The sequence below is a fragment of the Micromonospora sp. CPCC 205561 genome, from assembly GCF_036906775.1.
Lineage (GTDB): Bacteria > Actinomycetota > Actinomycetes > Mycobacteriales > Micromonosporaceae > Micromonospora.
In genome coordinates this window covers 1-85315 of sequence record NZ_JBAKHV010000025.1, presented here as the reverse complement: position 1 = coordinate 85315, position 85315 = coordinate 1, and the positions used below count along the sequence as shown (strand labels likewise).

Sequence of the window (85315 nt, the reverse complement as noted above, 5' to 3'; positions counted from 1 at the left end):
TGGCCTCCGACTTCGCCGGCGGCGGCGGTGGCGGTGGCGGCGGTGGCGGCGCGGGGGCCGGCGGGGGCGGCGCCGGCCGCTTCGGCGCCACGCCCGGCCGGGGGGCGTCGTCGGCGCCGCGGTTGAGGGAGAACGACCAGCCCTCGAAGCTGCCGCCCGGCGGCCTGCGGTTGAGTACGCCCTTGTCGCTGTACGTCCAGCTGCCCCCGTTCGAGGCGTACCAGTACGACCAGTAGGCGCTGACGGGCGGCGTGTCGACGCACTTCTCCGCCGTGGTGGCGGGCCTGCCCTCGATCCGGCAGACGAAGCCCTCGCCCCAGCGCAGGGTGCCGGTGACCTGGAAGCCGGCGTCCTTGAGCGCCGCCAGGCCGGTGGCCTGGTCGCCCGGGGCGCAGCGCACCACCGTCCCGCCGCCGAGCTCGTTGAAGTCGACCACCACCGTGACGCCCGAGGCGTCCGGGCAGTAGCCGGCCGATCCGGCGGCGGCCACCGCGGGGCGGGGCGGGGCCACGGTGCCGGCGACGGCGAGGACGACGACCAGTGCGGCCCGGGCGGCCCGGGCGGTCACGCCTTCCGCCGGCGGGCCAGCACCAGCAGGGTCACCCCCGCACCGACCAGCAGGAGCGCGACCAGCAGGTAGGTGGTGATCGCGGCGCCGGTGGTCGGCAGCCCGCCGGACCCCGGGGCGTCCGGCGTCGCGCCCGGGCCGCCGGGCGACGCCGGCGCGGTGGTGGGGGAGGGGGTCGGCGGCTCGTCGCTGCCGGTGGCGCTCGGCGCCGGGCTGACCGTGCCGGTCGGCGTCGGTGCCCCGGTCGGCCCGGTGGACGGGGAGCCGGTGGGCGACGCGGAGCCGGTCGGCGTCGGCTCCGGGGAGGCGGGCGGCGGGTCGAGGCCGATCCGGCCGAACGGCACCTGGGCCAGCCCGAGCAGCGCCTGGGCCGTCGCCCGGCGCCACTGGTCCCGGTCGGTGTCGGTGATCCCGGTCGAGACGGCGGCCGCGAACCCCTCGGCGTTGTACGCCAGGGCGCCCGCCTCCGCGGCGGCCGCGCCGCCGCCGGCCGTGGTCAGCTGCAACGCGCTGAGTGCGCCCGCGGCCCGGGCGGCCTCGGTGTCGCGTCCCGCCGCGGCGAGGGCCTGCCCGGCCAGCCCGGTGCTGTTGGAGTTCGTGCCGGTCGTCGGCCCCGAGCCCCCGAACGAGCCGTCGGCGTGCTGCCGGGCCGCCAGCCAGTCGGCGCCCCGGCCGGCCGCTGCCGCGGCTCCGGTCGCGCCCTCGGCGGCGGCGGCGAGCAGCGCCTGCACGGCCATCGCGGTCGAGTCGACGTCCAGGGTGGCGCCGGACTGCTCGTCGCAGGACGGCGACGGCCCGCCCTCGGCGTCCGGGTAGAGCCGGAAGCCGCCCGCCGCGCACTGCTGCCGCAGCAGGAAGTCCACCGCGTCCTGCGGGACGTCGCCGCTGCGGGCCAGGCCCAGCACGGCGAACGACTGGTCGAAGGTGTTGCTGGCGTCCGGGCCGCTCGCCGCGGTGGTGCGGCTGGTGATCCGCCCCCGCTGGTGGCCGGCGTCCGCCCCGGCGATCAGCGACAGGGTCTCCGCCCGCAGGTCGAACCCGCCGAAGCTGGTGGGATCCGCCCCGGCGGCGGAGGCGGTGTAGAGCAGCTTCGCGGTCGCCCCGCCGTCGGTGAAGCCCTCGATGCCCCACTCGTCGTAGCTGTTGTAGGACCGCACGTGCGCCGCGACCTGCGCCGTCGCGGCCTGCCGGACCGGGGCGGCGACGCCGGTCGCCGAGAGCGCGAGGATCCCGTCGACGGTCAGGCCCCAGTCCTCGCCGGCGAAGGGGCCGGGCAGCGCCCCGTCGGCGAACTCGCCGGCCAGCCAGGAGGCCGCGTCCCGCGCGGCGGCGGTGTGGGCCGGGGCGGGCGCGGCCGCCACGGTCAGGGGTACGGCGACGATGGCGGCGAGCGCCGCCGCGCCGGCGGCGAGACCGGTGCCGAGACGCCGGGGTCGGGACATGGGCATGGGGGTGCCTTTCGCAGAGCGGTCGGTCGAAGCTCCGGAAAGCACCCGAGGAGCGCACACCCCCGCCCGCGTGACACGCGGTGAGCGGGGGTGGGACGGACCTCGGCGGCCCGGACTTCACCCTGTAGACCTCGACAGTGGAAGCCGCTCGTCCCGGGCGGGGCATTCCGGCTCGCGAGAGGGACCTCGCTCACGGCTGCGGGTCAGCGCCGGCTTCTACCGGCTTCCCCCCACACGGGACGTATGCAGTTGTGTGCCCGGCGTGCGCCGGTGCCGACACCGTACCGCCCGCGCGTCACGCGACGCCACTGCGGTGGTCGGCACCCGGCGCACGCCGGGGCGACGGTCAGGGCGCGGCGATGCTCGGCGGGGCGCCCGCGCCGAAGGACCAGCCCTCGACGCTGCCCGGGGCGGGGTTGTAGCCGCCCGCGCCGGACGTGCTGTAGGACCAGGCGCCGCCGCTCGGCGCGTGCCAGTAGGACCAGTACGCGGTGGCCGACGGGGTGTTGACGCACGGCTCGGTGGCGGCGGTGGGCTTGCCGTTGATCCGGCAGACGAACGCCAGCCCGAAGCGGGCGGTGCCGGTCACGGTGAAGCCGGCGCCCTGGAGGGCGGCCAGCCCGGTGGCCGGGTCGCCCGGGGCGCAGCCGACCTGGACACCGCCGCCGAGGGCGGCGAAGTCGACCACGACGGTGACGCCCGAGGTGCCGGTGCAGGCGGCGGCCTGCGCGGCGGGCGGGGCGGGCTCGACGGCGGTCAGCGCGACCGCGGCGACGGCGACGGCCAGCAGGCCGGCGATCCTGGTGCGCAGGGTGGGGCGGGGACGGGACACGGGTTCTCCTGATCTCGGTCGGGACATGGTCGGGTGGGTCACGGGCAGGGCGGCAGCGGGGCGCCGGGAGCGGCCCCGGCAGAGGTGAGTCGGGCGTACCCGGTGCCGGTCAGGCCGAGGACGGCCTGGGCGGTGGCCCGGGTGGCGGTGCCGGGATCGAAGGCGCCGCCGTCGAAGTCGACCGCGCCCCGGTCGGCCGGCGCGCCGGCGCAGCCGACCTGGAGTCCGGCCAGGAAGGACCGGGCCCGCCCCCAGGCCAGCAGCCGGCCGCCGTCGCGCAGCGCCTGCGCGGCCAGCCCGGTGCTGTTGGCGTTCGGGGTGCCCGCCGGGTCGGCGAAGCCGCCGTCGGCACGCTGCACGGAGAGCAGCCAGTGCAGCCCGGCGGCGGCGTCGGCCGAGCGCCCGGCGACCCGCAGCGCCTGCACCGCGAGCGCGGTGGCGTCCACGTCGGACGCGCAGACCGGCTGCGCGGGCAGCACCGGGTAGCCGCCGTCGGCGCACCGGGTGCCCGCCAGCCAGTCGGCCGCCGCCGGGGGCACCCCCTGGGCGGTGCGCTCCAGGGCGAGGATCGCGAAGGACTGGCTGAAGGCGTTGCTGTAGTCCCCGTACGCCGAGCGGTCGGAGAAGCGGCCGCCGGGCGACTGGAGGGAGCGCAGGCGGGCGACCAGGTCCACGCCGCCGACGTCGCCCGGGTCGCCGCCACGCACGTGAACGGCGAGGGCGAGCTTGGCGGTGGCACCCGCGTACGCCTCGGTGGCGCCGTCGCCGACGTAGCCGTCGCGGACGTCGGGCCGGGTGACCCAGGCGAGGGCCCGCGCGCCGGCGGTGTCGGCGACCCCGGCGGCGGCGAAGGCGAACACCGCGTCGAGGGTGAGCCCCTGGTCGGGGTAGGCCACGCCGTCGAAGACCACCTCGAGGCGTTCCCCGTCGACGAGCTGCCGGGCCAGCCAGCCGGCGGCGGCGTCGGCGCGGTCCACCCCGGCGTGTCGGGGCGCGGCGGTCGCGGGTGTGGCGAGGGCGAGTGCGGTGAGCACACCGCAGAGCAGGGTGAGCAGGCGGTGCCGGCTCAGGCGGACGACCATCGGACGCGCCTTTCCGGCCCGGTGGTCGTCAGATCCCCGTCGACCGCGACACGGGTGCGGTCGACCGGGACTCCGACCCGTGGGCCACGACGGGTGAGGAGCGGGATCGCGCGTGCGACGGGTATTCGGGCTCACCGTCGGGGTGCCTGCACCTCGACGGCCTACCGTTGCGGGCCAGCGCCGGACTTCGACCGGACTTCCCCCGCCACGCACACGCGTATGGACTTGTCGCGACAGTTTCGTCCGGCGCGACGGCCGGTGTCAATCCGGCCGCTGTGGACGGTGGGTAATCCAGACCGGTTACAGGATGCGTTCAGTGATCGATTGCTACCGTTCTCCCGCCGACGCCTGAAGGGGGAGATCGGTGATGACCCTTCCGTCGGCACCAGCCCCCGGCCCTCGGCCGGGACGCCACCCCGGCCCGGCGCTCCCGGCCACCGCCCTGCTGCTGCTCCCGGTGCTGGTGGCCGCCGCCGCGGTCGCCGTGCACCGGGCGACCGGCCGGTTCTGGGGCGACCTCGCGGCCTACCGGGCGGGCGCGCTGGCCGCCGCCGGCGGCGACGGGCAGCTCTACGACGTCGCCCACCGGGGCGCGGACGGCATCGCGCTGGGCTTCACGTACCCGCCCTTCGCCGCGCTGCTGCTGCAACCGCTGGCGTACGTCGACGCCGCCGTCGGCATCGGGCTCTGGACGCTGGCCTCGGTCGTCGCGTTGTCGGCGGTGGTGCGCGTGGCGCTGCGCGCCGCCGACGCGGGCCCGCCCGTACGCCCCGGCCCGGTGCTGGCGGGCACCGTCGCGGCGCTGCCGATGTTCCCGGTGGCCGGTCACCTCCAGGTCGGCCAGGTGGGCCTGTTCCTGATGCTCATCGTGCTGCTGGACCTCACCTCCGGCCCCGCGAACCGCTGGCGGGGCCTGGGCGTCGGCATCGCCGCCGGGATCAAGCTCACCCCGCTGATCTTCGTGGCGTACCTGCTCTGCACCGGCCGGTGGCGCGCGGCGGGGATGGCCCTGGCCGGGTTCGCCGCCACCGTCGGGCTCGGGTTCGCCTGGCGGCCGAGCGACTCGGCGCGGTTCTGGGGCGGCGGCCTGCTCGACACCGCGCGGGTCACCGGCGATCCCCGCACCGTCCTGAACCAGTCGCTGCACGGCGCGCTGGCGCGCCTCGGCGACGTCGCCGACGCGCGTGCCGTCTGGCTGCCGGTGGCCGCGCTGGCGGCGGTGGCCGGGATCGTCGTCGCGGCCCGCTGCGCCCGCGCCGGCGACGAGCTGCGCGGGGTGCTCGCCTGCGCCACGACGGGCGTGCTCGTCTCGCCGGTCTCCTGGCACCACCACTGGGTCTGGTGCGTACCGGCGCTGGTGCTGCTGGCGGCGCGGGCCCGGCGCCGCGCCGACCGGGCCGCCGCGCTGGCCGGCGCGCTGCTCTGGACGCTCTGCGTGGCCAGCGTCGCCTGGACCCTCGTCGGCCTGCGCGGCGAGGACCTGCACTTCCGGGGCTGGGAGCTGCTGCACAGCAACACGTACGTGCTGGCCGGCGTCGTGGCGCTGGGCGTGCTGGCCCGGCGTCCCGGCGGGCCCCGGGCGGGCGCCGACCCGACCGGGCCGGCGTCCGCCGCGCCCCGGCACGACCAACCGCAGGAGAGGGACGGTGAGAGCGTGACCCGCGCCGACGTCATCGAGGACCGGATCCGGTGAGGATCTCCGTGGTCGTCCCCAACTTCAACAAGGAGCGGACGCTGCACGAGTGCCTGTCGGCGGTGTACGCCCAGAGCCCGCCGCCGGCCGAGGTGATCGTCGTCGACGACGCGAGCACGGACCGGTCCCGGCTGATCGCGGCCGGGTTCCCCTGCGCGGTGGTGGCGTTCCCGGTCAACCGGGGCGTCTCGGCGGCCCGCAACGCCGGCGCCGCCCGCGCCACCGGCGACGTGTTGTTCTTCGTCGACTCCGACATCGCGCTGGCGCCCGGCGCGCTGGCCGCCGCGGTACGCACCCTCGAGGCGCACCCCGACTGCGGCGTGGTGCAGGGCATCTACGACCTGCGCCCGCTGCACGACGACGGGCCGGTCGAGGCGTACAAGACGCTGTTCGAGCACTTCTGGCGGCGCCGGGCCACCGGGGTGACGGCGAGCACCATGTTCGCGCTGACCGCCGTGCCCAGGGCCGTCTTCGAGCTGGTCGGCGGCTTCGACGAGCGGCTGCGCGACGCCGAGGACGTGGAGTTCGGCACCCGCCTGCCGAGCCGCTACGAGATCCGGGTCAGCGACGAGATCGTCGGCCGCCACGACGACGTGGACCGGCTGTGGCCGTACCTGTCGGAGCTGTTCCGCCGCGCGGTGACGTACGCCGACGCCGTGGTCGTGGCGCGCTGGGAGCGGCCGGTGGCCGGCGCGGACGACGCGGGCCGGACGCCGCACCGGGTCGACCTCGCCTCGGTGGTGGGCATGGCGGCCAGCGGGCTGGCCGTCGGCACCGTGTCGCTGGCCCTGGTGTCGCCCCGGCTGGCGCTGCTGGCGCTGGGCCCGCTCGCCGCCTTCGTCGTGGCCGACCGGGAGCTGCTGGCGTTCGCCCTGCGCCACCGCGGCCCGTGGTTCCTGCTCTACGCCGCGGGGCTGCGGTGGCTGACGCACCTGACGGAGTTCGTCGGCATGGGGCTGGGGGTGTGCGGCGCGCTGCTGCGGCGGGTCCGCGCCGGCCGCGCCCGCCCGGTGACCCCGGTGTCGCAGCGGTGAGGGCCCGCTGGTGGCGGCTGGCCAACCACGTTTTCACCGCGGCCTTCGTGGTGGCCCTGACCGTCGGTCTGGTGCTGTTCGTGCGCGCCCAGGACTGGACGCCCGTGGCGACGCTGGCGGCCCGCCTCGACCCCGTCCGGGTGACCGCCGCGCTGACCGCCGCCCTGCTGATCAACTCGGCCGGGCTGCTGCTCGGGCTGGCCTCGTGGCGGGCGCTCTTCGTCGACCTCGGGGCGGCGGTCGACCGGTGGACGGCGTACCGGCTCTTCTTCGTCGGGTTCCTGGCCAAGTTCGTCCCGGGCCGCTTCGTCGCCCTGCCGGTGCTGCTGCGGATGGGCAAGGAGATCGAGGTGGGTCCGGTCCGGCTGGCCGGGGTGTTCCTGCTCAGCTGGGCGGTGGTCGCGATGACCGGGACGACGGTCGCGCTCGCGGCCGGGCCGGCGCTGCTGTCGGGGGCCGCCGGGTGGCTGCTGCTCGCCACGGTCCCCCTCGTCGTGCTCTTCGTCCGTCCGGACCTGCTCAACCGTGGGCTCGGCGCGTCGGCCCGGCTGCTGCGGCGACCGCCCCCGCAGGTCGTCGCGTCCCCGGCCGGCCTCCGCCGGGCCATCACCGCGCAGTCGCTGTCCTGGCTCGTCTCCGGGCACCACCTGTGGCTGCTCGCGGTGGCGGCCGGCGCGCCGCCCCTGCGGTCGTACGTGATCTGCGTCGCCGGCTTCGCGGCGGCCACCGTCGCCGGCCTGGTGGTGATGGTCGCCCCGGACGGCCTGGGCGTACGTGAGGCGGTGCTCATGGTCGGGCTGGCCACCGTGCTGCCGGTGACCGTGGCGACGCCGGTGGTGCTGGTCAGCCGGCTGGTCTGCGCGCTGAGCGAGGTGGCGGTCGGCGGCGGCGGGCTGCTGCTGGCCCAGTACATGCACCGGCGCCGTGCCGGCCCCGTCGAGCGGGCGGCGCCGGTCGGCTGACCCGGCCCGTCACCTGAGTCTGAGTCTGAGTCGGAGAGAGAGTCGGTGACACCATGTCGATCGCGCCACTGCGGACGATGGCACGGCTGGTCGGAGTCCCGGTCCGGGCGCTGGTGCGCCGCAGCACGAGGCTCAACGCGGCGCTCTGGGACACCCAGTACGCGCTGGGCTTCTGGGGCTACCTCGACGGCGCGGGCGACGGGGCCATGCCGCTGTCGCTGATCGAGACGTGGGCGCCGCGCCCGACGATCCTCGACCTGGGCTGCGGCACCAGCGCGAACCTTCCCCTGACCCGGGGCCGGTACCGGCACTACCACGGCGTGGACATCAGCCGCCGGGCGATCGAGGTGGCCCGGTCGCTCGACCGGCCGGACGCGTCGTACGAGGTGGCCGACATCCGGGCCTACCGGAGCATGGAGCGGTACGACGCCGTCCTGCTGCGCGAGGTCATCTACTACCTCTCGGTTGCGGAGGCCGAGCACCTGCTGCGCCGGCTGCCGGACATGCTCACCGCGCGGGGTCGGATCCTGGTGCAGATCTACGACGTCGACCGGTCCCAGCAGTTCGTCGAGGTGATCCGCGGCTGCGGGCTGGACGTCGCGACGCGGCTGCCGACGGACCGCGCCGACGGCGCGACCGGCGCCTTCTTCGTCCTGACCCCCGTCGCCCCGCCGCGCTGAACCCCGTCGGCGCCCCGGCCGCCGCCCGGGCGGGGGAGGGGCCCGTCGAGCGTCCCGCGCGCCCCGGGCGCCGCCCCGCGTTCAGACGGAGACCCGGCGCTCCCACCACGGCCACACCGTCACCGGTTCGCTGCGCAGCAGCCGGCGGTGCAGGTCCTGGAGCCGGTGCCCGGGTTCCACCCCGAGCCGGTCGGAGAGGGTGCTGCGGGCGTCCTGGAAGGCGGTGAGCGCCTCCGCCCGCCGGGAACTCTGCCCGAGCGCGACGAGCAGCAGCTCCCAGAGCCGCTCCCGCATCGGGTGCTCGGCCAGCATCCAGCGCAGCTCGGCGACCACGTTCTCGACGTCGCCGAGCAGGAGCCGTACCCCGGTCGCCTCCTCCAGGACGTCCTGGCGCAGCTCGGTCAGCCGGATGCGTTCGGCCTCGGCGAGCGGGCCGGTCGCCTCGTGCAGGGCCCGGCCGGTCCAGTGGGCCAGGCCCCGCTGGAAGAGGTAGAGCGATTGGGACAGGTCGGCCTGCGTCCGGGCGGCGCGGGCCGCCCGGACGTCCTGTTCGAAGCGGATGATGTCCACGGCGCCCGACGGGATGTCGAGGGTGTAGCCGGGCCGGGTGGACCGGAGCACCCGGGCCAGGGCCGGCCGCCGGCCGGGCGGCTCCAGGACCCGGCGCAGCCGGCCGATGTAGGTGTGCACCATGTTCTCCACCGAGTCGGGCCGGCGGCCGGCCCAGATCGCGTCGACGATCTGCGCGACGGACATCACCATGCCGCTGCGCAGCGCCAGCACCGCCAGGACCTCCCGTTGCCGTGGCGTGCCCAGGTACAGGTGCGTGTCCCCGCGCTGGGCCCGGATCGGCCCCAGGAGCAGTATGGACAGTTCATCGTGCGACATCAGGTGTCTCCCCCACCAGAGGAGCCGGGTGCCAGGACCCGGCTCGGCACATGTCGACGGCGCTGTCCGGGCACCGGACACCCACGGCGTCGGGGCGGGTCCGGGACGGCAGGCGAGTCGACGGTTCGACGCGCGTTCGGCGGCTCCCCGCAGCGGGAGGGCCCTCGGGGCATCCGCGCCACCTACCGGTCGTCCGGGACGGTGACGAAGCGCAGCCCGCGATGGGTCAGCCTCGGCAGGACCTCGGCCAGGGCCGCGACGGTCTGCGACCGGTCGCCGCCGCCGTCGTGACAGAGCATGATCTGTCCGGGCCGGGTGCGCGACAGCGTCCGGGCGATCCGGGCGACGCCGGGGCTGCGCCAGTCGCTGGGGTTGACCGTCCAGTCGACCGGGACGAGGCCGAGCTCGGCGGTGGTCCGCAGCACCCCGGGCGACCAGTTGCCGCCGGGGGCGCGGAACAGCCGCGGCGTGTGCCCGGTCGCGTCCTCGATCTCGCGCTGGGTCCGGTCGATCTCGGCTGAGATCTCGTGCCGGGCGAGCGCGGCGAACGGCTGCGGGTGCGTCATGGAGTGGTTGCCGATCAGGTGACCGGCGGCCAGCACCTCCCGGGCCAGCTCCGGGTGTTCCCGCACCCGGTCGCCGACGAGGAAGAACGTGGCCCGCACGCCGTGCCGGTCCAGCAGGTCGAGCACCGGCGGGGTCCACCGCGGGTGCGGACCGTCGTCGATGGTGAGCGCCACGTCGTCGCCCGGCACGCCGAAGGTCGGCCGGCGGGGACCGCCGAGCGAGGGACGGCGGCGCAGGAGCTGCCGGCCGCGGTAGGCGAAGAGCAGGTAGTGCAGGGCGTGCGCGCAGAGCTGCGAGCCCAGCCGGGCGGCCGGTTTCCGGGCGCCGCTCATCGGGGCGTTTTCGCGGTGGTCGCCCGGGTCGGCCCGAAGTCGCGGTCGGCGAGGTGGCGCAGCCCGCCCACCACGGCGCCCGTGACGACGGCCAGTTGGACCAGCAGGTGCACGGCGAAGAAGAAGGCCGCGTACGCGGGCCCGCGCCGGCGTAGGACGAACCGCAGCAGTCCGGGCTCGGCCACCACGAACAGGGCGAGCAGGAGCAGCGACGCGGCCGGCCAGCCGCCGGCGAGCGGGGCCAGCGGCAGGGTCGCCGGCACCGACGTCGCGGCGACCAGGGCCACGGGGCTGTTGGCGCGGATGCCCGCCGGTCCGCGTTCGGCCAGGGCCACCGGGATCAGCAGCTGCGAGCGGTGGAACTGCTTGCGCAGCAGCGCCCCGAGCCGGCTGTCGTCGTCGTGCCGGCAGACGACGGTGTCGGTGAGGACGATGCCGTACCGGTCGCCCATCCGGTCGCCGAGTTCGACGTCCTCCGAGGCGCGCAGGTTCTCGTCGAACAGCCCGACCGAGGTGAAGACCTCGCGGCGGATGAGGCAGACCGCGAAGAGGGTGGTGCGCACCCGCCCGACGTTGCGCAGCCGCCAGTAGTGCCCGTGCAGCAGCCGGTACGCCTCGACCGGCCCGTCGTCGATCAGGGGTTCGAGCGCGTAGATGCCGTGTACGCAGGCGACGTCCGGCTCGTCGCGCAGGATCGCGAGGGCGTTCTCCAGCGCGTCCGGTTCCGGGGCGCAGTCGGAGTCGAGGAAGAAGAGCAGCTCGCCGGTGCTGGCCCGGATGCCGCGGTTGCGGGCTGCCGCCGGACCGGCGTTGCGGTCGGTGACCAGCAGCCGGCATCCGAAGCGCCGGGCGATCGCCCCGGTGTCGTCGGTGCTCGCGTCGTCGACGACGATGACCTCGGTCACCGGCTGTCGCTGTCGGCGGACCGCCTCCAGACACGCGCCCAGGGTCTTCGCGCTGTTGTGGGCGGGGATGATGACCGACACCGTCGGCGGCATGATCAGCACCTCACCGGTACGTAGGGCAATACGTATGCGAATTGACAGGTGGAAATTCCGTTGTGCCGCGACCAAGTTATCTACCGGTCACCCCTTCCCGCAAGGGTTGCCTTGCGTAGTCAAGGTTCCATCCAGCACCGGTCCAGGAAAGATTTCGGGCCGATAGATACCGTCTCGGCATGCCCAATCTGGTCAGCGTCGAGGAATGCGAGCGGTTCACCGTTCGCGAGGTGCACGACCTCTATCGGCGGTACGTGAACGCAAGCCAGGTCAATCTGATGACCTCGTTCGGCTTCGGCCGGGAATTGGTCGAGCACGCCGAGGGGGCCTACCTGACATTACGGGACGGCCGGCGGGTCCTCGACCTGACCGGCGGCGTGGGGGTGCTCAACCACGGCCACAATCATCCACGCATCGTGGCGGCCCGGCAACGGTTCGCGGAGCGCCGGCGGATGGAGGTGCACAAAACGTACTTCTCGCCCTACCTTGCCGCGCTCGGCCACAACCTGGCGCAGCTGCTCCCCGGCGACCTCTCGATGTCGTTCCTGCCGAACTCCGGTGCGGAGGCGGTCGAGGGTGCGGTGAAGCTCGCCTTCAAATACCACGGCGGCCGGCGGGGAACCATCCTTCGCGCGGACTGCGGTTTCCACGGAAAGTTGCTCGGTTCCGGCGGACTGACCGGGCAGCCCCACTTCGACTTTCCGACAATTCCGGGAATCGTCCCATTCGCTTACGACGATCTGGATTCCGTCCGGTCGGCCATCGACCGACACCCGGACGACGTCTATGCGCTGATCGTCGAACCGTTCAGCGCCTCCACCATTCAGTGGTGCGACGAAGGATTCCTTCGCGGCGTGCGCGAACTGTGCGACCGGCACGACATCGTGCTGATCTTCGACGAGATCTACACCGGCTGGGGCAAGACGGGCAGCCTCTTCTACTTCATGCGCTACCCCGGCCTGGTGCCGGACGTGCTGACCACGAGCAAATCGTTCGGCGGCGGCAAGTCGTCCATTTCGGCCTTCGTCGCCCGGGAGCCGGTGTTCCGCAGGGCGTACGACAATCTGACCGACGCGCTGCTGCAGAGCACCAGCACGACCTACTACGGCATGGGGGAGGAGTGCGTCACCGCCATCGAGGCGATCAACGTGGCGGTGGAGGACGACTACCCGGCGCGGGCCCGCGAGCTGGAACGCGTGCTGGAACCGGCCCTGACCCGGCTGGGCAAGGAGTACCCGGACGCGGTCGGTCGGGTGGCGGGCGCCGGGGCGCTCTGGGGAGTCCAGATCGACGGCGGGCCCAAGCTGCTCGACCTGGTCTCCCGGCTCGCCCCGGGCGGCGTGGCCCGGGACCCCAGGTTCAAGGCGAAGCTGGTGACCTGCGCCGTCGTCAACGCGCTATACCGGGACCACGACATCTTCACCTACTACACGCTCAACGGCCTGAACCCGCTGGTCATCGGCCCGTCGCTGGTCACCGACCCGGCCGACGCGCAGCGCGCCGTCGACGCCCTCGGCGAGGTGCTGGCCCAGGGATTGAACCGGCTGGTCACCCGGTTCGTCGCGCAGAAGGTGGGATCGCTGTGGTGATCGCGATCACCGGCGCGGCGGGCATGCTCGGCTCCCGGCTGGTCGACCGCCTCGGCGCCGACGGCCACCACGTACGCGGCGTCGACCTGCGGCCGGAGAACGGGGTCACCCACGTCGGGGACGTCCGCGACGCCCGACTGCTGGACCGCGCCTTCGCCGACGCCACCGTCGTCATCCACTGCGCTGCGGCGCTGCCCAGCTACCCGGCCGACCAGATCCGCCCCGTCACCGTCGAGGGCACCCGCGCCGTGTTCGCCGCCGCGGAGCGGGCCGCGGTGGCCCGGGTCGTGCACGTCTCGTCGACCGCCGTCTACGGGCTGCCGACGCGGGTGCCCACCCCGGAGGAGCACCCGCACGCGCCGGTGGACACCTACAGCGCGGCCAAGGCGGCGGCCGAGGAGATCGCCGTCCGGCACCGCGCCGGCGGCCTGCCGGTGGCGGTGCTGCGACCCAAGACCTTCCTCGGCCCCGGCCGGATGGGACTCTTCTCGATGCTCTTCGAGTGGGCCGAGGAGGGCCGCAACTTCCCGGTCCTCGGCCGCGGCGACGTGCGGATCCAGATGTTCGCCGTCGACGACCTCGTCGACGCGGTGGTGACCGTCCTGCACGCCCCCGACGAGGTCGCCAACGACACGTACAACCTGGCCGCCGAGCGCTTCGGCACCCTCCGGGAGGACTTCCAGGCGGTCCTGGACGCCGCCGGCCACGGCCGGCGGGTGGTCTCGCTGCCGGCCCGGCCGGCTCTCGCCGCGCTCAGCCTGCTGGAGCGCAGCCGGCTCTCGCCGGTCTACGGGCGGCTGCTGCACAAGCTGATGGCCGACTCGTACGTCAGCATCGACAAGGCCCGGCAGCGGCTGGGCTTCCAGCCGAAGCTGTCCAACCAGGACGCCATCCTGCGCACCTTCGAGTGGTGGCGGACCGAGCGGCACCGCGAGCGCCCGGCGCGGGACGGGCGGACCAGCCGCGATCCCTGGCGGCAGGGCGCCCTCGCCGCCGCGAAGATCTTCTTCTGACAGGGGCCCTGATGACCGCCGTCGAAAGCGTGGTGGAGCCGGTCGCCCCGGTCGCCACCGGACCCGTCGCGCGCGTGCCCACGCTGCTGCGACACCTCGTGGCGCTGGCCCGGCCGGGCCACGCCGTCAAGAACCTGCTCGCCGTCCCGCTGGCCCTGACCGACACGCCGGTCTGGACGGCGACCGCGCTGTGGCGGTGCGTCTGGGCGGTGGCCGCGTTCACGCTCGCCTCGTCGGTGATCTACGTCGTCAACGACATCGCCGACCACCGCCTGGACCGGGCACACCCCACCAAGCGGCGTCGGCCGATCGCCGCCGGCCACGTCCCGGTGCCGGTGGCCGGGGCGTACGCGGTCGTCCTCGCCGTGCTGCTGGCCACGCTGACCGCCAACGGGCCGGCGATGACGTGGTGGCCGCTGGTCGCGTACCTCGCGCTGAGCACCGCGTACAGCAGGTGGCTCAAGCACGTGCCGCTGCTGGACGTCTGCGTGGTCTCGGCCGGCTTCGTGCTGCGCGTCATGCAGGGTTACGCCGCGACCGACGCGACCGCCTCCAGCCTCCTGCTCACCGCGGTGTTCAGCGGCTGCCTGGTGCTCGTCCTCGGCAAGCGCCGGCACGAGCTGGCCGCCCTCGGCACGCCGCACCGGCCCGCGCTGGTCGGCTACAACCTGCTGCTCGCCGACCACCTGCTCGGGCTCACCGCCTCCCTGGCCGGCACCACCTTCCTGCTCTACCTGCACGTCGACGCGCCGATCGACGCCTACCCGCCCGTCGCGCTGGCGATCGTCGTACCGCTGGGGCTGCTCGCCGCGTTCCGCTACCTGCAGGCGGTGCTCGTGCTGCGCACCGGCGGGGACCCGATCCGGATGCTGCTGCGCGACCGGATGATCGTCGGTTGCGCCGTACTCGCCGGCGCCACGCTGGCCCTGGCACAGATCACCGCCCGCTATCCCCACCTGCTGACCTGGACGGACAGATGAGCCATCCCCTGGTGTCGGTCATCGTGCCGAACTACAACTACGCCCGCGCGCTGCATCTCTGCCTCGACTCCCTGCGGGCACAGACGTACCCGCATCTGGAGATCATCGTGGTCGACGACTGCAGCACCGACGACTCGGTCGCGGTCGCCGAGGCCCACGGCGCGCGGGTCGTGCGTACGCCACGCAACGGCGGGCCGGCCGCGGCCCGCAACCTCGGCGCGGCGACCGCGGCGGGCGAGATCCTGTTCTTCATCGACTCCGACGTGGCGGCCAAGCCCGACGCGGTGGCCAACGCGGTCGAGCTGCTGGCCGCCGACCCGACGATCGGCGCGGTCTGCGGCAACTACGACCCGGTGCCGCTGATCCGCGACAGCCTGCTGGAGGAGTACCGCTGCCTCCAGCAGTCCTACTGGCTCATCGCCGACGAGGGACCGATCATGACGCTCTACACCGCGCTGCTGGCCGTGCCGGCGCGGGTGTTCGCCGAGATCGGGCCGTTCAACCCCCGGCTGCGGGAGACCGAGAACGCCGACTACGGGATGCGGCTCGCGCAGCGCTACCAGATCCTGCTCTCCCCGCGGGTGCGCGGCGTGCACGACCACGACCACGAGCTGGGGGTGCTGGTGCGCAAGGTGTTCACCCGCACGGCGCTGCACATCCCGATGTACGCCCGCAAGCCGGAGTTTCCCGGCGGGCTGAGCAGCGGCCCTCGGGCCTGGGTCAGCATCGCCGCCCCGCTGGCCCTGCTCACCGCCGCCCTGCCCCTGCTGCTCGGCCCGGCCTACCTGCTGGTGCCGCTGGCCGCGTTCGTCGCCTTCCTCGCCGGGGACCTGCCGATGCACCGGTTCGTACGGGTCGAACGCGGGCCGCTCTTTCTGGTCTACTTCGTCGCGATGCACTTCTTCCTGAACCTGGTCATCGCCGTCGCCGCGGCCTGCGGCGTGGTCGCCTGGCTGGCCTCGGGCCGGTTCCGGCGGCTCTACGACCGACCGGAGGTCGCCACCCGATGAACGAACTCCCGCTCGTCTCGGTGATCGTGCCGAACTACAACTACGCCGAGTCGCTGGACCTGTGCCTGCGCTCCATCCTCGACCAGAGCTACCCGAACATCGAGCTGCTGATGGTCGACGACTGCAGCACGGACCAGTCCGTCGCGGTGGCCAGCGCCCTCGGCGTCCCCGTGGTCAGCACCGGGGTCAACGGCGGTTGCGGCACCGCCCGCAACGTCGGCGCCGCGGCGACCGTCGGCGACCTGATCTGCTACGTCGACTCCGACCTGGCGCTGGCGCCCGACGCGGTGGCCACCGCGGTCCAGCTGCTCGTCGAGGACCCTGCCGTCGGGGCGGTCTGCGGCATCCAGGACGCCGAGCCGTTGCTCCACGACACCGTGGTCTCCCGGTACCGCGGCCTGCAGTACCACTACTGGTCGATCAGCTCCGAAGGCGACGTGTCGTTCCTCTTCCCGGCCATGTGCGTCATCCGGCGGGCCGTCTACGACGAGGTGGGGCCGTTCAACCCGGCGCTGCGGCAGACCGAGGAGGTCGACTACGGCTACCGGCTGACCCGCCGGCACCGGATGCTGCTCACCTCCGAGGTACGCGGGCGGCACGACCACGACCACGAGCTCTCCGGGCTGCTGCGCAAGCTGTTCCACCGGGGACGGCTGCGCATCCCGCTCTACGCCCGCGCCCGCCGCTTCGGCAAGGGCTTCGAGACCGCCTCGCGCGCCTGGGGCAGCCTCGCCGCGTTCGCCGCCCTGCCGGCGCTGGCCGTACCGCTGCTGCTGGGGCCGTGGGGGGCGGTGGTGCCCGCCGCGCTGCTCGCCGCCTCCCTGGCCTGCGACGCCGGGATGTACGGTTTCGTGCTGCGCCGGCGCGGCCTGCCGTCCCTGCTCGGCTTCGCCGGGCTGCACTTCCTGGTCAACGTGACGATCACCGCCGGGGTGGCGACCGGCGCGGCGCAGTGGCTGCTGTCGCGCACGTTCCGGCAGCTCTACGACGCCTCGTTCCCGGTCGAGGGCACCCCACGGTGGGAATCGGCGTGACGACGGCCGCGCCGGTGACCGCCGCCGGCACCGAGGCGACGCCACCCGCCACCGTGCGGCCGCGGCGCTGGCCGGCGGCGGTCCTGGTCGTCGCCGGCGCGCTCTGGCTCGCGTTCACCGTCGCGCACCTGGCGCTCAGCGGACGCTGGTGGCTCTGGCTCGCGGTGGACGCCGTGCCTCCGCTCTCCTTCCTCCTGGCGCCCCTGGCACTTGGGGCCGGCGCGGCGGCGGTCCGGCGGCGGCGGCGCACGGTGGCGCTGCTCGCCGTCGCCGCGCTGCTGCTCGGCGCGGGACAGAGCGGCGTCAACGTCCGCCGGTGGCAGGGCGGGGACGGCCCGGCCCCGCCCGACGCCCTGCGCGTGTTCGTCTGGAACACCGGCTACTGGGACGAGGGGGGCGAGACCGAGGCGCTGTACCGCTCGCTGCGCGAGGCGGACGCCGACGTCTACCTGTTGCAGGAGTACTGGTACGAGAAGAGCGCCGGACCGACGCCGGCCACGCTCGCCCGGCTGCGCGCCGAGTTCCCCGGCTTCCAGGTCGTGGTCGCCGGCGAGCTGGTCACCGTCTCCCGCCTGCCGGTGCTGCGGCAGGTGCCGCTGGAGCCGGCCGGCCTGCCGCCGGCGGTGGCGGGGGCCGGCGACCAGTGGCGCTACAAGACCCTCCGCACCGACCTGGACCTCGGCGGCGGCCGCGTGCTGTCCGCGTACAACCTGCATCTGCCCGTGCAGCTCTCGCCCGAGCACGGCCCGTTCGACGGCGACTTCTACCGGGTGCTGCGCGAGCAGCACGCCCAACGGGAACCGCAGTGGCGGGCGCTGGCCCGCGACGTGGGGTCCAACCCCCATCCGGTGCTGCTCGCCGGGGACCTGAACACCAGCCCGGCGATGGGTGACCTGCGCAAGCTGCCCGAGGGCCTGCGCGACGCCGGTCACGCCATGCCGTCGCTCTACCCGGCGAGCTGGGCGGAGTCCGCCGGCTGGCCGCGGTGGTGGCGGCTCGACTGGGCGCTCGCCTCGCCGGCGGTGCGGGTGCACTCCTACCGCTTCGGCGACGCGGGCGGCGTCTCCGACCACCGTCCGCAGGAGCTGCTGGTGTCGCTGGGTGACGGCTGACGCGTCGGCCGTGCCGGCCCGCGCGTGAGCACCCGCGGGCCGGGATCGGCGCCGCGTCGCTCAGCCGCTCGCGGCCGGTGGGCCGGGCGGGGCCAGGGTGTCGAGAGGGCGCCGTGGCGCCGGCCGGCCACCGCCGCCGTGCCACCCCGGCAGCGACGCGGGGGCGACGACCGGGGGGCCGGCCGCCGGAACCGTCCCGGGCCGGGACGGCGCCACGTCGATGCCGAGGTGTGGTGTCATGCCCGTGACGCCCAGGATGTAGAGCACGAACGGCGAGACCGCGCTCACGCGGAGTCGACCGCCCGACGAAATGACCAGCTCCTGCGCCCGCAGCAGCGCGCTGATCCCGTGCGCCCCGAAGTGCGTCACCGTCGACAGGTCGAGCGCGACGTTCGGCGCCGGGGGGTCGGAGAGGAACTCCACCAGCTCCACCAGCAGGTGCGCGTTGCTCATGTCGATCTCGCCGCTGACGGTGATCACCTTTGTGGTTCCGTCGCCGCTCAGCGACATCGACATGATGGGCTCGCGGAGTTCGACTTGGCGCCGCGTGGGGGAGCAGGCCCGCCTGGCCGCTTGGAACGGGAACGCATTTCGGGACATGACGCCTCCGCCAGGGACCGGGGACGACCCGCCGACCGCACCGGAGTGCGGCAGCGGCCTGGAGGGCGCTCTTCTTGACCCGGCCGTCCTCCTACCCACTGCGGCGGCCCGTACACCTGCCCGTCCTCGCGGGAGTCGCCGCGTCCCGACGGGCCCGGATGGCATGGTCCGACGGGGCGGGGGTAGGTGGGTACGCACCCATACGAGGCGAGGTGGAGCATGGCGGGATCGTGGCTGCTGGGTCCGGAGACCGGCACGCCGGGGGAGCGTCCGACGGCGGTGCTCGTGGCGGTGCGCGGGGAGGACGGCGCGGCCGACGGCGGACCGGGCTCGGAGACCTCCCTGACGGAGCTGCGCCGGCTCGCCGACACCGACGGCCTGACCGTCGCCGACGCCGTCGTGCAGAACCGTCCCCGTCCCGATCCGGCGACCTACGTCGGCTCCGGCAAGGTCGACGAGCTTGCCGCGCTCGCCGAGCGGTCGCACGCGGACCTGGTGATCGCCGACGGCGAGCTGACCCCCGGCCAGGTGCGCAACCTGGAGCAGCGGGTCGGGGTGCGCGTCGTCGACCGCACCGCGCTGATCCTGGACATCTTCGCCGAGCACGCCCGCACCAGCGAGGGCCGGGTGCAGGTGGAGCTGGCGCAGATCGCCTACCAGCTGCCCCGGCTGCGCGGCGACGGCCGGTCGATGTCGCGGGTGGGCGGCGGCCGGACGGCCGGCGGCGCGGGCATGGGGGTACGCGGTCCCGGTGAGATGCGGCTGGAGACCCAGCGGCGCACGCTGCGGCAGCGGGCCACCCGGCTGCGCCGCAACGCCTCCGAGCTGGCCCGGCGCCGGGAGCGCACCCGCGCCCGGCGGTCGCGCAACCAGGTGCCTTCGGCCTCGATCACGGGCTACACCAACGCCGGGAAGTCCGCGCTGCTCAACCGGCTCACCGGCGCGGACGCGCAGGTCCGGGACGTGCTGTTCGCCACCCTCGACCCCACGGTGCGCCGGATCAGCACCGGCGAGCTGACCTACACGCTCACCGACACGGTCGGCTTCGTCCGGCACCTGCCGCACCAGCTGGTCGACGCGTTCCGCTCGACGCTGGAGGAGGTCAGCCGCAGCGACCTCGCGCTGCACGTGGTCGACGCCTCCGCCCCGGACGCCCTGAACCAGATCACGACGGTGCACGGCGTGCTGCACGAGATCGGTGCCGGCGACGTCCCCGAACTGCTCGTCCTCAACAAGATCGACGTGGCGCCAGCGGAGTGGGTGGACGCGCTCTGCCGGGCCCATCCCGGGGCCGTGCCGGTCTCCGCGCGCACCGGTGCGGGCGTCGACGACCTCCGCGTCGAACTCGCCCGACGGCTGCGGCACCGCTGACCAGCGTCGTCCGGTTTCGGCCCGACCCCTCGGGGGACATCAGGCGTACGTCTTCATGGAGGTAACGATGGTCAACAGGTCCCGCTCCGCCGGTACGACCGCGGGCAAACACCCGGTCCGCACGGCGGCCCAGGTGGTCGGCGCGGTCTTCGTGCTGGTCGGTGTGCTCGGGTTCATCCCCGGCATCACCAGCGACTACGACACGATGCAGTTCGCCGGGCACGAGTCCGAGGCGAAGCTCCTCGGGCTGTTCCAGGTGTCGATCCTGCACAACCTGGTCCACCTCGCGTTCGGCGTCGCCGGTCTCGCGTTGGCCCGTACGATCTCCGGCGCGCGGGCGTACCTGATCGGTGGTGGCGCCGTCTACCTGGTGCTCTGGCTCTACGGCCTGGTCGTCGACCACGAGAGCGCGGCCAACTTCGTCCCGCTCAACAACGCCGACAACTGGCTGCACCTGGGGCTCGGCGTCGGCATGATCGCCCTCGGGCTCGCGCTGACCCGGCGCCCGGCCGACCGTCGCTGACCGAGAGACGACGCGGGGGACCGGCGGCGTCGCCACGCCCGCCGGTCCCCCCGACCCTGACCCCGACCCGCCGGCGTCGACCGGCCGACAAGGACGTACTTCCCCATGACGCAGCCGAGTGTGAATCCCGTCGACGCGTTCGCCGAACTGGGCCGGATCAGGCTGGACGAGACGAGCCTCGACGAGATGCTGGACCGGATCATGGATCTGGCCGTCCGGAGCATCCCGGGAACCAGTCGGGTCTCGGTCACCATGCTGCGGGGGCAGGCCGGCCGGGCCCTGGCGTTCACCGACGAGGTCGCCCGTCAGCTCGACGAGTGGCAGTACGACCGCGGCTACGGCCCCTGCCTGGACGCCTCAACCAGCGGTTCCCCCATCTCAGTGCCGGACATGGCAGACGAGGAGCGGTGGCCGGACTGGGCGGCGCAGGCGAAGGGCGCCGGGGTCGGCAGCTCGCTCTCCATCGGGCTGCCGATCCAGGCGGCGGTCGTGGGGGCGCTCAACGTCTACAGCGACGCGGCGCACGCCTTCGACCGGGACGCCGTCACCGCCGCCGAGGGGTTCGCCGCGTACGCCGCGGTGGCGCTGGCCAACGCCCACCTGTACGAGAGCGCCGCCACCCTCTCCGAGCAGATGCAGACGGCGCTGCGCAGCCGGGCCGTCATCGAACAGGCGAAGGGCATCATCATGGCCGACCGGCGCTGTCCGCCGGACGAGGCCTTCGCGCTGCTGTCGAAGCTCTCCCAGGAGACCAACCGCAAGGTCCGCGACGTCGCCCAGGCGCTGGTGGCGAACGCCGTCGGCAGCGCCGCGCGCTGACCCGTGCCGCCGCGGCCGTCCGGAGGCGGTGTGGACGCCGCCACCACCGCGCCGCCCGCCGTTTTGGGGCCGAGGGCCGGGGGAAGTGACGTGCGGTGACCGCCGCCGCCACGCGGGGAACCGCGCCGATCATGCCGCCCGCCGCACCGCCCGCCAGCCCGCCCACGCCGCGCGAGCACGGCGATGGGCGGACCCTCGCCGGCTACCTGCTGATGCCACGCCCGAAGGACCTCGTCAAGGCGCTGATCCTGCCGGTGACGTTCGTGCTGGGCGTGCTCGCCGCGGGCGGCGTCGGGACCGCCCAACTGGTCCGGGCGCTGGTGGTGCTGGCGGCGCTGGAGCTGCTCATCTATCCGGCCCGCTACCAGTGGAACGACGTGCGCGGTTTCGTCGCGGATCAGCACCACCCGGCGAAGCGGAGCCGGGGCAGGCTGCCGGGGCCGCTGGAGCGGGGGCGGGCGCACGTCGGGGCCAGCTGCGCCGTCGCCGTGCTGAGGCTGCTGGCCACGGCCGCGCTGGTGCTGCTCCTGCCCGGCCTCCAGCTCGGCGGACCGCTGCTCGCGCTGGCCCTCGGCGTCTTCGGGGTGGCCGTCGCCTACGAGGCGATCCGCTCCGCCGCCACCGGACGCGCCACCCGGGTTCCGCCGCCGGTGCGCCCGATGCTGGTGCTGCTCTGGGTCGTCGTCGGCGCCGGCTACGTCGTGCGGGGCGTGACCGGTCTCGCCCTCGCCACCGACCTGGGCCGGCCGCCGCTGCTGGCCGTCGCGGCGGTGGTGACGCTGTGGGCGTTCGGGGTGGCCTTCGTGACCAGCCGCTGGGCGCTGGAGGCGCTGGACTTCGCCCGCGCCGAGCAGGGCCGCCTCGAGTGGACCGCCCGGGTCGAGCAGGCCCGGGAACACCTGCTGGCGCTGGCCCGCTGGCTGCCCGCCCGGGTGCCCGCCGATGACCTGCCGGCGGACGCGGACGGTGACGTCTCCGACTGGGCGGCGCTGCGCCGCCGTACCCCCGTGTCGGCGCCGTGGAACGTCGCCGCGATCGTCGCCGGCGCCGCCGCGGCGGTGACCGGCCGGCTGCTCGCGGGCGCCGCGACCGCCGGCGAGCTGGTGGTCCCCGGGGCCGTCGGCGGCCTGGCGGCCCTGGCGGTGGTCCTCGTGCCGCGTGGGCGCACGGTGACCGTGCTGGCAGGGGGCGCGTCGCTCGCCGGGGCCCTGCTGCTCCAGGAGGCCCCACGGCCGGCGCTGGCGGTGCTGCCCTGGCTCGCCGTGCTCCGCGCGCACGTGCACTTCAGCGCCCAGCGACCCAGCAGCGTCGGCCGGCTCGCCGACCGGGTCGGCACGGTGCTGCGCGCGCTGGCCGTGCCGGTGGCCCGGGCGGTGGTCGGCCGGACGACCTGGGAGGGCCTGCGGGACGAACCGGCCCGGCCCGCTCGGTGAACCTGCCGTCCGGCCCGCCGCCGGTCACCTCGCCCGTCCCACCGATCACCGGGAGCAGATGTGGACCTTGACGAGTTGCTGGCCGTGGCCCGGCTCGCCGCGGACGCCGGCGCCGAGGCCGCCATGCGCTGGCGGCGGCGGGCCGAGGAGCTGACGATCGAGGAGAAGGCCGGCCCGGACGACCTGGTCAGTCAGGCCGACCGGGAGGCCGAGCGGGTGATCCGGGCGGTCCTCGCGGCGCACCGCCCGCACGACGGCGTGCTCGGCGAGGAGGACGGCGACGCGGCGGGGCGCAGCGGCATCCGCTGGGTCGTCGATCCGATCGACGGCACCACCAACTACCTCTACGGCCGGCCGGACTGGGCCGTCAGCGTCGCCGCCGCCCGCGTCGACGGCGACGAACTGCTCGCCGGGGTGGTGGCCGAGCCGATGCTGGGCCGCGTCACCGCGGCCCGACTCGGCGGGGGCACCTGGTCGGGCGGCGTCCGGCTGCCCCGGCTCCGGGCCACAGATCTGTCCCGGACGTTGATCGAGCTGAACCTGGGCCGAGGCGCCCAGAAGTCGCGTGCCGGCCGGATGGTCGACGCGCTGGTGCCCCGCGTGCGCGACGTGCGCCGGGGTGGCAGCGCCGCCAGCGCACTGGCCCAGCTCGCCGACCGCCGGGTCGACGCGGTGTGGGTGCCGGGGCTGAGTCCCTGGGACTGCGCGGCGGGGGTGCTGCTGGTGCGCGAGGCCGGCGGGCAGGTCGGCGACCTGGCCGGCCCGTCACCGGGGACGTGGCCGGCCAGCGGCGACGTGCTGGCCGCGCCCGAGGGGCTCTGGGAGACGCTGCGGAACCTGCTCTTCGACGCGTACGCCGACGTGGCCTGACCCCGCCCGCAGGTGGCCGGCCCGCCGCCGCGCGACGGCCCGCCCGGAGGCCGGGCCGGTCAGGGGGCGCCGACCGCCGGCAGCAGCAGGTCGGCGAGTTCGCGCCACGAGGCGACCACGGCGAAGACCCCCGCCCGGCGCAGCGCCTCGACCCGGTCGGCGCGCTCGGCCTCGGGTACGAACATCACGTTGCCCACGGTGGGGAATCCGGCGGCCACGGCGGAGCTCGCCCCGGGCACCGAGTCCTCCACGGCGAGCCCCTCCGTGCCGGCGCAGCCCAGCGTGCGGCCGGCGTGCAGGTAGATCGCCGGGTCGGGCTTGCTGGTCGGTACGGGCAGCGAGTCCTCGGCGCTGTAGCGCAGCTCCGCCGGGATCAGCCCGGCGAGGCCCGTGGCCACGAAGCAGGCCTCCAGCCTGCTCTGCGCGCTGCTGCTCACCGCGGCCAGGGTCAGGTGCGGGGCGAGCTTCTCCAGCAGGTCGCGCACCTGCGGGTCCGGTCGCAGCACGTCGCCCAGGTGGGCGCTCACGCGGGTCCTCTCCTCGGCCACCCAGTGCTCCAGCGCGGCGGCGGTGAGCACCGGGCGGCCGTCGAGCACCGGTCCGCGGGCGACGACGGCCTCGGGGCGTCCGGCGGCCACCGCCTCGTCCACGGGTACGCCCGCGGCGACGCAGAGGTCCACCGCCGTGGTGCGGAAGTTCTTGCCGGTGGTGCCGAGGCGCAACTGCTCGGCGGTCAGGGTGCCGGGCACCCCGTGCTCGCGGAGCAGCGCGTTCGTCACCTCGACCGAGGCGACGAAGGCCGGCTCCTCGGAGGGGAAGAGGTTGCCGTCGGCGTCGCAGAGCAGCACCCGCAGCGCGGACAGGTCGACATCCGAGAACTGGATCAACGGTGGGCTCCTCGGGGCGAAGCGGCCGGCGGCGCCGGACGTGGGGTGGTCATGCCGCGGCCAGCAGGCCGGTGGCCAGGTATTCGCAGATGGTGGCGGCCGGACCGTACGACTCCAGGTCCCGCAGCGCCGCGTCCAGGGCCGTCACGAACTCCGGGTCGTCGCCGAGTTCGCCGAAAATGGAGCGCTCGCTGAGCAGCGGGCGCGGGTCGGCGTGGGCGGCCAGCGGCTGGAGCTCGTCGCGGCGGGCGTCGCGGACCTCCAGCGGGTCGCCGTTGAGGTCGTAGCCGCGCAGATAACAGAACCAGCCGGCGACGGCCAGAGTGAGCAGCGCGGTCGGTCGCCCCTCGCGGCGGGCCGCGACCAGGGAGGGGATCAGGTAGGCGGGCATCTTCGTCGAGCCCCGCCCGCAGAGCCGGGAGAGCTGGTCGCTGATCCGGGGGTTGGCGAAGCGGTTCAGCAGGGTCCGCTGGTAGTCCTCCACGTCGACGCCGGGCACCGCGGGCAGCTGACGGGCGATCTCCTCGCGCATGAGCACGGTCAGGTAGTCGGCGAAGACCGGGTTGTCCATCACGTCGCTGGTGGTGCGGTATCCCCCGGAGAGGCTGCCGAGGTAACCCAGGGCGCTGTGCGCGGCGTTGAGCAGCCGGGTCTTCATCAGCTTGTACGGGGCGACGTCCTCGACGAACTGCACACCGACCCGTTCCAGCGGCGGCCGGCCGTTGCAGAACCGGTCCTCCACCACCCACTGGGTGAACGGCTCGGTCACCACCGGCCAGTTGTCCCGCAGCCCGTACCGGTCGATCAGCAGCTGCCGGAACCGCTCGTCGGTCTCCGGGGTGATCCGGTCCACCATGCTGGCCGGGAAGGTGGCGTTCGCCTCGATCCAGTCGGCGAGGGCGGCGTCGCGCAGCCGCGCGTACCCGAGCACCGACGCGCGGGTCGCGTCGCCGTTCTCCGGCACGTTGTCGCAGGAGAGCACGGTGAAGGCGGGCAGTCCGGCGCGCCGCCGCCGGCGCAGCGCCTCCACCAGGTAGCCGAAGGCCCCGGTGGGGGAGGTCGGGTCGGCCAGGTCCGCCCGCACGACCGGGTCGTCGGCCTGGAAGGTGCCGTCGTCGTCGACCGGGTACCCCCCGCCGGTGATGGTGAGGGTGACCACGCGGGTCCGCGGGTCGGCCAGGCGGTCGAGCACCGCCCGCGGGTCGTCCGGCGCGTAGCGGCAGTCGAGCAGGGAACCCACGACCCGCGCCCTGTCGCCACCGCGGTCGCGCTCGACCACCGTGTAGAGGCAGCCCTGGGGTACGAGGGCGTCGCGCATCTTCGGCGAGTGCAGGCTGACGCCGGTCTCGCCCCAGCCCGTCTCGCCGAGGCGGGCCAGCTCGTCGAGGTAGACCGCCTGGTGGGCGCGGTGGAACCCGCCGACGCCGAGGTGTACGACGGCGGGCGTGAGGGCGGAGCGGTCGTACGTCGGGACGTCGACGCGGTCGGTGAACAGCGCCACCGTCTGGTCGGTGAGGGGCCGGACGTACCGGTCGGCGGGCAGCTCGGGGACAGGACGGTGCGACGGCTGTGCTGAGGTCACGGCGAGGCCTTTCGGCTCCGCACGCCGGGCGACCGGCTGCGTTGCGGTGCAGCGGGGCGTCGACCGTACGTGCGTGAGCGGCGGTTGCGGCTTTCGGGGTGTGGTGCGGGGCCGCTTTCTTGACCCTCGACCGTGTGGGCCGACTTGCTACCCGCCGCGACGGGCCGGAAACATGATCGCGGTCACTGTCGTCCGCTTCACGCCCGCCGCCGCTCAGCCGGCGGTGGTCTGGGTGGCGAGGTGCGTCAGCACGGCCCGGACGTCGCCGTCGGTGCCGGCCATGATCCGCCGCTGGCGGGTCGCCCCGGTGCCCTCCCGGCGCACCCGGTCGAGCTGGCGCAGCACCAGGTCGAGGTCGCCGTGGCGGGTCAGCGCGGGGGCGACGGTGGCGAGGAGGTCGTCGACCAGGTCCCAGGCCGGCCGGGCGCCGCCCGCGTGCAGGTCGATGAGGTTGCCGTCGACGCCGTCGTGCGCGGCCCGCCAGTGCGCGGCGGCGACCAGGCAGTCCCGGATCGTCGGCGCCGGGACCCCGGCGCCGACGCGGTCGACCATGGTCGCGACCAGCGCCCGGACCAGCCCGGCGACCAGCACGGTGTCGTCGACGGTCGGGCAGACGTCGCCGACGCGGATCTCCACCGTCGGGTACGCCGCCGACGGGCGGGCGTACCAGTAGACCATCGCCGCGTCGAGCATGATCCCGGCGGCGATCAGCTCGCCCACGGTGGCGTCGTAGTCGGCGATCGACGCGAAGTGCGGGGTCGGCCCGATGCTCGGCCAGCGCTCCAGCTGCATCGACCGCCAGCTGGCGTGCCCGGTGTCGCGGCCGTCGTGCAGGGGGGAGTTGGCGGTGAGCGCCTGCACCACCGGCAACCAGGGGCGCAGGTGGTTGCAGACCTGGACGGCCAACTCCCGGTCGGGGACCCCCACGTGGACGTGGCAGCCGCAGACCGCCGGGTCGTGCGCCACCGGCCCGAACCGCCGCGACATGGCGTGGTAGCGCTGCTCGTCCGGCACCGTACGGTGCGCCTCGCACACCGGCGTGGCCCCCACCGCGACGAGCCGCGCGCCGGCCGCCTCGGCCGCCCCGGCGGCGGCGGCGCGCAGCGCGACCAGGTGCTCGCGCAGCTGCGCCAGGTCGGTGCAGACGGGGGTGACCATCTCCACCATGCTGTGCCGGAACTCCTGCCGGCTCTGCTCACGCGCGTCGCCGGAGAGGGCGCCGAGCACCCGGTCGGCGACGGGCATGCTCTCCCCGGTCGTCGGGTCCAGGAGCAGGAACTCCTCCTCCACGCCGAGGGTGAGGGTGGTGGGCAGGGGCACCACGGTGGAGCCCGCAACGGTGGCGGGTTCGTCGTCCGGCTGCGCCATGTCTCGACGGTACGGCGGGCCCGGCCCCCCCGGTTGCCGTTTCCCCCATTGCGGAGGCCCCGCTCGGCCGGGGGTCGGTCGCACCGCCGCCGCGGACGCCGGGATCGCGCGGACCGGGGCGAAGAAGCGCGGGAAACTGCTCTAATCGGGTGCGGGAGGCGGACGTCGAGCCGCCGCCAGACGGAGGTGCGACAGCATGCGCAGACCCGCGAACGGCAACGACGCCGTCGCCCGGACGCTTCACGCCGATCACGCCGCGCGCCGGCCCGCGCCGGCTGCCGGTCGGCCGGGGGAGGGGCGATGAGCACCGCCGGCGACGCGTCCCCCCTGGACCTGCCGCCCGAAGCCGACGCCGTCGAGCAGCGGCAGCCGATATTCGACGAGGGCCAGCCCGACGAGACGCCCGAGGCGCAACCGCTGGACGCGACGGAGGCGGACCTCGTCGAACAGGGCGCGTCCGTACCGGGCGAGCACAGCCTGCCGTCGGTCTCGCTGCCGGCCGACGCCGATCCCGCCGACGCCCTGGAGCAACGCCAACTGGTGGAGCCCGGCGACGAGGACCGGCGAGGCTGAGGTGCGCGGCCAGCGGTCGGGGACGCGCGCCGTCCACGCCGCCGGTCCGCCGGGCGGCCGGGGCGTGGCGAGGTGGCCGTTGCTGGTGGTGTTCGCGGTGGTGGCGGGCGTCGTCGCGACCCTGAGCCGCCGGCCCTTCGACGCCCCCGCCCACTGGCCGGACGTCCTCGCCGACGCTGGCGCGGGCCCCGGCGCGGACGGGGAACCGGCCCGGGCGACCGGCCGCGAGGACGGGTGACGCCGGGGCGGTCGCCGGCCCGCCCCTACCGCCCCCGGCCGGCGTCCCAGGTCGGGGCGGCTCCTGAGCCGCCCCCGGCCGGGCGGCTCAGGACCGCCTGGCGTGGGCGGCGCTCCGGGGCAACGGGCCCACGTCGGAGCGTCGCCCCGGGCGCCGCGCGGCGTGCCGTTGCCCCGGGCCCAGCCCGTCGCGGGCGGCGAGGGCGTCGGCGACGGCACCGGTGGCGAAGCCGTAGACCGCCTTGTGCAGCACGTCGACGGCGAGTTCGCGGCGGGGCCAGGTCTGCGGCGGCGCGCCCACCCCGGTGGCGTTCTCCAGGATCTGGTCGCCGGTCAGGCGTACGACGGTGAACATCCCCGAGGCGACCGGCCCGCGCAGCCCCGCCTGCGCCATGACGGAGCGGAGCACGCCGACGAGGGCCCCCTGGCCGTAGTGGCCCGCCAGGTTGAGCCACCGGGGCTGCCGCCTCGGCCGCTCCGACACCCCGGTCAGGCGGGCCAGCACCCGGGCCGGAACGTGGGAGTCCGGGCGGCCGGTGAGGCGCTGTTCGATCTTCTCCCCGGCCGTCATCACCGCCACGCCGACCAGACCCGCCGCCAGCCCCTGCCACACCGCGCGCTTCAACATGCCGCCCCGTCTACCCGCCGATGGCGGCGGTACACCCGGCCGCCGTCGAGGGGGGCTCCGCGTCGGCCGCCGCCCCGGACATCGACCATCTAGAATTCGTGGCATCGTGGGGGCCGGCTCGTCCGACCCGGTCCCCGGTACCCACCGACGGAGGCCCGCTGATGACCCGCTCCCGTACCGGCAGGGCAGCTGCCGCGGCCGGCCTCGTCGCCGCCCTCGCCGGGCTGGGCGCGACGGCCCTGGCCTTCGCGCCCACGGCGCACGCCGCCGCGCCCGAGCTGACCGCCGCGTTCGCCCGGACCTCGGTGTGGAGCACCGGGTACGGCGCCCAGTACCTCGTCACCAACCGGGGCGACGCCGCCAGCACGGGCTGGGTGGTGGAGTTCGACCTGCCCGCCGGCTCCGAGGTGAGCAATTCCTGGAGTTCCGTGCGTACCCGGACCGGCCAGCACTACCGCTTCACCGACGCCGGCTACAACGGCGACGTCGCTCCCGGCGCCGCCGAGAGTTTCGGCTTCAACGTGCGCGGGCTCGGGGAACCCCTCAACTGCACCGTGGACGGCCGGCCCTGCGCCGGCTCCGCCCCGCCCACCACCGCCCCGCCGACGACGGCTGCGCCCACGACCGCTCCCCCCACGACCGCCCCGCCGACCACCGCCCCGCCCGCCGGTCCGGTGCTGGACGTCTCCACCGCGGCCCAGCTCCAGGCCGCCCTCGCCGCCGCCCGGCCCGGCCAGACCATCCGGCTCGCGGCCGGCACGTACCGCGGGGCGTTCCTGACCCAGCGGGCCGGCACCGCCTCGTCGCCGATCACCCTGACCGGGCCGCGCGCCGCGATCCTGGTCAACGACGGGCCGGCGGGCAGCGGGCCGTCCTGTCCGGTGCCCACGGCCGGCTGGGACTCCGGGTACGGTCTCTGGCTCTTCGACGCGCCGCACTGGAACCTGACCGGCTTCACCGTCGCCGAGTCGAAGAAGGGCATCGTGCTGGACAACTCCCACCACGTCACGATCGACGGGGTCCACGTGCACCACACCGACGAGGAGGCGGTGCACTTCCGCCGCTCCTCCGCGGACGGGATCATCCGGAACTCGACGATCACCGACACCGGCCTGGTGCAGCCCGGCTACGGCGAGGGGGTCTACCTCGGCTCGGCGCAGTCCAACTTCGGCTGTCACGGCAACTCCGGCGGGGTGGACCGCTCCGACCGGGTCCAGGTGCTGGACAACCACATCGGCCCGAACGTCCGGGCCGAGCACGTGGACATCAAGGAGGGCACCCAGGGCGGCGTGCTGCGGGGCAACCGGTTCGACGGCCGGGGCATCTCCGGCGTCAACTCGGGCGACTCGTGGGTCGACGCCAAGGGCAACGGCTATCTCATCGAGGGCAACACGGGCACCTTCCAGTCGCCCGGCACGTTCGCCAACGGCTACGAGACGCACAACCTGCTCGACGGGTACGGCTGCGGCAACGTCTGGCGGGGCAACGCCTCCGACCTCGGCGGTGTCGGCGGGTACGCCGTCCGGGTCTCCTCGACCTCGAAGTGCGCCGCGAACCCCAACGTCGTGCACGCCTCGAACACCGTCACCGGCGCCCGCACCGGGCTGACCAACATCACCGTCACCCCGTAGCGCGCGGGCCGCGCCGCCGCACCGGCGACCCCGCGCGCGACCGCGCGCCGGGATCGACGGCCGTCGCCGCGGTCGCCCACGACACGCCCGGGACCGACATGTGGGGTGTGACAACAGGCGTCATCCCTATATATGGTGTCGAGCGCAGCTGGTTCGGCCGCCCATCCCGGGCGGTCGAGGCAAGAGGGAACCCGGTGGAAGTCCGGGACTGCCCCGCAGCGGTGAGTGGGAACGACCGCCGTCATCAGCACTGGGCCGCCAGCGGCCCGGGAAGCGACGGCCAGTAGGAGACCGGCGAGGTCGGTCACGCCCGCGAGTCCGAAGACCTGCCAGCGCGCCGTGCCCCGAACCGGGCGCACGGCGGTCCGAGGCCGCGCGGGACGGCCGACGCCATGCCGTCCGCGTGCCCCCTCGGCGCGCCGGTCGCCGGTGTCCGCTCCGCGCGTGCCCAGGAAGTCCGTCTGGGATCAAGGCTCGCGAGGAGTGAGTGGTGACAGTCACCGAGGTTGTTCCGGCCGCCGGCGCGGCGGTCGACGAGGCGGCCCTGCCGGGCCGGCGGCGCGCGCAGATGCACGTGCGCAAGCGCGACGGCCACACCGAACCGGTCGACGTCAACCGGATCGTACGCGCGGTCGAGCGGTGGGCCGACGACCTCGCCGACGTCGACCCGCTGCGGGTGGCGACCCGGACGATCAGCGGCCTCTACGACGGCGCGACGACCGAGGAGCTGCACCGGCTCTCCATCCAGACCGCGGCTGAGCTGACCGGCGAGGAGCCGCAGTACTCGCGGCTGGCCGCCCGCCTGCTCGCCGCGTACGTCGACAAGGAGGTCCGCGGGCAGGGCATCGGCTCCTTCAGCGAGGCGATCCGCCGCGGCCACGCCGAGGGCCTGGTCGGCGACGACACCGCGGCGTTCGTGGCCGCCCACGCCACCGCCCTCGACGACGCGGTGGACCCGCGCGGCGACCTGCGCTTCGAGTACTTCGGCCTGCGGACGGTCTACGACCGGTACCTGCTGCGCCACCCGACGAGCCGGCTGGTGGTGGAGACGCCGCAGTACTGGCTGCTGCGGGTCTCCTGCGGCCTCTCCACCGCCCCGGACGAGGCGATCGGGTTCTACCGGCTGATGTCGAGCCTGGCGTACCTGCCGAGTTCGCCGACGCTGTTCAACTCCGGCACCCGGCACACCCAGATGTCCTCCTGCTACCTGGTGGACTCCCCGCGCGACGAACTCGACTCGATCTACCAGCGGTACGCGCAGGTGGCGAACCTGTCGAAGTTCGCCGGCGGCATCGGCATCGGCTTCTCCCGGGTCCGCTCCCGGGGCGCGCTGATCAGGGGCACGAACGGGCAGTCCAACGGGATCGTGCCGTGGCTGCGGACGCTGGACGCCTCGGTGGCCGCGGTCAACCAGGGCGGCCGGCGCAAGGGCGCGGCCTGCGTGTACCTGGAGCCGTGGCACCCGGACGTGGAGGAGTTCCTCCAGCTGCGCGACAACACCGGTGAGGACGCCCGGCGAACGCACAACCTCAACCTGGCCAACTGGATCCCCGACGAGTTCATGCGGCGGGTCGAGTCGGACGGGGTGTGGTCGCTCTTCGACCCGGATGAGGTGCCGGAGCTGCCGGACCTGTGGGGAGAGGAGTTCGACGCGGCGTACCGGGCGGCCGAGGAACAGGGCCGCTACGTCCGCCAGCTCCCGGCACGGGAGCTGTACGGGCGCATGATGCGCACCCTCGCCCAGACGGGCAACGGCTGGATGACGTTCAAGGACGCCGCGAACCGGCTCTGCAACCAGACCGCCGAGCCGGGCAACGTGGTGCACCTGTCCAACCTGTGCACCGAGATCATCGAGGTGTCCAGCGACACCGAGACCGCCGTGTGCAACCTCGGCTCGGTCAACCTCGCCGCCCACCTCGGCGCCGACGGCCTCGACTGGGGACGGCTGCGCGCGACCGTCCGCACGGCGGTCACGTTCCTCGACCGGGTCATCGACATCAACTACTACCCGACCCCGCAGGCGGCGGCGAGCAACCCCCGCTGGCGGCCGGTCGGCCTCGGGCTGATGGGCCTGCAGGACGTCTTCTTCGCGCTGCGGCTGCCGTTCGACTCGCCGGCCGCGCGGGAACTCTCCACCCGGATCAGCGAGGAGCTGTACCTGACCGCCCTGGAGACCTCGGCCGACCTGGCGGAGCGCCTCGGCGCCCACCCGGCGTACGGGCAGACCCGGGCGGCGCGGGGGCAGCTGCAACCCGATCTGTGGGGCGTCCCGGGGACCCAGGCCGAGCGGTGGAGCGCGCTGCGGGAACGGATCGCCGCGCACGGGCTGCGCAACTCGCTGCTGGTGGCGATCGCCCCCACCGCCACCATCGCCTCGATCGCCGGCTGCTACGAGTGCATCGAGCCGCAGGTGTCCAACCTCTTCAAGCGCGAGACCCTCTCCGGGGAGTTCCTCCAGGTCAACACCGCCCTGGTGCGCGAGCTGAAGGCCCGTGGCCTCTGGACCGAGCGGACCCGGACGGCGATCAAGCGCGCCGAGGGGTCCGTCCAGGAGGTCGCGGAGCTGCCGGCCGATGTCCGCGAGCTGTTCCGTACCGCCTGGGAGCTGCCGCAGCGGGCGCTGATCGACCTGGCCGCCGCCCGGGCCCCCTTCGTCGACCAGTCGCAGTCGCTGAACCTCTTCCTGGCCGCGCCGACGATCGGCAAGCTCTCCTCGATGTACCGCTACGCCTGGAAGGCCGGGCTGAAGAGCACCTACTACCTGCGCTCGCGCCCGGCCACCCGGATCCAGCAGGCCACCGTCGCACCCGTCGCACCCACCGGACCGGCGCGGGCGGCCGGCGTCGTCGCGCCCCCGCCCGGCGCGGACGAGGCGCTGGCCTGCTCGCTGGAGAACCCCGAGTCGTGTGAGGCCTGCCAGTGACCACCCCGACCACGACCGACCCGAGGACCACACACATGCTGCTCGACCCGGGGATGGACCTCACCCTCCGCCCGATGCGCTACCCGCACTTCTTCGACCGGTTCCGCGACGCCATCCGCAACACCTGGACGGTGGAGGAGGTCGACCTGCACGCCGACCTGGCCGACCTCGACCGGCTCTCCCCGGCCGAGCGGCACCTGGTCGGCCGCCTGGTGGCGTTCTTCGCCACCGGCGACACCATCGTCGCCAACAACCTCGTGCTCAACCTCTACCAGCACGTCAACTCCCCGGAGGGCCGGCTGTACCTGTCCCGGCAGCTGTTCGAGGAGGCCGTGCACGTCCAGTTCTACCTGAACCTGCTCGACACGTACGTGCCCGACGAGGCCGAACGGTTCGCCGCCTTCGCCGCCATCGAGAACATCCCGTCGATCCGGCGCAAGGCCGAGTTCTGCTTCCGCTGGATCGACTCGCTGCACGACCTGCGCGAGTTGCGTGGCCGGGCGGACCGGCGGGCGTTCCTGCTCAACCTGATCTGCTTCGCCGCCTGCATCGAGGGTCTGTTCTTCTACGGCGCCTTCGCCTACGTCTACTTCCTGCGCTCCCGCGGCCTGCTGCACGGGCTGGCCTCCGGCACCAACTGGGTGTTCCGGGACGAGTCGATGCACATGGCGTTCGCCTTCGACGTGGTCGACACGGTCCGGCGGGAGGAGCCGGACCTGTTCGACGACGAGCTCGCCGAGCGGGTACGCGAGATGCTGACCGAGGCCGTCGAGTGCGAGGTCCAGTTCGCCGAGGACCTTCTCGGGCAGGGCGTGTCCGGGCTCTCCCTGACCGACATGCGCGAGTACCTCCAGCACGTCGCCGACCGGCGGCTCGCCCAGCTCGGCATCCCCGCCCACTACGGGTCGGCGAACCCGTTCGCGTTCATGGAGTTGCAGGACGTGCAGGAGCTGTCCAACTTCTTCGAGCGGCGGGTCTCGGCCTACCAGGTGGGGGTGACCGGCACCGTCGCCTTCGACGACGACTTCTGAGCTGCCCCGCGTGACCGGGGTGGCCCGGGGAGGAGGACCCGCGGGTCCTCCTCCCCGGTGCGGTCAGCCCAGGGGCTCGACCCAGATGTTGCGGTAGTGCACGTTCAGGCCCGGGTCGCCGTGGTCCTGTAGCCGGATCGGTCCCACGGAGGGTCCCTCGGGGGCGCCGTTGCCCGTCGGCCCGTCGAGCACCGCGTTGTTGTGGACGGTGACGCCGTTCCACACGACCGTGACGCGGGCGTTCTCCGTCTTGACCCCGGAGCTGTTGAAGCGGGCCGCGCGGAAGGTGACGTCGTAGGTCTGCCAGGTCTCGGGGGCGGTGGCCGCGTTGGTCGACGGTGCGATCTTGCCGTAGATCGCGCCGCACTCGTCGTTGGCCGGGGTGGTGTCGCCGAAGGAGTCCAGGACCTGGAGTTCGTAGCGGTCCTGGAGGTAGATGCCGCTGTTGGCGCGGGCCTGGCCGGTGACGTTCGACGGCAGGTTGGGCAGCCAGAACTCGACGTGCAGCCGGAAGTCGCCGAAGGCGCGCCTGCTGCGGATGTCGCCGCCGAGGACCTCCATGCCGCCGTTGGCCAGGGGCCACGTCGCCGGGGTGCCGTTGGTGCTCTCGAAGTTGCCGAGACCGGAGCCGTCGAAGAGGGTGACGCGGCCGGGAGCGACGGCGGGGCCGTACGCCTCGAACTCGTAGATGCGCGCGGCGGCATCGGTGGTGCTGGTGGCGGCGGTGACGTTGAGTCGGACGTATCTGGCCTGGGTGGTCGGTACGTCGTGGGTGGTGGTGTTGGCGGTGTTGCCGGTGACGTTCGCGGCGGTGCTCCAGGTGGTGCCGTTGGTACTGACCTGGATGTTGAAGTCGCGGGTGTTCCAGGCGGTGTTCTCGCCGCCGGCGCCGGCGTGCCTGACGACGAACCGGTTCAGGCTCTGGGTGGCGCCGAGGTCGACCTGCATCCACCTGCTGGCCCCCGACGAGCACCACTTGTCGCTGTTGCCGCCGACCACGCTGCCGTTCACCGCCTTGGCCGGGCCCTCGGTGGCCGAGCAGGAACTGTCGGCGGTCGCGGCCCTGCCCAGGGCGAGGTTGGCGGTCGCCGGCTGCCCCCCGTACGCCTCGAACTCGTAGATGCGCGCGGCGGCGTCGGTGGTGCTGGTGGCGGCGGTGACGTTGAGTCGGACGTATCTGGCCTGGGTGGTCGGTACGTCGTGGGTGGTGGTGTTGGCGGTGTTGCCGGTGACGTTCGCGGCGGTGCTCCAGGTGGTGCCGTTGGTACTGACCTGGATGTTGAAGTCGCGGGTGTTCCAGGCGGTGTTCTCGCCGCCGGCGCCGGCGTGCCTGACGACGAACCGGTTCAGGCTCTGGACGGTGCCGAGGTCGACCTGCATCCACTTGCTGGCGCCCAGCGAGCACCACTTGTCGAGGCGGCCGCTGGTGATGGTCCCGTTGACGGCCCTGGCCGGCCCCTCGACGGCCGAGCACGAGCTGTCGGCGGTCGCGGTCCTGCCGAGCGCGAGGTTTACGGGGGGCTGCTGGCCAGGGATGGCGTTGAGCGTGTACCACACCTCGGTGCTCCACAGAGACTGGCCGTTGGTGGCGGCGAACGGACGGGGGGAGCGGACGTGCACGACGCGCCCGGCCTTCAGCCCGTTGATCGCCAGCCGGACGGTCTTCCCGTCGGCCGACAGGGTGGCCGAGGAGACCGAGAGGGTCTCCTCGTCGATCTTCGGTCCGCCGTACGCGGCCGTCGCGACGTAACGCCACTGCTTCACCCGGTACTTGGTGGCCAGCGCAGTGGCGGTCGCCGCCGACAGCGGCTGGGTGTACTCGATCTCGAAGCCGTTGGGCAGGGCCCGCATCGCCCGCATGTCGAAGTTGTTGCTCCCGTTGGGGCTGATCTTCTGCAGGCCGAAGCTGAGCTTGCCGTCCTGCCCCCAGTTGCCGCCGCCGTGCAGGCCGCCGGTGTAGATGGCGCCGTCGGGGCCGACGGAGACCTCGGAGACCCCCGCCTCCAGCCCCTGGGTCATCCGGAACAGCGCGCCCTGGTACTCGCCGTTGACCTTCTCCAGGTAGGCGCGCTGGAGACCGCCGTAGGTGACGTCGCCGATGACCATCTGCCCGGCGAACGGGCCCTGCTCGAGCATCACCGGGGTGCTCGGCGAGTTGCCGATCTCGTTCTGCGGCATCCAGAGCACCGGCTGCACGACCGGGTTGTTGTCGAACGGGCCGGGCGGGTTCATGTAGTGGTTGAAGAAGCGGCCCTGCTTGACGTGCACGAGCTTCGACGACGGCAGCCAGCCGCCCTGGTTGTCGGTGACGAAGATGTCACCCTCGGGGCCCCAGCCGATGCCGTGCGGGGTGCGCAGCCCGCCGGCGACGTAGCTGACCGCCCCGGTGTCGCGGGCGACCCTGATGGTGGTGCCGCGGTTCGGCGCGGGCTGCGGATCGGTCGTGGCGCCGCCGTAGTTGATGGAGACCGAGAGGTTCAGGTAGAAGTACCCGTCCCGGTAGAGCAGGCCGAACCCGAATTCGTGGAAGTTGCTGCCGAAGGGCCAGGTGGCCACGGTGCGGTACTGGTCGGTGACCCCGTCACCGTTGGTGTCGTTGAGCTCGGTGAGTTTGGCCTTCTCCGCGACGTAGATCTTCCCGTCGACGATCTTGAGCCCCATGGGCTCCTGGAGCCCGGTCGCGACCCGCTGCCGGGTCACCTGCCCGGCGCTGGTGCTGCCGGTGACGTTGCCCAGGATCCACACCTCGCCCGCGGTGGTCAGGGAGCCGCCCCAGGTGGCGACGGCCAGGCGGCCGTCGGGGAACCAGTCGAACCCGGTGACCTGCGGCTCGAAGCCGCTCGGGCGCAGGTTGGTCAGGGTGTAGTTGGGGTGCACCGAGGTCAGCGGCAGCCCGTCGCCGGGGGAGTCGCCGCTGGCCTCGCACTCCTTGCGGCCGGGAGCGGTCACCCGTACGACGCCGGCGTCGGTGCTCAGCGCCGAGGTCGGGACGTTCACGAACGAGGTGGAGCCCGGCGTCTGCCACTGCAACGTGAGCTGCTGGCCGCCCGTGCGCTCGAAGTGCTCGATGCGCAGGGAGTGGTATCCGGCGGTCAGGTTGACCGTGCCGTCCTTGGGCGCCGGGCCGTGCGCGCCGTCGTGGTCGACGATCACGTTGTCGTCGATCAGCAGGCGTGACCCGTCGTCGCTGGTCAGCCGGAAGGTGTAGTTCCCGGCCTGGGTGACGGAGACGTTGCCGAGGACGTGGACCAGGAAGTGGTCCTCCAGGCCGAAGTCGGCGGCGCTGCTCCAGTCGACCGTCGGCATCAGCTTGTCGATGTTCGGGGTCTGGCCGGCCTTCAGCGTGCAGAGCTTCTCCAACGGCACCTGCAGGTCGAAGACGCGCAGGGTGACGCCGGGTTCCTGGGGCGGGGGCGCGGCCGTCGCGGCCGCCGGCGCCAGCCAGAGGCCGGCCACGGCCACCACGGCGGTGAGGAGAGCCGCGATGGGTGCGCGCGCTCGTCGGGACGGTACGAGCATCGTGTTCCTCCGGGGGAGCGGGGCAACGACGCACGTCGTCAGCGTGGCGGCACCGGCTCGGCGTCGGGCCCGGACAACGTCGGACATCGTTGCCATGTCCTGATGGTCGGCCCGGCACGCCGCTGCCTGGCGAGGCAAACACTAAAATTCTTTCATTCAAATGTCTAGATGTATGGGCGAGATCGTCTCCACTTTCGACCGGATGGGCAAAAGTCGGTGCGGGCGGCCCCCGCCCCGCCGGAGAGGGTGCCCGCCCGCTGCTTGCGAGGGGTTGCGCCGCGTCCTTGCGCCCCGCCCGTCGCGCAGGTATACATTTAAGTATCTTAATAGTTAAGTTTCTTTAGTGTTGGAGGTGGCGCGTTGCGAAAGCGGTTGAACAAGCTGCTCCTCGGCGGTGCCGTCGGTCTGCTGGCCGCGGCGACGGCGCTGGCCGTGGCCCCCGCCGCGCACTCCGCCGTCGGCGGCGACGAGGCGTGCCGGCCGGACGGGCTGTACCCGACGCCCGGCGTGGCGGTGCCGTACTGCACCGTCTACGACACCGCCGGTCGCGAGAAGCTCGGCGCCGACCACTCCCGGCGCATCATCGGCTACTTCACCAGCTGGCGCACCGGACGCAACGGCGCGCCCGCCTACCTGGCCAACCAGATCCCCTGGGACAAGGTCACCCACGTCAACTACGCGTTCGCGCACGTCGACGCGGCCAACAAGATCTCCGTCGGCAACCCGAAGGCGGCGGACAACCCGGCCACCAACATGACCTGGCCGGGCGTCGCCGGCGCCGAGATGGATCCGCAGTACGCCTACACCGGGCACTTCAACCTGCTCAACAAGTACAAGAAGCAGAACCCGAACGTGCGGACGCTGATCAGCGTCGGCGGCTGGGCCGAGACCGGCGGCTTCATCGACGACAACGGCGACCGGGTCGACGCGGGCGGCTTCTACCGGATGACCACCACCGGCAGCAACACGGTCAACACCGCCGGCATCGCCACCTTCGCCGACTCCGTGGTCGCCTTCCTGCGCACCTACGGCTTCGACGGGGTGGACATCGACTACGAGTACCCCACCTCGAACAACAAGGCCGGCAACCCCATCGACTTCGCCCAGGCGGACGCCAAGCGGGCCGGGCTGAATGCCTCCTACCAGGTGCTGATGAGGACGCTGCGGGAGAAGCTCGACGCGGCCGCCGCCACCGACGGCAAGCACTACCTGCTCACCGTGGCCGCGCCCGCCTCCGGGTGGCTGCTGCGCGGCATGGAGTCGCACCAGGCGTTGCGGTACCTCGACTACGTCAACATCATGTCGTACGACCTGCACGGCTCCTGGAACCACCACGTCGGCCCGAACGCCGCCCTCTACGACAACGGTGACGACGCCGAGCTGGCGGCCGGCGGCGTCTACGGCGCCTACGGCAACATCGGCTACCTCAACACCGACTGGGCCTACCACTACTTCCGCGGCGCGCTGCCCAGCGGGCGGGTCAACATCGGGGTGCCCTACTACACCCGCGGCTGGCAGGGCGTCACCGGCGGCACGAACGGGCTCTGGGGCCGGGCCGCCCTGCCGGACCAGACCAAGTGTCCGCCCGGCACCGGCGCGTCGATCGGTTCCACCACCCCCTGTGGCAACGGCGCGGTCGGCATCGACAACCTCTGGCACGACCTGGACGCCGCCGGCAACGAGGTGCCCGCCGGGGCCAGCCCGATGTGGCACGCCAAGAACCTGGAGCGCGGCATCACCCCGGACTACCTCCCGGCCTACGGCCTGACCCCGGCCACCGACCCGGCCGACCGGATCAGCGGCAGCTACGCCCGCAACTACTCCGCCGCGCTGGTCGCCCCCTGGTTGTGGAACGCGCAGAAGGGCGTCTTCCTCTCCACCGAGGACGAGCAGTCCCTCGGCGCCAAGGCGGACTACGTGGTGCAGAAGGGCATCGGCGGCGTGATGATCTGGGAACTCGCCGGCGACTACGGCTACGACCAGGCCAAGGGCCAGTACGGGATGGGCGAGACGCTCACCACGCTGCTCTACGACAAGTTCCGCGCGGCGCCCGCGTACGGGGCACGTCGGGCGGCCGTCACGCTGCCGAGCCGGACCATCGACGTGACCGCCACGGTCGGCGGCTTCGCCCTCGGCGACAGCAACTACCCGATCAACCCCGAGCTGCGGCTGACCAACAACACGGCCAGCCCCGTGCCGGCCGGGGCGCAGCTGGAGTTCGACTACCCGACCACCACGCCCACCCTGACCCAGCAGTCCGGCTGGGCCCTGAGCGTCGTCTCCACCGGGCACACGGGGAGCAACGTGGGCGGGCTCAAGGGCGACTACCACCGGGTCCGGCTCACCGTCCCGGCCGCCATCGCCCCCGGCGCGCACGCCGAGGTGACCCTCAACTACCAGCTGCCGATATCGGGGCCGGCGAACTTCACCCTCACCTTCGGCGGGCAGACGTACTCGCTGGCCAGCGACCACGCCCGGGGCGCCGTGCCGGTCACCCCGACGCCCAGCCCGACCGGGTCCACCCCACCGGGCGGCGGCGCCTGCGCCGCGCCGGTCTGGGCGACCGCCACGGCCTACTCCGGCGGCTCGCGGGTGTCCCACGCCGGGCGTACCTGGAGCGCGAGGTGGTGGACCCAGGGGGAGACCCCGGGCAGCGCCGCGGTCTGGGCCGACGAGGGGCCCTGCGCGGGTCCGTCCCCGACCACCTCGCCGACGACGGGGCCGACCGCGTCCCCGCCGACGAGTCCGTCCCCCACCGCGACCCCGCCCGGCGGGGCCTGCGTCGCACCGGCCTGGTCGGCGGGGACCGCCTACTCCGGCGGCGCCCAGGTCTCCCACGACGGCCGCCGCTGGACCGCGAGGTGGTGGACCCAGGGCGACGAGCCGGGTGCCGGCACGCAGAACGCCTGGGCCGACAACGACCCCTGCTGAGACCGGGGCGGGTCGCCGGTCGGCCGCACCCCCCCCGGCACGGGGCGGGTGCGGCCGACCGCGCCCGCGCCGGCACCGCCCCGGCCCGCGGCCGACCGGCCGCGGGCCGGGGGACGTCAGTTGCGGGTGATCCGTACCGCGTCCGCGACCACGTAGCCACTGCCGGCGGTCCAGCGGCTCACCCCGATCTTGTTGCCGTCGCCGGCGGCGAGGGTGAACACACCGATCGACGTCCACCGCCCGCCGTTGAGCCGCTGGTCGACCATGACGGACTTGTTGCCGGAGGTGGTGGCGACGACGTACGGCGTCTGGTTGTTGTACCCGGGATCGGCGGGATACCAGACCGAGATCTCGTAGCTCCCGGTCTCCGGGATGTCCGCCCGGTACCAGGCGACGTCGCTGGACTGCGTCGGCTCGGCGAAGCGGTAGTCCGCGCCGTACCGGCTGCCGGAGTACGACGAGGTGCTCCAGTTCGCGCCCGCCACGAACCGGCCGGACGTGGCGTTGTCGACGGTGGTGGTCCACTGCTGCGGCGGCGGCGGCGGGGGCTGCTGGCCGGTGGCCACGTCGAGGTAGTTGCGGTCGATGTTCATCGTCACGCCGCCCCAGGTCTCCCGCACGTCCCCGGCGTACTGGTGCAGCCGCTGGTGGTTGGCGTAGTAGGCGTCGGAGCAGTAGGCACCGGCGTCGGTGTCGGCCACCCCGTTCCACCAGGCGATCCAGATCTGGTCGAGCCGGGTGTAGCTGGGGTTGTTGTACTCCAGGCAGACATCCCTGATGCCGGAGGACCCGCTGGAGTACATCCCGGCCAGGTACCCGCGCGCGTGCAGCCGGTCGACCCAGCCGGAGACGAACGACAGCACCGCGGCGCGGCACGCCGTGGTCGTCGGGTAGTGCTCGATGTCGTTGTAGATGGTGCTGCCGGCCCCGATGCCCAGCGCCTGCGCGGCGTTGGCGGCGCTGTCAGCGGCGCCCCTGCCCTGCGACCGCGCGGTGGCGGGGTCGGCGGACATCTTCGGCGCGCGGTTGCCGCAGGGCGCCTGGTAGCCCAGCTCGATGGGGATCAACCGCCAGCCCTTGCTGGTCTGGTTGCTGACCCAGGTCGCGGTCAGGTTGGGCTGCGCGCACGAACGGCTGGCGCCGCTGATGTAGATGCCCACCGCGCGGTACGGCGAGCTGGTGCGCCAGGCGTCCATCGCGGCCTGCGACGGCGCGGTGCAGGTGTCGAAGCCCTTGCCGACGAAGTTGCCGGGCTGTGGGGGCACGGCCGCCGCCAGCACGGGCTGCGGCTGCGCGGGCGCCGCCTGCGCCACGACCGCCGATCCGAGCGCGGCGCAGAGCCCGACTGCGGCGGTGAGGCTGATCAGCCGGGTGGTGGGCCTTCTCATCCGGTCTCCTTTGAAGGATTTCTACATGCGTCCTCAATCAGTGAAGGAATATAACCACACATCGAGCGATGGCAATAGCGTCGGCGGCGGGACCCGTGCGGCGGCGCGACCCAGGCCGGGGCCGGGCCCCGGAGGGACCGGCCCGGGCGGTGGCGTCAGGGCGCCCAGGGGGCCGCGACGTTCCAGGTGCTGTCCGCGGCCCAGAGGGCGGGCGTGTTGTACGCGGCTCCGCCGGTGCCGTTGCTCAACCAGACCTCGGAGCCGTGGTGCCGCAGGAACGAACCCCGGAAGTTGTACGACTCCAGGGAGACCCCGCCGCCGGTGAGCCCGGTTCGGGCGCACCAGGTGGCGTCGGCCCGCATCAGCGCCGTCCCGTCGTTCGGCGAGTTGCGGACCCGGGACTCGGCGTGGCGCAGGTACTGCCCCGGGTAGTTGACCGACTCGAAGGAGTAGCAGCGCGCGTCCGCCAACCCGGCGCGGACGGTGTAGGTGGCGTCGTTCCTGAGCAGCGCGGAGCTGGTCGCGTCCACCACCTCGGTGTACGCGAGGCTGCCCTGGTGGCGCAGGTACTTCTGCGTGTGGCCCGGGGTGGTCACCTGCAACGACCGCCTCGTGTTCACCGGCAGCGCGACCGGCTGGTTGCCGCCCAGCGACCTGGACGCGTCGATCAACGCCTGGTTGGCCGCGCGGACCCGGGCCTCGTCCATCTTGACGATCCGGCGGTCGTAGGTGAGGAAACCGTTCAACTCGCCTTCCAGGTCGGTGATCTCGGTGTACACCGAGGCGCTGAGCCCCGTGCCGAGCATCAGGTTCTGGGTGCCCTGCACCAGGCCGACGTACCGGTCGGTGAGGGCGGTGGAGTTGGGCTGCCACTCGTAGGCGAAGAAGTTGCCGTTCGGGCTGTACTCGTGCCCCGGCGTGCGCAGTCCCAGGCCGCCGAACTCGCCGAGCACCGCGATCCGGGAGGCCGACGGGCGCGGCGAGGCGGGGCCGAGGTAGACGTGCCAGTCGTCGATGTCGCCGTTGCCGGGGTCGCCCAGGGACTGGCAGCAGTTGTGGCCGCTGTGCACGTTGACCAGCCGGGTCGGGTCCTGGTTCTTCACGTTCTGGCCCACCCGCCGGGTGTCGGCGAGCGCGCGCTCGCCCCAGCCCTCGTTGTAGACCGTGTAGGCCACCACCGCGGGGGAGCTGCGGTGCTCGTCGACGATCTCCCGTGCCTCGGCCTCGAACTGCGCCTGCTGCGCGTTGTCGGCGTCGACGTCCTGCGCGGTCAGCGACGGCACGTCCTGCCAGACCAGCAGGCCGAGGCGGTCGGCGTGGTAGAACCAGCGCTGCGGCTCGACCTTGATGTGCTTGCGGACCATGTTGAACCCCAGGTCCTTGTGCTTCTGCAGGTCGAAGGCGAGCGCCGCGTCGGTGGGTGCGGTGTAGAGCCCGTCCGGCCAGTAGCCCTGGTCGAGGGTGCCGGCCTGGAACACGAACTGGCCGTTGAGCTTGGGACGCAGCACCCCGCCGACCACGCCGGTGGTGATCTCCCGCATCCCGAAGTAGTGCGTCGTCCGGTCCACCGCGCCGCCGCCGGGGCCGCGCAGCGTCACGCGGAGGTGGTAGAGGAACGGGTCGTCCGGGGACCACCGGCGGGCGTTCGGCACCGGGACGCTGAAGTCGGTGAAGCCGCCGGTGGCCGAGCCGACCACGGCGGAACCGTCGAGCGCCTCGGCGAGGACGGTGTGCCCGGTGACGTCGCCGCGGGTGGACACGCGCACCCGCAGCGTGTTGTCGGCGAGGTTCGGGTGCACGTCCACGCGGCTGACCGACGCGGTCGGCACCGGTTCCAACCAGACGGTCTGCCAGATGCCGGAGTTGGGGGTGTAGAAGATGCCGCCCGGGGTCTTGGTCTGCTTGCCGATCGGTGGGAGGCTGCCGTTCTGGCGGCTGTCCGTGGGGTCCCACACCTTGACGACGATCTCGTTCGTGCCGCCGTTGAGGTGCGGCGTGACGTCGAAGGTGAAGGCGTCGTACCCGCCGGTGTGCCCGCCGACCTGCGCGCCGTTGACCCACACCGTGCTCTGCCAGTCGACCGCGCCGAAGTGCAGCAGGGTGCGGCGGCCGGACCAGTTGGAGGGCACGGTGAAGGTGCGCCGGTAGAACAGGTAGTGGCGGTCGTCGTTCGCGGCCCGCTGGATGCCGGAGAGGGCGCTCTCCACCGGGAACGGCACGTTCACCCGCTCGGGCAGGGTCGTGTTGAACTGCGGGGCGTCGTTGGTGGCGGACTGGCGCAACTGCCACTCGCCGTTGAGGTTGAGCCAGTCGGGCCGGGTCATCTGCGGTCGCGGGTACTCCGGCAGGGGGGTGCCGGTGAGCGCCTGGCTGGTCCAGGGCGTGGTCAGCGGCGGGGGCTTGGCGGGCGCCGCCTGCGCGGCGGACGCCGGCGCGAGCAGGCCGGCGAGCAGGGTGAGGGCGGTCATCAGCGGCAGAGTGCGGGCGCGACGTGTCATGCCGTCTCCGGTGGACGTTTGCGCGGGCGGCGTGGGGGAGCCCGCGCGACGGGATGGTGAGCGGGACTTCGGGCGCATCGGCCGATGCTCGGACGCTGGCGGGGAGCGCCGGTGTCGGCGGGATCTCCGTCGCGGCGCCGGCACGATCTTATTGATATCCATCAACGTCTGTACAACGTTATAGATGCCTGGCGGACGGCGCGTCAATGGTTGTCCGTCGATGCGTACGCCATGGTGGTCTCCCTGCCGGATCCCCGGTCGCCGGGCATCCCCGTCGGCGCCCGCGCGACGGCGGGTCGCCCGGACCCGCGCACCAGGAGGAGTCTGATGAGCGTGACCCGTCGCGGCGGGCGGGGCGGGGCGCCGGCTGGAAGGGCCGCCCCGTGGGCGTCAGTCTGAGGGACGTCGCCGAGCGGGCCGGGGTCTCCCTGGCCACCGTCTCCAACGTGGTCAACGGCTACCGACCGGTCGGCGAACGGACCCGGCGACGGGTGCAGACGGCCGTCGACGAGCTCGGCTACACCCCGAACCTGTGCGCGCGGCACCTGCGCCGGGGCCGCACCGGCCTGATCGCGCTGGCCATCCCGGAGCTGAACAACCCCTACTTCGCCGAGCTGGCCGAGATCGCGATCCGGGAGGCCGGCAGCCTCGGCTACACGCTCGTCATGGAGAACACCGCCGCCGACCGCACCGCCGAGTTGTCGCTGCTGGGCGGCTCGCGGCGGCACGTCATCGACGGCCTCATCTTCAGCCCGGTACGGGTGGGCCGCGAGGAGGTGCTGGCCCGCGCCGCCGGGATCCCGCTGGTGTTGATCGGCGAGGGGGTCTACGACGTGCCGTACGACCACATCGCCATCGACAACGTCGCCGCCAGCCACCAGGCCGTGTGGCACCTGGTGGGGCTGGGCCGGCGACGGATCGCCTTCGTCGGGGCCCGGCCGAGCGATCCCCGGCACTCCGCCCACCTGCGGGTACGCGGCTACCGGGAGGCGCTGGCCGAGGCGGGGCTGGCGTACCGGCCCGAACTGGTCGCCGTCACCGACCGGTTCGGCCGGCTGGACGGGCTACGCGCCATGCGGACCCTGCTCGCTCTCGACGAACCGCCCGACGCGGTGCTCGGCTACAACGACCTCGTCGCCATCGGCGTGCTGCGGGCCGCCGCGGAGGCCGGTCGGCGGGTGCCGGAGGACGTGGCGGTCGTCGGGATCGACGACATCGAAGAGGGACGTTTCGGGCGACCCACCCTGACCACCATCGCCCCCGCCAAGGAGGAGATCGCCCGGCTGGCGGTGCGCCGGCTCGTCGCGCGGATCGAGGGCACCGGGGTGACCGGTCCACTCTCCGTGCAGACCCTGTTCCGGCTGGTGGCGAGGGAGAGCACGACGGGGGGCGGCCCGCGCTCCTGATCAGCTGGTCGCCCTCTCCTGACCGGTCGACGCGTCGTCCGCAGACGCCCAGGTCAGGCCCCGCCGGACGGCGGATTTCGTCGTGTTCCCACAAACCGGGCCGGCCAAGGTGCGCTCTCTGCGACATGCCACTGCCCGCTCCGAGATGGAAGGGTGAATACTGCCGGGGGCCGCCGTGTCGCGGCGCGGCGCAACGTTGGTCTACAGGAGGGCTCGGTCGGGTGTTCACACGTGTCGCCATCGTCAATCGTGGTGAGGCCGCCATGCGGCTCATCCACGCCGTACGGGACCTGGCCGCGGAAACCGGGACACGGATCGAGACCGTCGCCCTGCACACCGACGTCGACCGCACGGCCACCTTCGTCCGCGAGGCGGACCTGTCCTACGATCTCGGTCCCGCGTCCGCGCGCCCGTACCTCGACCTGAAGGCGCTGGAGCGCGCGCTGGTGGAGACCGGGGCCGACGCCGCGTGGGTCGGCTGGGGCTTCGTCGCGGAGGATCCTGCGTTCGCGGAGCTCTGCGAGCGGGTCGGCGTCACCTTCGTCGGGCCGAGCCCGGAGGCGATGCGCAAGCTCGGTGACAAGATCGGCGCGAAGCTGATCGCCGAGGAGGTCGGCGTGCCGGTCGCGCCGTGGAGCCGCGGCGCGGTCGAGACCCTGGACTCCGCCCTGGCGGCCGCGGCCGAGATCGGCTACCCGCTGATGCTGAAGGCGACCGCCGGCGGCGGGGGACGCGGCATCCGGGTGGTCACGAACGAGGCCGAGCTGGCCGACGCGTACGAGCGGACCAGCCAGGAGGCCGCCCGGGCCTTCGGCAGCGGCATCGTGTTCCTGGAGCGCCTGGTGACCGGTGCCCGGCACGTCGAGGTGCAGGTGATCGCCGACGGCGAGGGCACCGCGTGGGCGCTCGGCGTCCGCGACTGCTCGGTGCAGCGGCGCAACCAGAAGGTCATCGAGGAATCCGCGTCGCCGGTGCTCGGTCCCGCCCAGACGGCCGAGCTCAAGGCGTCGGCCGAACGGCTGGCCGTCGCGGTCGGTTACCGGGGCGCGGCGACCGTCGAGTTCCTCTACCACCCCGGCGACGAGCTCTTCGCGTTCCTCGAGGTCAACACCCGGCTCCAGGTCGAGCACCCGATCACCGAGTCCACCACCGGGTTCGACCTGGTCAAGGCGCAGCTGCACGTGGCGTCCGGCGGCCGGCTCGAGGGCGGGCCGCCGGCGGAGCGGGGGCACGCGATCGAGGCCCGGCTGAACGCCGAGGACCCCGACCGCGACTTCGCGCCCTCACCGGGCCGCATCGTGCTGCTGGACCTGCCCGCCGGGCCGGGCGTCCGGGTGGACACCGGCGTCAGCGAGGGCGACACCATCCCCGCCGACTTCGACTCGATGATCGCGAAGATCATCGCCCACGGCCGCGACCGCGAGGAGGCGCTCGGCCGGCTGCGCCGGGCGATGGCGGAGACGCGGGTGATCATCGAGGGCGGTGCCACGAACAAGAGCTTCGTGCTCGACCTGCTCGACCAGCCCGAGGTGATCGACGCGAGCGCCGACACCGGCTGGATCGACCGGGTCCGCGGCGAGGGCAGGCTGGTCTCGCACCGGCACTCCGCCGTCGCGCTGGCGGCCGCCGCCATCGAGGCGTACGAGGAGGAGGAGCGCGCCGAGCGGCAGCGGCTGCTGTCGACGGCGTTCGGCGGACGCCCCCAGGTGCAGCACGAGAGCGGCCGGCCGCTGGACCTCAAGCTGCGTGGCGTCGGCTACCGCGTACGCGTCGCCCGGATCGGCGCACACCGGTTCCGCGTCGGTATCGAGGCGGGCGACCAGGTCCGCACTGCCGACGTCGAGATCGACCGCTTCGACCGGCACACCGGGCAGATCATGGTCAACGGCACCCGGTACCGGATGCTCACCGGCACGCACGGTCCGATCCACCTCGTCGAGGTGGACGGCGTGACCCACCGGGTCAGCCGCGACGAGGGAGGCGTCGTCCGCTCGCCCGCGCCCGCGCTGGTGGTCGCCACGCCGGTGGAGGTGGGCGCCGAGGTCGAGGCGGGCGCTCCGGTGCTGGTGCTGGAGAGCATGAAGATGGAGACGGTGCTGCGGGCACCGTTCCGGGCCCGGCTGAAGGAATGCGTCGTCTCCGTGGGCAGCCAGGTGGAGACCGGCGCGCCGCTGCTGCGGCTGGAGCCGCTCGCCGACGACGACGCCGAGGCCGAGGAGGCCACGGCCGTCGGGGCCGTCGAGCTGGAGCTGCCCGCCGCGCCCGACAGGATCCCGGCGCGGGAGCGCGCCACGCGCGGCCAGCAGGACCTGCGCAGCCTGCTGCTGGGCTACGATGTCGACCCGCACGACGAACGCCGGGTGCTCGACGACTACCTGACCGCGCGCCGCGCGTCCACGGAGGAGGGCTACCGCCCGCTGGCCGAGGAACTCGAACTCGTCGACGTCTTCGCCGACCTGACGGAGCTGAGCCGCAACCGGCCGGCGGGCGAGGACGGCACCGGCGAGAGCCACGTGCACAGCGCCCGCGAGTACTTCCACACCTACCTGCAGAGTCTCGACGTCGAGCGGGCCGGGCTGCCGATGACGTTCCAGGCCAAGCTCGCCAAGGCGCTCGGGCACTACGGCGTCACCGAGATGGAGCGGTGCCCGGAGCTGGAGGCCGCCGTATTCCGGATCTTCCTCGCCCAGCAACGCGCGTCCGCCGACGCCACGGTCGTCGCGACGCTGCTGCGCGCGTGGCTGCGCGAGCCGCCGCCGGACGAGACGCTGCGCGAGCCCGCCGGCCTCGCGCTGGAGCGGCTGGTGGCCGCCACCCAGGTCCGCTTCCCGGTGGTCTCCGATCTCGCCCGGGGTGTGGTGTTCGCCTGGTTCGGTCAGCCGCTGCTGCGCCGCAACCGCGCCCGCGTCTACGCCGGCGTCCGCCGGCACCTGCGCCACCTGGACGCGCACCCGGACGCGCCGGACCGCGGCGAGCGCATCGCCGAGATGGTACGCAGCACCGAGCCGCTGGTGCGGCTGCTCGGCCAGCGGCTGACCCGCGACCACCTGGACAACGCGGTGATGCTGGAGGTGCTCAACCGGCGGTACTACGGCAACAAGGGCCTCACCAACGTCCGGACCAGGGAGGTCGCCGGCTGCACCTTCGTGGTCGCCGAGCGCGCCGGCTCGTGCGTGGTCTCCTGCGCGGTGGGCTTCGAGGCGCTGGACAACGCGCTGCGCGGGCTCGCGGAGCTGGCGGGCGGCGAGGACGCCATCGACGCCGACATCTACCTCGCCTGGGAGGGGCAGCCGGAGGACTCCGACGCGATGGCGGCCGCCCTGCACGCGGTGGTCAGCGCGCACCCGCTGCCGAACCAGGTCCTCCGCCTCACCACCACCGTCGCGGGGCGTGCCGGTGCGGTGATGCACCACCACTTCACGTTCCGCCCGTCGACCACCGGGATGACCGAGGAACGGCTGATCCGCGGCCTGCACCCGTACATCGCGCAGCGGATGCAGCTGGAGCGGCTGCGCAAGTTCGCCCTCACCCGGCTGCCCTCGGCCGACGAGGAGGTCTACCTGTTCCAGTGCGTGGCGCAGGAGAACCCCTCGGACGACCGCCTCGTCGCGTTCGCCCAGGTGCGCGACCTGACCGGCCTGCGCGAGCACGACGGCCGGCTGGTGGCGCTGCCGACGGCCGAGGACGTCCTGGCCACCTGCCTCGACTCGATCCGCCGCGCGCAGTCGCGGCGCCCGTCGAAGAACCGCTTCCACACCAACCGGATCGTGGTCTACGTCTGGCCGCCGAGCGACATCACCCGCGCGGAGCTGGAGATGATCGCCGCCCGCGTGCTGCCGACGACCGCCGGCGCCGGGCTGGAGGAGATCCTCTTCATCGCGCGGCAGCGCCACCCGAGGACGGGCGAGCTGACCAAGATCGCGGTACGCATCTCCTTCGACCTCACCGGCGGCACCACGCTCACCGTCGGCGAGCCGTCGGACGAGCCGGTCGAGCCGCTCGACGACTACCGGCAGAAGGTGCTGCGCGCCAGCAGCCGCAACACGGTCTACCCGTACGAGCTGACCAAGCTGCTCGGCGACTTCGTCGAGCACGACCTCGACGACGACCACGCGCTGGTGCCGGTGGACCGGCCGAAGGGGCGCAACAGCGCGGCCATCGTCGCGGGGGTGGTCAGCACCCGGACCCGGCGGCACCCGCAGGGCGTCACCCGGGTGGTGCTGCTCGGCGACCCGACGAAGGCGCTCGGCGCGCTGTCGGAGCCGGAGTGCCGTCGCGTGATCGCGGCGCTGGACCTCGCCGAGCGGCTACGGGTCCCGCTCGAGTGGTATGCGCTCTCCGCCGGCGCCCGGATCTCGATGGCCTCGGGCACGGAGAACATGGACTGGGTCGCCGCGGCGCTCAAGCGGATCGTCGAGTTCACCCAGGACGGCGGCGAGATCAACATCGTGGTCGCCGGCATCAACGTCGGGGCGCAGCCGTACTGGAACGCCGAGGCGACGATGCTCATGCACACCCGGGGCATCCTGGTGATGACGCCGGACTCGGCGATGGTGCTCACCGGCAAGCAGTCGCTCGACTTCTCCGGCGGGGTGTCCGCCGAGGACAACTTCGGCATCGGCGGCTACGACCGGGTGATGGGCCCGAACGGGCAGGCGCAGTACTGGGCGCCGAACCTGACGGCCGCGCGGGACGTGCTGATGTCGTACTACGAGCACACGTACGTCGCGCCGGGCGAGGCCGGTCCCCGACGGGCGAGGACGAACGACCCCGTCGACCGCGACATCTCCGACTTCCCGCACGCCGTGGAGGGCAGCGACTTCACCACGGTCGGCGAGATCTTCTCCGCCCAGGCCAACCCGGACCGCAAGAAGGCGTTCGACATCCGTACGGTGATGCGGGCCCTCAGCGACCAGGACCACCCGGTGCTGGAACGCTGGGCGGGCATGGCCGACGCGGAGACCGTGGCGGTGCAGGACGTGCACCTCGGCGGCATGCCGGTGTGCCTGCTCGGCATCGAGTCGCGGTCGGTGCCGCGGCGTGGCTTCCCGCCCACCGACGGCCCGGACACCTACACCGCGGGCACGCTCTTCCCCCGGTCGTCGAAGAAGGCGGCGCGCGCTATCAACGCGGCCAGCGGCAACCGGCCGCTGGTGGTGCTGGCGAACCTGTCGGGCTTCGACGGTTCGCCGGAGTCGATGCGCAAGCTGCAACTGGAGTACGGCGCCGAGATCGGCCGCGCGATCGTGAACTTCCGCGGGCCCATCGTGTTCTGCGTGATCTCGCGCTACCACGGCGGCGCGTTCGTGGTGTTCTCCAAGGCGCTGAACCCGAACATGACCGTGCTCGCGCTGGAGGGCTCGTTCGCCTCGGTGCTCGGCGGCGCGCCCGCCGCCGCGGTGGTGTTCTCCGGCGACGTCAACGCCCGCACCGCCGCCGACCCGCGGGTGCGGGAACTGGAGGCCCGCGTCGCGGCGGCCGCCGGCGCCGACCGCGCCGCGTTGACCGCCGAGCTGGACGAGGTCCGCTCGTCGGTCCGGGCGGAGAAGCTCGGCGAGGTGGCCACGGAGTTCGACCGGGTGCACAACATCCGGCGGGCGGTCGAGGTCGGCTCCGTCGACGCCGTCATCCGAGCCGCGGAACTGCGTCCCCGGATCATCGAGGCGATCGAGTCCCGCCTGCGCTGACCCCCTCGGACCGGTGCCACGGCGGGGACCTCTCGCCGTGGCACCGCCCGTGGGTCGGCCCCCCCGTACGGCTGGCACCGGCAAGCCCCGGTGGCCACGCCCACGGGTCACGCTCTTTCACATCCTGTGCCGGGCTTCACCCGGCACGGTTCTCGCCGTCCGGGTACGCCTGAGCACGCAGCGGGGCGGGCAGGCCGTCGCCGACGGGCGACCGGGTCGGCAGTGGGCACCGCACCGGCGGCATCGCCGCCAAGCTCGCCGGTGGAGCGGTGATGGCCGGCAGACGGTGCCTCTCCCGATCTGCTACAGCCAGTGTGACAACTCCTTCATCTGATGCGGAACCTCCGGTGTCAGGTCGCCGCCCGAGGTGTCGGGTGGCGTCCGGGACAGTGTCCGGTGGGGCTGTGACCTGGCCGGACAGCAGATCTCTGTCCGGGACAGCCGCCACCTCTGGCCAGCGATCGTCGGCACCGCCCAGTCTGGGAACAGCCCCGACCGCGTCGCATGCATCGGGTGGTCGCGGCATTCCAGATCATCGATCGAGGGAGAAGTCATGCATTCCAGATCAGGCGCCCGCATCCTGGCCGTGCTCGGCACGGTGGGGTTGACCGTGGCGGGCCTGTCGGGTCCGACCCAGGCGGTGCCGAGCACCTCCGCCGTGGGAGCGGCCGCGGTCACGTGTGGCAACGCCGCCTGGCCGCACCCGAACCAGGACACGGGCTCGGGAAAGACCACCGCGAGGGCGTCGGTGCACACGGGTCCGTACCAGGCCTGCTCCATCACCGCCTACCTCCCCAAGGGTGAGTCGGTGACATACGACTGCTACGCCGAGAACGACTACGGCAACACCTGGACGTACGTCCGGAGCCCTCAGGGAGCAAGCATCGGCTGGGTCTACGACGCCTACCTGGACGACGGGGGCGCCACCAAGCTCTGCCCGAGGATCTGACGTCCGGACCTCGGAGAGCCGGTGCACGGCGGGCCAGGTGGTCTGCCCGAAGGCTTGACGGATCGCTCAGCCGAGGACTCTCGCCGAACGAGAACGCCACCAAAGGAAGGAGCTTCCATGAAGAAGCCACTCAGTAGGGCTGCTGTGCTACTGGCGATCGCCGCGACCGCCCTGGTCGTGGGGCAGACATCCGCCCAGGCTTCGGAGAGCCAGTGCACGGCGGGCCAGGTCTGCGTGTGGGGAGAGAACGACTACACCGGCTGCTTTCGCGGCATGACCGCGAATGGGTTCGACTACTCGACGATCACCTGGTCGACCTGCTCGGCGAAGATCGACAACGGGGCGAACTCGGTCAAGAACGAGGGCCGGAGCTGTGCGGTTCGGCTCTACACCGACGCCAACCACTCCGGCAGTTCGATTCTGTTCAACCGCGAGGCAGACGGTGCCAACTTCCGTGATCCGTACCTGGCGAACGGCGGTGGACTCGGCAGCGCCAACGGTTTGAACTGGCAGGACAGGATCAGCAGTCACAAGTTCTGCCCGTGACCGCAGTATCCATGAGGTACGCGAGTGTGGCCGCGGTTGTCGCGGTCGCACTCGCGGTACTCATTCCAGGTTGCACAAGCCGCAGGAGCGTCGATCCGGCTCTCGTCACGCCGATGGCCCAGGCGGCCGGCGCGAGGGTGGATCACCGGACCGGCACCATCGTCCTGCCGCTGGACCAGTTCGGCGTTTCGAACGCCGAGATCCGCACCGTCGACTACGCGATCAACCTGCTACTGAGGGCGTGCATGGCCGCCAACGGTCACACCTTCGAGGCCATCGACCACCGCGCCGGACCGATGACCACCGACCGCCGGTACGGCGTCTGGATCGAGTCGGAGGTGGCCCGACATGGATACCAGGAGCCACCGCCGACGGGCCCCCAACGCCGGCTGATGGAGCAGAACTCGGCGCCGATGACCGGTGCCGAGGAGGCCACCCGCCGCAGCTGCCTGGGGGCGGCGCCGGTCCGCGCACTGCACCTGCCGGACCTGCACGCGCAACGGGCCGCGGCGGCCAGCTACGAACAGGCGCTGGCCTCGCCGCCGGGTCGCGATCTGCTGGACCGGTGGCGACGGTGCCTGCACGACGAAGGCGTGACCGCGGCGCCGCCGGGCTCGGACGGAACCTGGACGCCGGCCGGGGTGAGCTCGACGGACATCGCCCGCAGCAGAAGGATCGCGCTGGTCGACGTGGGTTGCAAGCAGCGACTGAAGCTGGTGGCGGGCCTGGCCGATATCGAGGGGGAGATCCAGCGCGAGATGGTCCGCAAGGACCTCGTCCGGCTGCGCGCCGAGCGGCAGCGGGTCGAGCGCGTGCTGGTCAGCGCCGGGGAGGTGATCGAGGACCTGGGCTGAGTCAGGTCCCGGGCGAAGACGATGGCGGAAGCCTCGCACCGACCAGCCGTATCGACGATCAACCTGTGCACCCGGCCCGAGCGTGTCCCGTCGCGCGCGGAGCGCTCGCCGTCAGTGACCGCGGCAGAGACCGCGGCGAACCCCGGAGGATCAATGAAAATCACCAGAATCTTGGCCAACGCGGCCGTGGCTGTGGCCGTTGCTGCCGGTGTCGTCATTCCGGCGACGGCCGCCCAGGCCGCCGACACCGCCCTGGGCATCGATGTCGGCAACATCGCCTACAAACAGCTCTACACGGACAACGCGGACGTGAAGCTGCGTCGTTACGAGACCGGCAGCAACTGCAACTTCTACACCGGTTTCTGGGCCGACCCGAACAACGATCGGCACGACAACACCTCGGCTTCCACCTGTGGCAAGTCCAGCAAGGGCTACGAATACCGGGACGGGACGAAGTCCTGGGTGACGGTGAACTGGCGGGCCCGGGCCTGGTGCGCCGACTTCGCCAAGTTCGCCTTCTACTGGGGCACCGCGAAGTACACGGGGCTCAACGCGCTCGCCGCGAGCTTCAAGACCTACGGCGTGAACAACGGCACCTGGCACCCGAAGGGCAGCTACGTCCCGCGCAAGGGTGACGCGGTGGTCTACGACTGGGAGGGTGACGGGATCATCGACCACGTCGGCATCGTCACGTCGTTCCACGAGACCAGCGTCGACGGCACCTTCAACTCGGTCGAAGGTAACCGCTCGAACGAGGTACGGCACGTCTTGAACACCTCCAACCGGGCGGCTTCCGTCGTCGGCTTCACCTCGCCGGCCTCGCGGTAGGCGACCGGAGGAACCCTCGCCCGGCGGTCAAGGCGTCCTCTCATCAGGCGCCGAGCCCGCCGTGCGGGCGGTTTCGGGCAGCGACGGACCTTGCCGGATCCGTCCATCCGCGAGGTGTCCGCTCGACCACCCGTCGTCTGCGACCGTAACCGGAGCACGTCGTCCACACGATTGGCGGCTCCCGCCCACCCGCCGACTCACGGCACGGCAAGGGAACGAGCGTGTCACGAGCGACGCCCTACCGGCCGCCCGGCGGTATGACGTCTGTTCTGTAGGCCCGTGCTGCGGGTTGCAGCATGAACACCTGGTCAGCCTCACCGGTGCAGGCCGTTTGGTTGGCCTCGGCGCCGACGTCGACGTCGGCGACGCCGCCGAGCGCCCCGATGCAGAGCCCACTGTGCGCCGGCCGTAGCCGGTAGCCGCCCGGGCGTGGCTGGTCGACTGGCTCCAGCAGGTAGCGCTGATGCGGCGCCCCGAGGCAGGTGGTGGGTTGGAGAAGCGCTCCGCTGGCCACCTTGGCGTCGTCGACGCTGAGGCAACCAGCTCCCTCAACCGGGTGGTACCAGCGGATCTCATACATGCCGGTGACCGTGGTCGCGATCAACTGGGTGTCGGGGGCTACCCCGCTACAGGGCCGTTGCACCGCGAGCGGTCGGTCGGTACGCCCGTTACGCTCCCGCCCTTCTCCCAGACACAGGCTCTGGTCGGCGATGTGGGCGGGGCGGAGGTGGTACCAGCCGCTGGCCGGAAGTTGCCCGGATCGGCTGACCTCCGGTGCGGGCGTCTCGGTCGAGTTCTGGGCGGAGCCGCCCAGGGAGCCACCGTGGTGTCGCCGGGTGTCGTCGGCGGAGACCGCAACGCCGACACCTGTGGCAAGCACCATCGCCAGCAGGATCGACGGTGCGAAGGGTCGGCGGAGAGCACGGGGCAACTTGTCCGCCACCACGGTCTCCCTCGCGGTGCTCCGCACCCCCGCCAACTGGTCGCCCACCTCCGGCTTGGCGGCACCGTCGCCGGGTGTGACCGATGGGAGAGACGACGACCCGTTCTGCTGCGCCGGCGTGCCCTGGCTCAGCTGGGCGTGGGCCCGCAACCAGGCCGAGACATGCTCTTCACCAGCGCAGGCACGGACGAACGCGGCCACGATATCGGCCCGTGGCAGTGCCTGACGACGCAGCACGTCGGCCACCGTGCTGCGCGGCAGATAGTCACCGTGCCGTTCGGCAGCCTTCTCCAACTGCCGGAAGGTTTGGCCCGACCGGTCCTTGAGCTGTCTCATCAGGTCGAGGAAGGCCACCTCGTCACGCGCTGCGTCCGGTCGGATGAATTCTGGTTCCTTCATCGCACCCTCAGGGCAGTTGGTCGGAGCAACACGCGATCGAAGCCGGTGGCGCCTGTCTCCGTTTCGGCCGGGTCAACTAGCGGTGATGCTAATGGACACTTGGATGTCTGTGTGTACAGCGCAAGCAGGGCGGCACCCCGCAGACCGTAGCCCGGCGCTGGTCCAGGCCCCGGGCGACGACCGCACCGAAGGCCGCGGTGGGATCATTTCTGGATCGTCGGCCTCGGTCAGAAGCTGCTGACCAGCTTCACGAAGGCCTCGTCGATCGTGGCCGGGTCGGTGGCGTCGAACGCCTTGCCCGACGACGCCTTGGCGATCCGGTCCAACGTTGCGAAGTCCGAGTCCCCGTCGAAGGCGATGCAGAAGACCTTCACCGGGCGCCGCGGGTCCAGGGCCACGTCGGCGAGCAGCCGGTTCAGGTCGTTGTCCCGGGCGTACTCGTTCTTGCCGTCGGTCAGCACCACGACGGCGTTGATCCGGTCCGGGTCGTACCGGTCGAGCAGGTGGCGGTGGGCGGCCCGGACGGTCGCGTAGAGCGCGGTGTCGCCCGCGACGTGCAGGCCGGCGATCCGACTGCTGATCCGCTTCTGGTCGAAGTCACCGAGCCGGACCTCCTCCCGGTACGGGCCTTCGGGCCGCTTCCTGGTCTCGGAGGAGAACGACCAGAGGCCGACCCGGTCCTCGGAGTTGAGCAGCGCGAGCCCCTTGGCCGCCGCCGCCGAGGCAACCTGGAAGCGGGTGCTGTTCCCGACCTGTTCCTCCATCGACCCGGAGGTGTCCAGCGCGATCAGGATGTTGGCCTTCTTGCGCAGCGTGCCCCAGCCGCTGAGCATCGCCTCGACCACCCCCGGGTTCGGCGGCGCGAAGTAGGTCAGCCCGCCGGTGGGCTCGGCGCCGACGCCGGCGAGCAGCTCCGCCGAGGCCCGTCGTTCGTGGTCGCGGAAACCGAGGCGGGCGAAGCTCTCCTGCTGGAGGTCCTCGGTGAGGAAGGCCAGGAAGTCGTCCGCCGCCGCGCGCTGCCGTTCGTCGGCGGAGGGGAGCACCACGAACGGGTGGTCCAGGTTGAAGGTGCCCTCCTTCGGGTGTACGGCGACCAGCGGGACCTTCGGTCGAGGGCCCCGCTCCTGGCCCTCCTGCCGGGGGCTCAGCCCGCCCTCGTTGTAGAGGTGGACCAGCTCCTCCTGCATGACGATGGCGCTCATGTCTCCCGTACCGGCGCCCGTACCGGCCAGGTCGGCCTCGGCGAGGTCGCGGAGCAGCTCCACCGAGTCGTCGCTGTAGTGCGACACATTGGCCTCGATCTGCCGGACGAACCGGGTCACCTTCGGATCCGACAGGTCCGACCTGGTCAGGTCGCTGGATCGGTTCGCGGCGGCGTAGTAGGTGGCGATGGTCGCCGCCAGACCCGAGGTGGAGAGGTTCGGATTGTCCTTGCCGAAGGTGAAGCGGCCCCACTCCGGCCTGCCGAAGCCCGCCCAGCCCTGCCGCCCGGAGAGGCCGAGGATCTCTCCCCAGCCGAGCGGCCCGCGCCCGCGTACCAGCTCGCCCTTCGGCTGCGGCATCGCGATGACCAGCGGGCTGTTGGCGATCGACGGATACCTGTCCGGCGTCTGCGGCGGCCGCCCGGCGGCCTCGTCGAGCAGCCGCAGTTGGCCGGTCCACAGGCTCGACGTCGGCAGCCAGACCTGTGGCTCCGGCAGGCCCGTGCCGCTCCAGCCGGCGGCCAGCGCCTCGGTGGCCTTGCCGGAGGTCAGGGCGCTGACGCGTACGCGGGCGCAGCCGCCGCCGTGCAGTGACCGGCCGCTGCCGTTGTACCGCTCGGCCAGCTCGACCAGCAGCGCCGCCTTCTCGGTCGAGGAGTTGACGTCCAGGCTGGTGGAACAGTCCGCCCGGGCCCGGTCGGTGCCGGCGTCCGGCTGCCGGACGAGCACGAACGCCCCGGCGATGACCAGCAGCCCGGCGGTGACGGCGGCGGTGTACGGCAACCACGGCCGGGCACGTGACGGGGCTGGGACCATGGGGACGTCCTCCTCGGCGGTCGACTGATGGCGGTCAACCTACCGCTGCGCCGCCACCCCGACGGCGCCGGTACCGTCCGCCCCGGGCCGACCGGCGGCGCGGCAGAAATACCCGGATCCGGCGCCGTCGGTCACCGACGCTCGGAGCGGTCGCCCAGTGTCGTCGCGAGCAGCAGCCGGACCACGTAGACCACGGCGAAGGCGGCCGCGCCGACCAGCGCGGCCGTGGCCACCGCCCGGGAGGCGACGTAGCCGACGGCGGCCCCGGTCGAGCCGAGGAAGATCGCGGTGGAGATGCCCCAGGCGTCGGTCGACTCGCGGCGCAGCCGCCGCCCCCAGCCGCCGGCGGCCAGCGGGCCGGACGGGGTGGCCAGCGGGCCGGACGGGCTGACCGTGGCCCTGCCCCGGGGCAGCGGCCCGCTCGGCGTCGGCGCGCCGGCGGTCTCGTTGCCCACCTGGAGCACGGTGTCGCGGCGCAGTGTGCCGACGGCCCCGGCGCCCTGCCCGAGCAGCCGCATCAGCACCTGTTCGGCCTCCGGCCGCTCCGCCGGGTCCTTGGCCAGGCAGTGCCGGACCAGCTCGGCCAGGTCATCAGGGAGTGGGGGCAGGTCGGGCGGGTCGTTCAACACCCGGTGCATCACCGCGAAGAGCGAGTCGGTGCCGAACGGCGGCCGGCCCCCGGCGGCGAATGCGATCGTGGCGCCCCAGGCGAAGACGTCGCAGGGCGGGCCGATCGAGTCGTTGCGGAACCGTTCCGGGGCCATGTACGCGGTGGTCCCGATCACCCGGCTGGTCATGGTCTCGGTGACGCCCAGGGCGCGGGCGATGCCAAAGTCGATCACCCGGGGACCGTCCCGGCCGAGCACCACGTTGTCCGGCTTCAGGTCGCAGTGCACCACGTCCGAGCGGTGGATCGCGGCGAGCGCGGTGGCGGTGCCCACGGCGAGCCGGTGCAGCGCGTTGCCGGCGATCGGGCCCTGCTGCCGGACGTGCCGGTAGAGCGTCGGCCCCTCGATGAACTCGCTGACGACGTAGGGCTGGTCGCCGTCCACGTCGGCGAAGAGCACCTGCGCGGTGCAGAACGGGGCGACCCGGCGCGCCGCCGCGATCTCCTTCATGAACTGCGCCCGGGCCCGCACGTCGCTCAGATCGAGACCGATCATCTTGACCGCGACCCGCTGGCCCTCGTCGTCCTCGCCGAGGTAGACCACTCCCTGGCCACCCGCGCCCAGCCGGCCGAGCAGTCGGTACGGGCCGGCGGCGACCGGATCGTGCGTCCACAGTGGCGCCAGCCCCGGCACCGGCGCGCCGGCCACTCCTGTCATCCCGACTCCATCAGGTCGTGCCCCGGCCACCCGGCGCGGCGGACACCGGCCATCGTGCCATGTCGGCGCCGCCCGTCAGAACAGCGTCGCCGGTCCGACCGGCGCCGGCTCCGGCAGCGGCGCGAGCCCGGGCAGGCGCGCCCGGACCTCGTCGTGGAAGGCGCGCGCGAGTTCGGGGGCGTCGGCGTTGTCGGGGGTGTGCACGAACACGGTGGGGGAGCGGCCCTCGCGCAGCCAGCCGGTCACCACGTCGAGCCAGGGCTGCCAGCCCTCCACCGTCCGCGCGGGGTCGTCCCGGCCGAGGTACCGGACGACCGGCCGGTCGGTCAGGGCGCGGGTACGCGGCGCCGTACGCGGCTTGCGGGTCCACGCCTCGCGCTCGGCGTCGCTGGTCGGCGGGGTGCGGAAGAACGCGGTGGTGTCGAACGGGATCCACTCCGCGTCGACCGTGCCGAGGGTCTCCTCCAGCGTCCGCGCCGCCCCGGGGTCGTCGAAGAACGCTGGGTGGCGGACCTCCACGGCGTACCGGTGCGCGGCGGGCAGCCCGCGCAGGAACCGGGCCAGCGACGGTACGTCGGTGGGGCCGAACGAGGCCGGCAGTTGGACCCAGAGGGCGTGTACCCGCGGGCCGAGCGGCTCGATCGCGCCCAGGAAGGCCCCGAGTTCCTCGTCGGCGCCGGTGAGCCGGCGTTCGTGCGTGACGGTCCTCGGCAGCTTTAGCACGAACCGGAAGTCGGCCCCGGTCTGCCGCGCCCACGACGCCACCGTCTCGCGCGCCGGGGTGGCGTAGAAGGTGGTGTTCCCCTCGACGGCGGTGCACCAGCCGGCGTAGGCCCGCAGCCGTTCGTCGGCCGGCGTCGGGTGCGCCAGGAAGCGCCCCCGCCAGGCCGGGTGCGTCCACATCGCGCACCCCACGTGCAGGCGCATCCGACCTCCCACCCCTCGACGGTTCCGGCGCGGAGGGCTGCCCGCGCCGCCGGTACGGTATCCGGCCGGCACCGCCGCGACGCCCGAGGGTGTACGGACGTGTGATGGTGAATTTGTGTGGGCGGTGCGATTAAGCGCCTCGCCGACCCGGTCGCGCTCTCGTCGTCGGCACGTTCGCGCAGGTCGGAGCGGCCCCGGCGGCATCGCCCGATCCGGTGCTGTGGGCAGCGTCTCGTGTCGGTACGACCGACTCCGTTAATCGACTAGTGTCGAAATCGCCGACGATCCCGCGAAGTCGGGACGCGGTTTTCGTGACGACTCCGACCACCGCCGCCCTCATCGTCGAGTGTCCGCGGATGTCCTTCGGAGCCACGAGGGAGGATGCCGAATGAAGCGGCTGACAAGACACGGGAAGCTCGCGGGGACGCTCGTCGCGGCGATGACGATGACGATGGCGATCGGGCTCGCGGTCGCACCGGGCGCGCCCGCCGGCGCGGTGCCCGGAGGGACGGCTGCGGCGCCACCGTTGCAGTGCGTCGACAACGGCACCAGCGGGCACCGGGTGCAGGTGCTCTACACGTACGAGCCGGGCACGAGCCGGTTCGCCGAGCGGGAGGCGTCGATCCGGGCGGCGGCGTGGGTGGCCCAGCAGAACGTCAACGACAGCGCCCGGCGCGACGGCGCGCAGCGGTGGATCCGGTTCCTCACCGGCAGCACCGGGTGCCAGCTCACCATCGACCAGGTGCAGGTGCCGACCGGCACCGCCAGCTCCGACACCCTGCTCAACGTCCTGCGGCCGCTCGGCTACGACGCGGACAACCGGCTCTACGTGATCCTGTCGGAGAACCACCGGGTCAACTGCGCCGGCACCGTCGACGAGGGCATCGCCGACCCCACCGCCCCGGGCACCGGCAACCAGCGCAACAGCCGGACGGTCTGGATCACCTTCCAGCCCTCCTGCTTCACCGGGCACACGATGACCCATGAGCTGGCCCACGGCCTGGGCGGCCTGCAACCGGAGGCGCCGAACCACTCCGGTGGCGGGCACTGCTCCGACGGCAACGAGACCCTCTGCCAGAACGACAACCCGACGGTCTGCACCGACCCGCTCGCCGTGCGGCTGCTCGACTGCGGCAGCGACGACTACTTCGGGATCAACCCGCAGGGCAGCTACCTGCCGACGCACTTCAACGCCGCCCACCACAGCCTCTACCTCCAGGCCGGCAGCGCCGTGCCGACGATGGCCACGATCCCCGCCCTTCCGCCGCAGCTGCTGCGGGCCACCGACGTGGAGGGCAGCTCCGTCGTGCTCAGCTTCCTGCCCAGCGTGAAGCCGGTCGGCTCCGGTTACGCCGTGGATCACCAGGTGCTGCGCAACGGCACGGTGGTCGCCACGGTCCCCGGCTGGCGCACCTCGGTGCGGCTGACCGGGCTGGCGACGAACACGACGGCCACCTACACCGTCCGGCAGCGGGTCACCCACGCCGGCGTGACCCGCACCTCCGTCGCGTCGCAGCCCCTGACGGTCACCACGAACAGCAGCACGGCGCCGGCGGGCGCCGCCGAGAACGGCGCCACGATGATCCTCGCCAACGACGTGCTCGACGGCTCGGGCGCCAACCTGACCATCGACGTGCTGGGCTTCAGTGAGGACGAGAACGCCACCGTCATCCAGTGGCCGCAGAACGGGGAGGCCAACCAGCAGTGGAAGATGACCTCGGCGACCGGCGGCACCTGGACCCTCACCAACAACCACAGCCTCAAGTGCCTGACGCCGCTGGGCGGCGCGACCACCGCCGGCACCCCGGTCGTGCAGGCGACCTGTTCCGGCGCCGCCGCGCAGCGCTGGAGCTTCACCCTCCTCTCCGGGGTGACGTACCACATCAAGACGGCGTCCAACCTCTGCGTGCGGGCGGCGGGAGGGTCCACCGGCGCGCTCACCGCGCTCGAGCTGGCGACGTGCTCCGCGACTGATCCGACCCAGCGCTGGAGCACCAACCGGACGGCCTGAGCACAGCGGTGGGGGCCCGGACCCGGGCCCCCACCGCCGAACCGTCCGGCGGCCCGACGTGGGCCAGGCGTGGCCCCGGCAACTCGCCTCCAGCGCCCTTTCGAGCTGATGTCACAAACGAATCAGCGACCGGGCGCCTGCGCCTCTTCGCCAGCGCCCCTTCGAGCTGATGTCGCAGACGGCTCAGCTCGAAAGGACCGGCAGGACGACCGGCCCCGGCACCGAAGAATTCCACGAGCACGGCGGAAGCGCCCGGCCAGGACTCGCGGGGCGCAGCCATCGCGGCCCCGACGTACGCTGCCGCGATGAGCGCACCGTCCCGCATCCTCGTCTACGGGGTGTACGGCGCCGGGAAGTCCACCCTCGCGGCGCGGCTGGGCGAGCGTCTCGGGGTGCCGTGGCACCCGGTCGACGACCTGCTCTGGCAGCCCGGCTGGGTCGAGGTGCCCGTCGCGCGCCAGCGCGACCGGATCGAGGCGGTCTGCCGGCGCGACCGGTGGATCCTCGACGGGGCGTACCACGGTTGGCGGGACGTGGTGCTCGCCCGCGCCGACCTGGTGGTCGGCCTGGACTACCCGCGCTGGCTCTCCTTCTGGCGGCTGCTGCGCCGCACCGCACGCCGGGTGGCGACGGGGGAGGAGATCTGCAACGGCAACCGCGAGTCGATGCGCAGCGTGCTGTCCCGGGACTCCATCCTGCTCTGGCACCTCGCCGCGTTCGGTCGCGCCCGGCGGAGGATGCGGTCCTGGCAGGCCGATCCGGCCGGGCCCACGGTGCTGCTGTTCCGCTCCCCGGCGGCCCTCGAACGCTGGCTCGCCGGCCTGCCCCGTCGGTGAGCGGCACAGACGCGCCCGCCACCCACCTCCGCGCGGAGCGCCCGCCACTCCACCGCGGTCGTCGCCGGCCGGCCGGTCACGGTGGTCGGCCGGGACGCCGGTCGACGAGCGGCGTCAGGCGGGCTTGAGGACGGCGTGGGCGGCGGCGAGGCGCTCGGCGTCGGTGCGGGTGGGGTCGCCGCCGGAGACCTCGTCGGCCCAGCCGAGCAGCCGGTGCAGCTGCTCGTCGGGGGCGGTGACCACCCGGGGGGCGCCCACGACGACCACCCCGCCGGTGCCGTCGACGGTGACGAGCGTTCCCTCCGGGAGGGCCCGGCCACCGGCCCGTACGCGGCCGCCCGGCACGTCGATCCGCAGTTCCGCGGCCCCCACGACCGCCGGCTTGCCCATCGCCCGTGCCACCACCGCGGCGTGGCTGGCCGGTCCGCCGCTGGCGGTGACGACGCCCGCGGCGGCGGCCAGCCCGTGCATGTCCAGCGGGGAGGTGTGCGGGCGCACCAGGATCACCGGCCCGTCGGCGGCCATGGCGACCGCCCGCTCGGCGGTCGTCGCGACCCGGCCGGCCGCGACCCCCAGGCACGCGCCCAGCCCGCGCAGGAACACGTCGACGCCGGCTGCCGCCTCGATCCGGGGCGTGCGGGCGGACCCGAGATGCCGGGCGGACAGCCGCAGCAGGGCCTCGCGGCGGTCGATCAGCCCCTCGTCGGCCAGGTCGACCGCGACGCGGACGGCGGCGCGGCCGACGAGCCCGCCCGGACGCATCTGCAGGAGCCACAGCCGGCCGGACTCGACCGTGAACTCCACGCCGCAGGCGTCGCGGTGGTGCCGCTCGACGCGGGCCAGGGCGGCCAGCAGCTCGGCCCACGCCGCCGGTTCCCGCTCGGCCAGCTCGGCCAGGGGCCGGGCCGTCGAACGCCCGGCCACCACGTCGTCGCCCTGTCCGCCGAAGAGGACCTCACCGCGGGCGACGGGCTCGCCGGTGTTGGGGTCCCGGCTGAACGCGACCCCCGCGCCGCTGTGCCCGTCGCGGTTGCCGAAGACCATCGCCTGCACGGTGACGGCCGTGCCGAGGTCGTGCGCGATGCCGTGGAGCTCCCGGTAGGTCCTGGCACGCGGCGTGTTCCAGGACGAGAGGACGGCCTCGACGGCCAACCGCAGCTGCCGCCCCGCGTCGTCCGGCACGTCGTCGCCCGCACGCTCGCGCACGAGGGCCTCGACGCGCCCGACCGCCTCGGCGAGGCGCGGCTCCGGACCGCCGTCGGCGCGCCCGGCCGCCCCGCGCGCTAGCGCGTCGAGGCGTTCCGGCGCCACCCCGACGACCGCGCCGGCGAAGCTGGACAGGAACCGCAGGCGCGAGTCGAGCGCGAACCGCGGGTCGCCCGTCTCGGCCGCCAGGGCCGCCGTCGCCGGGCCGGTGAGGCCCACGCCGAGCACCGTACTCATCATGCCGGGCATCGCGACGGCGGCGCCCGAACGGACCGACACCACCAGCGGCCGGCGCGCCGCGCCGAGACGCCGCCGCGTGTCGGCCTCCAAACCGGCGACGGCGCCCGCCAGCTCGGCCTCCAGCCCGTCGGGCAGTCGCCCGTCGCGGAGGAAGGCACGGCCGGCGGCGGTGCCGATGACGAAGCCGGGCGGTACGGGCAGGCCGAGCCGGCGCAGGACGACGAGCCCGTGCCCCTTGCCGCCGAGCACGTCGGCCGTCGCGTCGACCCCGGCCGACAGCGGGTGGATCCAGCTCATCCGGGTAGCCTGTTCCGGTGCCGGGCTCACCGCAACCACCAAGTACCGACCTGTTGGTCCTGCACACCCTGCGTTGCGTCGGGTTCGCCGGCCTCGCCCGGGTGGCCGAGGCGGCCGGGCTGTCCGAGTCCGACGCGGAGTCGGAGCTGATCGACCTGGCGGTCGCCGGCCTCGTGACGCGCCTGCCGGGCGGCTTCGGCGGGTGGGGGCTCACCGAGGCGGGCCGCGCCGCGGACGCCGAGCGGATCGCCGCCGAGCTGGACGCCGCGGGCGCGCGGGCCGCCGTGACCGCGGCGTACGACGGCTTCCTCGTGCTCAACCCGGAGCTGCTCGACCTCTGCGCGGCCTGGCAGACCCGGTCGGCGGACGGCGTCGCGACCCTCAACGACCACACCGATCCCGGCTACGACGCCCGGGTCCTGGACCGCCTCACGGACCTGCACCGGCGCGCCGAGGTCGTCTGCGGGCAGCTCTGCGCGGCGCTGCCGCGGTTCCGTCGCTACCGGACCCGGCTCACCCACGCCCTGACCAGGGCAAGGTCCGGCGCGACGGACTTCGTCACGAACGACCTCGCCTCATACCACGTCGTGTGGTTCCAGCTGCACGAGGACCTGCTGGTCACCCTGGGCATCCCGCGCCGCTGACGACCCCGGCCGCGCCGAGCCGAAGCGGACCGCCGCCCTCCGGCGGGTGTACCCATAAGAGGTACGTGAATGGACGTACGTCATTGCCCCGTCCTTCGTGATCACCTAGGTTGCACACGATCGCACCGAGCCGCACCGAGCGCCTCCCCTGCTCCGGCGAGGCAGCGAGACACATATCGATCGCGCCGCTCAGTGACTTAGGAGCTCACCGTGGCACAGCGTCTCCACCGAAGAACGTTCCCCCACCTCGGCAGGGCACCGAGCCGGCTGGCCGCGGCGGTGGTGGCGAGCGCCATGCTGATCGCGGTGGCTCCCGCTCCCGGCGCCGCCGCGCCGCCGCGCGCCCCGCTGCCGGGCGGCGAGCGCACGCCCGAGCCGCCCGCGCGCCCGGCAGCGGGGCGGCCGCAGCCCAAGAGCGGACTCTGGCTGCTGAGGATGGATAAGCCGTCGGTGGTGGCCGCCGCCCGGTCGAGCGCCGCGCGCGCCGGCGGGATCGACCCCCGGTCCGCGGCGAGCACCTCCTACTCCCGGGAACTGGCGCGTCAGCAGGACACGCTGGTCGACGAGATCGAGGCCACCCTGGGTCGCTCCGTGCGGGTCGCCCACCGGTACCGCAACGTGGTCAACGGAATGGCGGTCGCGGTCAGCGCGGACGAGGCGGCGCAGCTCTCCGGCCTGCCGGGGGTCGCCGCGGTCGTACCGGACGAGGTGCTGGCCCTGGAGACCGACACCAGCAACGCGCTGATCCAGTCGCCCGCCGTCTGGGAGGGACGGACGGCGGAGAACGTCGGAACCCGGGGCGAGGGGGCGGTCGTCGGCGTCCTGGACTCGGGCATCAACCCCGAGCACCCGTCGTTCGCGGCCGTGGACGGCGACGGCTACCGCCACACCAACCCGCTCGGCGAGGGCAGGTACGTCGGCGTCTGCGCCCCGACCCACCCCCAGCACAGGGCGATCTGCAACGACAAGCTGATCGGTGCCTGGGCCATGGTCGGCACCGACGCCCGCGACGACAACGGTCACGGCAGTCACACCGCCTCGACCGCGGCCGGCAACCGGCACGAGGCGACCATCGCCGTCGGCGCCGGCACGCACAAGCTGACCGTCTCCGGGGTCGCGCCGCGGGCCAACATCATCTCCTACAAGGTGTGCATGAGCATCGGCTGCCTCTCCTCGGCCACGGTCGCCGCCGTGGACCAGGCGATCGCCGACGGCGTGGACGTCCTCAACTACTCGATCTCCGGGCGCGACGACCCGTGGAACGACGTCGTCGACCAGGCGTTCCTGGAGGCGTACTCGGCCGGCATCTTCGTCGCCGCCTCCGCCGGCAACAGCGGCCCGGGCCCCGGCACCGTCGCGAAGACCGCGCCGTGGAACATGTCCGTCGCCGCCGTCAGCCACGAGCGGGTCGTCGCCCACCGGCTCGCCGTGACGTCACCGACGCCGGTCCCGGCGGCGCTCACCGGCGTCGCCGCCGTCCCTGGGGAGGGCTCGCCGAGCCCGCCGATCCAGGGCGAGATGCGGTACTCGGGCACCGTCGACGCGGACAACGAGCAGGGCTGCGCGCCCTTCCCGGCGGGGGTCTTCGGCGGCCGGGTCGCGCTGATCCCCCGGGGCGGCTGCGACTTCTCCGTGAAGGTCAGGAACGCCGCCACCGCCGGCGCGACCGGCGTGGTCGTGCACACCCAGTACGGCGGCCCGCCGATCACCATGGGCGCGCTCGCCGGAACCCCCGTCCCGGCCGTGATGATCGGCCTCGCCGACGGGCAGCGGCTACGCGCCCACCTGGCCGCCACCGACGGGCCGGTCAGCGTACGCGTGGACGCCGGCAGCGAGGTGCTGCGCGACGAGGACTGGACCGACGTGGTGGCCGACTTCAGCGCGCGCGGGTCCAGCAGGTTCGACATGCTCGCGCCGACCGTGGCCGCTCCGGGGCGCAACATCCTCGCCGCCACCATGGCGACGAAGGACGACCCCGCCCAGTACGCCTTCATGCAGGGCACCTCCATGGCGTCGCCGCACGTGGCGGGCGCCGGCGCGCTCCTGGCGGCGCTGCACCCCGACTGGTCGCCGACGCGGATCCGTTCCGCGCTGGCGGTCACCGCCGACCGGGACGGGGTGGTCAAGGAGGACAGCACCACCCCCGCCGACCCGTTCGACATCGGCTCCGGCCGGATCAACGTGGGCCAGGCCGCCCGGACCGGTCTGGTGCTCGACGAGACCGCCGCGAACTTCGCCGCCGCCGACCCCGAGGCCGGCGGCGACCCGCAGACGCTGAACCTGCCGGCCGTCGTGGAACACCACTGCCTCAAGATCTGCACCTTCACCCGGACGGTGACCAGCGTGGCCGAGGGTGCCGCGACCTACCGGGTGGCGTCGCGGGCCCCCGTCGGAACGCGGATGACGGTCGCGCCGACGCAGTTCACCCTGGCGCCCGGCGCCAGCCAGGATCTGACCGTCACCCTGGACGTCACCGGGACCACCCGCGGGAACTGGCTCTTCGGCGCCGTCGACCTGACCACCGACGCCCGGCACTCGCCGGACGGGCAGCCGATCGCCCAGGCCCACTTCCCGGTCGCCGTGCTTCCCGCGGCCCCGGACCTGACCCTGGACAGGACCGAACTCAGCTCCAGCATGGACGTCGCGCGGAGCGAGAGCCACACCGTCACGGTGGGCAACGCCGGCGGCGCCGAACTCACCTGGCGGGCGACCGGCGACGGCCCCGGCTGCGCCTGGCCCTCCTGGGCGAAGGTCACGCCGGCCCAGGGGACGCTGGCCGCGTTCAAGAGCCAGCAGATCCTGATCACCCTCGACTCCACCGGCCTGGACGACGGCGGGGTGTTCCGCGCCGACCTCTGCGTGACCAGCAACGACCAGGACCGGCCGACCGCCAGGATCGCCCTGGAGCTGACGGTGGTGCCGGTACCGAAGATCGAGGTGGCGCCCCGGTCTCTCACCGCCCGGCAGCCGGCCGGGTTGGTCACCACCCGCACCTTCGCGGTACGCAACTCGGGGCACGGGGTGCTCGACTGGCGCCTCGACGACCCGGACGCCGGCCCGGGCGACGAGCGGATCAGGTTGCTGCGCGACGGCGTCCTGCTGATCCCGAACTCGGCCACCGCGACCCGCGGGGTGATGGCGTTCGACCCGCACTCCGGGAAGCTGATCGACGCGCAGTTCGTGCCGCACCACCCGTACAACCCGTCGAGCAGCCTGTACACGCCGTTCCAGATCGTCGCCAAGCCGGACGGCAGCGGCTTCCTCATGTCCGACCAGGTGACCTCGATGATCACCGAGTACGGCCTGGACGGCTCGTTCCGGCGCGTGTTCGCCCCGACCGACGGCGTGCGGGATCCGGCGATCATGACCAACACCCGGGGCATGGCGCTCTCGCCGCGCGGCACCGTGCTGGTGACGGTCGCGACCCAGGGCAACGCCAACTCGGTGGTCGAGTTCGACGCCGACGGCAGGTACCTGGGCACGTACGTCGCACCGGGGGCCGACGGCCTGAAGGGGCCGTGGGGCATCCTGTTCCGCGGCGACGACATGCTCGTCTCGGCCAGCGACAGCGACGCCATCCACAGCTTCACCAAGGACGGCTCCCGCGCCAACCCCCGGTTCTTCGAGGGGCTCAGCTGGCCCGGCCAGCTCGCGGAGCTGCCGAACGGCAACGTCCTCGCGGCGAGCTGGGGCAGCGGCTCCACCGCCGGGGTCTGGGAGATGGACCGCGCCGGCAAGCTGCTCGGCGTCTACGCCCCTCCCGGCGGCTCCGGCTACCAGGGCGTCCACCCGCTCGGCAACGGCAACATCCTGACCACCAGCTCGAAGGGGGTCCACGAGATCGACCGGACCGGCCGGCTGGTCGAGGTCGAGAACGACAAGGGCGCGGCCCGGTTCATCACCCACATACGGCTGCCGGACCTGCAGCCGTGCGTGACCCCGGACGAGGTGCCGTGGCTGTCGGTGTCGCGGACGGGGGCCGGCACCGGCGCCGGGCGGTCCACCGAGGTGACCGTGTCGCTGGACAGCGCCGGGCTGGCCGCCGGCACCTACCGGGCGCAGCTCTGCGTCACCAGCGACGACCCGGCCAACCCGCTGGAGACGCTCCCCGTCACGCTCGAGGTCACCGACCAGACCTGCGGCCAGGTGGTCAGCGGCGAGCGGCGCGGCCCGCTGCCGGTGCGCGCCGGGGTGACCTGCCTCGCGCCGGGCGCCAGGGTGTTCGGGCCGGTCGACGTCGGGAAGGGCGCGAGCCTGATCGCGCTCGACGCCGCCGTCAGCGGGCCGGTGACCGCCACCGGGGCCGCCGTGGTCGAGTTGACGGGCAGCCGGGTCGACGGCCCGCTGTCGGTTACCGGGGCGACCGGCCGGGTGGCGATCAGCGGCATGCGGGTGTCGGGTCCGGTCAGCCTGGTCGGCAGCCGCACCGGGGGCACCCCGGCCGTGGTCGCCGGCAACCGGATCGACGGTCCGCTGAGCTGCGTCGGCAACCAGCCGCCGCCGGTGAACAACGGGATGGCCAACACGGTCGGCGGACCGAGATCCGGGCAGTGCGCCCGGTTGTGACCGCCTCGGGCCGCCCGGCTCGTCGATGACGTGGGCCGGACCCGCCGGTGCGGTCGCCACGGCGACCGCACCGGCGGGTCACCGCTCACGGCGCCGGCGGGCATCCGGCGGGCGGCCGGTCGCGTCCGCGACGACTCACGCCGCGGGGGCGGTGAGCTGGAGTTCCATGGCGATCCGGGTCAGGCCCGCCTTGTTCGGCATGCCGGTCTTCTGCCGGACCCGGTGCACGTAGGTGTCCACGGTCGCCTTGGACAACTCCAACCGGGCGCCGATCTGCTTGTGTGTCAGCCCCTCGGCCACGAGCCGGAGCACGTCGCGCTCGCGCGGGGTCAGCGACCGCGTCATGGCGGTCGGCTCGGCGGGCGGACGCGGCTCCTGCGCGCGGCCGGGATCGGGCTGCCCGTCGGCGGCGAGCGCCGTCCGCAGCTCGCCGTCGAGATACACGTCGCCGGCGGACACCGCCGCGATGGCCCGGAACAGGGTGCCCACGTCCGCTCCCTTGCAGATGTAGCCCCCCACGCCCCGCCCGAGGGCGGCGCGCACGTCGGCCGGGCGGCGCGACGCGGACATCACCAGCAGCGCCAGGTGCCCGAACGGCCGGGCCGGCAGCCCCGGCCCGGGGAAGGGGTCCGTGACGACCACCGTCGGCTCCCCGCCGTCGGCCTGCGCCGCGCACTCGTCGAGGGTCGCGAAGACGCCCAGGAACCGGATGCCGGCCGAGGCCCTGAGCACCTCGGCCACCCCGCGGAAGGTGACCGAACGATCGTCGACGACGCCCACCCTGCAAATCACGCGTGCCCCTCTCCGGCGATGCGGTGACGGACCGGAACGCCCCGTCACCCCGTACGGGACACCGGGGATGCTCCCCTTTTCGGTGTCCCACAGCACGGTAGGCCGCATGACGTACAAGGATGGTACAGACGGCGTACATGTCGGGCGGGCCGCCGGGCGAGGGGTCGCGCCGCGCCCCCGGGCCGACCGGTGCGAGCAGGGTGGGAGCCCTGGCGGGCACCGGCCCGCCGGGGCGTCGACAGGCACGCCCGCGGCGTCATCTTTCGTTGTCCATGGGGCGGCCCCGTCAGGCCGACGGTGATTCCGCAGGGTGACGCCGGGGGGCCTACCGCGGCGCGGCCCGCCGGAGCACGGCGTGCGGCCGGCCGACCTGGGCGGACCCCGGGTCGGCCGGCCGCTGCCGGAGGCGGGTGCGGGTCAGACGGCCCCGACGACCGCCGGCTCGGGGTCGGCCGGGGCGGCGGGGGCCGGAACGGCCGCGGGGTCGACAGCCGACGGCCGCGCGGGCAGGTACTTGCCGAGCTTGCGGATCCGCCTGGCGTTGTTCTCCAGGATGTCGATCGACGGCAGGTCGGTGTCGATCAGCACGGTGCTCGGCTCGGCGGCGGCGTTGTGGATGTTGCGCAGCAGGGTGTGGAACGACCGCGGGAAGAGCGAGCGTACGAACTTGGCCTGCTGCAGGCCGCGCCGGGTGCTGGTGATCGGCTTCGACCAGTCGATCTGCCCCGGCCGGAACCGGTGCCGCCGGACCAGTTCGCGCCGGAACTCCGCCCACGGCACCAGCTTCAGGTCGAACCGGTCGGCGATCTGGTGGGTGGTCGCCGGGGTGACCGGGTAGCTGATGGCCCGCGGCGTCTTGGACAGCGCGTTGTCCAGCACCGACCGGGCGAGCACGTCGCTCGCCACGATCGGACTGGTCACCTCCGAGTCCCAGATCAGCCCGAGCTGGAGGATGTGCGAGATCATGTTCCAGAACGAGTACTCCATGCCGGGGTCCTTGAACCCGGTGGTGGGGCCGCCCAGGGCGAACGGCGCCTGGTAGATGTGGATCGGCACGCCGTCCCGGTTCGCCCGCAGGGTGGTGTGCTTGACGACCCACTTCATCTTGCTGTAGCCGCAGTAGAAGAAGCTGTTCCGGAAGAAGTCGCGCCACTGCTGGTAGACCTCGCTGCCCACCGAGCCGATGACGTGCAGCGTCTTGAACCGCTTCTCCAGGCAGAACTCCGCGAGCCGCAGCGTCGGCAGGACCTTCTCCCGCCGGTACCGGGCGTAGGGGTACTCGTGGGTGGTGGCGCCGGCGGCGTCGATCACCACGTCGACCTCGGTGAGCAGCGTGTCGTAGTCGGCGGGGGAGAGCCCCATCGCCGGCTCCAGGTAGCTGCCCTCCAGGACCGTCAGCTTCCCGGTGTCGGGCAGCGTCATCTGGTACTTGCGGGCCTGTCGGGCGATGCGCTCCTCGCCGGACTTGTCGCCCTTGCGCCGGACCAGGGCGTAGACCGCCGAGACCCGGGGGTCGTCGAGCAGCTCGCGCAGCATGTGCATGCCGACGAAGCCGTTCGCGCCCAGCAGGAACACGGTCTTCGGCTCGTCGTCGCCGCGGCGCGGGAGGCGACTCGCGACCACGCGCGGGTCCTCCGAGTAACCGAGCGAGAGCCTCTTCGGGTTGCCGGTGGCGAGCGCGATCCGGTCACTGTGGTGACGCAGGGAGATGTGCATGGTTCCGCCTTTGCACGAAGGTTGGGTGTGGTGGAGTCGGGAGGGGGCGGTGTCGGTCGTCAGGCCACGCGCCGGTCCAGGTGCTGCCAGAACCTCTCGCGCAGCTCCCGCCGCAGGAGCTTTCCGCTGGGGTTGCGGGGCAGGTGGTCGACGAACTCGAAGCCCGCCGGGATCTTGAAGTCGGCGATCCGTCCGCGCAGGAACGTGGTGAGCTCGCGGGCGGTCGCGGGCCGGTCGGGCTGGGTGACCACGAAGCAGTGCACGACCTCGCCCCAGTGTTCGTGCGGTACCGCGACGGCGGCCGCCTCGACCACGCCGGGGTACGAGCAGACCGCGTTCTCGATCTCCGCCGGGTAGACGTTCTCGCCGGCCACGATGATCGTGTCCTTGATCCGGTCGCGTACGAACAGGAAGCCCTCGTCGTCCAGGTAGCCGGCGTCGCCGGTGTGCAGCCAGCCGTCGACCAGGGTCGCGGCGGTGGCGTCGGGCAGGCCCCAGTACTCGATCATCCGGGCCGGGGTCGACAGGCAGATCTCGCCGACCTCGAACGCCGGCAGGACACGCCCCGCGTCGTCGATGATCTTCACGCCGATGCCCGGGTACGGCCGGCCGGCCGCCTGCATCCGCGGCCCGCCGACGACGTGTTCCGACGGCGGCAGGCAGATCGCCGTGTTCCCGCTCTCGGAGAGGCCGTAGATCTGCGCGAAGTCGCAGCCGAACATGTCGATGCTGCGGCCGAGCAGCGCCTCGGAGATGGGCGACCCGCCGTAGACGATCTTGCGTAGCGAGACGAAGTCCTCCCGCTTCGGCCGGGGCGGGGCGAGCATCATCTGCAGCTGGGCGGGGACGACGCACGCGGTGGTGATGCCGTGCTGTCGGATGACCCGGACCGCCTCGGGCCCGGAGAACACCCGCACCGACACGTTGGTGATGCCGGCGCTGAATCCCTGGATCGACCACCACAGCCCGCCGATGTGGAAGCCGGGGATACCGATCAGGCTCACGTCGTCCGGCCGCCAGTCGATCCAGTCGAGGCCCTCGGAGGCGAGCGCGTCCCGCACCGCGAAGAAGCTGCGGTGGGCCAGCACGACGCCCTTGGGGTTGCCCGTCGTGCCGCTGGTGTAGACCTGCGCCAGGGGCTGCTCGTCGGTCCAGGACGGGGCCAGGTCGCCGTCCTCGTCGCCCTGCCAGCCGGTGAAGGCGCCCAGCGACACGACCTCGCGCAGTTCGGGCAGGTCCGGTCGCAGTTCCTCGGCGGTCTGCAGCAGGTCCTCGTCGCAGAAGAGGACGGTGCTGCCGGAGTCGCGCAGGATGTGGTGGATCTCGCCGCCGCGCAGCCGCCAGTTCACCGGGACCAGGACGGTGCCGGTCTTGGCGCAGGCGAACAGGATGTCGTAGTAGTGCTCCGACTCCTTGCCCAGGTAGGCGACGCGGTGCCCGGCGGCGGCCCCGGCGCGGCGCAGGGCGTGCGCGGTCCGGTTGCTCGACCGGTGCAGCTGCGCGTATGTCACCGAACGGTCCTCGCACCGCACCGCCGGGTGGTCGGGCCGGTGCTCGGCGTGGAAGGCGACGACGTCGTGCACCGTGCGCAGGTGCGGGTGGTAGGCCGAGACCGGCGCCGCCGGCTCGGCGATGCCCCCCACCTGCCTCAGGTACCTGACGATCGCCTCACCGGAGGCGAGGGAGGGCAGCATGTTCGGGTCGATCTCGATGCCGAACGCGTTCTCCAGCGCCATCATGAGCTGGATCTGGCGCAGCGAGCTCCAGCCCGGCACGGTGTCCGGTTCCAGTCGCTCGGGCAGCTCGTCGGGTGCGACTCCGAACACCGACGCGGCCACCTCGCGGACGCGGGCCTCCAACATTGCTACTCCTTAAGCCGTCCCGCCGGAGCCGGACCGGCCCTGGGCGAAGAAACGTTGCGTGATCCGGGAGATGGTGCGGAAGTCGTCGGTGGTCACCTCGTCGAGGGAGATCTCGGTGCCCAGCTCCGCCTCGATCAGGTAGAGCAGCTCGACGAAGTGCATCGAGTTCAGGACCCCGCTCTCCACGAGGTCGTCGTCGACGCCGACCGAGTCGATGTCGGGGCATCTGGCGCGCAGGAACGTGGTGATGAATTCGGGGACCGTCTCGGTCGGACTCATGGCGACTCCCGGTGGCGCGTCGGGGCGGGGAGGATCTTCGTGGTGGTGCGGGCCGCGCTCGGCTCGCCGGCGCAGCGGTGTTCGGCGACGGGCCGCCCGACCTGGAGGCCGGTCGGGATGAGGCGGTTGGTGCGCAGCGCGACGGCCGGGTCGCGCAGCAGCGGGTTGGTGCCCCGCACGGTGGCGGAGAAGAGCGCGAAGATCGGGTCGATGACCTTCGTCGCGCCGTCGGCGTCCTCGACCTCGACCCAGGCGTGGACCAGGTCGAGCATGCCGACCACCCAGCCGATCCGGGTGACCGCCGGGATGCCGGCCGCGGCGCAGAGCTGGGCCAGGTAGCGGCTGGCGGAGGCGCAGCTCGCCACGCCGTGCGTCTTGATCAGCTCGACGTCGTCCTGCAGGGCGGCGGGCAGCTTGACCCAGCGCAGCTCCATGGCGGCGAACTCGGCGGCGATCGCGCGCAGCTCGGGGGAGCGCAGCCGGGACTGCTCGCCGGTGGTGTGGACGGTGGCGGTGACGGCGAGCCCCGACGCCGCGCGTACGACGTGGTCGCCGCCGCCGTCGGGATGCCCCGTCCGCCCGGCGCCGTCGTCGGCGGGCTCGACCGTCAGGTCGCTCACCGCACCGCCGCAGCGGTCCGGGCGCGGCAGGGCGAGCATGCTGGTCGGCGCCGGCCCGCACCGGTCCGCGGCGCACGCGACCCGCAGTTCGAGCCGGGAGGCGCGGGGCGCGAGCAGGTCGTCGGTCGACGAGCGCATCCACCGCAGCGAGTAGGCGAAGGCCTGCTCCGGCACGGTCGTGCCGGTGCCGGAGTACAACGCCAGGTTGAACAGGTCGCGGGAGTCGAAGTGCTCCGCGCCCCGGTCGCCGCTGGCCGGCAGCCCGTGGTCGAGCAACGCGGAGAGCGTGTCGTCGTCGCAGCCGAGGATCTGCTTCGCCGAGTCGCGGTCGACGTCGTCGAGCCGGTGCTCCGGCGGGATGGCGAAGAGCGTGGCCAGTCCGCCACGCAGCCCGGTGGCGGTCATGACCGCGCCGGGTTGTCGCGCCACATCGTCTTGATGACGCTTCCCGTGCTCAGCACGTACTCGTCGACCGTCTTCCAGCCGAGCATCTCGTTGATCTGCACCTGTTCCGGCCCGGCCGAGGTCTCGAGGTAGCCCGGCAGGCCGAGGGCCTCCGCCCGCTTCTGGCCGGCGCGGATGAGGACGTAACCGACGCCGACGGAGTCGGCCCTGCGGCCGAGCACCGCGAACCACACGTGCGGTCGATCGGGGCGCATCCGGTCCAGCGCGTTGGAGATCCGCACCGCGCGCACCACCGCCCGCGGCCCGGAGAGCAGGCACGCCACCGCGCGCAGCGCCCACCCCCACCACGGGGTGGTGCGCTCGTCCCCGTAGAGCACGAGGACCCCGTCGAGCCGCTCGGCGCGGTACGCGGCCAGGATGATGCCCGAGCCCATCAGCTTGGCGGTCAGCAGTTCGGCCAGGTACAGCGCGGTCAGCGCCAGCTTCCGTTGCCAGCGGGGGAGCGAACCGGCAGCGGCCCAGATGGCCCCGTCCTGATACGCCTCGGCGAGCAGTCGCGCGCCGGCCCACAGCCGTCGCCATTCGAGGTCCCGGACCTCGAGTGCGGGCTCCGGGCGCGCGATTAACTGACTGTTCACATTTTCACCCCGTGTCGAGACAGGAGCCCGTTGACGTGGGCGAATGTATCGGCCACGGGTAACCGTCCGGTAATAGAAAGTGTTCGGTTTCCGCCTTGCGGATTCGCCCCGAGCCCTTTGTGGAAACCGTGCCGGCGCTGCCGAACCGAAGCCGGTCGGCCCGGTCGGCCGTTTCCGCCGGCGGCGCGCGGGACGGCGCCGGCGACGATTGTCGAGGGAAACGGCGGGGCCGCAGCTGTCGACAGATCTACCGACGGCTATGTATTGTCACGGCCTCGATCGCGGGCCCGACAAGTCAGGGAGCATGTGATGGAACACCTCGACCCGTCAGGATGCTGCGGTGACGGCCCCGCCGTGGGCCTCGACCGCCGGGCGCTGCTGCTCGGCGCCGCCCTCGGCGCGGGCGCCGTCGCCGGGCTGGTGGTCCCCGGTCGGGCCTACGCCGCGCCCGCGATCCACAATCCCTTCACCGCGTACCGGGTCACCGGCACCTGGCAGGACCACCTGAACCGCGGCTCGCTCGGCGGCGTCGACTTCGGCATGCCGGTCGGCACCCGGCTGCCCGCCTGCGGCGCGGGCACCGTCCAGAACACCCCGTACAACGGCACGGGCGGGCACACGGTCACGATCCACCACGCGGACGGCTACCGCAGCCAGTACATGCACCTGTCGCAGTTCCTGCTGGGCAACGGCGCCGCCGTCTCCAGCGGCACCGTCGTCGGGCTCTCCGGCGGCGCGGCCGGCGCCCCCGGCTCGGGCTCGTCCACCGGCCCGCACGTGCACTGGCACATGATCAACCCGGCCGGTACGCGCATCAACCCCCTGACCTACGTCGGGCAGAACCCCGCCCCCGGAGGGTTGCCCAAGAGCAGCACCGAACAGGACGGCGTCCCGGGCGCCATCCTCTACCAGCGCATGCAGAACTGGCTGCGGCTCACCGCCGGATACACCGGGCCCGTCGACGGCGCGCCCGGCCCGAGCACCTGGGCCGCCCTCCAGCGGGCCATGAGGGCCTACGGGTACACCGGGCCCATCGACGGGCAGCCGGGCCCGAACACGTGGCGCGCCGTGCAGCGCCTCGCCTCCGGCCACGGCTACGGCGGACCGATCGACGGGGTGATGGGGCCCAACTCCTGGCGCGGCTTCGCCCGCTTCCTCAACCAGGACAGGTGGAACTAGGCCGCGTCCCACGGGCCCGGCCCGCCCGCGCCGGCACCCCGGACCTCGCCGCGCCGCTCGCCGCCGGGCCCGGGACCCGCCTCGCGTACACGGGCCGGGAGGGCCGGTGGCGCGACCGGCAGGTGCTGCCCGCGGCGTACGTGCGGCGGATGACGGCGGAGCGGGTCGACACCAGCGCCGTCCCGTACGGCCAGCCCTGCACCCGCGGCTACGGGCTGGGCGTCTGGATCGACCGGGACGACACCTACCGGCTGGACGGCCGCTACGGTCAGTACGTCGTCGTCAGCCCGCTGCGCCGTGCCGCCGTCACCGTCACCGCGCACGCGGAGCGGAACTGCTCACCGCGATCCACGAGCTCGTCGTCGCACGGTGCTGACGCCCGGGCGGCCGCTCCCGCGTCGCGCGCGGGAGCGGCCGGCGGGGATCAGCAGCGCGGCACGCCGGGGATGAAGCCGTCGTGGCCGGTCAGGACGAAGGCGTCCGAGACGTACCGGTTGGTGCCGATGCGGTCCCAGATGTTGCTCGTGCCGTACGGGCCGGTCACCGTGGTGCCGACGGTCTGGCAGTAGATGCTGACCGTCGCGCCGTCGGCGACGGAACCCACGACGGCGTACCCGGTGCCGGGGCCGGAGCGCACGTTGAGGCCCGCCCCCTCGGCGTTCACCGTGCCGGAGCCGACGCCGCTCTGCTGGTTGACCAGCTGGAGGTAGTAGGTCCAGTTCCAGTTCGGCCCCGGGTCGGTGTGGGTCGCCCCGGGCACCTCGCGGTGACCGATGATGTGCGCCCGGTCCTTCGGGATGCCGTACTTGTTGGCGAGGGCGCGGGTGAGCGTCGCGGACGCGCGGTACATCGCGTCGGTGAACCAGGCCGGGTTGTCGACGTAGCCCTCGTGCTCGATGCCGATGGACTGGGTGTTGTAGGTCCAGTTGCCCGCGTGCCAGGCGATGTCCTTCTCCCGCACCGACTGGGTGACCGCCCCGTCGGAGGAGCGGAAGGTGTAGTGCGCGCTGGCCTGGGCGGCCGGGTTCTGGAACCAGCTGATCGAGCCGGCGTAGCTGCCCTGCGTCACGTGGATGACGATGTACCGGACGGGGTGGCTGGTGGGTCGGCTGCCGACGGTGTAGTTGCTGGTGCTGGCCGGTGCCCACGCGGCCGGCCCGTAGTCGGTGCTGAGGACGCCGGCCTGGTCCGGAGCCCGGCCCGGCACGTCGCGCCGGGGTGCCACCGGGCGGCCCGGAACCGGCGCCAGCTCGCGGCTGCCCGGCGCGAAGCCGCTGCCGAGCAGGTCGTACACGGCGTCCGCGTAGAGCCGGGCCAGCGACGGGGTGGCCGCGCCACCGTAGCGGGCCACCGGCGCGTACCACTCGTCGAGGTCGTCGCGTTCGGCCGCGTCCAGGCCCGCCTGGTCGGCGTAGGAGCGCAGCACGGCGGCCGCCCCGGTCACGTTCGCGGCGGCCTCGGCGCGCAGTGCGCCGAGGCCGAGCCCGGTCAGCGCCGCCGCCTCGTCGAGGGTGCGCAGCTCGGGGTTGCTCACCAGGTGCATGAGGCCGTACCCGTTGGCCGCGCTCGGCGCGCCGCCGTGCCCGTCCAGGCGGGTCTCGGCGTGGCCGAGGGCGACCAGCAGGTCGCGGGGGACGTCGTAGCGCCGCGCGGCGGTGTCGAACGCGGCGGCCAGCCGACCGGCCGCGGGCGGGCCCGCGTCCGGGGCGGCGGACGCCGGCGCGGCGGCCAGAACCGGTCCGGCGGACAGGAGCATGGTCGCGGTCAGCGCGGCGCTGAGCAGACCATGGGTACGCCGGGAGGCGAGTCGCGTCGTCACCGTCACCCCTCAAAATATTGGTCGACATCGATTGAAGTCGACGGGTGGCGGTAACGTACACCGCGGCGGACGGCGATGTAAATGCCTTCCGTCGAGGTGCGGCTGGCCGGCGAAATCCTTCATCGCCCCGCTCGGGCCGGTGCTCGCGGACGACGCCGGACTCACCGGCTGACGACGCCGCCGCGCCCGTGCCCGGTGATCCCGGCCCGGATGGTGCGCCCCGGCTCGGTGCTCACCACGATCGTCCGGCGACGGCGGGGCAGCGACGGCCGCCTGCGCGGACCGTTCAGCGAGAGGCAACGATCGGGGCCCGCCGGTGGTGGTGGACCCGCGGGGGCCGGCCGGGCGGCGTCACGACCCACCGATGCGGGGCGTGACGCCGCGTACCGGCACCGGGGCTCCCGGGCGCCCGCCCGGGCGCGAGCGGTACTCCGGCACGCCCACGCAGGTGAAGAGCAGCCCCGCGACGTCGTCCGGTTCGCCGAGCAGCCCCGGGACCTCCGAGTCCAGGAAGGTCATGCCGGAGGCGCCGGCGCCCAGCGCGTACGCCGCGAGGTGCAGCCGGCCCTCGACGAGCCCGGCGGCGAGCTGCGCGTCGCGGTAGCCGCGGTCGTCCAGGTGGGACAGCGAGGTGGCGGCGATCACCACGTACGCGGCGTCCCCGGCGAGCCCCTGGCCCAGGCAGACCCGCAGCAACTCGTCGCGCAGGTTCCCGGCGCGCAGCGGGGCGCGGAGGTCGGGCCACCGGTAGAGCCCGGGCGGCAGGTCGTCCACGCCGTGCACGGCGACCCAGTGCGGCACCGTGACGCCGCGCAGGGCGGCGGAGAGGGGCCACTCCAGCAGCTTCCGCGGCAGTGTGCGGGACCGGTCCATCCGCCGCTGCGACCCCCGCCGGCGGACGACCTCGTCGAGCGGGTCGGACGGCGGGTGGGCCTGCAACGCCTCGCCCCGCGGCCAGGGCGGGCCGAGCACGTCCCGCTCGCCGGCGCGTTGCGCGGCGGTGCACAGCGGCAGCTCGACCGGCGGCAGTTCCCCCGGGACCGCCGGCCCGGTGGGCCCGACGGCGGGCTCGCCGTCGCCGAACGACAGCAGGGCGAGCGGGTGTTCGTGCACGCCGTCCGCGCCGACGAGCGCGCGCACCGCGGCGTCCGGGAAGTGCGAGCGCAGTCGCGGCGCGAGACCGGCGCTCGCCGCCGCCGCCGACAGCTGGGACAGCAGCGTGCCGGCGTCCCAGTAGAGGTGCCGCCACCCGCGCTCGGCGTAGCGCCAGCCCGTGCGCCAGGGCACGCCCGTCACCACGAGCGTGGTGGCCGTCCCGGTGGCGGCGGGGCCGACCTGGACGAGGGCGTGCCGCCGGGCGTCGTACCAGTGCACGCCGTCGGGGACCCCCGCGACCCCGCGGGTGCTCGCGTAGACCTCCAGCGGGAAGCGTGCCCCCGCCGACCCGGCGGCGCGGTAGAGGACCGGACGGCCGTCGCGCTCGGCGGTGCGCACGACGCCGGCGCCGAGGAAGAGCACGCGGCCGAGCTGCGCCGCGTCGAGGGGCCGTGCCGCGGCGGCGACGCCCGCCAGCACGGCCGTCGCGGGGACCCCGGGATCGGGCAGGTCGCGCGGCAGGGCGAGCACGGGTGGGCCGTCCGGGTAGCCCTTCATCGGCGGCGGCAGGGTCGCGGGGTCGTTCGCGGCGAGGTCCCGGCGGACGCGCGGGTCGTCCACCGGCATGTCCCACTCGCGGCTCGGCACGTAGGACGTCAGCCGGTGCAGCAGCCCGGCGCCGGAATCGAGGTCCATCCGGCCATCCTGCCAGGGCCGCGCGCGGCGGTGCGTCCGCCGGACGCCGCGACCGCGCCGATCCTCGTGCGCCGGCGCCGCCGCCGCCCGTTCGGCGCCGGCCCCGCCGCCGCTCAGCCGCTCTCGACCTCGACGGCGAACTCGCTCAGCGCGATCCGGTTCGGCAGGCCCGTCTTGCCCAGCAGGCTGGAGACGTGCCGCTCCACGGTGCGCGGGGAGAGGTGCAGCCGGCCGGCGATCTCCCGGTTGCTCAGCCGCCCGACCAGCAGCCGCAGCACCTCGAACTCCCGTACCGTCACGCCCACCGAGCGCAGGCCGGGGGGAATATCGCCGGCTCCGGAGCGGCGTTGCGTCACGCGCACCCCGGCCTGGCGCAGCAGGGCCCGGCAGGCGCTGGCCACGGCCGGCACGTCGCTGCGGTGGAAGTACTCCTCGGCGGCGCGCAGCCACTGCACCGGCTGCCCCCAGCCGTCGGCGAGGGCCGGCTCGCAGACCAGCCGCAGCGCGAGGTGCCGCCCCATCGCGTACGGCGCCCCGGCCCGCATCGCCTCGGCCGCCGCCTCCTGCGCCGCGTCGGGCCGCCCGGAGCGGCCGAGCAGCACCGCCTTCGCGAAGAGCGCGAACTGGAGATCCCAGCGCAGCCGGCTCGCCGAGTCGCCCTGCACCGCCTCGTACGCCGACCAGCCCGCCTCGCCGGACATCACCTGGAGCAGCAGGTGCAGCCCGTGCCGGCCGGAGAGGTGGAAGACCGTGGGGCTCTGTTCCTGGGCGCTGAACGCGCGGGCCAGCTCGTCCAGGGCGCGCGGCCGGTCCTCCTCCAGCAGGGCGCAGAAGGCCCGGGCCAGCCCGTGCACGCGCGAGGCGTGCAGGGCCTGGTCGCCGTCCCACCGGCGGAACTCGGCCAGCGCGTGCTCCATCTCCCGGCGCCGCCCCTGGTGCCCGGCGAGCACCGCCCACACCAGCAGCACGTACTGCGTGGTCTCCAGCAGCTTCAGCCGGGTGGTGGCCGCCAGCACCTGCTGGACGAGGCCGTCGGCGGTGGCGAAGTCGCCGCGCAGCACCGCGTGCAGCGCCAGGCTCGCCTCCGCCTGGTGGCGCGCGGTCACGGCGCCGGCCTGCGAGGCGCGTTCCCGGGCCTGTTCGAGCCGGTCCAGGCTGGCGTCGCGCAGCGCGTCGTCGTTGCCGAGCCGGATCAGCGCGTGGATCTCCCAGATCGGCAGCCGGTGCTGGGCGGCGATCGCCAGGGCCCGCTCCAGGCAGCGCGTCGCCTCCGCCGGGTCGCGGTGCCGGACCAGCGCGCCGAGGAGCTGCCACGCCTGGCAGGCCACCACGGGCAGCGGGACCGCCTCGGCCACGGTGGCGGCCCGGCGGGCCAACGCCTCGGCCGTGTCCAGCTGGTCCTGCCCGGCGGTGTCCAGCACCAGGTGGGCGGCGACCACGTCGACCGGCGCGGTGTCCTCCGCGGCGGCGTCCGGGCCGAGCAGGGCCCGCGCCTGCTCCACCTGCGCCAGCCCCTCGGCCGACCGACCGGCGACCGTCGCGGCCCAGGCCAGCCGGGTGTGCAGCTGCGCCCGCCGGCGCGGGTCGACACCGCCGATCCGGTCGAGGGTGCTGACCGACGCGAGGGCCCGCTCGACGAGTCCCGCCTCGGCCAGGGCGTGCAGCAGGGTTTCGAGGGCGGCCGCGCGCGCCACGGCGTTCTTCTCGCCGAGCAGGCCGATCGCCCTGTCCAGCAGGGCGACGGCGGTGGCGGCGCCACCCTGGGCCAGCGCCCGGCGGCCCGCCTCGGTGAACAGCACCCCGGCCGCCTCCGGGTCGTCGGCCTCCAGGTGCAGGGTGGCCGACACCTGGCACCACTCGCCCGGCAGCCCCGGGAAGACGGCCTGCACCGCGTCGGCCATCCGCCGGGCGAGCCGGACCCGGTCGGCCGGGCCGAGGAGGGTGAGCAGCGCCTCGCGGGTGAGCCGGTGCCGGAAGGCGTACCAGTCGGCGAGCTGGTCGTCCACCGCGACCAGCCGCCCGGCGACGTCGCCGCAGAGGTGGTCGAGCACCTCGCGGTCGCCCAGCCCGGTGGCTTCCTGGACCACGACCAGCGGGAACCGCCGCCCCAGCAGCGCGCCCATCGAGAGCAGCTCGCGGGCCCGCGGGCCGAGCTGCTCGACCCCCTGCTGCATGCCCCGGGCCAGGGTGCCCGGCAGGGCGGGGGGCAGCTCGTCGGACATCCGCCAGCCGCCGGGACCGCCGATCAGCAGCCCGCCGTCGACCATGCCGGCGACGAGTTCCTCGATCAGGAAGGGATTTCCGGCGCTGGCCGTCGAGACGAGGGCGTGTGCGGTCGGCGGCACCCGCTCGGCGGCGACGCCGAGGCAGGCGCCGACCATGCGCCGCAGCTCGTCTTCGTCGAGCCGGCCCAGCTCGATGAGGGTGCACCGACCACGTTGGGCCGCCGAGCGGGCGATGGTCAGCGCCGCGCAGGGCTCGGACCGGATCACGCCGAGCAGCATGGTCGGTTGCAGGGCGAGATTGTCGATCAGGTACTCCAGCACGGCCATGGTCTCCGTGTCGGCGTCCTGGAGGTCGTCCAGCAGCATCAGGCAGCCCCGCCCCGCGCCCGCCACCCCGGTCAGCCGCAGGACGGCCTCCGCGAGGATCACCAGGGACGTGTTCTCCTGGTCGGCCGGAGGCCGTCCCCAGTCGGGCACGAGCCGGCCGAGGATCGGGCCGTACGGCCCGAGCACGGTGGGATCGACCGGCCCGGAGCGCAGCAGCGACAGCAGGGCCTCGGTCAGGGGGCGCAGCGGGACCGAGGCGCCGATCGTGCTGCCCCGGCCCCGCATCACCCGCATGCCCGCGGTGGTGGCCAGCTCCGCGACCGTCGAGGCGAGGCGGGACTTGCCGACGCCGCTCTCGCCGACCACGAACACCGCGCCGCCGAGCCCGGCCTGGGCCGATTCGAGGCTGTCCAGCACCGCGCGGAGTTCGGCGTCCCGACCGATGAACTTCGAGGAGCGGTACACACCCGCACGCTATCCGAGGAAGCAGGCGCCGGCCCAACGCGGTGCTCCCGCCCTCCGCCCCGGGCGGCTCCTGCCGCCCCCGCGACTACCGCGACATCACGAACGGGTCGTCGGGGCAGCAGGTCGTCAGGGCCGCGGCCTCCGGCGCCGCGCCACCGCCGCCGATGAGGCTGCCGACGACCATGCCCACGGGCACCACCAGGCTGGCCAGGGCGGCCGCGCGGATCCCGAAGGTCACCGCGGGCTGCAGCCACATCGCCCCGACCGGGTCGTCGATCGGTGCCACGGGGTCGGTCTCGTCGCTACGACGCGGGAAGAGCTGGTTCTCGGACAACTGTCATTCCTCCTGATGGTGTTCTCGTGGTGTTCCGGGAGCCGTTCGCTCCACTGGAGATGGTCGTCCCCGCGGCGGTGCCGCTCAACCCGGAGGCGGCGGTTGAGGGGTCGGCTCCAGCAGCAGCACCGAGGGCACCGCCGCGACCCCGGAGAGCCGCAGCAGCTCGTAGCCGATGCCGGCCAGGCCGGTGAGCAGCCCGGGGGTGGGCACGCCGCCCGGGGTCCCGCAGGACGGCCCGTACCGGTCGACGGCGTCGAGGACCCGGCCGAGGTGCCGCCGTGCCGCGTCCCCGCCGGGGACGATGCCGCGCAGCGCCTCGGCGACGCCCAGCTCGCCGTGGCAGAGGCTGAGGTCACCGAGCAGCGGGCGGTCGGTGAGGGGGCGTACCGCCCCGGCGGGGCGCTCGGGCGCGGGCCCGCCGGCCGGCGCCTCCGGGGCGGGCGTGTCGGTGTCGAGAGCGCCGCGGGCGAGCGCCACCCCCGCCGCGCCCCGGCACCAGCCGGGTCCCGCCCCCTCGGCGGCGAGGTCGCCGGCGCGGCGCAGC

62 protein-coding genes, 1 pseudogene and 3 riboswitches are annotated in these 85315 nt (G+C 73.6%); of the genes and pseudogenes, 32 read left to right on the top strand and 31 right to left on the bottom strand.

What is annotated here, in order from left to right:
- The 4 genes and pseudogenes from V6V16_RS15350 to V6V16_RS15335 form a co-directional block, all read right to left on the bottom strand.
- Positions 1–568, bottom strand: a pseudogene (locus V6V16_RS15350) (hypothetical protein); the annotation flags it as partial.
- Positions 565–2010 carry a prenyltransferase/squalene oxidase repeat-containing protein gene (locus V6V16_RS15345; protein ID WP_334562717.1) on the bottom strand — a complete coding sequence of 482 codons (1446 nt, stop codon included), beginning with the start codon at positions 2008–2010 and terminating at the stop codon, positions 565–567. The pseudogene V6V16_RS15350 and the gene V6V16_RS15345, both read right to left, overlap by 4 nt.
- Positions 2011–2155: 145 nt before the next feature.
- A riboswitch (cobalamin riboswitch) is annotated at positions 2156–2269 on the bottom strand.
- 93 nt (positions 2270–2362) lie between these two features.
- A complete protein-coding gene (locus V6V16_RS15340) occupies positions 2363–2875 on the bottom strand; it encodes a hypothetical protein (protein ID WP_334562713.1) in 513 nt (170 codons plus the stop codon).
- An 11-nt stretch (positions 2876–2886) separates the two neighbouring features.
- The gene (locus V6V16_RS15335; protein ID WP_334562712.1) at positions 2887–3930 is read right to left on the bottom strand and encodes a peptidase; all 1044 of its coding nucleotides are present in this window, start codon (positions 3928–3930) and stop codon (positions 2887–2889) included.
- A gap of 99 nt (positions 3931–4029) precedes the next feature.
- A riboswitch (cobalamin riboswitch) is annotated at positions 4030–4157 on the bottom strand.
- 140 nt (positions 4158–4297) lie between these two features.
- On the opposite strand from V6V16_RS15335, the gene V6V16_RS15330 reads away from it, so the two are divergent.
- The 4 genes from V6V16_RS15330 to V6V16_RS15315 are packed head-to-tail and all read left to right on the top strand — an operon-like array spanning position 4298 to position 8299.
- Positions 4298–5623: a glycosyltransferase 87 family protein gene (locus tag V6V16_RS15330; protein WP_334562711.1), complete on the top strand. Its 1326-nt coding sequence runs from the start codon at positions 4298–4300 to the stop codon at positions 5621–5623.
- Positions 5620–6657 (top strand): glycosyltransferase family 2 protein, encoded by a 1038-nt coding sequence (locus tag V6V16_RS15325; RefSeq protein ID WP_334562710.1) that lies wholly within the window; start codon positions 5620–5622, stop codon positions 6655–6657. Before V6V16_RS15330 ends, V6V16_RS15325 begins: the two co-directional genes overlap by 4 nt.
- Entirely contained in the window at positions 6654–7619 is a 966-nt protein-coding gene (locus V6V16_RS15320; RefSeq protein WP_334562709.1) for a lysylphosphatidylglycerol synthase domain-containing protein, read from the top strand. Before V6V16_RS15325 ends, V6V16_RS15320 begins: the two co-directional genes overlap by 4 nt.
- Before the next feature lie 53 nt (positions 7620–7672).
- Positions 7673–8299 carry a class I SAM-dependent methyltransferase gene (locus tag V6V16_RS15315; protein WP_334562708.1) on the top strand — a complete coding sequence of 209 codons (627 nt, stop codon included), beginning with the start codon at positions 7673–7675 and terminating at the stop codon, positions 8297–8299.
- An 81-nt stretch (positions 8300–8380) separates the two neighbouring features.
- Here V6V16_RS15315 and V6V16_RS15310 read toward each other — a convergent pair whose 3' ends face one another.
- From V6V16_RS15310 to V6V16_RS15300, 3 genes are all read right to left on the bottom strand, one after another.
- Positions 8381–9187, bottom strand: a complete 807-nt coding sequence (locus V6V16_RS15310; protein WP_334562707.1) for an AfsR/SARP family transcriptional regulator — start codon at positions 9185–9187, stop codon at positions 8381–8383.
- A gap of 182 nt (positions 9188–9369) precedes the next feature.
- Entirely contained in the window at positions 9370–10086 is a 717-nt protein-coding gene (locus V6V16_RS15305; protein ID WP_334562706.1) for a polysaccharide deacetylase family protein, read from the bottom strand.
- Positions 10083–11093 carry a glycosyltransferase family 2 protein gene (locus tag V6V16_RS15300; RefSeq protein ID WP_442934091.1) on the bottom strand — a complete coding sequence of 337 codons (1011 nt, stop codon included), beginning with the start codon at positions 11091–11093 and terminating at the stop codon, positions 10083–10085. Before V6V16_RS15300 ends, V6V16_RS15305 begins: the two co-directional genes overlap by 4 nt.
- Positions 11094–11362: 269 nt before the next feature.
- Here V6V16_RS15300 and V6V16_RS15295 point away from each other — a divergent pair, with 269 nt between their 5' ends.
- From V6V16_RS15295 to V6V16_RS15270, 6 genes are read left to right on the top strand one after another with little or no spacing between them, the layout of a single operon-like run.
- On the top strand, positions 11363–12673 hold the full coding sequence (locus tag V6V16_RS15295) for an aspartate aminotransferase family protein (RefSeq protein ID WP_334562716.1): 1311 nt from the start codon (positions 11363–11365) through the stop codon (positions 12671–12673).
- Positions 12667–13686 (top strand): NAD-dependent epimerase/dehydratase family protein, encoded by a 1020-nt coding sequence (locus V6V16_RS15290; protein WP_334562704.1) that lies wholly within the window; start codon positions 12667–12669, stop codon positions 13684–13686. Before V6V16_RS15295 ends, V6V16_RS15290 begins: the two co-directional genes overlap by 7 nt.
- Before the next feature lie 11 nt (positions 13687–13697).
- On the top strand, positions 13698–14666 hold the full coding sequence (locus V6V16_RS15285; RefSeq protein WP_334562703.1) for a UbiA prenyltransferase family protein: 969 nt from the start codon (positions 13698–13700) through the stop codon (positions 14664–14666).
- Positions 14663–15676, top strand: a complete 1014-nt coding sequence (locus V6V16_RS15280; RefSeq protein ID WP_334562702.1) for a glycosyltransferase family 2 protein — start codon at positions 14663–14665, stop codon at positions 15674–15676. Before V6V16_RS15285 ends, V6V16_RS15280 begins: the two co-directional genes overlap by 4 nt.
- Entirely contained in the window at positions 15673–16710 is a 1038-nt protein-coding gene (locus tag V6V16_RS15275) for a glycosyltransferase family 2 protein (protein WP_334562701.1), read from the top strand. The genes V6V16_RS15280 and V6V16_RS15275 overlap by 4 nt, the downstream gene beginning before the upstream one ends.
- The gene (locus tag V6V16_RS15270; protein WP_334562699.1) at positions 16707–17822 is read left to right on the top strand and encodes an endonuclease/exonuclease/phosphatase family protein; all 1116 of its coding nucleotides are present in this window, start codon (positions 16707–16709) and stop codon (positions 17820–17822) included. The genes V6V16_RS15275 and V6V16_RS15270 overlap by 4 nt, the downstream gene beginning before the upstream one ends.
- Positions 17823–17882: 60 nt before the next feature.
- Here the strand turns inward: V6V16_RS15270 and V6V16_RS15265 are convergent, their stop codons facing one another.
- Positions 17883–18338, bottom strand: a complete 456-nt coding sequence (locus V6V16_RS15265) for an STAS domain-containing protein (RefSeq protein ID WP_334562698.1) — start codon at positions 18336–18338, stop codon at positions 17883–17885.
- A 303-nt stretch (positions 18339–18641) separates the two neighbouring features.
- On the opposite strand from V6V16_RS15265, the gene hflX reads away from it, so the two are divergent.
- From hflX to V6V16_RS15240, 5 genes are all read left to right on the top strand, one after another.
- Positions 18642–19793: a GTPase HflX gene (gene hflX / locus V6V16_RS15260; RefSeq protein WP_334562697.1), complete on the top strand. Its 1152-nt coding sequence runs from the start codon at positions 18642–18644 to the stop codon at positions 19791–19793.
- A gap of 67 nt (positions 19794–19860) precedes the next feature.
- Entirely contained in the window at positions 19861–20316 is a 456-nt protein-coding gene (locus tag V6V16_RS15255; protein ID WP_334562696.1) for a DUF4383 domain-containing protein, read from the top strand.
- A gap of 105 nt (positions 20317–20421) precedes the next feature.
- On the top strand, positions 20422–21135 hold the full coding sequence (locus tag V6V16_RS15250; protein WP_334562695.1) for a GAF and ANTAR domain-containing protein: 714 nt from the start codon (positions 20422–20424) through the stop codon (positions 21133–21135).
- A 95-nt stretch (positions 21136–21230) separates the two neighbouring features.
- A complete protein-coding gene (locus tag V6V16_RS15245) occupies positions 21231–22568 on the top strand; it encodes a hypothetical protein (RefSeq protein ID WP_334562694.1) in 1338 nt (445 codons plus the stop codon).
- A 60-nt stretch (positions 22569–22628) separates the two neighbouring features.
- Positions 22629–23438 carry an inositol monophosphatase family protein gene (locus tag V6V16_RS15240; RefSeq protein WP_334562693.1) on the top strand — a complete coding sequence of 270 codons (810 nt, stop codon included), beginning with the start codon at positions 22629–22631 and terminating at the stop codon, positions 23436–23438.
- 59 nt (positions 23439–23497) lie between these two features.
- On the opposite strand, the gene V6V16_RS15235 is transcribed toward V6V16_RS15240, so the two are convergent.
- The 3 genes from V6V16_RS15235 to V6V16_RS15225 form a co-directional block, all read right to left on the bottom strand.
- A complete protein-coding gene (locus tag V6V16_RS15235; protein ID WP_334562692.1) occupies positions 23498–24325 on the bottom strand; it encodes an HAD family hydrolase in 828 nt (275 codons plus the stop codon).
- A gap of 49 nt (positions 24326–24374) precedes the next feature.
- Positions 24375–25907: a mannitol dehydrogenase family protein gene (locus V6V16_RS15230; RefSeq protein WP_334562691.1), complete on the bottom strand. Its 1533-nt coding sequence runs from the start codon at positions 25905–25907 to the stop codon at positions 24375–24377.
- Positions 25908–26120: 213 nt separating this feature from the next.
- Positions 26121–27275, bottom strand: a complete 1155-nt coding sequence (locus tag V6V16_RS15225) for a carboxylate-amine ligase (RefSeq protein WP_334562690.1) — start codon at positions 27273–27275, stop codon at positions 26121–26123.
- Between the two features lie 300 nt (positions 27276–27575).
- On the opposite strand from V6V16_RS15225, the gene V6V16_RS15220 reads away from it, so the two are divergent.
- Positions 27576–27848 carry a hypothetical protein gene (locus V6V16_RS15220; RefSeq protein ID WP_334562689.1) on the top strand — a complete coding sequence of 91 codons (273 nt, stop codon included), beginning with the start codon at positions 27576–27578 and terminating at the stop codon, positions 27846–27848.
- Positions 27849–27927: 79 nt separating this feature from the next.
- Positions 27928–28086 carry a hypothetical protein gene (locus V6V16_RS15215; protein ID WP_334562688.1) on the top strand — a complete coding sequence of 53 codons (159 nt, stop codon included), beginning with the start codon at positions 27928–27930 and terminating at the stop codon, positions 28084–28086.
- Positions 28087–28173: 87 nt separating this feature from the next.
- Here the strand turns inward: V6V16_RS15215 and V6V16_RS15210 are convergent, their stop codons facing one another.
- Positions 28174–28713, bottom strand: coding sequence for a hypothetical protein (locus V6V16_RS15210; protein WP_334562687.1), 540 nt, complete (start codon positions 28711–28713; stop codon positions 28174–28176).
- A gap of 161 nt (positions 28714–28874) precedes the next feature.
- Here V6V16_RS15210 and V6V16_RS15205 point away from each other — a divergent pair, with 161 nt between their 5' ends.
- The 3 genes from V6V16_RS15205 (at position 28875) to V6V16_RS15195 (ending at position 34298) form a co-directional block, all read left to right on the top strand.
- Positions 28875–30344, top strand: coding sequence for a cellulose binding domain-containing protein (locus V6V16_RS15205; protein WP_334562686.1), 1470 nt, complete (start codon positions 28875–28877; stop codon positions 30342–30344).
- A gap of 132 nt (positions 30345–30476) precedes the next feature.
- Positions 30477–30692: riboswitch (cobalamin riboswitch) on the top strand.
- Between the two features lie 142 nt (positions 30693–30834).
- A complete protein-coding gene (locus V6V16_RS15200) occupies positions 30835–33267 on the top strand; it encodes a ribonucleoside-diphosphate reductase subunit alpha (protein WP_442934090.1) in 2433 nt (810 codons plus the stop codon).
- A 35-nt stretch (positions 33268–33302) separates the two neighbouring features.
- A complete protein-coding gene (locus V6V16_RS15195) occupies positions 33303–34298 on the top strand; it encodes a ribonucleotide-diphosphate reductase subunit beta (RefSeq protein WP_334562685.1) in 996 nt (331 codons plus the stop codon).
- A 63-nt stretch (positions 34299–34361) separates the two neighbouring features.
- Here V6V16_RS15195 and V6V16_RS15190 read toward each other — a convergent pair whose 3' ends face one another.
- Positions 34362–37817: a galactose-binding domain-containing protein gene (locus tag V6V16_RS15190; RefSeq protein ID WP_334562684.1), complete on the bottom strand. Its 3456-nt coding sequence runs from the start codon at positions 37815–37817 to the stop codon at positions 34362–34364.
- 360 nt (positions 37818–38177) lie between these two features.
- On the opposite strand from V6V16_RS15190, the gene V6V16_RS15185 reads away from it, so the two are divergent.
- Complete coding sequence (locus V6V16_RS15185; protein ID WP_334562683.1) at positions 38178–40748, top strand: chitinase C-terminal domain-containing protein; 2571 nt, start codon at positions 38178–38180, stop codon at positions 40746–40748.
- 116 nt (positions 40749–40864) lie between these two features.
- Here the strand turns inward: V6V16_RS15185 and V6V16_RS15180 are convergent, their stop codons facing one another.
- Positions 40865–42136: a glycoside hydrolase domain-containing protein gene (locus V6V16_RS15180; RefSeq protein ID WP_334562682.1), complete on the bottom strand. Its 1272-nt coding sequence runs from the start codon at positions 42134–42136 to the stop codon at positions 40865–40867.
- Positions 42137–42291: 155 nt separating this feature from the next.
- Positions 42292–44604: an AbfB domain-containing protein gene (locus tag V6V16_RS15175; RefSeq protein ID WP_334562681.1), complete on the bottom strand. Its 2313-nt coding sequence runs from the start codon at positions 44602–44604 to the stop codon at positions 42292–42294.
- 413 nt (positions 44605–45017) lie between these two features.
- Between V6V16_RS15175 and V6V16_RS15170 the strand changes: the two genes are divergently transcribed.
- The 6 genes from V6V16_RS15170 to V6V16_RS15145 all read left to right on the top strand — a co-directional run bounded on the left by V6V16_RS15170 (position 45018) and on the right by V6V16_RS15145 (position 54904).
- On the top strand, positions 45018–46040 hold the full coding sequence (locus tag V6V16_RS15170) for a LacI family DNA-binding transcriptional regulator (protein ID WP_334562680.1): 1023 nt from the start codon (positions 45018–45020) through the stop codon (positions 46038–46040).
- A 221-nt stretch (positions 46041–46261) separates the two neighbouring features.
- Positions 46262–51727 (top strand): ATP-binding protein, encoded by a 5466-nt coding sequence (locus V6V16_RS15165; RefSeq protein ID WP_334562679.1) that lies wholly within the window; start codon positions 46262–46264, stop codon positions 51725–51727.
- Positions 51728–52280: 553 nt separating this feature from the next.
- Complete coding sequence (locus tag V6V16_RS15160) at positions 52281–52676, top strand: SH3 domain-containing protein (RefSeq protein ID WP_334562678.1); 396 nt, start codon at positions 52281–52283, stop codon at positions 52674–52676.
- 117 nt (positions 52677–52793) lie between these two features.
- Positions 52794–53222: a peptidase inhibitor family I36 protein gene (locus V6V16_RS15155; RefSeq protein WP_334562677.1), complete on the top strand. Its 429-nt coding sequence runs from the start codon at positions 52794–52796 to the stop codon at positions 53220–53222.
- A gap of 113 nt (positions 53223–53335) precedes the next feature.
- Positions 53336–54076: a hypothetical protein gene (locus tag V6V16_RS15150; protein ID WP_334562675.1), complete on the top strand. Its 741-nt coding sequence runs from the start codon at positions 53336–53338 to the stop codon at positions 54074–54076.
- Between the two features lie 153 nt (positions 54077–54229).
- Entirely contained in the window at positions 54230–54904 is a 675-nt protein-coding gene (locus tag V6V16_RS15145; RefSeq protein ID WP_334562674.1) for a CHAP domain-containing protein, read from the top strand.
- A gap of 238 nt (positions 54905–55142) precedes the next feature.
- On the opposite strand, the gene V6V16_RS15140 is transcribed toward V6V16_RS15145, so the two are convergent.
- The 4 genes from V6V16_RS15140 to V6V16_RS15125 form a co-directional block, all read right to left on the bottom strand.
- The gene (locus V6V16_RS15140) at positions 55143–56246 is read right to left on the bottom strand and encodes a hypothetical protein (protein ID WP_334562673.1); all 1104 of its coding nucleotides are present in this window, start codon (positions 56244–56246) and stop codon (positions 55143–55145) included.
- Between the two features lie 227 nt (positions 56247–56473).
- Positions 56474–58264, bottom strand: a complete 1791-nt coding sequence (locus V6V16_RS15135) for a vWA domain-containing protein (RefSeq protein WP_334562672.1) — start codon at positions 58262–58264, stop codon at positions 56474–56476.
- A gap of 131 nt (positions 58265–58395) precedes the next feature.
- Positions 58396–59589, bottom strand: coding sequence for a serine/threonine-protein kinase (locus V6V16_RS15130; RefSeq protein ID WP_334562671.1), 1194 nt, complete (start codon positions 59587–59589; stop codon positions 58396–58398).
- Between the two features lie 75 nt (positions 59590–59664).
- Complete coding sequence (locus V6V16_RS15125; protein ID WP_334562714.1) at positions 59665–60492, bottom strand: DUF72 domain-containing protein; 828 nt, start codon at positions 60490–60492, stop codon at positions 59665–59667.
- 412 nt (positions 60493–60904) lie between these two features.
- On the opposite strand from V6V16_RS15125, the gene V6V16_RS15120 reads away from it, so the two are divergent.
- A complete protein-coding gene (locus V6V16_RS15120) occupies positions 60905–62527 on the top strand; it encodes an RICIN domain-containing protein (protein WP_334562670.1) in 1623 nt (540 codons plus the stop codon).
- Positions 62528–62832: 305 nt separating this feature from the next.
- Positions 62833–63363: an adenylate kinase gene (locus tag V6V16_RS15115; protein WP_334562669.1), complete on the top strand. Its 531-nt coding sequence runs from the start codon at positions 62833–62835 to the stop codon at positions 63361–63363.
- A 114-nt stretch (positions 63364–63477) separates the two neighbouring features.
- Here the strand turns inward: V6V16_RS15115 and V6V16_RS15110 are convergent, their stop codons facing one another.
- A complete protein-coding gene (locus V6V16_RS15110; protein ID WP_334562667.1) occupies positions 63478–65106 on the bottom strand; it encodes a pyruvate, phosphate dikinase in 1629 nt (542 codons plus the stop codon).
- Between the two features lie 17 nt (positions 65107–65123).
- On the opposite strand from V6V16_RS15110, the gene V6V16_RS15105 reads away from it, so the two are divergent.
- Together V6V16_RS15105 and V6V16_RS15100 are read left to right on the top strand one after the other, a co-directional pair.
- Complete coding sequence (locus V6V16_RS15105) at positions 65124–65750, top strand: transcriptional regulator (protein WP_334562666.1); 627 nt, start codon at positions 65124–65126, stop codon at positions 65748–65750.
- 210 nt (positions 65751–65960) lie between these two features.
- Positions 65961–70316, top strand: a complete 4356-nt coding sequence (locus V6V16_RS15100; RefSeq protein ID WP_334562665.1) for a S8 family serine peptidase — start codon at positions 65961–65963, stop codon at positions 70314–70316.
- A 135-nt stretch (positions 70317–70451) separates the two neighbouring features.
- Here the strand turns inward: V6V16_RS15100 and V6V16_RS15095 are convergent, their stop codons facing one another.
- From V6V16_RS15095 to V6V16_RS15070, 6 genes are all read right to left on the bottom strand, one after another.
- A complete protein-coding gene (locus tag V6V16_RS15095) occupies positions 70452–71108 on the bottom strand; it encodes a response regulator transcription factor (RefSeq protein ID WP_334562664.1) in 657 nt (218 codons plus the stop codon).
- Between the two features lie 417 nt (positions 71109–71525).
- Positions 71526–72824 (bottom strand): SDR family oxidoreductase, encoded by a 1299-nt coding sequence (locus V6V16_RS15090; RefSeq protein WP_334562663.1) that lies wholly within the window; start codon positions 72822–72824, stop codon positions 71526–71528.
- 59 nt (positions 72825–72883) lie between these two features.
- Positions 72884–74686, bottom strand: coding sequence for a long-chain-fatty-acid--CoA ligase (locus tag V6V16_RS15085; RefSeq protein WP_334562662.1), 1803 nt, complete (start codon positions 74684–74686; stop codon positions 72884–72886).
- Between the two features lie 9 nt (positions 74687–74695).
- Positions 74696–74965 (bottom strand): acyl carrier protein, encoded by a 270-nt coding sequence (locus V6V16_RS15080; protein ID WP_334562661.1) that lies wholly within the window; start codon positions 74963–74965, stop codon positions 74696–74698.
- Complete coding sequence (locus V6V16_RS15075; RefSeq protein ID WP_334562660.1) at positions 74962–75990, bottom strand: hypothetical protein; 1029 nt, start codon at positions 75988–75990, stop codon at positions 74962–74964. The genes V6V16_RS15080 and V6V16_RS15075 overlap by 4 nt, the downstream gene beginning before the upstream one ends.
- Positions 75987–76628 (bottom strand): hypothetical protein, encoded by a 642-nt coding sequence (locus tag V6V16_RS15070; protein WP_334562659.1) that lies wholly within the window; start codon positions 76626–76628, stop codon positions 75987–75989. Before V6V16_RS15070 ends, V6V16_RS15075 begins: the two co-directional genes overlap by 4 nt.
- A 309-nt stretch (positions 76629–76937) precedes the next feature.
- Between V6V16_RS15070 and V6V16_RS15065 the strand changes: the two genes are divergently transcribed.
- Positions 76938–77807 (top strand): peptidoglycan DD-metalloendopeptidase family protein, encoded by an 870-nt coding sequence (locus V6V16_RS15065; RefSeq protein WP_334562658.1) that lies wholly within the window; start codon positions 76938–76940, stop codon positions 77805–77807.
- Positions 77808–78231: 424 nt separating this feature from the next.
- Here the strand turns inward: V6V16_RS15065 and V6V16_RS15060 are convergent, their stop codons facing one another.
- From V6V16_RS15060 to V6V16_RS15040, 5 genes are all read right to left on the bottom strand, one after another.
- The gene (locus V6V16_RS15060; RefSeq protein WP_334562657.1) at positions 78232–79626 is read right to left on the bottom strand and encodes an N-acetylmuramoyl-L-alanine amidase; all 1395 of its coding nucleotides are present in this window, start codon (positions 79624–79626) and stop codon (positions 78232–78234) included.
- A gap of 351 nt (positions 79627–79977) precedes the next feature.
- The gene (locus V6V16_RS15055; RefSeq protein WP_334562656.1) at positions 79978–81417 is read right to left on the bottom strand and encodes a nitroreductase family protein; all 1440 of its coding nucleotides are present in this window, start codon (positions 81415–81417) and stop codon (positions 79978–79980) included.
- Positions 81418–81530: 113 nt separating this feature from the next.
- A complete protein-coding gene (locus V6V16_RS15050; protein WP_334562655.1) occupies positions 81531–84434 on the bottom strand; it encodes a helix-turn-helix transcriptional regulator in 2904 nt (967 codons plus the stop codon).
- An 85-nt stretch (positions 84435–84519) separates the two neighbouring features.
- Positions 84520–84768: a hypothetical protein gene (locus V6V16_RS15045; protein ID WP_334562654.1), complete on the bottom strand. Its 249-nt coding sequence runs from the start codon at positions 84766–84768 to the stop codon at positions 84520–84522.
- 84 nt (positions 84769–84852) lie between these two features.
- Positions 84853–85315 (bottom strand): lanthionine synthetase LanC family protein (locus V6V16_RS15040; protein WP_334562653.1); only part of this gene is annotated, 463 nt, incomplete at its 5' end.

Coding starts and splice junctions, on each gene's coding strand:
- V6V16_RS15125 (WP_334562714.1), bottom strand. CDS start 60,492: ATGTGGACGCACCCGGCCTGGCGGGGGCGCTTCCTGGCGCACCCGACG.
- V6V16_RS15130 (WP_334562671.1), bottom strand. CDS start 59,589: ATGACAGGAGTGGCCGGCGCGCCGGTGCCGGGGCTGGCGCCACTGTGG.
- V6V16_RS15285 (WP_334562703.1), top strand. CDS start 13,698: ATGACCGCCGTCGAAAGCGTGGTGGAGCCGGTCGCCCCGGTCGCCACC.
- V6V16_RS15075 (WP_334562660.1), bottom strand. CDS start 75,990: ATGACCGCCACCGGGCTGCGTGGCGGACTGGCCACGCTCTTCGCCATC.
- V6V16_RS15195 (WP_334562685.1), top strand. CDS start 33,303: ATGCTGCTCGACCCGGGGATGGACCTCACCCTCCGCCCGATGCGCTAC.
- V6V16_RS15220 (WP_334562689.1), top strand. CDS start 27,576: ATGAGCACCGCCGGCGACGCGTCCCCCCTGGACCTGCCGCCCGAAGCC.
- V6V16_RS15205 (WP_334562686.1), top strand. CDS start 28,875: ATGACCCGCTCCCGTACCGGCAGGGCAGCTGCCGCGGCCGGCCTCGTC.
- V6V16_RS15120 (WP_334562670.1), top strand. CDS start 60,905: ATGAAGCGGCTGACAAGACACGGGAAGCTCGCGGGGACGCTCGTCGCG.
- V6V16_RS15115 (WP_334562669.1), top strand. CDS start 62,833: ATGAGCGCACCGTCCCGCATCCTCGTCTACGGGGTGTACGGCGCCGGG.
- V6V16_RS15145 (WP_334562674.1), top strand. CDS start 54,230: ATGAAAATCACCAGAATCTTGGCCAACGCGGCCGTGGCTGTGGCCGTT.
- V6V16_RS15225 (WP_334562690.1), bottom strand. CDS start 27,275: ATGGCGCAGCCGGACGACGAACCCGCCACCGTTGCGGGCTCCACCGTG.
- V6V16_RS15090 (WP_334562663.1), bottom strand. CDS start 72,824: ATGCACATCTCCCTGCGTCACCACAGTGACCGGATCGCGCTCGCCACC.
- V6V16_RS15255 (WP_334562696.1), top strand. CDS start 19,861: ATGGTCAACAGGTCCCGCTCCGCCGGTACGACCGCGGGCAAACACCCG.
- V6V16_RS15345 (WP_334562717.1), bottom strand. CDS start 2,010: ATGTCCCGACCCCGGCGTCTCGGCACCGGTCTCGCCGCCGGCGCGGCG.
- V6V16_RS15310 (WP_334562707.1), bottom strand. CDS start 9,187: ATGTCGCACGATGAACTGTCCATACTGCTCCTGGGGCCGATCCGGGCC.
- V6V16_RS15135 (WP_334562672.1), bottom strand. CDS start 58,264: ATGGTCCCAGCCCCGTCACGTGCCCGGCCGTGGTTGCCGTACACCGCC.
- V6V16_RS15190 (WP_334562684.1), bottom strand. CDS start 37,817: ATGCTCGTACCGTCCCGACGAGCGCGCGCACCCATCGCGGCTCTCCTC.
- V6V16_RS15150 (WP_334562675.1), top strand. CDS start 53,336: ATGGCCCAGGCGGCCGGCGCGAGGGTGGATCACCGGACCGGCACCATC.
- V6V16_RS15275 (WP_334562701.1), top strand. CDS start 15,673: ATGAACGAACTCCCGCTCGTCTCGGTGATCGTGCCGAACTACAACTAC.
- V6V16_RS15340 (WP_334562713.1), bottom strand. CDS start 2,875: ATGTCCCGACCGAGATCAGGAGAACCCGTGTCCCGTCCCCGCCCCACC.
- V6V16_RS15085 (WP_334562662.1), bottom strand. CDS start 74,686: ATGTTGGAGGCCCGCGTCCGCGAGGTGGCCGCGTCGGTGTTCGGAGTC.
- V6V16_RS15335 (WP_334562712.1), bottom strand. CDS start 3,930: ATGGTCGTCCGCCTGAGCCGGCACCGCCTGCTCACCCTGCTCTGCGGT.
- V6V16_RS15160 (WP_334562678.1), top strand. CDS start 52,281: ATGCATTCCAGATCAGGCGCCCGCATCCTGGCCGTGCTCGGCACGGTG.
- V6V16_RS15110 (WP_334562667.1), bottom strand. CDS start 65,106: ATGAGCTGGATCCACCCGCTGTCGGCCGGGGTCGACGCGACGGCCGAC.
- V6V16_RS15265 (WP_334562698.1), bottom strand. CDS start 18,338: ATGTCGATGTCGCTGAGCGGCGACGGAACCACAAAGGTGATCACCGTC.
- V6V16_RS15250 (WP_334562695.1), top strand. CDS start 20,422: ATGACGCAGCCGAGTGTGAATCCCGTCGACGCGTTCGCCGAACTGGGC.
- hflX (WP_334562697.1), top strand. CDS start 18,642: ATGGCGGGATCGTGGCTGCTGGGTCCGGAGACCGGCACGCCGGGGGAG.
- V6V16_RS15140 (WP_334562673.1), bottom strand. CDS start 56,246: ATGAAGGAACCAGAATTCATCCGACCGGACGCAGCGCGTGACGAGGTG.
- V6V16_RS15295 (WP_334562716.1), top strand. CDS start 11,363: ATGACCTCGTTCGGCTTCGGCCGGGAATTGGTCGAGCACGCCGAGGGG.
- V6V16_RS15080 (WP_334562661.1), bottom strand. CDS start 74,965: ATGAGTCCGACCGAGACGGTCCCCGAATTCATCACCACGTTCCTGCGC.
- V6V16_RS15315 (WP_334562708.1), top strand. CDS start 7,673: ATGTCGATCGCGCCACTGCGGACGATGGCACGGCTGGTCGGAGTCCCG.
- V6V16_RS15065 (WP_334562658.1), top strand. CDS start 76,938: ATGGAACACCTCGACCCGTCAGGATGCTGCGGTGACGGCCCCGCCGTG.
- V6V16_RS15210 (WP_334562687.1), bottom strand. CDS start 28,713: ATGTTGAAGCGCGCGGTGTGGCAGGGGCTGGCGGCGGGTCTGGTCGGC.
- V6V16_RS15280 (WP_334562702.1), top strand. CDS start 14,663: ATGAGCCATCCCCTGGTGTCGGTCATCGTGCCGAACTACAACTACGCC.
- V6V16_RS15305 (WP_334562706.1), bottom strand. CDS start 10,086: ATGAGCGGCGCCCGGAAACCGGCCGCCCGGCTGGGCTCGCAGCTCTGC.
- V6V16_RS15330 (WP_334562711.1), top strand. CDS start 4,298: ATGACCCTTCCGTCGGCACCAGCCCCCGGCCCTCGGCCGGGACGCCAC.
- V6V16_RS15180 (WP_334562682.1), bottom strand. CDS start 42,136: ATGAGAAGGCCCACCACCCGGCTGATCAGCCTCACCGCCGCAGTCGGG.
- V6V16_RS15155 (WP_334562677.1), top strand. CDS start 52,794: ATGAAGAAGCCACTCAGTAGGGCTGCTGTGCTACTGGCGATCGCCGCG.
- V6V16_RS15175 (WP_334562681.1), bottom strand. CDS start 44,604: ATGACCGCCCTCACCCTGCTCGCCGGCCTGCTCGCGCCGGCGTCCGCC.
- V6V16_RS15055 (WP_334562656.1), bottom strand. CDS start 81,417: ATGGACCTCGATTCCGGCGCCGGGCTGCTGCACCGGCTGACGTCCTAC.